This is a genomic window from Amycolatopsis australiensis (genome assembly GCF_900119165.1).
Taxonomy (GTDB): Bacteria; Actinomycetota; Actinomycetes; order Mycobacteriales; family Pseudonocardiaceae; genus Amycolatopsis; species Amycolatopsis australiensis.
Map to the genome: position 1 here is coordinate 5631263 of NZ_FPJG01000006.1, position 115343 is coordinate 5746605.

Below are 115343 nucleotides of genomic sequence, written 5' to 3' on the forward strand. Positions count from 1 at the left end.
GGTCGTACACGGCCGTCACGGCGGTCGCCGTGACGTGGTCGGTCAGGTGGTAGGCCACCAGGTTCAGCCACGTGAGCAGCTGGGCCGGGCCCGCGCCGGTCGCCGCCAGCCCGCGCAGCGCGTTGCGCAGGCTCACCATGCCGGTCGCCGCGTCGATGCCGTGCCCGGCGACGTCGCCCACGCACAGCAGGACCTCGCCGGTCGGCAGCGCGACCGCGTCGTACCAGTCGCCGCCGACCAGGTGCTCCTTCTCGGCGGGCCGGTAGCGGACCGCGGCACGCAGGCCCGGCATGGCGATCGGGCCCTTCGCCGGCGGCATGATCGCGCGCTGCAGCTGCAGGGTGAGCCGGTTGCGCTCGATCGCCTCCTGCTCGGTCTCGGCCAGCCGGTCCCGCGTCGCGGCCAGCGCCACTTCCGTCCAGTGCTGCGCCGAGACGTCCTGGTAGGCCCCGCGGACCGCGACCAGCTCGCCGCGGCTGTCCGTGACCGGCTCGGCGACCACCCGGATGTACCGGGCGACGCCGTCGGAGCGCTGCAGCCGGAACGCCGTCGACGACGGGCGCTTGTGGTGCAGCACCGCGCGCAGGAACCGGCCGATCGCCGGCTCGTCGTCGGGGTGCGCGTGCGCGGCCAGCTCGTGCAGCGACAACGGGGTCGCGGTCGGCGGCAGGCCGTAGAGCGAGAACAGCTCGGTGTTCCAGGTGATCGCGCCGGTCACCACGTTCTCCTCGAAGCCGCCGATGCGGCCGAGCCGCTGGGCGTGCTGCAGGAGCACGGCGAGCTTCGCGGCTTCGTCCTGGATGCGCAGGATCAGCAGCACGTTGCCGGCGAAGCGGGTCACGCTGACGTCGGTCAGCACCGTCAGCGGCACCTTGTCCACCAGGGTCGTGACGGCCATGCTGTCGGCGCGGAACGGCTCACCGGTGGCGTAGACCCGCTGGATCATGTCCAGCAGGCCGCTCTCCTCGGCCGCGAGCGGGTAGGTCTCCAGCAGCCGCGTGCCGACGATCCGGCTGCGGGGCCTGCCGCCGGGGTCGGCGAACCGGACGTTGGCGTGGTGGATGCGGAAGTCGCTCAGCTGCCCGCCGTCCAGGCACGGCGAGAGCAGCACGGCCGGGTCGTGCAGGCCGTCGACGAAGTCCACCAGCTCCCCGAGGAAGTCGCCCGAGCCGTCGGCGGCCACCGGAGCGACCACGCCGTCCCACGTGTCGAGCGTGTGCGCGCACAGCTCGGCCAGCGCCTCCAGCTGGCGGCGCTGCCGCCCCGGCTCGGCCGGCAGCGGGTCGGGCCAGCACATCTCGACGACGCCGATGATCCGGCCGCCGGTGCCGGTGGGCACGGCCACGCGGCCGCCCCCGGCCAGCGTGTGCTGCCCGATCGACGGCAGCCCCGCACCGGTCAGGGTCGGGAACCACACGAGGTCGCGCTCGGTCAGCGCGCTGCGGGCGGGGGTCGCCACGCCGGGCGGGACGTACCGCCAGCGCGCGGCCTCCTCGGCCGAAAAACCCGCCGAGCCGGCCAGGGTCAGCGACCCGTCGGGCCCGGCGAGCCACACCGCGACCGCGGTCGCGCCGAGCGGACGCAGCGCGTGCTCCAAAATGGACTCCGCGACGCGCTGGGTGTCGCCCGCCGCCAGCACGCCGCTTTCGGCGGTGCGCAGCCGCACCGCGACGGACTCCTCGCCGTCGGCGCGGGCCAGGAACTCCTGCGTCACCTCGGTGATCTTGTCTTCGGCGGCTTCCCCGACGACGTCCGCGGCGAACTCCAGCGGCGTCATCCCCGCGCGTTCGGCGAGGGACTCCAGCTGCCGGGCGGCGTCGCCGGGCGTGCAGTGCAGGCGTTCCATCAGCACGCCCTTGGCCAGCTCGATCAGCGCGCGGCCGTCCGCGACGGCGTGCGCGTGGTCGACTTCGCCGCGCAGGCGGGCGACGGTGTCGGCGAGCCGGGCGAGGTTCGCGGACACCTCGGCGGGCGACGGCAGCACCGGCACGCCCTGCTCTTCGGCAGCCAACGCCTTGTCCCCGCTCACGCCGTCACGTGCCGCTTGATGCGGGCGATGAGGTCGTCCGCGTCGACCGGCTTGGTCACGTAGTCCGTGGCCCCCGACGCGAGGCTCTTCTCGCGGTCGCCGGGCATCGCCTTCGCCGTCACCGCGATGATCGGGATCGCGGCGTGCTCGGGCATCGCGCGGATCTTCGCGGTCGCGGTGTAGCCGTCCATCTCCGGCATCATCACGTCCATCAGGACCAGGTCGATGCCGGGGTGCGTGGCGACCGTCTCGACGCCCTTGCGGCCGTCCTCGGCGTGCAGGACCTGCATGCCGTGCAGTTCCAGGATCCCGGTCAGCGCGTAGACATTGCGCGGGTCGTCGTCGACGATCAGCACCGTGCGCCCGGCCAGTGTCGTGTCGACGTCGGCGGCGCGCACCGGCGCGGCCGGCTCGTCCGGGCGGACCAGCGGCAGCACCGCGCCGGGCTCCTCCGCCGACAGGTGCAGCGCGATCCGCTCGCGCAGCTCGTCCAGGCCCGACAGCACTTCCAGCGACGGCACGTCCGCGCGGGACCGCAGCAGCTGGTCCAGCTCGCCGTCGAGCCGGCGGCTGTTGTGCGCGAGCACCGGCACCAGCCGCAACGCGGCGTCGCCCTGCATCGCGTCGAGGAAGCCGAACGCCGACCGGTCCGGCAGGTCGAGGTCCAGCACGACGCAGTGGTAGGCGTCGGTGGCCAGCGCGGCCGCGGCCTCCTGCGTCCCGACCGCCGTGACGATCTCGACGTCGGCCGGTGAGAGGCCGATGTCGCGGCTGTCGGCGAGGTCGGCCGCGGCGCTTTCGGCGACCAGGGTCAGCAGGCCGTGCTGGCGTTCCTCCACGACCAGCAGCCGCCGGTGCGTCCGCGGCGCCGCGGACGACGTGCCGCCCGAAGCGGGCTCGCCCGCGACGAGCGCGGTGCCCGGGTGCTCGCCCGCCGGCGTACTGGCGAAATCCGGCCGGGCCACGGGCAGCGTGAAGGTGAAGGTGCTGCCTTCGCCGGGCGTGCTCTCCGCGGTGATGACGCCGCCGAGCAGCTGCGCGATCTCGCGGCTGATCGACAGGCCGAGCCCGGTGCCGCCGTACTTGCGGCTGGTCGTGCCATCGGCCTGCTGGAACGCGCCGAAGATCGACTCCAGCTGGTGCTCGGCGATGCCGATGCCGGTGTCGGTCACGCGGAACGCGACGGCCGGGCCGTGGGCGCGCATCGGCCGGGGCAGCGACTCGGGACCGACCGGCTCGATGTGCAGCTCGATCCCGCCGACCTCGGTGAACTTGACCGCGTTGGACAGCAGGTTGCGCAGCACCTGCCGCAGCCGCGAGTCGTCGGTGACCAGCTCGGTGGGCGAGCCGGGGGCGACGGTGATCCGGAAGTCGAGGTTGCGCTGCGAGGTCATCGGCCGGAACGTCGCCTCGACGTAGTCCAGCAGGCCGCGCAGCGGAACCTGCTCCGGGGTGACGTCCATCTTCCCGGCCTCGACCTTCGACAGGTCGAGGATGTCGTTGATCAGCTGCAGCAGGTCCGAGCCCGCCGAGTGGATGATGCCCGCGTACTCGACCTGCTTCGCGGTGAGGTTGCGGGTCGGGTTCTGGGCGAGCAGCTGGGCCAGGATCAGCAGGCTGTTGAGCGGGGTGCGCAGCTCGTGGCTCATGTTGGCCAGGAACTCCGACTTGTACTTCGACGCCAGCGTGAGCTGCTGGGCCCGCGCCTCCAGCTCCTGGCGGGCCTGCTCGATCTCCAGGTTCTTCGTCTCGATGTCGCGGTTCTGGGTGGCCAGCAGCGCGGCCTTCTCCTCCAGCTCGGCGTTGGACGACTGCAGCTCCTCCTGCCGCGCCTGGAGTTCTTCGGACCGGGCCTGCAGCTCGGCGGTCAGCCGCTGCGACTCGCCGAGCAGCTCGTCGGTGCGGGCGTTGGCGACGATGCTGTTGACGTTGACGCCGATCTGCTCCATCAGCAGCTCGAGGAACGCGCGGTGCACGTCGGTGAAGCCGTGCACCGACGCCAGCTCCAGCACGCCGAGCACCTGGTCCTCGACCACGATCGGCAGCACGATCAGGCTGGCCGGCGTGGTGGCGCCGAGGCCGGAGGAGATCGTCGCGTAGCCGGGCGGCACGTCGTCGACGACGATCGGGCGGCGGCTGCGCGCGGCCTGCCCGACCAGCGACTGGCCGACCCGGAACCGGACGGCCGGGCCGTCCCCGTCGTCCGGGTGGCCGTAGGCGCCGACCAGCCGCAGCTCCGGCACCTCGGTCGTGTCGTCGGCCAGGTAGAACGCGCCGTACTGGGCGTTGACCAGCGGGACGAGCTCGTCCATCACCGCGGCCGCGACGACGGCGAGGTCGCGGCGGCCCTGCATCAGCCCGGTGATCTTCGCCAGGTTCGACTTCAGCCAGTCCTGCTCCTGGTTCGCCCGCGTGGTCTCGCGCAGCGACTCCACCATCGAGTTGATGTTGTCCTTCAGCTCCGCGACCTCGCCGGAGGCGTCGACGGTGATCGAGCGGGTCAGGTCGCCCTCGGCGACCGCGCTGGTCACCTCGGCGATCGCGCGGACCTGGCGGGTGAGGTTCCCGGCCAGCTCGTTGACGTTCTCCGTCAGCCGCTTCCAGGTGCCGGACACGCCTTCCACCTCGGCCTGCCCGCCGAGGCGGCCTTCGCTGCCGACCTCGCGCGCCACGCGCGTGACCTCCGCGGCGAACGCCGAGAGCTGGTCGACCATCGTGTTGATCGTGGTCTTGAGCTCGAGGATCTCGCCGCGGGCGTCGACGTCGATCTTGCGGGTCAGGTCGCCCTGCGCGACGGCGGTGGTCACCTGGGCGATGTTGCGGACCTGCCCGGTGAGGTTGTTCGCCATCGAGTTGACGTTGTCGGTGAGGTCCTTCCACGTCCCGGCGACGTTCGGGACGCGCGCCTGGCCGCCGAGCATGCCCTCGGTGCCGACCTCGCGCGCCACGCGGGTGACCTCGTCGGCGAACGCGGAGAGCGTGTCGACCATCGTGTTGATGACGTCGGCCAGCGCCGCGACCTCGCCCTTGGCCTCGACGGTGATCTTGCGGGACAGGTCGCCGCGCGCGACCGCCGTCGCGACCTGGGCGATCGAGCGGACCTGGCCGGTGAGGTTGGACGCCATCACGTTGACGTTGTCCGTGAGGTTCTTCCAGGTCCCGGACACGCCGCGGACGGTCGCCTGGCCGCCGAGGTTGCCCTCGGTGCCGACCTCGCGCGCCACACGGGTGACTTCGTCCGCGAACGCGGACAGCTGATCCACCATCGTGTTGATGGTGTCCTTCAGCTCGAGGATCTCGCCGCGGGCGTCCACGCGGATCTTCTGGGACAGGTCGCCGCGGGCGACCGCGGTGGTGACCTGCGCGATCGACCGGACCTGCGCGGTCAGGTTGTCGGCCATGACGTTGACCGACTCGGTGAGGTCCTTCCAGGTGCCCGAGACGCCCTTGACGTCCGCCTGGCCGCCCAGCCGGCCCTCGGTGCCCACCTCCCGCGCCACCCGGGTGACCTCGTCCGCGAACGCGGACAGCTGATCCACCATCGTGTTCAGCGTGTCCTTCAGCTCGAGGACTTCGCCGCGGGCGGTGACGTTGATCTTCTGCGACAGGTCGCCCTTCGCCACCGCGGTGGCGACCTGGGCGATGTTGCGGACCTGGTCGGTCAGGTTGCCCGCCATGAAGTTCACCGAGTCGGTGAGGTCGCGCCAGGTGCCCGAGACGCCCTTGACGTCCGCCTGGCCGCCCAGCCGGCCCTCGGTGCCCACCTCCCGCGCGACGCGCGTGACTTCGTCGGCGAAGGACGACAGCTGGTCGACCATCGTGTTGATCGTGTTCTTGAGTTCCAGGATTTCGCCGCGGGCGTCGACGGTGATCTTCTGCGACAGGTCACCCTTCGCCACCGCCGTCGTGACCTGGGCGATGTTGCGGACCTGGTCGGTCAGGTTCCCGGCCATGAAGTTCACCGAATCGGTGAGGTCGCGCCACACCCCGCCGACGCCGGGCACCTGGGCCTGGCCGCCGAGGCGGCCTTCGCTGCCCACCTCGCGGGCCACGCGGGTGACCTCGTCGGCGAAGGACGACAGCTGGTCGACCATCGTGTTGACGGTGTCCTTCAGCTCCAGGATCTCACCGCGCGCGTCGACGTCGATCTTCTGCGACAGGTCGCCCTTCGCCACCGCGGTCGCCACCTGGGCGATGTCCCGGACCTGGGTGGTGAGGTTGCCCGCCATGGCGTTGACCGAGTCGGTGAGGTCCTTCCAGGTGCCGGACACGCCGGGGACCTTCGCCTGCCCGCCGAGCTGGCCCTCGCTGCCGACCTCCCGCGCGACGCGGGTGACCTCGGAGGTGAACAGCGACAGCTGGTCGGCCATGCCGTTGAAGACCGTGGCGATCTCGCCGAGCAGGCCGTCGGTGCCACCCGGCAGCCGGATGCCGAAGTCGCCGTCCCGCACCGCGGTGAGGCCGGCCAGCAACCGGCGCAGCTCCTGCTCCCCCGCCTCGCCCACGCCCGAGGCGTCCGCCCCCGCAGCCGGGCGCGTCCCCTCGACCATTGCCCCACCCATCCGCCACCCGTTTCTTCGCTTGTCGTCGCCGCGGCACCGTCCCGGTGTGCGCACCGGATGGTCCAGCATAGTGCAGCTGCACTATGCTGGACCGCAACGGTTGAGCAACCAGCCGGGCCCGTGTCCGTGCGCGTCCCCCAGGTGGTCCTCCCGAGTCTTTCCTTCCCTGCCAGGCCATCCGCCTGCGTTGACCCGTTCGGCTGAATGGCGGCACGGGTCGCGGTGACGTGCGCCCGACGCCGTCGCCCGATTCGGCGCGCCCGCGGTCGAGTCGTGAGTGGACAGTGCACTGTGGAGGGTCGGCGGTCAGAGCCAGTCCTTCTTCTTGAACAGGCCGTAGAGCCCGGCCGAAAGCACCAGCATTACGGCCGTGGAGGTCCAGAACCCGGCGGGCGTGCCGTTGCCGGGATAAGGGACGTTCTGGCCGTAGAACCCGGTCACCGCGGTGGGCACCGCGATCACCGCCGCCCAGCCGGTGACCTTCTTCATGATCAGGTTCAGCCGGTTGCCCTGCAGGTTCAGCTGCGTCTCGCGGATCGTGCCCACCAGCTCCCGCAGCGACTCGGTCTGCTCCGCGGCCTGGCGGGCGTGGTCGTGGACGTCCTCGAAGTAGGGCCGGGTCAGCTCGCCGGCCAGCTTCAGGTCCGGCCGCATCAGGGAGCTGATCACCTCGCGCATCGGCAGCACCACCTTGCGCAGCGCGGTCAGGCTCTTGCGCAGCCGGAACGAGCGCCGCTGCAGCTGCGACTGGTCCGGGCGGTCGTCGAAGACGAGGTCTTCCAGCGCCTCGACCTGCTCGTCGAGCGCCTGGACGGCCTCGTAGTGCCCGTCGACGACGAAGTCGAGCAGGCCGTGCACCAGGAACGGCACGCCGGCCTGGGTCAGCTCGGTGTTCTGGTCCCAGCGGCGCACGACCGCCTCGATGTCGAAGCCGTCGTCCTTGCGCACCGTCACCAGCGCGTTCCGGGTGATGAACGCCGCCAGCTCGGACGTCGCGAGGCTGCCGGTCTCCGCTGCGAACCGGACCGCGTAGGCGGTGAGGAAGGCGTGCCCGTCGTAGCGGTCGAGCTTGGGCCGCTGACGCTCGTGCACGGCGTCCTCGACGGCGAGCCGGTGCAGGCCCAGTTCGGCGGCGAGCTCGGCGAGGTCCGCTTCGGACGGCTCGCAGAGGTCCACCCACACGGCGGTGCCCGGATCGGCGAGGAAGTCGGAGACGTCGGCGACCGGGAAGTCCGCTTTCTGCAGGACGCCGTCGCGGTAGGCCCGGGTTCTGGTCACCCGGGGTGAGTGCCCGATCGGGGCGGTGTTCACACGCGGCGCCATTGTCGCCGAAGATCGTATCGCTTATCGTATACGACACTGCTCCCCTCTCGACGCTGCGAGGTGACCCGTGCCCGCCCCCACGACCCTGATCGCCCGCGACTTCACCGAGTTCCGCACCGCCGTCTCGCAGTCGTTCGTCCCGCTGCACGTGACGGCGGGCGGCGACGGCTTCCGCGGCCGCATCCGCTCGTCGGCCGCCGACGAGGTGCAGGTCTCCGAGGTCACCGCGGCACCGCACGTCGTCGAGCGCACGCCCGAGCTGATCGCGCGCGGCGAACGGCGCTACTACAAGCTGAGCCTGATCCTGGCCGGCACCGGGCTGCTGGTGCAGGACGACCGCCAGGCCGTGCTGCGGCCCGGCGACGTCGCCCTCTACGACACGCACCGGCCGTACTCGCTGGTGTTCGAAGAGGACTTCCGGACGCTGGTCGTGATGTTCCCGCAGCGGCTGATCGACCTGCCCGCGGAACTCGTCGGGCGGCTGACGGCCGTGCGCATGTCGGGCAAGGAGGGCGTCGGCAACGTCGTCGTGCCGTTCCTCGCGCAGCTCGGGACCAACCTCGAGCAGCTGGCCGGCCCGGCGGGCGCGCGGCTGGCGCACAGCGCGGTCGACCTGCTGTCGACGCTGGTGGCCACCGAGCTGGACCTCGCGGCCGCCAACGCCGACCCGCACCACGAGCTGATGCGCCGGATCCGCGCGCACATCGACGCGAACCTGCACTCCCCCGACCTGAGCCCGGCGCGGATCGCGGCCGAGCACTTCATCTCGACCCGGCACCTGCACGGGCTGTTCCAGGAGCAGGGCACCACGGTCGCCGGCTGGATCCGCACCCGGCGGCTGGAGCACTGCCGCCGCGACCTGCTCGACCCCGTGCACGCCGGCCGCCCGGTCGCCGCGATCGCCGCGCGCTGGGGATTCGTCGACGCCGCCCACTTCAGCCGGGTGTTCAAGAGCGCGTTCGGCCGGGCGCCCAGCGAGCTGCGCCGGGAGTTGACCGTCAGCGTCCGGTAGTTGCCCGGCAGCGCGTGACCGCTCGCCCGGACGGGTGGCCCAGCCGACGATGAGGCCATGCCCGAAGCCCCCACCGACGGCTGGCGCACCTACGACGAGTTCGCCGCCGGGATCGCCACCTACCGCCTGCCGAACGTCGACCTCGCCGGCCGGGCCGTCACGATCACCCTCGACGACGGCGAAGTCCTCGAGCTGAGCTTCTCCGACGCCGGCCGGGTCGTCCGCAACGGCGTCGAGGACCCGTACGACGCGGTCGCCGTGCGCGACGACGTCTTCTTCGTGAACCTGCCGTTCGAGAGCGTCGACGGCGAAGCGCTGACCGTCGTGTACTCGACGACGACCCACCGCGCGCTCGCCGTCCGCTCGGTGATCGGCGCCGAAGACATCGAGGGCGTTCCCCGCGTCTCCCAGCGGTTCTCCGCCGGCGTGACCGGCGGCGGAACGCCGTCCGGCGCCGCGCCCGGGCCGTCGCGCGACCTGATCGGCAAGCGGAACCTCTACCGCTACAGCCCCGACCACCTCTACGAGCACGTCTACGTCTCGTCGGAGCGCTACGCGTGGCAGTGCCTCGAAGGCGTGCAGCGCGGGCACGGCGACATGGACCTGTCCACGGTGTGGAAGTTCGCCGACGGGCTGTACCTGTTCTGCTTCCGCGAGTTCCGCATCGCCGTGGCGAGCGTGTGGCTGCACGACCTCGGCTACGCCCTGCGCACCACCGGCGTCTTCCTCGGCCTCACCGGCGACGGCCGGTCCGAGCACTCCCGCGCCGGCGGGCACATCTACCCGCTGGGCTCGGTGGCCTACCCCGACGCCCAGCCCGTCTGAAGGAGCCGTACTTGTCCACTGTGGACGTGATCCGCGCGCACTACGCCGCCAGCGACCGGGGCGACCTGACCGGCATGCTCGCCCCGGTCGGCCCGCAGACGACGTGGACCGAGGCCGCCGGCTTCCCCTACGCCGGCACCTACACCGGCCCCGAGCAGGTGCGCCGCCACGTTTTCGAGCCGATCGGCCGGGACTGGGCGCACTACCGCTTCACCCTCGCCGACCTCCTCGACGCCGGCGACACCGTGGTCGGCGTCGGCACCTACACCGGCACCCACCGCCGGACCGGCAAGTCGTTCACCGCCCGCGTCGCGCACCTGTGGCGGTTCGAGAACGGCGAAGTCACCTCGTTCGAGCAGATCGTCGACTCCGCGCCCGTCGTGGCCGCGGCCCGGGAGCAGTCATGAGAAAAATCCTTCCCGTCCTGGCGGCCGCCGCCCTCCTCGCCGCGGGCTGCGCCGGGTCCGAAGCCGGCGGCAGCGGGCCGATCGTCGTCGGCTCGGTCAACGCGCTCAGCGGCGCGGCCACCTTCCCGGAGGCTTCGCGGGCGGCGAAGGCAGTGTTCGACGCGGCCAACGCCGCCGGCGGGGTCAACGGCCGCACGATCGAGTACAAGGCGATCGACGACAAGGGCGATCCGGCGGCCGCCGCGGCCGCGGCCCGCGAGGTGGTCGGCGGCGACCACGCGGTCGCGCTCGTCGGGTCGTCCAGCCTGATCGAGTGCGAGATCAACGCCAAGTACTACGAGCAGCAGAAGATCCTGTCCGTGCCGGGCATCGGCGTCGACCCGGCGTGCTTCTCGAGCCCGAACATCGCGCCGGCGAACGTCGGGCCGTTCCACGACATGACGCTCACCCTGCTGTACGGGTCGGAGACGCTGAAGCTCGACAACATCTGCGCGCTGCTGGAGATCGCGGGCAACACGCTGCCCGCGTACCAGGCCGCGATCGACGAGTGGACGAAGGTCACCGGGAAGAAGCTGAAGTACGTCGACGCGACCGTGCCCTACGGCGGCTCCGACTACACGTCCTACATCGTCAAGGCGCGGGCCGCGGGGTGCCGGGCGATCACCGTGAACCCGGTCGAGCCCGACTCGATCGGCCAGCTCAAGGCCGCGCAGGCGCAGGGCTGGAACGACGTCACCTGGCTGCTGCTGACCAGTGTCTACAGCGAGAACTACGCGAAGGCGATCTCGAACGCCGGCGCCGGGGTGTACGTGCCGGCCGAGTTCTACCCGTTCACCGACGCCGGCGCCCCGGCGAACCGGCAGTGGCGGGAGCTGATGGTGAAAAACGGCATCCCGCTGACGTCGTTCAGCCAGGGCGGCTACCTGGCGGCGAAGTACTTCCTCGACGTCCTGCGCGGGATCAAGGGCGACATCACCCGCGAGTCCGTCACGAAGGCGCTGCGGGGGATGCAGCCGATCAGCGACCCGATGGTCGGCACGCCGTACGTGTTCGGCCCGGCGCAGGCGCACCACGACAACACCGCGGGCTGGCCGATCAAGCTGGCCACCGGCACGAACAAGTGGGAGCCGGCCGCGCAGGACTGGCTCCGCATCCCGAAGCAGTAGGAGGACGTTCATGCTGCAGGGCGCTCTGGCCGGTCTCGCCGCCGGCGGCCTTTACGCGGTGCTCGCGGTGTGCCTGACGCTGATGTCGCGCCTGGTGCGCGTGGTCAACTTCGCGCAGTCCGCGACCGGCATGTTCGGCTGTTACGTCGCGGTGTTCCTGGCTGTCCACCTCGGACTGCCGGAGTGGGCGGCGACGCTCGCCGGGATCGTGCTCGGCGGGGCGCTGAGCGCGGTGCTGGGCTGGATCGTCTCGACGTGGCTCGCCGAGGCGGACACCGGCACCCGCTCGGCGGTGACCGTCGCGGTGCTCCTGCTGCTGATCTCACTGGCGTTCATCCTGTTCGGGAACAAGCCGCAGCCGTTCCGCCCGCTGCTGGCCGGGCCGGCGTTCACCGCCGGCGGCGTGGTGGTCAGCCAGGTCACCGTCGTCACGGTCGCGCTGGCCGTGCTGGTGGCGCTCGGCTGCCGCACGGTGCTGGCCCGCACGGCCCTCGGCGTCCGGCTGCGGGCGCTGTCGGAGCGGCCGACCACGGCGGAGCTGCTGGGCATCCCGGCCCGGCCGCTGTCGGTCGGCGTCTGGACGGCGACCGGGGTGATCGCGACGCTCGCCGTCTCGATCGTCGCGCCTTCGCAGTCGAACGACCCGACGTCGCTGGCGATGCTCGTGGTGCCGGCCGCGGCCGCCGCCCTGCTCGGCGGGTTCAGGCGGCTGGACCTGGCCGTGGCCGGCGGCCTGGTGCTGGGCATGGCCCAGGGCGCGGTCGCCCAGTCCGACAAGCTGTCGGTGCTGCGCTACTTCCTCCCGTTCCTGGTCATCGTGGCGCTGCTGCTGTGGACGCAGCGCAAGGAGGTGTGGGATGCGGCTCGCTGAACGGTTCCTGCCGCTGCTGGTCGCGGCGGCCGCGATCGGGGTCGGCTACGCGCTGAGCGTGGGACTGGCCGGGTACTTCGTCTACCTCGGGGTGAGTGCCGTCGTCGCGGCGATCGCCCTGCTCGGGCTCGGCGTCGTGACCGGGACGGCCGGGATGATCTCGCTGTGCCAGCTGACTTTCGCCGCGGTCGGCGCGTTCGTGGTCTCGGCGTGCAACGTCGCCGGCGTGCCCGGCGGGTTCGTCGTGTGGCTGGTCCTCGGCGGCCTGGCGGCCGCCGTCGCGGGCGTGCTCGTCGGGCTGCCCGCGTTGCGGCTGCGGGGCATCACGCTGGCCGTGGTCACCCTCGGCCTGGCCGCGGCCGCCGACCTGACCCTGGTGCAGATCCAGTTCCCGGGCGCCACCCAAGGGCTCTCGGTCGAGCGGCCGGACGCGTTCTCCGACGACCGGGCGTACTTCTTCTTCGCCGTCCTCGTGCTGGCCGGCTGCGGGCTGGGCGTGCACTTCCTGCGCCGCGGCCGCTGGGGCAGCAGCTGGCACCTCGTCGCCTTCTCCGAGCGGGGCACGGCCGCGGTCGGCGCGGGCGTGCGGACGTCGAAGCTGACGGCGTTCGCGGTCAGCGCCGCCCTCGGCGGGATCAGCGGCGGCCTGCTCATCGGCCAGGTCGGCCTGGCCTTCCCGGCGAGCTTCACCGCGATCCAGTCGCTGGCGCTGTACGTGCTGGCGATCATGTCCGGCGCGCACCTGATCGACATGGCGGTGTTCGGCGCGCTGCTCTGGGTCGCGGTGCCGGAGCTGCTGAAGCGCTGGGGCGTCCCGCAGGACTGGGGGTTCGTGATCTTCGGCGTGCTCGGCGTCCAGGCGCTGGCGGGGCGCGGCAACCTCGGCACGGCGTGGCGGAACCTGTGGTACCGCCGCCGGTCACGGGCGACGGCCGGGGTCGGCCTCACCGGCGACGTCGCCGACGTGCCGCCGCTGCCGCCGGGCGGCCCGGTGCTGGAGGTCCGCGACCTCAGTGTCCGCTTCGGGCACGTCACCGCACTGTCCCATGTGGACATCTCGGTGCCGGAACACGGCGTGCTCGGCGTCATCGGCCCGAACGGCGCCGGGAAGTCGACCCTGGTCGACGTGATCAGCGGGTTCCTGCCGCGGGCGACCGGGACCGTGACGCTGGACGGCCGCCCGCTGACCGGCTCGCCCGCCCGCCGCGCCCGCGCCGGGCTGCGGCGCACGTTCCAGCAGGACCTCGTCCCGCCGGGCCTGACGGTCGGGGCGTACGTGCGGTTCGTCGCGCGGCGGCGGCTGTCCGGCGACGAGGTCGCCGAGACGCTGGAGTTCTTCGGCTGCCCGCCCGCGCGCACGCCGTTGTCGCGCGTGGACGCGGGCGCCCGACGGCTGGTCGAGGTCGCCGGCCACCTGCTGGCCCGGCCGCGGGTGCTGCTGCTCGACGAGCCGGCGGCCGGGCTGCCGCACGAGGAGCACGTGGCGTTCGGGCGGCGGCTGCGGCAGGTGCCGGCGCGGTTCGGCGTGTCCGTGCTGCTCATCGAGCACGACCTCGACCTCGTGCGGTCGGTGTGCGACCGGCTGACCGTGCTCGACTTCGGCGAGGTGCTGGCCAGCGGGCCGCAGGCGGACGTGCTGGCCGACCCGGCGGTCCTGAAGGCGTACATGGGCGAAACGGAGCTGCTGTGAAGGCGTTGCGAGTCGAGGGCTTGACGGTCAAGCGCGGCGCGGGCCCGGTGATCCGCGACGTCGGGTTCACCCTCGAGCCCGGCCGGATCACCGCGCTGGTCGGGCCGAACGGCGCCGGCAAGACGAGCCTGCTGGAAGCGGTGTCCGGGGTCGTGGCACCGTCGGCGGGCCGGGTGCGGGTCGGCGACGTGGACGTCACGCGGCACTCGCGCGTGGCGCGGGCGCGGCTCGGGCTGGCGCACATCGAGCAGGGCCGGGCGGTGTTCCCCGGGCTCACGGTGCTGGAGAACCTCCGCCTGACCGCCCGCACCCCCGCTCGCGTCGACGAGGTGCTCGAACTGTTCCCGGAGCTGGAAAAGCGGCGCGACTCGCCCGCGGCGCTGCTCTCCGGCGGCGAGCAGCAGATGGTCGTGCTGGCGCGGGCGTTCGCGGCGCGCCCGGCGTTCCTGCTCATCGACGAGATGTCGCTGGGGCTGGCGCCGGTGGTGTTCACCCGGCTGCTGCCGGTCGTGACGCGGTCCGCCGCTGCGGGGACGGCGATCCTGCTGGTGGAGCAGTTCACGCACCTGGCGCTGGGGGTGGCGCAGGAGGCCCTGGTCGTCTCGTCGGGCCGCGTCACCTACGCCGGCGACGCGCAGACCCTGCTGGACTCCCCCGCGACGCTGCACGCGGCCTACCTGGGGTCATGAGTGCGCAACAGTGGTGGAACACTGTTGCGCACTCACGACGTCTCACATGCCGGCGCGTTCGAAGGCCAGGGTCGGCAGGTCCACGGCGTGGGCGCCGCCGTCGGCGACCAGGACCGCGCCGGTGACGTACGACGACTCCGCCGAGCCCAGGAACCGGACGATCGCCGCGATCTCCTCCGGCTCGGCCGGGCGGCGCAGCGGGACCTCGGCCGTGACGCGGCGGTAGCCCTCGTCGTGGCCGCCGGTGAAGCCCGCCGCCGCCGCGAACTGGTCCATCTCCGCGTCCGCCATCGGCGTGCGGACCCAGCCGGGGCACACCGCGTTCGCCCGTACGCCCTTCGGCCCGAAGTCGCGGGCGATCGAGCGGGTCAGGCCGATCAGCGCGTGCTTGGCGACGGTGTAGCCGGCGACGTTCGGCCCGGCGAACAGCCCGGCCAGCGACGACACGACGACGACCTGCCCGCCGGTCTCGACCAGCGACGGCAGCGCGGCCCGGCAGAACACGAACGCGCTCGACAGGTTCGAGCGCAGCGCGAGTTCCCACTCCTCGTCCCCGGTGTCGACGACCGACGACAGGCCGTGGCCGCCGGCGTTGGCGACGACGACGTCGAGCCGCCCGTACCGGCCGACGATCTCGGCGATGGCGTGCTCGGCGTCGTCGCGGACGCTGGCGTCGCAGGCGATGACGTGCGCGCCCGTCTCGGCCGCGACCTTCTCGAGGGGCTCGCGCCGCCGGCCGAGCACGACCACGCGCGCGCCTTCGCTCGCGTAGCGCCGGGCGACCGCGGCGCCGATGCCGGTGCCGCCGCCGGTGATGGCGACAACGGTGTCTGACATGTCCACTGTGGATCCTTTCCTAGGCGGGGAACGCCGAGCGGGCCGACATCCCGAAGTCGGCCAGCAGGGCTTGGCCGTTGACCGGCCGGGAGGCGGGCGAGGCGAGGAAGAGCACCTGCCGCGCGACGTCGTGGGGTGCCTGCACGGGGAAGGCGGGATCGTCGAGAACGGCCCCGAGGTCGCCGCGCGCCATCGGCGTGTCGACCACCGACGGGCAGACACAGTTGAACCGGACGCCGGGGACCTCAACGGCCAGCGCCCGGGTCATCGCGACGACAGCGCCCTTCGAGGCGCAATAGGGCACCATGCCGGGCGCGGCGACGAAGGCGGAGTCGCTGCCGAGCAGGACCACCGAGCCACCGTCGCCGAGCCACGGCAGGGCGTGCTTGGCCAGCAGGAACTGCCCGGTGACGTTGACGGCGAGCACGGCGGACACGTCGGCGGCGGTGGTCCCGGCGAGCGGCGTGCCGACGGGCCCGGAGATCCCGGCGCACCCGACCACGACGTCGAGCCCACCGAGACGACGGGCGATGCCGTCGACCGCGGCGGCGAAGGCAAGCTCGTCGGTGACGTCCGCACGGACGATCGCCGCGTCCGTGCCGTCGCGGTCGATCACCCCGACCCGCGCGCCTTCGGCTTCGAACGCGCGCACGCACGCCCGGCCGATTCCCGACGCCCCGCCGGTCACCAGCACCGCCTTCCCGGCCAGTCCCGTCTCCATGCGCCCATCCTCACCGCGACCGCCGCCGCGGTGGTTGGCGCCGAGCGCACCCTTGTTGTCCGCCGCCGCACGGGCGGTTCCGCAGTGGCGCGATGCGCGCGAGACTGCCCCGGGTGAGCACGCCGCACCCCCTCGACCCGCTGACCGCCGCCGAGCTCTCCGCCGGGCGCGACCTCCTCGCCGACGCCGGGCTCGTCACCGGCACGATCCGGTTTCCGCAGGTCGTGCCGCTCGAACCGGCCAAGGCCGACGTCCGGGCCGGCACCGCGCACCGGCGGATCCGCTACACCCTGCTCGACACCGCCACCGGCGCGTCCGGCGAAGCCGTCGTCGACCTCACCAAGCAGGAGCTGATCACCTGGGACGGCTGGCGCACCGAAGCCGGCCAGCCGTCCTACCTGTTCGAGGAGTACGAACTCGCCGAACAGCTCACCAAGGCCGCCCCCGGCTGGCAGGCCGCCATGGCCCGGCGCGGCCTCGGCGACCGCGTCGGCCACGCCTTCTGCGCGCCGCTCGCGCCCGGGTACTTCGGCCGCGAGGACGAGACCGGCCGCGTGATGCGCTCCCTGACCTTCCTCCGCGAGGACGTCGGCGACAGCCCGTGGGCCCACCCGGTCGAGGGCCTGGTCGTGCACCTGGACCTGACCGGGCGGCGCGTCCTGCGCGTCGAGGACGAGGGCGACGTCCCGGTGCCGGAAGAGCACGGCCGCTACACCGGGATCGCGGCGCGGACCACGCAGCGGCCGATCGAGATCACCCAGCCGCACGGGCCGAGCTTCACCGTCGACGGCTCCGAGGTGACGTGGGAGGGCTGGCGCCTGCGCGTCGGCTTCAACTCCCGCGAAGGACTGACCCTGCACCAGGTGAGCTTCCAGGACCGGCCGGTCCTGTACCGGGCGGCCATCCCGGAGATGGTCGTCCCGTACGGCGACGTCGCGCCCGGCCGGTTCTGGATCAGCTACTTCGACGCCGGCGAGTACCAGTTCGGCAAGAACGGCAACGACCTGCGGCTCGGCTGCGACTGCGTCGGCGAGATCCGGTACTTCCCGGCGTGGGTCGCCGACGACCGCGGCGAGCCGGTCGAGATCCCGCGGGCGATCTGCCTGCACGAGGAGGACGACGGCATCCTCTGGAAGCACACCGACCTGGCCGGCGCGCCCGAGGTCCGCCGCTCGCGGCGGCTGGTCGTCTCCTCGATCTCCACCATCGGCAACTACGACTACGGCCACTACTGGTACTTCCACCTCGACGGCTCGATCGAGTTCGAGGCGAAGGCCACCGGCGTCGTCTTCTGCGGCGCCGGGACGCCGGGCCTGGACCAGCCGCACGCCACCGAGCTCGCGCCCGGCCTCTTCGCCCCGGTGCACCAGCACCTGTTCTGCGCGCGGCTCGACGTCGAGGTCGACGGCGAGCGCACCAGCCTGCACGAGGTCGACGTCGTGGGCGTGCCGACCGGGCCGGACAACCCCCACGGCAACGCGTTCACCTGGCGCAGCACCCCGCTGCGGACCGAACGCGAGGCGCAGCGGCTCGCCGACCCGGCCCGCGCCCGGGTGTGGGAAGTCCGCAGCGCCGAGCGCGTCAACCGGCTCGGCAAGCCGACCGCCTACCAGCTCGTCCCGCGCCCGTCGGCGACGCTGATGGCCCAGCCGGAGGCGTCCGTCCACGCGCGAGCCACCTTCGCGACGAAACACCTGTGGGCGACGCCGTACCACGAGGACGAGCGCTACCCGGCCGGCGAGCGCCCCAACGCCCACCCGGGCGGCGCGGGCCTGCCCGCCTGGACGGCCGCCGACCGCGACCTCGCCGGCACCGAGCTCGTGCTGTGGCACGTGTTCGGCCCCACCCACGTGCCCCGGCCTGAGGACTGGCCCGTGATGCCGGTCGACAAGTCCGGGTTCCTGTTCCGGCCGTACGGCTTCTGCGACCGCAACCCGGCGCTCGACGTGCCCGCCCGCGACCACTGCGACCACTGAGGAAACCGATGACGCTCTCCGACACTTCGACGTGGCTCCCGCTCGACGGGCTGGCCCCCGGCTTCGACGCGAACAAGGCTCCCGCGGTCGGCGACCTCCACGGCCGGTCCTTCGTCCTGCACGACGACGGCGCCGGTCCCGACCGGTCCACCGGCGCCGACATCGCGGCCGGCGAGACGTTCCGCGTCGACGACGACCTCTACTACGTCCAGGTGCCCCCACCGGCGGACTCGCGGGAGGCCGTGTCGCTGTTCCTGGACCTGCGCGACGGCCGGGCGCTGGTCGTCACCACCACGATCGGCGACCACGGGACACCGCGCGTCACCCAGCGGTTCCGGCCCGCGACGATCGGAGGTCTCGCGGTCCGCGGCGAGCCGATGGCGCCGAGCACCGCGCTGATCGGCCGCCGCGTGCTGTGGGTGTACAGCCCCGAGCACGCCTACGAGCACGTCTACCTCAGCCCGCACTGGTACACCTGGCAGTGCCTGGCCGGGCCCGAGCGCGGGCTCGCCGACACCGACGAGAACACCGTCTACCGGATCCGGCCCGGGATCCACGTCTTCGCCTGGCGGGAAAAGGTGATCCCGTGCGCGTCGGTGACGGTCGCCGACCACCGCGACGCCCGCAGCCTGCGGTCCCACGGTGTCCTCTTCGGACTCGACGCCACCGGCGAACGGACGGTGCACTTCACCTTCGGCGCGCACGGCAGGCTGCTCGGCACGACCGTCCACCCGGACGGCTTCGACCCGGCGGAGCACTGACGTGGCGGCCGACCTCGTCCTCACCAACGCGGTGGTGTACACAGTGGACTCCGCGCGGCCGTGGGCGTCCTCGCTCGCCGTCGCCGACGGCAAGATCGCCGCGCTCGAAGACGTCGAGCGCGGCCCCAAGACGGAGGTGCTCGACCTCGGCGGCGCGTTCGTGATGCCGGGGCTGGTCGACGTGCACAACCACCACGCCATGGCCGGCCGGGCCGAGCTGTTCGAGCTCACCTTCGGCGCGGACGCGGGCCTCGGCGACATCCTCGATCTGGTCCGGGCGCGGGCCGCGTCGCTGGGTCCGGACGAGTGGCTCACCGGCGGTGCCTGGGCGTCCACTTTGGTCTCGACGCTCTCGGAATCCGCCGCGCGGCGCGCGCTCGACGACGCCGCCGGCGGCCGCCCGGTTTCGCTGTCCGACGACAGCCGCCACAACCGCTGGGTGAGCAGCCGGGCCCTGGAGCTGGCCGGGATCACGGCGGCCACGCCGGACCCGCCGGGCGGGGTCATCGTCCGGGACGGCGCCGAGCCGAGCGGGCTGCTGCTGGAGGCCGCCGGGGTGGCGGTCGAGCGGGTGACCGGCACGCTGACCGCGGACCAGCACCGGCGCGCGTCGCAGCGGGCGATCGAGATCCTGCACGGCTTCGGCGTCACGGCGTTCCAGGACGCCGGGGTGTCGACCGACATCCTCGGCGCGCTGAAGTCGCTGGACGAGGCCGGCGAACTGGCCGCGTGGGTCGTGTCGTCGCTGCTGGTCAACGACCCGATCTTCGGGTTCGACCCGGTCGGGGCGCCGCTGCTGGCGGTCGCCCAGGACTACCGCACCGAGCACCACCGGCCGGACTTCGTGAAGATCTTCCTCGACGGCGTCCCGCCGACCCGCACAGCGGCGTTCCTCGAACCGTACCTGCCCGACGACGTCCACGGCGCCTGCTTCCACGGCTCGACGACGATGGCACCGGACGAGCTGACGGACTGGCTGCTCAGGGCGGCTTCGGCGGGGCTCTCGGCGAAGGTGCACTGCACCGGCGACGCTTCGGTCCGCCAGTTCCTCGACGCGGTGGCGAAGGTGCGGGCCGCGGGCTTCACGCAAGCCCGCTTCCAGGTGGCGCACGGGCAGTTCGTGCACCCGGACGACCTGCCGCGGTTCGCCGGGCTGGGGGTCGCCGCGGACATCTCGCCGTTCCTGTGGGTGCCGGGCGTCATCCCGTCGGCGATCGCGGAGGTGCTCCCGGCGTCGCGCGCTTCGCGGATGCAGCCGAACCGGACGTTGCTGGACACGGGGGCGCTGGTCGCGGGCGGGTCGGACTGGCCGGTCAGCGAGTCACCGAACGCGTGGGAGGGCATCGCGGGTCTGGTGACGCGCGAAGACCCGCACGGCCGCCGCCCGGGAGCGCTGTGGCCGGAGCAGGCGATCACCCTCGCGGAGGCGATCGAGGTGTTCACCCTGGGCGGGGCGCGCGCATGCGGGCTCGACGACGTGACGGGGGCGTTGACGCCCGGCCGGTCGGCCGACTTCGTGGTGCTGGACCGCGACCCCTTCCGGACGCAGGACGTGGCGGGCACGCGGGTCGTGGAGACGTGGTTCGCGGGACGCCGAGTTTTCCAGCGCTGACCCGGCGCGGGCCCGGCCGAGGCGCAGGCTCGCATGCCCCACGCCGGCCCAGCGGGCGCGGGGCATGCCGCCGGAACACTGGCCGAGCCCCGGCCCTGGCCCGCGTGGGCCAGCGCCGCCCCAGCGAGCACGCGGGGTCGCACCGCAACGCCCGCCGAACCCCCGCCTCCCCCGGCCCGCGTCGGCCAGCGCCGCCCCAGCGCGGTCCGCACGCGCACTTTCTCCTACACTGGTAGAGAAACCAGTGCGGGAGGTGCCGGGTGCCCAAGATCATCGACCACGACCAGCGGCGCAGGGACATCGTCGACGTCACCTGGGACCTCATCGTGCGGGGCGGGATCGAGGCCGCCACCATGCGGGAGATCGCCGCCGCCGCCGGGTTCGCCAACGGTGCCCTCAAGCTGTACTTCCCCAGCAAGGAAGACATCATCGCGGCCACCTACGAGCGGGCTCTCGACATGATGCGCCAGTACGTCGACCTCGACGGCCTGCGCGGGCTCGCCGCCCTGCGGGAGATCTGCGTGTCGTCCATGCCGATCGACGAAGAGCGCATCGTCGCCGGGCGGGTGCTGCTCATCTTCTGGCAGATGTCGCTGGCCAACCGGCGCATGCACGACAAGTACCTCGAGCACGTCCGCGAATGGCGCGGCCTGCTGCACCGCTTCCTCGCCGAGGGCCGCGAGGACGGCGACATCGTCACCGCGACGCCGGACGAGCAGATCGTCGACGAAATCGTCCTGCTCAACGCCGGCGCCAACGTCATGAGCCTGGTGGCGGGTGAGTTCTCCACGGTCGAGCTCCAGCACCGGCACCTGGAGTCCCTCCTGGACCGGCTCACCCGCCCCTGACCTCAGGCGAAGATCCCCCGCAGGTACGCCGCCACCTCGGCGTGCGACCGGGCGGACGCGGGCAGGTCCGTGTACAGGCCGTAGAACCCGTGGATCTGGCCCGCGTACCGGTGCAGGTCCACCGCCACGCCGGCGTCGGACAGCTGCCGGGCGAAGGCCTCGCCTTCGTCACGCAGGACGTCGTACTCCGCCGTCAGCACCAACGCCGGCGGCAAGCCCGCGAGGTCGCTGGCCCGTGACGGCAGCACGTACGGTTCGGCCAGCAGCGCGGGATCCGGGACGTACTGGGCGAAGAAGAACCGCATCGCGTCGGCCGTCATCCCGTAGCCGGTCGCGAAGTCCGCATAGGACGCGTGACCGTCGTCGGGATGGCCGAACACCGGGCAGATCAGCACTTGCGCCGCGATCGGCGGCCCGCCGCGGTCGCGTGCCAGCAAAGAGACCACTGTGGACAGGTTGCCGCCCGCGCTCTCTCCGCCGACGGCGACCCGCGAAGGCATGACGGCCTGACCGGCGCCGCCACCGGCCAGCCATTCGAGCACCGCGTAACAGTCCGCGGGCGCGGCCGGGTAGGGGTGTTCGGGCGCGAGCCGGTACTCGACGGCCGCGACCGCCACCGACGCCGCCGCGCACACCGCGCGGGACGCGACCTCGTTCTCGTCGATCGAGCCGAGCGTCCAGCCGCCCCCGTGGATCCACAGGAACACCGGCACCGGGCCCGGCGCGTCGGGCAGGTACAGCCGGACGCGCAGGTCGCCGCCGGGGCCGGGAACGAGGTGGTCGGTCACCGAGGCGACCGGCGCCGCCGGGCCGGGCTCCGGGCGGGAAGCCGCGAAGGCCGCACGCAGCTCCACCGCCGTCGGCGGCCGGGCCGGCGCCGGGGCCGAAGCGGCCTGGTCGAGGAGGGCCCGCACCGCGGGGTCGAGACCCACGGTCACACCGCTTCCGCGACGAGGACGCGCGGCGAGCCCGGCAGCGTCAGCCGGTCCACCTGCCGCCAGCCGGCGCCGGACAGCCAGTCCCGCACCTCGGCCTCCGGGTACACCACCGTGCCGTCGATGACCAGGTACTCCCCCGCGTGCAGCGCGTCCAGCGCGCGCGGCGCGGCGTCTTCGTCCAGGAAGAAGTCGAGCAGCAGCAGCCGTGCCCCCGGCGCCGCCGCGGCCCGCGCGTGCCGCAGGATCGCCCGGTTCTCGCCGGCGGAGAACCGGTGCACCACGTGGTTCACCAGCACCAGGTCGAACCGGCCTTCGGGCTCCGCGTCCGGTGTCGGCGCCCCGACGACCGTGGTGCGGTTCGCGAACTCCGCGACCGCGGCGGTCACCGGTTCGACCGACCTCGGGTCGTAGACGAACGTCGCGTGCAGGCCTTCGTTGGCCCGCAGGGCCTGCAACGCGAATTCCGCGGACAGCCCGCCGAGGTCCAGGAGGTTTTCGTAGCCGCCGAAGTCGAAGACGCGGGCCAATTGCTCGGCGTGTAGGGCGTTATACACCATGACGCCGCCGAGGAACGTGGTCCAGCGGTCGCCGTCGAGGTCGAGTTCGCCGGGTTTGCCGGTGTCGGCGGTGCCGGCGAACTGGAGCCAGTGGGGGTAGCTGATGGTTTCGAGGAAGATCAGGAAAGGCTTGAGGTCCAGACCTTCTCCGCCGAGGTACGCGGCGGTGTCGGGGGTGAGCGCGTATCGACCGTCCACGCGGGACAGGAGGCCGAGCGCGGCGAGCGTGTCCCCGAGGATCCGGACGATGTTCCCGGGCTTGCCGAGACGCTCGGCCAGCTCGCCCGCGCCGAGCGGGCCGGCCGCCAGCGCGGGGAACAGGCCGATCCGGTTGGCGGCGAAGAGCTGCTGGGCGGCCATGTAGCCGACGGCGGTCTCCACGATCCGGGTGGGCGTGGCAGGGGTGGGCGTCACGTCGTCCTCCTTCTGTTCGACGCGGACACTCTACATGTGTAGATAAAAGAGTCCAGTGCCGATTTCCCACGCGCAGCAACGGAAAACCGTCGTGTTTCAACTTCCTACATTCGTAGAATAAAAGCATTGACACGCCTCCCGGCCAGTGTCAACATGCGTAGAACTACCCCTGCCGGTGCCCGGCAGTCCGGCCCGCCCGTCGCGGCGGGCGCGAGGAAGGGGAATCCATGACGCTGCTCGAAATCCGGGACCTGACCGTCGGCGTGGTCACTGACGACGCGGAGCGGGAACTCGTGCGGGAGCTGTCCCTCGATCTCGGGCAAGGCACGACGCTCTGCGTGGTCGGCGAGTCCGGCAGCGGCAAGACCGTCACCGCCCTGTCGATCATCCGCCTGCTCGAGTTCGTCGCCCCGGTCCGCACCCACGGCACGATCGCCGTCGACGGCGTGGACGTGACCCGGCTGCCCGCCGAAGCGATGCGCGCCTACCGCGGCACCCGGATCGGCATGATCTTCCAGGAGGCCCTCGACTCCCTGAACCCCGGCCGCCGGGTCGGCGGGCAGCTGGTCGAGGCCTACCGCGAAGCCGGATCCCTCCCCGGCCAGGCGGCCCGGCGCGGCAGCCCGCTGCGCCGGCGGGCCGAGGCCAAGGCGCGCCGGCTGCTGGCCGAGGTCGGGCTCACCGACACCGACCGCGTGCTGCGGCTGTACCCGCACCAGATGTCCGGTGGCATGCAGCAGCGGGTGATGATCGCGCTCGCCCTGATGGCCGACCCCGACCTGCTCATCGCCGACGAGCCGACGACCGCGCTCGACGTCACCACGCAGGCGGAGATCCTCACGCTCTTCGACCGCGTCCGCCGCGACCACGGCACGGCGTGCGTGTTCATCACCCACGACATGGGTGTCGCCGCGCAGGTCGCCGACCGGATCGCGGTGATGTACCGCGGCCGCCTGGTCGAGGCCGGCTCCCGCGACGAGGTCCTCACCCGCCCGAAGCACCCGTACACGCGGGCACTGCTCGGGTGCGTGCCGCAGCTCGGGGTCAGCCGCCGGGACGGCTTCCCGACCATCTCCCCCGCCCGGCTCGAAGCCGCGATGGCCGGCGAAGCCACCGAAGCCGTCGAAACCCGGACGCTGAAGCCGCGCCCGCGGACGAACGGCACGGGCGTCCCGGTCACCGTCACGTCGGTGTCCAAAGTGTACGGCCGAAAAGGACGGCGGGTGCAGGCGGTCCGCGACGTGTCCCTCGAGATCGCGCCGGGCGAGTTCTTCGGGCTGGTCGGCGAGTCCGGCTCGGGCAAGTCGACGCTCGGCAGGCTGGTGACCGCGCTCGAGCCGCCGACGTCCGGCACGGTCGTGTTCGGCCCGCACGGCATCACGCCCGCCGGGCTGACCGGCGGCGAACGCGCGTTCCGCCGGCGCGTCCAGCTGATCTTCCAGGACCCGCAGAGCTCACTGGACCCCCGCCACACCGCCGCCCGGATCATCGCCGAGCCGTTGAAGGAGCTGACCCCGCTGCGCGGCGCCGAGCTGGACCGGCGCGTGGCCGACCTGATCGACGAGGTGGGCCTGCCGGCCGGCACCGCGGGAAAACTGCCCTCGCAGCTTTCGGGCGGGCAACGCCAGCGCGTCTCCATCGCCCGGGCCATCGCCGCCGGGCCCGAGCTGATCGTCGCCGACGAGCCGACCTCCGCCCTGGACGTCTCGGTGCAGGGCCAGGTGATGAACCTCCTGCTCGACCTGCGCCGCACCCGCACGCTCAGCCTGCTGTTCATCACCCACAACCTCAGCCTCGTGCTGTCGGTCGCCGACCGCGTCGGCGTGATGTACCGCGGCGAGCTGATCGAGACCGGGACACCCGACGAAATCCGGCTCGCGCCGAAGCACGACTACACCCGGCGCCTGCTGGCCGCCAATCCCGACCTGCCCGCCCTCCCCCACACAGGATCGACGCGCCCATGACCAGAACTCCCCTGCTCGCCGCCCTCGCCGCCGCGGCCACGCTGCTCGCCGGCTGCATGGGCGGTGCCGCCCCCGGTGCCGGTGCCGCCGCCGGACCGCCGGTCCGCGGCGGCAACCTCACCGTCGCCGTCCCCACCGATCCGCAGTCGCTCGACATGGTCGCCAACCCCGGCCAGGTGACGGCCCAGATCGGCAACATGATGTACGAGAAGCTCTTCGAGGTCGACCAGCACTTCGTCGCCCGCCCGATGCTGGTCGACACCTACACGACCAGCCCCGACCGGCTCACCTACACCTTCAAGCTCCGCCAGGGCGTCACCTTCCAGGACGGCAACCCGCTGACGGCGAACGACGTCGTCGCGAGCCTGCAGCGCTGGCAGAAGAAGCACCGGACCGGGCAGCTCGTCACCCCGGACATCGACGCCATCACCGCGCCGGACCCGGCGACCGTCGGCATCAAGCTCAAGCGGCCGCGTTACCCGCTGATCGACGAGCTGGCCGGCGCGGGCACCGAGATCTACGAGGCGAAGAACCTCGTGGACCTGCCCGCGACCGGGTTCGGCCAGGACAAGGCGATCGGCACCGGGCCGTACAAGCTGAAGAGCTGGGACATCGGCCAGCAGCTGGTGCTGGAGCGCTACGACGGCTACAAGTCGCGGTCCGAAGAGGACTGGGGCGGTCAGGCCGGCGCCAAGCACGCCTACCTCGACACGGTCACCTACAAGATCGTCGGCGACCAGGACGCGCTCATCAACGGCCTGCAGACCGGCCAGTGGGACCACGCGATGCCGGCCAACGACCAGTACGAGACGCTCAAGGCCAACCCGAACCTCGTGGTGCACAACCTGCCCGGCGGCAACGAGAACGTCGTCATCCCCAACTTCAACCCCGGCTCGAAGTTCGCCGACCCGCGGGCCCGCCAGGCGCTGAACCTGCTGCTGGACAAGCCGGCCATCAACGCCGCGACCGGGGGCAGCAAGGACCTCACGATCGAGACCGGCGCGTTCGCCTCACCGGACAACAAGGCGTCCTACTCGACCGCCGGTGAGGACGTCTACCGGCAGCACGACCCGGCGCGCGCCCAGCAGCTGCTCGCCGAAGCGGGCATCACGGCCGGGTCGACGATCCACATCGTCACCACCAACTCCTACCCCGAGTTCGGCAAGTGGGCGGTGCTCATCCAGGACGAGCTGGGCAAGATCGGCCTGCGCGCCAAGATCGACACGTTCGACTTCGCCACCATGCTCGGCACGCTGACCAAGGACCCGGGGGGCTGGGACATCACGACGCTGTTCTTCGACTCGTCGCTGACCTCGCCCGCCCAGATGCCCGCGCTCACCCTCGGCACGCTCAACGGCTCCTCCTCGCCCGAGCTGGACGGGCTGATGGCCGAGTTCAACGCCTCGACCACGCCCGGGCAGGCCAAGGCCGTCATCGACAAGCTCCAGGCCTTCACGTGGAAGCAGCTGTCGGTGATCACGCTCAGCCAGTCCAAGCTCTACGCGGCCTACACCCCGCGGCTGAAGGGCTACGGCGACTTCTACCGCGTCTTCTGGAACTCCTGGCTGGCCGCATGACCGGGATGCTGCTGCGCCGGCTGCGCGACCTGGTCATCATCCTCGTCATCGTCGGCACCATGATGTTCTTCGTCATCCGGCTGATCCCCGGCGACCCGGCCCAGGCCCTGCTCGGCCCGACCGCGCGCCCGGCCGACGTCGCCGCGCTGCGCTCCAGCATGGGCCTCGACGGCTCGCTGTGGCAGCAGTACCTGACCTGGGCCGGGCACGTGCTGCGCGGCGACTTCGGGACGTCGATCACCTACCACCAGCCGGTGCTGAGCGTCGTCGCGAGCCACATCGTGCCGACGCTGACGCTGGCCGTGCTGTCCACCGTGATCAGCTTCTTCCTGTCGGTCGCGATCACGGCGTGGCAGGCGGTGTCGCCGCGCAACCCGGTGGCCAGGGCACTCGACCGGCTGTCCTCGCTGGGCATGGCGATGCCGGACTTCTGGATCTCGCTGGTGCTGGTCCTGGTCTTCTCGGTGACGCTGCGGTGGTTCCCCTCCAGCGGCTACCACGACCTGCTGACCGACCCGGTGGCCGCGGTGCCCGCCCTGGTGCTGCCGGTGACCGTGCTGGTCATCGGGCAGACCGCGCTGTTCGTGCTCACCCTCCGCGAGAGCGTGCTCGGCGAGCTGCCGCTGGCCTACCTGCGCACCGCGCGGGTCAAGGGCCTGCCCGAACGGCGGGTGATGCTCAAGCACGTCCTGCCGAACGCGCTGATGCCGCTCGTGACGCAGCTCGGCAGCAACTTCGCCATGCTGGTCGGCGGGATCGTGATCATCGAGTCGATCTTCGTGGTGCCGGGGCTGGGCCACCTGCTCATGGGCGCGGTGTCGACCCGTGACTTCCCGCTGATCCAGGGCGTGACGTTGTTCGTCGCGGTGCTGTTCGTCGTGGTCAACCTGCTGGTCGACCTGTCGTACGCGCTGCTGGACCCGAAGGTGCGTGTCGCATGAGCCTCGCCGTCGCCGATTCGCCCGCGGTCACCGCCGCGCCCCCGCCGCGGCGGGCGGCCCGGCTGTTCCGCCGCAACCGGACCCTGGTGATCGCCTCGGTGCTGCTGGGGCTGATCGTGCTCGCCGTGGTCGTGCTGCCGTTCTTCCTGCCGAGCGTCAGCGCGACCGACCCGGTGCACCGGCTGCTCCCGCCGTCGGCCGCGCACCCGCTCGGCACGGACTCGTTCGGCCGCGACGTGCTCGCCCGGCTGGTGTCCGGCGGCCGGGCGTCGCTTGGCCTCTCGGCGCTGATCACGGTCTGCGCGGCGTTCTCCGGCATGGTGATCGGCCTGGTCAGCGGCTTCTACCGGGCCGCCGACGCGGTGCTGATGCGCCTGATGGACGCGTGGATGTCGTTCCCGGCGATCATCCTCGCGATGGCGCTGGCCATCTCCCTCGGCGCCAGCATCTGGACCGAGCTGATCGCGCTGACCGTGCTCTTCACGCCGTTCACCGCGCGGGTCATCCGCAGCCGGGTGCTCGGCGTCGCCGGACGGCAGTACATCGGCGCGGCGCGCGTGTCCGGGATGAGCCGCGGGAAGATCCTGGTGGTGCACGTGTTCCCGAACGTGCTGCCGCTGGCGCTGGTGCAGGTCGTCATCCTGGCCGCGGCCGCGATGCTCGTCGACGGCGCGCTGAGCTTCCTCGGCCTCGGCATCGCCCCGCCCACCCCGACCTGGGGCAACATGATCGCCGAGGGCCGCTCGTACCTCGTCGTCGCGCCGTGGCTGGTGGTCGTGCCGGGCGTGACGATCATGCTCTGCGTGTTCCTGCTCAACCTCGTCGGCTCCGCGCTGCGGATCGCCGTCGACGCCCGCGCCCGCACGCTCGGCGAGCTGCAGCGCCTGCGCCGTTCCTCCTGAGAAAGGACCTCCTTGACGCTCCCGGCCTCCCTCGCCGTCCGCCGGTTCGCACCCTCCGGCCCGCCCGCCGGGCCGCCGGTGCTGCTGCTGCACGGCTTCGCCTCCGACGGGCACACCGACTGGGTCAGCACCGGCTGGCCGGGGGCGCTCACCGCCGCCGGCCGCCCGGTGCTGGTGCCCGATCTGCCCGGGCACGGCTCCAGCCCGGTGCTCGCCGGCACCACGCCGAAAGCCGTCACCGGCGAGCTGGCCCTCGCGGTCGGCGAGGTGTCCGAAGTGGACGTCGTCGGCTACTCGCTGGGCGCCCGGCTGGCGTGGGAGCTGCCCGCGCTGCTGCCGGTCCGGCGGCTGGTGCTGGGCGGGCTCAGCCCGCACGAGCCGTTCGGCGCGGTGGACGTCGAGGCCGCGCTGGCCTTCGCGGGCGGCGGCAAGCTCCCGGCCGACCCGCTGACGGCGGCGATCGCCCGGATGATCACCGCGCCCGGCCGCGATCCGGCCGCCCTCGCCCAGTGCATCGAGGGCCTGCGGCGGGAACCGTTCGTCCCGCGCGCGGGCACGGTCGCCGTGTCGACGCGGTTCGTGGCGGGCCGGGACGACCCGGTGAGCGCCGGGATCGAGACCCTGGTGCCGCTGGTCCCGGGCAGCGACCTCGTCCTGGTCCCCGGCGACCACGGCGGCGCACTGCGCGGCGCCTCCTTCCGCACCGCCGCCCTGGCTTTCCTCGGCGCGGGTCGTGAGTGAGAAACAGGGTCAAAACCCTGTTTCTCACTCACGACGGGGTCACCAGGAGCCGTCGGGGTCGACGTCGCGGTCCAGCCAGAGGTGGTCGAGCGCGGCGCGGATCTCGGGGCCGTGGTGCCGGGCCAGCTCCAGTGCGCCGAGGTTGTCGGCCAGCTGCGCGGGGCGGCTCACGCCGAACAGGACGTTCACCACCGGCTCGTACGCCAGGCAGAACGCCAGGGCCAGCTGGGCCGGCGTGGCCCCGAAGCCGGCCGCGACGCGGGCGACCTCCGCGGCAGCGTCCACTATGGACGAGCGGATGCCGCCGACGTCCGCGCCGATCTTGCGGGCCGGGGCCGGGTTGCCCAGCAGGACGCCGCCTTCGAAGACGTCGGAGGCCTGCAAGGCCAGCCGTCCGCTCGCGAAGTGTGTCCCGTAGGGTGCGCCTTCGGCCATCGAACGGCGGGCGATCGAGTACTTCAGCTGCGCGAACTCCGGGCCCGGCAGGTCCTCCCGGTCGGCGAATTCCAGCGCGAGGCCGAGGTCGGCGGCGAGCCAGTTGTTCACGCCCCAGCCGCCGATCCGCCCGGCGTCGATCTGCGCGGCGACATCGGTGACGACCTGCCGGACGTCCGGGCGCTGCCGGTAGTCGCCCACGACGACGAGGTCCGCGTGGCCGGTGCCGATCCGGCCCAGCGACGTCTCGAGCTGCTCGGCGAACCCGCGGCGCGGGTAGTCCCAGAGCCAGAGTTTCCCGCAGAGCACGTAGTCCTCGCGCGCGATCCCGGCCGCCCGCACCGCTTCCCCGAAGATGACGTCGGTGCGCGAGTTCTCCGCGTGCGGGCCGAAGTCGTAGTGGGCGACGTCGAACAGCGTGACCCCGGCGCCGACCGCCGTCTTCAGCAGCCGGACGGCGTCGTCGAAGGCCATCCGGTCCCAGGTGTTCCACGAGCCGAGGCCGAAGGCCGATTTTCCGAGCACGGGTTTTCCTTTCGCCGCAGCATATCTTTCATCTACGATTGTAGAATGAAAACACGGATCGTGGTGGTGACCGGCGGGGCGAGCGGAATCGGCCGGGGCGTCGCCGAGGCATTGGTCGCGGCGGGCGACCGGGTGGTCGTGGCCGACGTGGACGCGCGGGCCGCGCACGACGCCGGCCGCGAACTCGGGGCCGCGCACGTCGAAGCCGACATCGCGGACCCGGCTTCGGTCGACGCCGCGCTCGAACTCGTCACGAGCCGGTTCGGGCCGGTCGACGTGCTGGTCAACAACGCCGGGCTCGCCGGGGGCGGCGGCCCGCTGACCGAACTCGGCCTCGACGTGTTCGACCGCTGCGTGCGGGTCAACCTCCGGGGGACGTTCCTGATGACCCGGGCCGTGGGCGCGCACATGGCCGCGGCGGGCACGCGAGGCGCCATCGTCAACGTGTCGTCGATCGGCGCCCGGCAGCCGACGCCCGGGCTCGGGCACTACGAAGCGACGAAGGCGGCGGTCGACGCGCTGACCCGCTCGGCCGCCATAGAGCTGGCACCGCACGGGATCCGGGTCAACGCCGTCGCGCCCGGACCGGTGCTCACCCCGATGACCGCGGGCTTCGCGGCCGACCCGGCGGCCCGGGCGGCGTGGGAGGCCAGGATCCCGCTGGGCCGGATCGCCACCGTCGGCGACGTCGTGCCGGCGGTGGTCTTCCTGGCCTCGCCGGCCGCCGGGCACATCACCGGCGTGAGCCTGGCGGTGGACGGCGGCCAGCTGCTCACCTGACTATCCCTTGTGGACGATCCGGCCGCCGGTCACGGTCAGCTCGACCGCGACCGACGGCAGGTCGGCGAGGGCGACGCCGAGCGGATCGTCCGCCAGGACGCAGAAGTCGGCGGCCATGCCCGGCGCCAAGGAACCCTTCCAGGTCGCGGAGCCGTCCTGCGCGGCGGCTTCGGTCGTGTAGCAGCGAAGCAGCCGCGCGGTCAGCTCGGGCGTGACACCGCGGGCGCCGAGCAGCTCCCCGGCGGCGGCGAGGTGGATCCGCCAGTCGGGCGTGACGACCGGCGCGTCGCTGCTCAACGTCAGCCGCACGCCGGCGTCGAGGATCTGCCGCAGCGGCCACGCTTTCGCGGCGACTTCGTCACCGAGCGCCGTGGCGACCATCGGCCGCATCGCCGTCGCGATCGCGGGCTGGGTGGTGAGGCCGACCCCGCGGCCGGCCATCCGCCGCAGCTGCGCCGGCGTGACGAGGTCGCCGTGCACGAGGTGGTCGCCTTCCCGCAGGTGGCCGAGCGCGGCTTCGATGCTGCGCTCGCCCGTGGCGTGCACGCCGACCACCAGGCCGGCTTCGTGGGCCAGCGTGATCATCGCCGCCAGGTTGACCGCGCGGGTGTCGTCGTCGGGGCCGTCGACGAGCAGGGCGCCGTGGCTGCCGTCGGCGTAGCAGTGGTGCGTCCAGGCCGTGCGCATCGGCGGGATCCCGTCGGCGAAGATCTTGACGCCCGTGACCGCCAGCCACTCCGGATCGGCCGCCGGCACGGGTGTCGCGAGGCCGCTCGCGAAGTCCGGCAGCGCGCTGGGGCCGTCGAGGAGGCCGAACAGCCGCAGGACCGTCACCCGAGCGCGCAGCAGGCCTTCCCGGTGGAGAGCCGCGTACTCGTCGACGACTTCCGCGGCGAAGCAACCGGTTTCGCCGGGGCCGAGCCCGGGCTCGGTGTAGCTGGTGATACCGAGCGACGCGCAGACGTCCCCGGCGCGCAGGATCGCCGACCGGCGGTCGCCGGCCGTCACCACCGGGGTTTCTTCGTGCGGTGCGCCGAGCAGCGGGTGCGGCCAGCGCGCGCCGAGCCAGGTCGCGTGCAGGTGCGCGTCGTTGATGCCGGGCAGCACCGTGCGCCCGGCCAGGTCGAGCACCTCGGTGTCCGGTCCGATGTGGCCGGCGACCGCGCCCGCCGCGACGACGCGGCCGTCCCGCACGGCGAGCCCGTCGGCGACCGTGTCCTCGGCGTCGAAGGTGCGGACCGTGCCGCCGTGGACCACCAGGTCCGCCGGGCGGATCCGTTGTGCCGTCATGGTTTCCTCCCGGCCCTGGACTTTTTCTTCCACGACTGTAGACTAAAAAGATGGCTCTGCCCACCCACACGGAGGCCGCCGTCCTCACCGGCCACCACGCTCCCCTCGAACTGCGCGAGCTCCCGCTCCCGGCCGAGCTGGAACCCGGCGCCGCCCTCGTCCGGCTCACGTGCACCACGTTGTGCGGCACCGACGTCCACCTCTGGTCCGGCGAGATGAGCCTGCCGGGCATGCTGCCGATGGTGCTGGGCCACGAAATGGTCGGCGAGGTGCTGGCCACCGGGTCCGGCACCACTGACACGCTCGGCCGCGAAATCCGGCCCGGCGACCGCATCGGCTGGTCGGAGTCCACGTGCGGCCGGTGCTTCGGCTGCACGGTCCTCCGGGAGCCGGTGGCCTGCGAGCACCGCGGCTACGGGTTCCGGCAGCGCGCCGACCGGTTCCCCTACGCCACCGGCGGGCTCGCCCGGCACTGCTACGTCACGCCGGGCGCGGCCAAGCTCCTGCTGCCCGGCGACGTCGAGGACACCTGGGCGTCGATGTCCGGCTGCGCGGGCAAGACCGTGCTGCGGGCGGTGGCGCGCTGCGGCGGCATCCGTCCGAACGCGACAGTCGTCGTCCAGGGCGCGGGCGCGCTCGGCGTGTTCGCCACGGCCGTCGCCCGGCTCTGCGGCGCCGGCGTGGTGATCACCGTCGGCGGTCCCGAGAGCCGGTTGCGGGTGGCCGAACGGTTCGGGGCGACGGCGACCGTCTCCGTCGAGTCCACTCCGGACGAACGAGTGGCGCGCGTGCAAGAACTGACCGGCGGCCGCGGCGCCGACCACGTCTTCGACTTCGCGGGCGGCCCGACCGTAGGCGCGGAGGCCGTCGCCTTCGCCGCCCAGTGCGGGACGGTCGCGATCGTCGGCTCGACCGGGCCTGCCCCCTCGCCCGTGCCGCTGGGCACGGTGATGGGCAAGGAACTGACCATCACCGGCTCGCTCAACGGCGACATCGCCGACTACCACCGCTCGGTGGAGTTCTTCCGCGCCTTCGCCGGCCGGATGCCCTGGGCGGAGCTGTTCAGCCCGCCGGTCGGGCTGGCCGGCGCGTCCGCCGCCGTCGAGTCGATGTCCCGGCTCGGCGAGCTCAAAGCCGTCATCGACCCCCGACTGCCCCTGGAGCTCCCGTGACGATCCCCCAGCGCCGCATCGGCCGCGACGGTCCCCGCACCGGGGTCCTGTCCCTCGGCTCGTGGCACACCTACGACCGGATGGACTTCCGCGAGGCGGTGCGGCTGCTGCGCACCGCCGTGGACGCCGGCATCACGCTGTTCGACGTCGGCGTGTACGGCTTCCCCGGCAGCCCGCCGGTGTTCACCGACGTGCTGTTCTCGGCCATGGTCCGCGCGGCGGGCCTCGCGCGCGAGGACTACCTGCTGTCGGCGAAACTGTGGCTGGAGGGCTACCCGGACCAGAGCCTGCGCGCGCAGCTGGAAAACGCGCTGTTCCGCGCCGGCGTCGCGCACGCCGACCTGGTGATCCTCGGCGACCTCCGCCGCGACGACACCGACCTCCACGCCCTGGTCACCGACCTGGCCGCGCTGCGGGAAGCCGGCCTGATCCGGCAGTGGGGCGTCAACAACTGGTCCGCTTCGGCGATCCGCGCGGTCCACGGCTTCGCGGCCGCGGACGGCGTGCCCGGCCCGGCGATCGCGCAGCTGAAGTACAGCGTGGCGCGGCGGTCCATTCCGGACGGCCCGCCGTTCGCCGCGGTGTTCGGCGAGCTGGGCGTGTCGCTGCAGTCGTCGGACGTGTTCGAAGGCGGTGTGCTGCTCGGCAAGGGCGGCCGCCAGGTCGGCCGCGACCCGGGCGGCGTCCGGCAGCGGATCGCGGACTCGGCCGCGGACCTCGCGAAGGCGGCCGAGCGCATCGGGGCGACGCCCGCGCAGCTGTGCCTGGCGTTCACGCTGACCCACCCGGCGAACACGACGACGTTGTTCGGCGCGACGAGTACCGGCCAGCTCGAGGAGAACCTGGCGGCCGTCGCGGTGGTGGAGCGGGTGGGCGCGGCCGAACTGAGGGCTTTGGCGGAGCCGTTCTGGGCCGACCGCGACGCCGTCGATCCGGAGGGCCCGTGACCTCCCCCGAGCTGTCCGCCGAGACGCTGCCCGCGATCCGCGCCGCGGTTCGCGCGGGGAACCTCACGCCCGCCGAGGCGATCGGTGACCGCGACATCGCCTGGTCCGATCACCGGCTCGGCGACGGCGTGGTCGTCACGGTCCTCCGGCCGCGGCAGCCGCGGCCCGGCGCGCCCGGGCTCTACAGCATCCACGGCGGCGGGATGGTCATGGACGACCGCTTCGCCGACCTGCCGCGGCTCGTCGCCTTGATCGAGGAGTTCGGGTTCGTCGCCGCGACCGTCGAGTACCGGCTCGCCCCCGAGCACCCGCACCCGGCGCCGCTGGAGGACTGCTACGCCGGTCTGCGCTGGTTCGCGGAGACGTTCCGGTTCGACCGGCTGGTCGTCGGCGGCGGCAGCGCGGGCGGCGGGCTCGCCGCCGGCGTGGCCCTGCTCGCCCGCGACCGGGGCGGCCCCGCGCTCGCCGGGCAGCTGCTGCTGTGCCCGATGCTGGACGACCGGACCGCGCACGAGGTCCCGGACGCGGTGTGGACGCGCGCGGCCAACGACTTCGGCTGGCGGAGCCTGCTGGCCGGACAGACCTCGCCGTACGCCGCCCCCGCGCGGATGGCCGACCTCACCCGGCTGCCGCCGGCCTTCGTCGAGGTCGGCGGCGCGGAGCTGTTCCGCGACGAGGACGTCGCATACGCGCAGCGGCTGGCGCGGGCGGGCGTCCCCACCGAGCTGCACGTCTGGGCGGACGCGCACCACGGCTTCGACCGGTTCGCCCCGGACACCGAGGTGACGCGCGCGGCACTGGCGGCTCGCTCGTCCTGGCTGCGCCGGCTGCTCAGCGGCCGAGGATGAACTTCGCCGCCTGCTCCCCCACCAGCACCGCGGGCGCGTTGGTGTTGCCGGTCGTCACCCGCGGCAGCACCGACGCGTCCGCGACCACGAGCCCGTCGAGCCCGTGCACCGCCAGCGCCGGGTCCACGACCGCGGCGGCGTCGGTGCCCATGCGGCACGTGCCGACCTGGTGGTGGTAGGTGATGGCCGTCCGGCGCACGTACTCGCGGAGGTCGTCGCCCGGCCCCGGGTACCGCGGGCGCGCGCCCCACTCCGCGGCCAGGGCCGGCGCCCGGCCGACCTGGAGGCACTGCTCCACCGACGCCAGCAGGCTCGCGAAGTCCGGCGGCGCCGACAACGCGCCGAGATCGATCAGCGGCGGGTCGTCCGGCGCGGGCCCGGACAGCCGGAGGCTGCCGCGGCTCTCGGGCGTCACCATCCCGGCCATCAGCGAGAACCCGGCCGCCGGCCCGGACATCCACGGCTCGTACATCGGGACGCTGAAGCAGATCGGCTGCGTGTCCGGCACCGCGAGATCCGGGCGGCTGCGCCAGAACCAGTGGACCTGCGTGACCGACCGCCCCGCCGACGGCGGCTCGACCGGGTGGTCCGTCGTGAAGATCACCGGGGAGAGCAGGTGATCGTGCAGGTTGCGGCCCACCCCGGGCAGGTCCGCCACGACGTCGACGCCGAGCGCCCGCAGCTCGCCCGCCGGGCCGACGCCGCTGCGCAACAGGATCGCGGGCGAGGCCAGCGCGCCCGCCGCGAGCACGACGAGGTCCGCCGCCAGCTCCCGGACTTCGCCGCCGATCTCCGCGACGACCCCGGTCGCCCGGGTGCCGGAGAACCGCAGCCGGTGCACGAACGCTCCCGTGTGGACGGTCATCCGCGTGGCGACCGGAAGCCCGTAGGCGTGCCAGGTGTTCAACCGCCGGTTGCCGCGCAGGGTGATCCGCTGGACGGACACCCCGTCCAGGACACCCGCGTTGTAATCCGGGTTGACCGCCAGGCCGGTCTCCACGCAGGCGTCCACAACGGACTGCTGGACCGGGTGCAGCGGCTCGTTCGGGACGATGTCGAGGAGATCCTTCTCGATCCGCTCGAACACCGGCACGACGTCGGCCCACCTCCAGCCGGGCAGGCCCCAGCCGTCGTAGTCCGCGGGCGCGCCGCGGACCCAGATCATCGCGTTCAGCGCGTGCGACCCGCCGAGGACCTTGCCGCGCGGCAGGTGCAGCCGCCGGTTCGCCGCGTGCGGCTGCGGAACCGTGTACAGGTCCCAGTCCTCCGGGCCGTGCCACAGCTCTCCCGCCCGCGCGGGGTCGTGGATGGCCGGGTTCCCGTCGGGACCGCCCGCTTCCAGGAGTGTCACCGCCGCGCCCGCGTCCACCAGCCGCCGGGCCACCACCGAGCCGGCCGAGCCGGCACCCACCACGATCACGTCCATGCGTCCCAGCGTGGAGCGTGGCCCGCCGGACGCGGTGCATCCCTTCGCCGTCGGTCAACGGGCATGCGGGAGCGGACAAGACCCGCGGCCGCCCGGCCGCCGATACTCGGCGCACCGAACGCCGAGGAGGAACCCGGGATGGCGACACGCCTGTGCATCGACGGACAGTGGACCGAGGCCGGTGGCGGGACGATCCCGACGCGCGACCCGGCCACCGGCCGCGTGCTCGAAGAAGTCGGCACGGCGTCGCGGGCCGACGTCGACGCCGCCGTCGCGGCCGCCCGGCGCGCGCTGACGGCGCCCGAGTGGGCCGGGCTGCTCCCGGTCCGGCGGGCCGCGCTGCTGTTCCGCCTCGCCGCCCTGGTCGACGAGCACCACGAAGAGCTGGCCCGGCTGGAAACGCTCGACCAGGGTCAGCCGATCGGCGTGTCCCGCCAGGTGAGCGTGACCGGCGCGGCCGAGCACTTCCGGTACTTCGCGGGCTGGGTGACCAAGCTGCAGGGCACCACGAACCCGGTGTCCTTCCCGGACACGCTGCACTACACCCGCCGCGAGCCGGTCGGGGTGAACGCGCTGATCACGCCGTGGAACTTCCCGCTGATGATCCTGGCGTGGAAGCTCGCCCCGGCGCTGGCCACCGGCAACACCGTGGTGATCAAGCCCAGCGAGGTCACGCCGCTGACGAGCATCCGGCTGGTCGAGCTGGCCCACGAAGCCGGGATCCCGGCGGGCGTGGTCAACCTCGTCACCGGGGACGGCGCGGTCGGGGCGATGCTCAGCGCGCACCCGGACGTCGACCACCTGTCCTACACCGGGTCCACGGCGGTCGGGAAGCTGATCACCGCGGCGAGCGCGGGCTCCAACCTCAAGCGGCTCACCCTGGAGCTGGGCGGCAAGGCCCCGAGCATCATCGCGGCCGACGCCGACATCGACGCCGCCGTCGCGGGCAACCTCGCCGGGGCGACGCTCAACACCGGCCAGGTCTGCGCCGCCTACACGCGCTTCTACGTCGACCGCCAGCGCGAGCAGGAGTTCGTCGACAAGCTGGCCCGCGGGCTCGACGGGCTGCGGCTCGGCCCGGGCGTCGACGAGACCACCCAGCTCGGGCCGCTCGTGTCGGAAAAGCACCGCGAGCACGTGGACTTCCTCGTGAGCACCGGCCGCGACCAGGGCGCCGACCTGGTCACCGGCGGCCGCCCGGTCGACGGCGACGGCTACTTCTACACCCCGACGCTGTTCGCCGGCGTCCGCGACGACATGGCCATCATGCGCGAGGAGATCTTCGGGCCGGTCCTGGCGGTGACCGCCTACGACGACGGCGACGAGCTGCTCGGCCGCGCCAACGACACCGAATACGGCCTGGCCGCGACGATCTGGACCCGCGACATCCGCACCGCGCAGCGCTACGCCGACGGCATCCGGGCCGGCGCGGTGTTCGTCAACATGCCGCCGATCCCCGACATGGCCGCGCCGTGGGGCGGGTACAAGGCGTCGGGCTGGGGCCGCGAGATGGGCCCGTGGGCGCTCGACGCCTACACCGAGACCAAGTCCGTGTGGCTGCACTACGGCTACTGAACGGGGGTATCCCCGCACCACAGATCGTATATCATTTGAGATATGTTCCCGAGCAGGCAGGAACCACGGATGACCCCCCTTCCGCAGCGGCCCGGCAAGATCATCGCGCTGCACGTCGGCTACCGGTCCCGCGCCGCCCAGCGCGGCCGGGTCCCGGAGCAGCCGTCGTACTTCCTCAAGCCGCCGACGTCCGTCGCGGCGAGCGGCACCGCGCTCGAGCGCCCGGCGGGCACCGAGCTGCTGGGCTTCGAGGGCGAGATCGCGCTGGTCATCGGCCGCACCGCCCGCCGCGTGCCGCCCGAGGACGGCTGGTCGTACGTCTCGGGCGTCACCGCCGCGAACGACTTCGGCGTCTACGACCTGCGGTACGCCGACAAGGGCAGCAACCTGCGTTCGAAGGGCGGCGACGGCTTCACCCCGCTCGGCCCGGCCGTGCTGCCGGCGGCGGAGGTCGACCCGGGCGCGCTGCGGCTGCGGACCTGGCTCAACGGCGAGCTGGTGCAGCAGGACACGACCGCCGGCCTGCTGTTCGGCTTCGGCAGGCTCGTCGCCGACCTCTCCCAGCTGATCACCCTCGAACCCGGCGACGTCGTCCTGACCGGCACGCCCGCGGGCGCGTCGGTCGCCGTCCCCGGCGACGTCGTCGAGGTCGAAGTGGACACCGCCGGGCACAGCACCGGACGGCTGGTCACGCCGATCACGGAAGGCAAAATCCCGTTCGGGCCGTACGGCGCGCTCCCCCGCGTGGACGACAAGCAGCGGGCGGACGCGTACGGGACATCGGCCGCGGAGTTCGAGCTGACGCCCCGGCTGCACGAGAAGATCGAGTCGGTCGGCACCGCGACGCTGTCGGCCCAGCTGCGCAAGCGCGGCTACAACGCCGTGTCGATCGACGGGCTGACGTCGACCCGGCCGGGCACGCGGCTCACCGGCCGGGCCCGGACGCTGCGGTACCTGCCCTACCGCGAGGACCTGTTCGAGCGGCACGGCGGCGGCCACAACGCCCAGAAGCGCGCGATCGACACGCTCGGCCCGGGTGACGTCCTGGTGATGGAGGCCCGCGGCGAACGCGGCACCGGCACGATCGGCGACATCCTGGCGCTGCGGGCGCAGGTCCGCGGCGCGGCCGGGATCGTCACCGACGGCGGCGTCCGCGACCTGGCGGCGGTGTCCGCTTTGGACATCCCGACCTACCACGCGGGCCCGCACCCCGCCGTGCTGGGCCGCCGGCACGTGCCGTGGGACGTCGACGTCGCGATCGCCTGCGGCGGCGCGGCCGTCTGCCCCGGCGACGTGATCGTCGGCGACGGCGACGGCGTCCTGGTGATCCCGCCCGGCCTCGTCGAAGAGGTCGTCGACGCGGCCGTCGAGCAGGAGCGGCAGGAGACGTTCATCGCCGAGCAGGTCGCCGCGGGCGAGCGCGTCGAAGGGCTCTACCCGATGGACGAGTACTGGCGCGGGAGGTACGCCGCATGGCGCGCGAAACGGTGAACGGCACCGCGATGAGCAAGTCGCGGATCGCCTACGAGTGGATCAAGGCCCGGATCGCCGACGGCACCTTCTCCCCCGGCTACCGGCTCGTCCTCGGCCAGCTGGCCCACGAGCTGGGGGTGAGCGTCGTCCCGATCCGCGAAGCGATCCGGCTGCTGGAGGCCGAAGGGCTGGTCACGTTCGAACGCCACGTCGGCGCGCAGGTCGCGATGGCCGACGAGAGCGAGTACCAGCACACGATGCAGACCCTCGCGCTGGTCGAGGGCTACGCCGCCGCGCTGGCCGCGCCGCTGCTGCCGCCCGGCACCCTGGAGAAGGCCCGCGCGCTCAACGCCGACCTGGCCGGCTGCCTCGGCCACTTCGAGCCGGCCCGGTTCACCGCGCTCAACCGGGACTTCCACGCCGTGCTGTTCGACGCCTGCCCCAACCCGCAGGTCCTCGACCTAGTCCGGCGCGGCTGGGACCGGCTGAGCGGGCTGCGCACCTCGACGTTCAGCTTCGTGCCGGGCCGCGCCCGCGAATCCGTGGCCGAGCACGAAACCATCCTCGGCCTCATCGGCGGCGGCGCGCCCGCCGCCGAGGTCGAACAGGCCGTCCGCGCCCACCGGCTGGCCACCCTGGACGCCTACCTCGCCTACCGCCACCCCTGACCTCCCGACGCAGGAAGGAAATCCATGCGATTCCGCTCCGACCCCCAGGCCGTCCGCGGGTCGATCGCGCCGCTGATGACGCCGTTCACCGCCGGCGGCGCCGTCGACCACGACGGCCTGCGCAACCTCGTCCGCTGGCAGCTCGCCTCGGGCTCGCACGGCATCTCGATCGGCGGCTCCACCGGCGAACCGGGCTCGCAGACGGTCGCCGAGCGCGCCGCGGCGATCCGCACGGTGGCCGCGGAGGTCGGCGACCGCGTCCCCTTCGTCCCGGGCACAGGCTCGGCGAAGCTCGACGAGACGCTGGAGCTGACGGCGCTCGCCCGGGACGAAGGAATCGACGCCGCGCTGGTCATCACGCCCTACTACGCGCGGCCGACGCAGGACGCGTTGTTCGTCTGGTACCGCACGATTTGCCGCGAGTTCCCGGACCTGCCGATCGTCGCCTACAACGTGCCGAGCCGGACCGCAGTCGACCTCGCGCCGGAGACGGTCGCCCGGCTGTACCGCTCGTGCGAGAACTTCGTCGGGATCAAGGAGACGACGAAGGACTTCGAGCACTTTTCCCGCGTGCTGCACCTGTGCGGCCGGGACCTGCTGGTGTGGTCCGGGATCGAGCTGCTCTGCCTGCCGCTGCTGGCCCTCGGCGGCGCCGGGTTCGTCAGCGCGACGGCCAACATCGCCCCGGCCGCGTGCGCCGAGATGTACACCGCGTGGCAGGCGGGCGACCACGAGCGGGCGCGGGAGCTGCACTACGGCCTGCACCCGCTGGTCGACCTGCTGTTCGTGGAAACCAATCCGGCGCCGGGCAAGTGGGTGCTCGAACACCGCGGGCTGATCGCGTCCGGGCACGTCCGGCCGCCGCTGATCCCGCCCACCGAATCCGGCCTGGCCCGGATCAAGGACCTCATGGCCGAAGGCGCGAAGTACCTCTCGCCGGTCGAAGGCTTCACCGTGGAAGGAAAGCGATGACCCACTACGTCCCGGAAGGACTGCCGGGCGAGCTCAAGCACTACATCGGCGGCGAACTCGTCGGCAGCATGTCGGGCAAGACGTTCGACGTGCTGGACCCGGTGTCGAACACGCCGTACGCGACGGCGGCCGCCGGCCGGGCCGAGGACGTCGACCGGGCGGTCGCGGCGGCCCGGAAGGCGTTCACCGGAGGGCCGTGGCCCCGGATGCTGCCCCGGGCACGGGCCCGGATCCTCAACAAGATCGCCGACGCCGTCGAAGCCCAGGACCGACGCCTGGCCGAGCTGGAGACGTTCGACACCGGCCTGCCCATCACCCAGGCGCTGGGCCAGGCGCAGCGCGCGGCCGAGAACTTCCGGTTCTTCGCCGACCTCGTCGTCGCGCAGGCCGACGACACCTACCAGGTGCCCGGGCGGCAGATCAACTACGTGCACCGCAAGCCGGTCGGCGTCGCCGGGCTGATCACGCCGTGGAACACGCCGTTCATGCTGGAGAGCTGGAAGCTCGCGCCGGCGCTGGCGTCGGGCTGCACGGTGGTGCTCAAGCCAGCCGAGTTCACGCCGCTGTCGGCGAGCCTGTGGGCCGGGATCTTCGCCGACGCCGGGCTGCCCGAAGGCGTGTTCAACCTCGTCAACGGCTTCGGCGAAGAGGCGGGCGACGCGCTGGTCAAGCACCCCGACGTCCCCCTGATCTCCTTCACCGGCGAGACCACGACCGGGCAGACGATCTACCGCAACTGCGCCGCGCACCTCAAAGGCATGTCGATGGAGCTGGGCGGCAAGTCCCCGGCGATCGTGTTCGCCGACGCCGACCTCGACGCCGCCCTCGACTCGACGCTGTTCGGCGTGTTCTCCCTCAACGGCGAGCGCTGCACCGCGGGCAGCCGGATCCTGGTCGAGCGCTCGATCTACGACGAGTTCTGCGTGCGGTACGCCGAGCGGGCGGCGAACATCGTCGTCGGCGACCCGCACGACCCGGCCACCGAGGTCGGCGCCCTGGTCCACCCCGAGCACTACGACAAGGTCATGCGGTACGTCGAGCTGGGCAAGGCCGAGGGCCGGCTGCTCGCCGGCGGCGGGCGTCCGTCCGGTTTGGACACCGGGAACTACGTGGCCCCGACGGTGTTCGCGGACGTTCCGTCGTCCGCCCGGATCTTCCAGGAGGAGATCTTCGGGCCGGTCGTCGCGCTGACGCCGTTCGACACCGAAGCCGAAGCGCTGGCGCTGGCCAACGACGTCAAGTACGGGCTGGCCGCCTACCTGTGGACGTCGAACCTCGAGCGGGCGCACACCTTCGCGCAGTCGGTCGAGGCCGGGATGGTCTGGCTGAACTCCCACAACGTCCGCGACCTGCGCACCCCGTTCGGCGGGGTCAAGGCGTCCGGCCTCGGCCACGAAGGCGGCTACCGCTCGCTCGACTTCTACACCCACCAGCAGGCGATCCACGTTTCGCTCGGGCCGGTGCACACCGCCCGCTTCGGCAGCGGCCGGAAGGGACAGTCATGACCGCCACCCCGCCGGACGTCATCCGCTGCGCCTACGCCGAGCTGGTCGTCACCGACCTGGCCGCGTCCCGCGCCTTCTACGTCGACGTGCTCGGTCTCGTCGTCACGCACGAGGACGCGGAAGCCTTGTACCTGCGCGCGTTCGAGGAGTACCTGCACCACTCGCTGGTGCTGCGGAAAGGAGCCACGCCCGCGCTGGCGGTGCTGGCCTACCGCGTCCGCACACCCGCCGACCTCGACCTCGCCGAGGCGTATTACCGGGCGCTCGGGGTGCCGGTGCAGCGCCGCCCGGCGGGCGCCACACGCGGCATCGGCGAGGCGGTCCGGGTGCTCGACCCGCTCGGATTCCCCGTGGAGTTCTTCCACGACGCCGAGCACGTCGAGCGGTTCACGCAGCGCTACGACGTCCACGGCGCCGGAGCGTTGTCGCGGCTGGACCACTTCAACCTGGACACCCCGGACGTCCCGGCGGCCCGGAAGTACTACGAGGGCCTGGGTTTCCGCGTGTCGGAGGACATCCAGGACGACGAGGGCACGGTGTACGCGGCGTGGATGTTCCGCAAGCCGACGGTCCACGACGTGGCGCTGACCGGCGGTGACGGCCCGCGGCTGCACCACATCGCGTTCGCGTCGCACGAACGGCACCAGATCCTGCACATCTGCGACCACCTGGGTGCGCTGCGCAAGCCCGGCATGATCGAGCGCGGCCCGGGCCGGCACGGCGTGTCGAACGCCTTCTACCTCTACGTCCGCGATCCCGACGGGCACCGCGTCGAGATCTACACGCACGACTACTACACCGGCGACCCCGACAACCCGGTGATCACCTGGGACGTCCACGACAACCAGCGCCGCGACTGGTGGGGCAACCCGGTGGTGCCGAGCTGGTACACCGACGCGTCGGTGGTGCTGGACCTCGCCGGAGGCGTCCAGCCGGTGATCGCGCGGTCGGAGCCGCGGGAAGCGGACGTGACGATCGGCGCGGACGGGTTCTCGTTCAGCGCCGGTTCGGAGTTCAAGCTAGGCGAGCAGGTGTGAGAACCAGGCGCGGGTGCGGCGCAGGACGTCGAGCTGGTGGCCGCGTTCGCGGATCGAGTGGTTCTCCCGCGGGTAGACGACGTATTCGTGGTGCTTGCCGCCGAGCGCGCGGTGCAGGAGTTCGGCCTGGGAGAGCGGGACGTTCGTGTCGTCTTCGCCGTGCAGGATGAGCACGGGCGTCCGGATCCGGTGGGCGTGGGTGACGGGACTGTTTTCCCGCCCGCCGAGCGCGGCCTCGAAGCGGGAATGCTCACCGGTGGCGGCGAGCAGCGGCCAGTCGGTGACGCCGGCACCGACAACGGCCGCGGCGAAGCGGTCGGTCTGCGTGACGGCCCAGGCGGCGAAGAACCCGCCGTGGCTCCAGCCGCCGATGCCGAGCCGGGTTCCGTCGGCGACGCCGCCGGCGACGAGGAGGTCGATCCCGGTCAGGACGTCGGTGAACTCCGCGCCGCCGACGTCCCCGGCGACCTTCGCGGCGAAGTCGTGCCCGTGGCCGAGGCCGCCGCGGGCGTTCGGGAGGAAGACCGCGAAGCCGGCGGCCGCCAGCCACTGGCCGGACGGGTACCAGCCGAGGTGGAAGCGGTCGGCGTAGCGGTCGTGCGGTCCGCCGTGGACGAGCGTGACCAGCGGGAACGGCCCGTCTCGCCGGCTCTTGCCCGGCGGGAGGATCAGGAGGCCGTCGAGGTCGAGGCCGTCCGGCGCCCGGTAGCGGAGGCGTTCCCGGGCACCCCAGCGGATACCTTCGGGGCCGGTCGCGCTCAGCTTGGTGAGCGCGTCCGGCGGTCCGGCGTGGACTTCGTCGGGCTCGGTGGGGCCGCTGCCCACGACCGCGATCCGGTGGCCGTCGCGGCTGGCGGACAACGCGGCGCCCGGGACGTCGGCGATCTTGGTGAAGGTGCGGGTGGCGGGATCGAGCCGCCGGACGGTGGTGTCGAGCCCTTCGGCGAACACCGCGAGCGGCGGCCCGTCGTCGACCTGCACGAGTTCGGTCGGGCAGACGGTCAGGCCGGCGGTGAGGTTCCGGCGGCCTTCGAAGACGGCGGTGCCGCCGACGAGGCCGGGCGGGGTGAGGCCGAGGTAGGCGAGGTGCCAGCCGTCGTGGTCGTGCCACCAGGCCGGGTCGGACGCTTCGAGAGCCGGGGTGGCCTGGTCGCGGGTCTCGCCGGTGGCGGCATCGACGAGGTGCAGGCCGGGCGCGAAGACTCCGGGCGCCCGGTCGGCGACCGACCAGGTGAAGACGGCGAGGGTGGTCCCGTCGGGCCGCACGGCGACTTCCCGGACGTGCCGGCGGCCCAGGTCCCCGAGCGGGCGGGTGGTGGTGGTCCGGAGGTCGAGGAGCCAGAGCCGGTCCGGGCGGGTCTGGGTGTCCCAGGTGTGGCCGTCCCGTGGAGTGCCGTCCGGCGGTGCCCCGTGCCCGCCTCGGCTCTCCCCCGGCACGACCCGGACTCGCGGGTCCGCCACCGGCTCGTCGTCCGGTGCGATCAGCACCACCGATTCGCCGTCCGGCAGCGGCGCATGGCCGCTGATTCCCGCCGGCCGGTCGGTCAGCCGCTCGGCTTCTCTCCCGGCCACGCCGACCCGGTACAGCTGCGCGGTCCCCCGCCCGGCCGCGTCCGAAAGGAAGAACACCGAGCCGGAATCCGGAGCCCAGCGCGGTTCCCGGTGCCCGGCCACCCCGCCGGCAAGCTCGCTCGGCGGTTCGCCGCCCTCGGCGGGTGCCAGCCACAGCGTGCTCACCGGGTGCTTCCCGGCCCGGCCGACCGGGGCCGTCACGAACACCACCCAGCGGCCGTCCGGGGAGACGCGTGGCTTGCTCGGCACGATCCGGTCGACCACGGCTTCGGCCGTCAGCACTGCCATACCGGTCAGAGTGGCCTACACCGGCGCCGGAGCCAACACCGTCAGCAGTTCTTCGTGGTCACCCGGCGCGCGCAGCACCGGTGCTTCGAGCGACCCGGCGTCCGGGTCGTCCGCGCGGACCGCCGCCAGGAACCGGACCACCGCGCGGGGTTCGGGCAGGACCTCGCCGCCCAGATACGCCAGTGCCGTCGCGCCCGCGGTGTCCTCGATCGCCGCCGCCCAGCCGTGCACCTCGTCCCACACCAGTGCCAGGTCGTGGCCGGGGAAGCGGGTCAGGCGCCAGTCGAGCGCGATGTACGCCGCCGCGGGCGTACCCGCGTCCAGCGTGCAGGACTCCAGTCCGACCCCCACGGCGCGGGCCACCGCGGCGACGTACCCGCGCAATCCCCGCTCGAACGAGAACTCCGTGTCGCGCCCGAAATCGATCAGAATGCTCAACGCCGCCTCGCTTTCCCCGTCTCGCCGCGGGATCCTCCGCGGTCCCTGAAGCGGATACCCCGGCCTCACGCCGATCAATCGCGAAGATCCGATGCCGGATGTCGTCCATCCGGCGACATCGCGCTTGTCATCGTTTCGATGACGTGTTAAGACGGTGGTACCAGTCCGTGACCGAGAAAGGTTCCGCACCCCCGTGACCGCATCGATCGAACTGCCGACCGGTTACCAGCACCCCGCCGTCCCCGCGCTCCTCGAGTACCTCCGCGACGTCACCGCCGAGCTCGGGATCGGCCTCGAGTCCTGCACGCTCGACCACGACACGCCGATGTCGGCCTACGTCGCCCTCGACACCCGCCTGCCGCACTACCCGGACCGCGACGTCGCCCTGCTCTGGGACGAGGAACGCGGCTGGTCGGCGGCGATCGAGACGCACTCCGGCGAAGACCTGATCGTCCTGCGGTACCTCGGCGGGCCGACGGTGGCGCCGTCGCCGCACCGGGTCGCGCGGTTCGTCAGGGCGCTGCACGAAGACGACCACACCATCGGCCGCCCCGATCCGGCGCGCCTCCGCACCGCCGGGGACGCCGACGAGCTCGCCGCGCTCCTGCGCCGGCCCGCCGCGGTCCGATGACGGCGCCGCTGCCCCTGCCGGAGAGCTTCGCCCTGACGTTCCGCGGCTACGACCGCGAGCAGGTCGACGAGCGGCTGGACGAGCTGCTCGCCGAGATCCGCCTGCTGACGGCCGACCGCGACGCGGCCGTGGCGGAGGCGGAGAACCTCACGCGGCGCCTGGAGGAGGCCCGCGCGGAGAACGCGGAGCTGCGCGCCCGCACCGACCGGCTGTGCCGCACCCCGGCCGACCCGGCCGCGGTCGGCGACCGGGTGCGCCACCTGCTGGACCTGGCCCACGCGGAAGCGGCGGCAATCGTGGCAACGGCCCGCGACCGCGCGGCGGCGATAGTGCGCGAAGCGGAGGAAGCGGCGGAGCAACGCGCGGCGGACGCGCGCGCGAGGGCGTACCGGATGGTCGACGACGCCCGCCGCAGAGCCGACCGCCTGGCGGCGATCGAGCGCCGCACCGCGGACCGCCTCCGCCAGATGGACGCGTTCCTGGCCGACGCGGAGACGCTGCTGGAGGAGTCGGCGCCGTTGCGCGCGGTGGCCTGACCGGCCGGGAGGAGGAACACCCGGCCGATCGCCCCGGCGGCCGGCCCGCCGCGCACCCGCCGGGCGCACCGGCGTGCCTCCGGCGACCGCGGAGCCCGGCCCACCCGCCGCCGTCCCGATGACCGGCCGCCGCGGCTCCCACTCCTCGGGACGGGCCGCGAAACCCCGCCCTTTCGGCGCGATGCGGCCGCCCTCGTGGTGAGGCAGGATCGTGCTGTGACCATCGAACAGGCCGCGGCACGGCCGGGCCCCGCCTTTCCCGGGCACGAGGCCCGCGTCGACGCCCTGCGGCGGCAGCTCACCTCCCTCAGCGGGGAAACCACCGTCCGGCTCGCGAAACGGACGTCCAACCTCTTCCGCTCCCGGGCCGCCACCAAACACCCCGGACTGGACGTTTCCGGCTTCACCCACGTCCTGCGCGTCGACCCCGGCAGCCGTACCGCCGACGTCGAAGGCATGGTCACCTACGAGCAGCTCGTCGACGCCACGCTGCCGCACGGCCTGATGCCGCTCGTCGTCCCGCAGCTGAAGACCATCACCCTCGGCGGCGCGGTCACCGGCCTCGGCATCGAGTCCTCCTCCTTCCGCAACGGCATGCCCCACGAATCGGTGCTCGAACTGGAAATCCTCACCGGGGACGGCCGGATCGTGCTCGCGCGGCCGGACAACGAGCACCGGGCCCTCTTCCACGGCTTCCCGAACTCCTACGGCACCCTCGGCTACGCCCTGCGCCTGAAGATCCTCCTCGAACCGGTCAAGCCGTTCGTCAAGCTGCGGCACGTCCGCCACCACGACCGCGCCGGCTACTTCCAGGCCCTCGAAGACGTCTGCGCGCAACGCGAACACGAGGGCGAGCAGGTCGACTTCGTCGACGGGACGATCTTCGGCCCCGACGAGCTCTACCTGACCCTCGCCACGTTCACCGACTCCGCGCCCGCCACCAGCGACTACACCTGGCTGGACATCTACTACCGCTCCATCCCGCGGCGCCGGACCGATCACCTCACCGTCCGGGACTACCTCTGGCGGTGGGACACCGACTGGTTCTGGTGCTCGCGCGCGTTCGGCGTCCAGCACCGGCTGCCGCGGCTGCTGCTCGGGCGCCGGCTGCTGCGGTCTTCGGTGTACTGGAAGGCCGTCGCGCTCGACCGGCGGTTCAAGATCGCCGAGCGGCTGCTCAAGCTGCGCCGGCTGCCGCCGGAGGAGACGATCGTGCAGGACATCGAGGTGCCCGTCGGCCGCGCCGCCGAGTTCCTCGAGTTCTTCGAACGGGAAATCCCGATCAGTCCCGTGTGGATCTGCCCGCTGAAGCAACGGCCCGGTGGCGTCCGCTGGCCCCTGTACGAGCTCGATCCCGACCGGCTGTACGTCAACTTCGGGTTCTGGTCGGCCGTGCCGCTCGACCCGGGTGAGCGCGACGGCGTGCACAACCGGATGATCGAAGCCGAGGTCACCCGGCTGGGCGGGCACAAGTCGCTCTATTCGGACAGCTTCTACACCGAAGACGAGTTCTGGCGGCTCTACAACGGCCCGGCCTACCGCGAGCTGAAACAGAACTACGACCCGGCCGGGCGGCTGCTCGGCCTCTACGAGAAATGTGTCCGCCGCCGGTGAAAGGAACGAACGTGACCCAGGTCGGCGCCGTCTTCGAACGGCTACTCGGCCCCCGCGCCGCCGTGTCGATCACCGCCTACGACGGCAGCCGCAGCGGCCCCGCCGACGCCCCGGTCGCCATCCGGGTGCGCTCCCCGCTGGCCCTGGACTACCTCATGTCCTCCCCCGGCGACCTCGGCCTCGCCCGCGCGTACGTCGCCGGGGCGCTGGACGTCGAAGGCGACCTCTACACGGCCCTGCGCGCGCTGTCGACGCAGGTCGACCAGCTCTCCCCGGCCGACCGGCTGTGGCTGCTGCGCAAGCTCGGCCCGCGCCACCTGCGGGTCGTCCGGCCGCCGGCCGAGGAGCACCCGAGCCGGTTCCGGCGCGGGCTGACCGCGCTGCGGCACTCCAAGAGCCGCGACAGCGAAGCCATCGCCAGCCACTACGACGTGTCCAACCGGTTCTACGAGCTGGTCCTCGGCCCGTCGATGGCCTACACGTGCGCGGTGTTCCCCCGCGAAGGGGCGTCGCTCGAAGAGGCGCAGGAGCACAAGTTCGACCTGGTCTGCCGCAAGCTCGGCCTGCGGCCCGGGATGCGGCTGCTCGACGTCGGCTGCGGCTGGGGCGGCATGGTCGCGCACGCCGTGCGCCACTACGGCGTCACGGCGCTCGGCGTCACGCTCTCCCGCGAGCAGGCCCAGTGGGCGCAGAAGCACATTGTCGCGCTCGGCCTGGCCGACCGCGCCGAGATCCGCCACCTCGACTACCGGGACGTCACCGAAACCGGGTTCGACGCGATCTCCTCGATCGGCCTGACCGAGCACATCGGCGCCCGCAACGTGCCGGGGTACTTCCGGTTCCTCGCCGGCAAGCTCAAGGCGCACGGGCGGCTGCTCAACCACTGCATCACCAACCCGGACACCAGCGTCGCGCACCGCTCACGCGGGTTCATCGACCGCTACGTCTTCCCGGACGGCGAGCTCGAAGCGCCCGGTGAGCTCGTCACGGCCATGCACGACGCCGGGCTGGAGGTGCGGCACGAGGAGAACCTCCGCGAGCACTACGCGCTGACCCTGGCCGGGTGGTGCGCGAACCTCGACGAGCACTGGGACGAGGCGGTCCGCGAGGCCGGCGCCGGCCGCAGCCGCGTCTGGGCGCTGTACCTGGCGGCCTGCCGGCTGGCCTTCGAACGGCGCGAGATCGAGCTGCACCAGATCCTCGGCGTGCGCACCGACAGCGAGGGCGGGATGGGCATGCCGCTGCGCCCCGATTGGGGAGTTTGACACCGGGCGCGCCCCGCGCGGGCGCGGATGCGAGGATAGTGGGGAGACCAGGGTGTCCGAACGGGACGTCCAGGCTCACTACAAAGAGTAGGTATTGGTATGGCTCAGGGCAGTGTCAAGTGGTTCAACGGTGAAAAGGGCTTCGGCTTCATCGCCCAGGACGGCGGGGGTCCGGACGTGTTCGTCCACTACTCCGAGATCCAGGGCAACGGCTTCAAGTCCCTCGACGAGGGCCAGCGCGTGGAGTTCGAGATCGGCCAGGGCCAGAAGGGCCCGCAGGCCCAGCGCGTCAGCGTCATCTGAGCCACGAGACACCCGAAGGCCCTCGCCCCGCACCCGGGGCGGGGGCCTTTCTCGTCCGGTCTTCCCCTCGCCCACACTGCGCGTTCACAACGATCCGGTAACCTGGGAGAGGTCGAGAGCACCTCAGTACGCCGGCGGCCGGCCGGCCCCACTCCCGACCCGTGGCCGTCCGGGGCCGATCGTCGACAGGAGCGGCGACCTCCCCGGCCACCCGCAGACCTGCTGACCGCCGGGTGTCCCGCTCCCCGGCCCCGCGCGAGGCCCCGTCCCGCGCACCGAGAACTTCGAAACGAGTACCGCATGACAGCCTCCGTGAAGGCTTCCCGACCTGCCCCCAAACCCGTGCTGGAGGGCAGGCAGACCCTCCCCGAGCTCATCACCATCCGCACGTTCCTGCTGGTCCCGTTCCTCGCGCTGGCCGCGGCCGTCCCGTTCTTCTGGGGCTGGGGCGTCAGCTGGCTCGACCTCACCATCGGCGGCGCGTTCTTCGTCCTGTCGACCTTGGGCATCACCGTCGGCTACCACCGCTACTTCACGCACGGCGCCTTCCGCGCGAAGCGGGCGCTGCGGATCGCGCTCGCCATCGCGGGCGGTCTCGCGGCGCAGGGCCCGGTGATCGGCTGGGTCGCCGACCACCGCCGCCACCACGCCTTCTCCGACCGCGAGGGCGATCCGCACTCGCCGTGGCTGTTCGGCACGTCCGCGGTCGCGCTGGCCCGCGGCTTCTGGCACGCCCACATGGGCTGGCTGTTCGGCCGCGACAAGACCAACGTCGACCGGTTCGCCCCCGACCTGGCCGCCGACCGCGACATGCGGGTCGTCGACCGGCTCTTCCCGCTGTGGGTCGCGGTGAGCCTGCTGCTCCCGCCGCTGCTCGGCGGCCTGATCACGCTGTCGTGGTGGGGCGCGCTGACCGCGTTCCTCTGGGCCGGCCTGGCGCGGATCTCCTTCCAGCACCACGTCACGTGGTCGGTGAACTCGATCTGCCACATGATCGGCGAACGGCCGTTCGCCAGCCGTGACCGCTCGGCCAACTTCTGGCCGCTGGCGCTGCTGTCGATGGGCGAGTCCTGGCACAACACCCACCACGCGGACCCGACGTCGGCCCGCCACGGCGTGCTGCGCGGCCAGATCGACGTCTCCGCCCGGGTGATCTGGGCGTTCGAGAAGCTCGGCTGGGCGTGGAACGTCCGGTGGCCGACCGCCAAGCGGCTGGCCACGCTCGCCCGGTGACCCGGTGGACACCGTCGCGCTGACCTTCGACGACGGCCCGTACCCCGGGACGACGTCCGCGCTGCTCGCCGCCCTCGGCGAGGCGAAGGCGACGTTCTTCCTCTGGGGCGAGCACGCCGAAGCGCACCCATCGCTGGTCCGCGGCATCGCCGCGGCCGGGCACGTGATCGGCAACCACAGCTGGACGCACCCCCGGCTCACCGCGCTCGACGCCGACGCCCGCGACCAGGAGGTCCGGCGTACGCAGGACCTCCTGGCGCGGCTGACCGGCACGCGCCCGGCGCTGTTCCGGCCGCCCTACGGCGACACGGACGCGGCGGTCGCGGACACGCTGACCGGACACGGCCTCACCGAGGTGCTGTGGACCGTCGACACCCGCGACTGGGACGGCGCGACCGCGGACGAGATCGTCACCGCGGCCTCCGCGGTGTCGCCGGGCGGCGTCGTGCTGATGCACGAGGGCCGCCCGGCGACGGTCGAAGCAGTCCCGCGCATCCTCGCCGGGCTCGCCGCCCGCGGGTTGCGTCCCGGGCCGGTCAGGGGTTGATGCGGAAGTACGCCGGCTTCGGGTGCAGGTTCTCGTCGAACAAGCACGCCGCGCCCTCGCCCGGGAACACGCCCGGGACCCACGAGTGCCGGTCGGTGAAGCCCCACGTCGTGAACTCGACGCACCGCCGGAACGCCATGCAGCCGTCCCACAACCGGCCGAAGTAGCTCGCCTGCGTGTCCAGCTTGGCCGCGTCGGGCGGGGTCGGGATGCGGACGTCCGCCTCGGTGATCGCGACGTCCACCCCGAGCTTCGTCAGCCGGGCCAGGTTTTCGCGGTACTCCGCGGGGAAGCCGTACTGGATCGACAGGTGCGCCTGGATGCCGACGCCGCCGATCGGGACGCCCTCCCGCCGCAGCGTCTTCACCAGGTCGTACACCGCGTCGCTCTTCGGGTTGATCCCTTCGATGTTGTAGTCGTTGATGTAGAGCGTCGCCGCCGGGTCGGCCGCGTGCGCCCAGCGGAAGACGTCGGCGACGAAGCCGTCGCCGAGCTTCTGCCGGAAGACCGTGTCACGCCGCGTGCCGTCCTCGTTGAAGATCTCGTTGACGACGTCCCAGGCGCGGACCTTTCCCTTGTAGCGCTTGACCTCCGTCATGACGTGGTCGCGCAGCACCCGCCGCAGCTCGCCGGCCGGCAGCGCGGCCACCCAGTCCGGCAGCTGTGAGTGCCAGACCAGCGTGTGGCCGCGGACGGTCTTGTGGTGTTCCTGGGCGTAGCGCACGATCGCGTCGGCGCCCGACCAGTCGAACTGCCCGCGCACCGGCTCGACCGTGCCCCATTTCATCTCGTTCTCGGGCGTCACGTTGTCGAATTCCCGCGTCAGCACGGCCCGGTAATCGGGTTCGTTCGCCAGGTATGACGCCGCCACCGCGCTGCCGACGTAACGGTCGGTGATGTCTTTCAGCGGAACCGATGCCGACGCGGCAGGCGCCTGCCAAACCGTCACGCCCGCGAGGGCCGTCATCGCCACGAGGACGCGTTTCACCGCAATTGCTCGCACTGTCTCTTCCCTTCGTTTTCCGAAAGTTTCGAAGCGTGTCAAACCGGGTTTCGATGACTTAGAATCTCCTCCATGACAACGAAGTCCGAGGATCTCGAGCCTGCCGCGTCCCGGGTCACCATCGCCCGGATCGCCGCCGAGACCGGAGTTTCCGTGCCGACCGTTTCGAAAGTGCTGAACGGCCGTCCCGACGTCGCCGAAAGCACCCGTGCCCGCGTGGAAGCGGTCATCGGGAAATACGGCTACCGCCGCCGTGCCGATGAACGTTCCCGCCGTTCCCGGCTGCTGGAGCTGATGTTCCACGAACTGGAAAGCACGTGGGCCCTCGAAATCATCAGGGGCGTCGAGTACGTCGCCCGCGAAAACGGAATGGCGGTCGTGCTCGCGGAATCGTCGGGCCGCCACACGCCGGGGCAGAGCTGGCTGGAAAGCGTGCTCGCCCGGCGGCCGGTCGGGATCGTCTCGGTGTGCTCCGACTTCACCGGCGGTCAGCTGGCGAAGCTGCGGGCCCGCGACATCCCGCTCGTGGTCGTCGACCCGGCCGGGCAGCCGGGACCGGAGACGCCCTCGATCGGGGCCACGAACTGGCAGGGCGGGCTGACCGCGACCCGGCACCTGATCGAGCTGGGGCACCGGCGGATCGCGATGATCGGCGGGCCGGAGGGGGTGCTGTGCAGCCGCGCCCGCATCGACGGCTACCGCACGGCGCTGGAGACGGCGGGCCTGGCGTTCGACCCGGCCCTGGTGCGCCGCGGCGACTTCCACGTCCGGTCCGGCTACCGCGAGCTGGCTTCATTGCTGACCCTCCCCGACCGCCCGACAGCGGTGTTCGCCGGCAGCGACCTGCAGGCCTTGGGCGTGTACGAGGCCGCGCGCGACGCGGGTCTGCGCATCCCGGACGACCTTTCGGTGGTGGGTTTCGACGACCTGCCGGTGGCCCGCTGGCTGACCCCGGAGCTGACGACGATCCGCCAGCCGCTGCAGGAAATGGCGGCGGCGGGAGCGAGGCTGGCGATCTCGCTGGCGCGGGGAACGCACCCGGAGAGCCATCGGCTGGAGCTGGCGACCAGCCTGGTGGTCCGCCACAGCACGGCGGCCCCGGCGCACCGCGGCCACGTGGCGCTGGCGAGGTAGCTCACCGCCGACCGCCCCGGCGGGCGATCGCGGACTTCCGGGCGCCGAAACTGTCGGTGCCCACCGGTAGAGTGGAAAACGGGGGGCGCCCCCGGCGGGCGGGTGCTCGGCCGGGCTTTCCGGCCCTCGCGACCTCAGGCCGCGTGCCGCTGCCCCGCGAACCCCACCGGACCGGGCCGACCCCCGCCGGCCGGTCGCGCCCGGCCCCTCCGGGCTCATCCCGGCCACCGCAGGCTCTCCGGCGGCCCGAAGTAGCTCGGCCGCAGGCCGCCGGTGTCCACCACCAGCTTCTGCACCACCACCGCCGGGTCCACCATCCAGACCTTCAGCACGTGCCCGCCCGGCGTGGCGATCTCGTGCCTCGTCGCCGTCAGGTTCACGTTGTCCGATGTCGTGCGCTCCCACTGGCGGTTCATCGTCGTGTCATCCGCGCCCGTGGCCTTGTTGATGTTCACCACCTGCGGTGGCGCGTCGTCGAACGCCACCGCGTACCGCAGGCCGTCGCCCTGCAGCACGTTGTTGCGCGGGGACGAATACGCCCACACCGTCACCGGTCCCGTCGTGAACAACGTCAGCCGGTACTCCAGGCGGGGTCCCGTGCCCGGTGCCCGGCTCGCCGCCGTCACCGGGAACGGCGTCATGCCCGCTCCCGTCCGGCCCAGGTCCGGGATGCGCCGCCACGAAACCGGGCCCGCGCCGAAGTTCGCGCTGCAGTGCTCGGCCTCCATCGACACGTACCCGCCCGCCTCGACGAACCCGCCGGCCGGCAGTCCCGGGTTGCGCACCACCGCGTCCACCACCACCGACTCCCCCGCGCCCGACACCGTGATCGGGACGGTCGTTGTCCCGCGGGGCGCCCTGGCCCAGTCGATCCGCACGGTCATCCGCAGCTCCTCCTCCACCCGGCCGCCGCGCGGCTCGACCAGCACCCACGGCGCACCGGCGGAAACGGTGCAGCGGAACGGCGCCCGGCCGCGGTTGAACACGTCGACGTACTGCGGCGGCGCGCTCTGGTACGGGCTGAACTCCGGCAGCACCGGGCGTCCCGGCGCACCGGGCCACGCCTCCGGCGACCCGTCCACGGCCACGCCCAGCGCCGCTGCCGGAGGCAGGTCGATCCGCCGCACCGCCGGGAAGATGACGTCCGGCAGCGCGACGTTGTCCTTCTCCGGCTGCTGCCACGGCGCGTTCGGGCCGTAGCGGGCGACGTCGCCGTAGTCGATGTGCGGCTGGGTCTGGAACCCGTTCCACTTGCCGCCCGCGATGCCGGTGTTGTACTTCTCCGCCAGCGCGAGGTCGTCGGCGAACCGCGCCTCGGTGACGGCCGCGAGCGCGTTCGCCGACGCGCGCCCCTGCGCCGCGTAGAGCAGGTTCGTGAACTCGGCCCGCCGCAACGCGTACAGGTTCGCCGACGCCTGCACCTCGTACCGCACCAGCTCGTAGAACGCGTCTCGCCACGCCGCGGGCAGCCGGGCCGAGATCTTCGACGCCCGCGCCGCGAGGTCCTGCCACTCGTCGGTGACCCGGTCCAGCTCGCGGTAGTTGACGAGGCTGAACGGCGTCATCTGGTCGTCGTAGACGATGGTGCCGTCCGGCTGCAGGGTGATCCGCCGGTTCAGCAGCTCCGGCTTCCGGCGCGACTGCAGCCGCCCGTAGTCGTGCAGCACCCCGGCGACGTCCGACGCCAGTGCCGGGCCGAAGTTTTCCCCGGCGAACTGACGCTCCCACGTGGACAGCCGCTCGGCCGGCCACGCCGCCGGGTCCCAGGCGTAGTCGAGGAAGAACTGCAGCGGGAGCTCGTTGCCTTTCATGTCGCCGACGTTCGCCACCCACAGCCGGTCGTTGCCGTACGCGATCGCCTGGTGCAGCTGCTCCCACGTGTTCGCGATCAGCGCCGTGTCGACCCACTTGTAGTTGCGGCCGCCGCCGACGTAGTCGAAGTGGTAGTACAGCCCGTACCCGCCGGGCCGCGGCGGCAGGGACAGGTCCGGGTGCTTGCGGATGTTGCCCCAGTTGTCGTCGGTGAACACGACGATGACGTCGTCCGGCGGGCGCAGGCCCTGGGCCCAGTAGCGCTGGACCTCCTTGTACAGCGTCCACACCTGCGGGACGCCGGTGCTCAGTTCGCGGCCCAGGATGTCCCGTTCGGTCGCCAGGATCTCGCGCATCAGCTCGATGCCGTCACCGTCGGGGAGGCTGACGTCGCCGTTGCCGCGCATGCCCAGCGTGACGACGCCTTCGAAGCCCTCCCGGGCCATCCGGCGGATCCCGTCGGTCCAGTAGGCCTTGATCGCCTCGCCGTTGCGGCGGAAGCTCCACTCCCCCGTGCCGCCGTACGGGTCGTGGCCCGGCGTCGTGATGGTGCCCGAGGCGTCGCGGACCGCGGGCACGGCGTGCCGGTTCCACTCCTCGATGCCGCGCATCATCGGCGCCTCGTGCGAGGTGCCCATGACGATCCCGTACTCCTTCGCCGTGGCGTGGTTGAGCGGGTCGTCCTCGGCGAAGGCGCGGCCCCAGACCGCCGGCCACAGGTAGTTGGCGCGCAGCCGCAGCATGGTCTCGAAGACCTTGGCGTAGAAGAGGTGGTTGAAGCCGTTCGGGTAGCCGGGTGCCTGGCCCGGCCCGAAGTACGCGGGCGCCCACGTGCCGAGCGCCGGGTTCTCGTCGTTGACGAAGAAGCCGCGGTACTTCACGTGCGGAGTGCCGAGGCTGAACCGCTCGCCCGGCAGGTGCAGCTCGGCCTGCCGCCGCGGCGGGACGTCGGCCCACCAGTACCACGGCGAGACGCCGATGCGCCGCGAAACCTCGTAGACGCCGTAGATCACGCCGCGCTGGTCGCTGCCGGTGAGCACCAGCCGGCCGTCGACGACCTGGCTCAGCGACGTCTCCCACTGCCCCGCGATCCCCCGCACGTCGAGCCGCCCGGCCGCGACCAGGTCGTCGACCAGCGGGCTGTGGCCGAGGGTGCCGATCAGCACCACCGGTCCGCGCGGCGGGACGACGTCCGTGACCGCCGGGCGGATCCCGGTGACGCGTTCGACGTCGGCGGCCAGGTCGCCGGCGACCCGGCGCACCCCCGGCAGGTCGTCCGGGCTCACGACGAGCGTGGCGGCCGCTCCCCCGGCCACCAGCGGGAACCCGGTCCCGGCCGCGGCGAGGCCCGCCCCGGCGACGGACCCGGCGCCGGCCAGGGCGAGCAGCTGGAGGAAGGCACGACGGTGTACCTCGGATGGCACGGCAGACCTCCTGAGTCAGCCCTTCACGGATCCGGTCAGCCCGCCGACGATGCGCCGTTCGGCCAGCACGAAGAAGCCGAGCGCCGGGATCATCGACAACGCGGTGAACGCGAGCACGCGGGCGGTGTCCTGCGAGAACTGGGACTGGAACATCGCGACGCCGAGCGGGAGCGTGAAGTGCGCGGAGTCGTTGAACACCAGCAGCGGCAGCAGGTAGGCGTTCCAGCTGGTGACGAAGGCGAGCACGGCGACCGTGGTCAGCGCGGGCGCCGACAGCGGCAGCAGGATCCGCCAGAAGAACCCGAGCCTGCCGGCGCCATCGAGCACGGCGGCGTCTTCGATCTCGCCCGGGATGGCGTGCATGAACGGGCGGAGGATGACGATGGTCACCGGCAGCGAGAACGCCGCCTCCGGGATCGCCACGCCCCAGAAGCTCTCCAGCATGCCCAGCTGGCGCAGCCACAGGTACAGCGGCAGCGTCGCCACGGTGAGCGGGAACAGCAGGCCGAGCGTGAACAGGGTGTACAAGCCTTCGCGGCCCTTGAACTGGTAGCGGGACAGCGCGTACCCGGCCATCGAGCCCAGGCCGACGGCGACCGCGGTCGCGATCACGGCGATCAGCGCGCTGTTGCCGAGGAACGTCCAGAACGCGCTCGAGCCCAGCACCGAGGCGTAGTTGTCGGTCACCCACGGCCCCGGCAGGCCGGCCGGGTCGGAGTTGATCTGCGCGTTGGTGCGGAAACCACCGAGGACGACGAACAGCAGCGGCACGACGGTCACGCCGAGCACGACGATCGCCGCCAGGTACCCCACCGACAGGCCGAACCTGCGCGGACGCATCAGCCCACCATCCTCGTCAGGGCGCCCTGGGTGTCCCGGCGCAGCGCGAACCGCTGGTACAGCAGGGCGAACAGGAAGCAGATGACGAACAGGATCACCGCGACCGCGGAGCCGAACCCGAACTCGTAGCGCTTGAAGCCGTGGTCGACCAGGTAGGTCGCCATCGTCGTCGACGCGTTCGCCGGCCCGCCGAGGGTCATGATCCACACGACGTCGAACAGCTGCAGCGACCCGATCACCGACAGGAAGATCCAGATCCGGATGGTCGGCCCGAGCAGCGGCAGCACGACGTGCCGGGTGGTCTGCCAGGCCGAGGCGCCGTCGAGCGCCGCGGCTTCGCGCAGCTCGGCGGGCACGCCTTGCAGGCCGGCGAGCAGCAGGATGATGCCGAAGCCGATGTACTTCCAGGTGACCACCGCGAACAGCGTGTAGAGCACGATGCCGGGGTCGGCCAGCCACTGGTGGACCAGGCCGCCGAGCCCGGCGCCCTTGAGCACCCGGTCGGCGAACCCGTTGGGCTGCAGCATGAGCACCCAGATCACCGCGGTGATCGCCTCGGAGAGCACGTACGGCGCGAACACCAGCGCACGCAGCACCGCGCGGCCCCGCAGCTTCCGGTTGAGCAGCATCGCCAGCCCGATCGACAACGGCAGCTGCACCACGATCGACAGCCCCGCGATGATCAGGTTGTGCACGATGGCGCCCTGGAACACCGAGCCGGAGAAGGCGTCGGCGTAGTTGTCGAAGCCGACGAAGTCGTCGAGCGGGCCGAAGCCGTTCCACTTGAACATGCTGTAGAACGCGGCGATCCCGATCGGCACCAGGACGAACCCGGCGAACAGCAGCAGGGCCGGCCCGAGCAGCAGGGCCAGTTCGAGCCGCTTGCCGAGGCCGGAGCGCTTCGCCCGGGGTCCCGCCGCCGGTGCGGACGGCCGCGCCGCCGTCCGCACCGGCGTCGTCGCCGTGGTCACTTGTTGCCCGCCGCGGCCTGGTTGACGGCGTTCACGATGCCTTCGGGGGTGCCCTGGCCGGCGAACATGTTGGCCACCGCGTCGTTCAGCGCGGCGCCGACCGCGGTCGGGAACGCCCGGTCGAAGTACATCTGCAGGTAGGGCGCCTTCGTGCCGTAGTCGTAGACCTCGCGGAGCGTGTCGGTCTTCAGCGACTTCGCGGCGACCGTGTTGACGGGCAGGCCCGCCCCCTGCGCGGCGAGCTGCGTCTGCACCGGCTCGCTGCCGAGGTACTGCAGGAAGTCCGCGCACGCCTTCGACGCGCGGGTGGTGCAGGCGAAGCCGTCGCCGCCGCCGAGCACCGCGTTCGGGTCACCCTGACCGCCCGCGACCGACGGGAACGGGAACCAGCCGACCTTCGAGTCCAGGTCCTTGTCCTCGGTCAGCGACGACATCGTGCCGGGCTCCCAGTCGCCCTGCAGTTCCATCGCCGCCCTGCCGTTGGCGACCAGGCCGGCCGAGCTGCCCGCGCCCTGCTGGGCGGGCGTGCCGGCGAACCCGGTCTGGAACGGCTGCGTGGCGAGGAAGTTCTTGAGGTCTTGCCCGGCCTTCGTCCAGCACGGGTCTTCGAGCTTGACCGCCTTCACCGACTGCTTGAGCACGTCGGCGGAGCACTCGCGGACGGCGAAGTAGTTGAAGTAGAAGGCATCCGGCCAGCGGTCCTTGCCGCCGACGGAGATCGGCGCGATGCCGGCCGCCTTGAGCTTGGTGACCGCGGCGTTGAGGTCGTCGAGCGTCTTCGGCGGCGCGGTGATCCCCGCCTGCTGGAACAGGTCCTTGCGGTACCAGAAGCCGACGAAGTGCTGCTCGAACGGCACGCCGTACTGCTTGCCGTCGACCTGCCAGTTCTGGGCGAACTTGCCGGCCGAGGAGATCCACGGCTTCGTCGCGTCGGTGATGTCGGCGACCTTGCCGGAGGTGATCTGCGAAGCGAGGTCGCCCGCACCCCAGGACTGGTAGATGTCCGGGGGCTCGGCCGACTGCAGGGCGAGCGGGACCTTCGTGTTGAAGTCCTCGTTCTGCAGCGGCTGCGCCTTGATCGTGACGTCGGGGTGCGCCTGGTGGTAGTCGGCGACGACCTTCTCCCAGATCGACTTGATCGGGTCGGTGGTGCCGTTGTGCCACCAGGTGAGGGTGACCGGCCCGCTGGGCTGCGCGGGCGTGTCGCTTCCCCCGCCGCACGCCGAGAGGGCGAGCGGGACGACGGCCGCGAGTGCGGCGAGAACGGGGATCCGGCGGTTGACAGACATCGTGGGTCCACTCCTGACGACTTCGGCCGAGTTGGACGGGGCGCGACTGCGCCCGGGTTGGCGAAGAGTCTGCTCCCGGGCAAAACCGATGTCAATCGTTGTCGATAACGTTTTACATGGCTAGTCTGAGCCGATGCAGCCCAGTTCCAGGGTGACCATCCGTGACGTCGCGGCCCGTGCCGGCGTCTCGGTGGCCACGGTGTCCAAAGTGATCAACGAGCGCTACGGCGTCTCCGCCGCGACGCTCGCGAAGGTCCGTGCGGTGATCGAAGAACTCGGGTACGAGGCGAGCCTCGTCGCGCAGAGCCTGAGAAACCACCGGACCAACGTGATCGGGATCCTGGTCGCCGACCTCGAACCGTTCTCCACCGAGCTGCTCAAGGGCGCCGCCGACGCCATCCGCGGCAGCGGGTTCGAGCTCGTCGTCTACTCGGCGGGCGGGCGGACCGGGGACCCGCAGGGCTGGGAGAAACGCTACCTGTCGCGGCTGTCCGGGACCCTGGTCGACGGCGCCGTGCTCGTCACGCCCGCCGTTTCGCTGGAAGCCGTGCCGGGCACGCCGGTCGTCGCGGTCGACCCGCACACCGGGCCGTCGCACCTGCCCACCATCGACTCGGACAACCTGCGCGGCGCACAGCTGGCCACCGAGCACCTGCTGGAGCTGGGGCACCGGCGGATCGCGTTCCTGGCCGGCCGTCCCGATCTGGAATCGGCGTCCCTGCGCAAAGCCGGCTACCTGCGGGCCCTCGAGGCCGCCGGCGTGCCTGCCGACGAGAGCCTGATCCGGATCGGCGCCTACGACCCGGAAATCTCGGCGGCCTCGGCGCACGCGCTGCTGACCGGGCCGGACCGGCCGACCGCGGTGTTCGCCGCGAACGACATCTCGGCCATCGCGACCGTCGGCGCGGCGCGCGAGCTCGGCCTTTCGGTGCCCGGCGACCTTTCCGTGGTGGGCTTCGACAACGTCCCCGAGTCCGCGCTCTGCAGCCCGCCACTGACCACAGTGGACCAGCCGATCCGCGAGATGGGCCACCGGGCGATCAGCATGCTCATCGCGCTGATCAACGGCGACGAGGTCGAGCGCACCCACGTCACCCTCGACACCGGCCTGGTGGTGCGGCACTCGACCCGCGCCCTCTCCTGATCCCCCCTGACATCCGGACCCCCGGAAAGACTTCCGACGAAAGGGCGGAAAGCCTTGACCACGCAGCCTTCCACCTCACCCGAACCGTGGCGCGACCCCACCGCCGACGCGGGCGAGCGCGTGCGCGCCCTGATGGCGCGGATGACCCTGCGCGAGAAGCTCGCGCAGCTCTACGGCATCTGGGTGGGCATCGACTCCGCCGGCGAGGTCGCCCCGCACCAGCACGACTTCGACGACCCGGCGGTCGACTTCGACGACCTGGTCCGCCACGGCATCGGCCAGCTGACCCGCGTCTTCGGCACCCGGCCGGTCGACCCGCTGATCGGCGCGCACAGCCTCGCGCGCACGCAGCGGCAGATCGTCTCCAGCGGCCGGTTCGGGATTCCGGCCGTCGTGCACGAAGAATGCCTCACCGGCCTGGCCGCCTGGCAGGCGACCATCTACCCGGCGCCGCTGTCCTGGGGCGCGACGTTCGACCCGGACCTGGTGCGCCGGATGGCCGAGCGGATCGGCCGGACGATGCGCGGGCTGGGCGTGCACCAGGGCCTGGCGCCGGTCCTCGACGTCGCCCGCGACCTGCGCTGGGGCCGTGTCGAGGAGACCATCGGCGAGGACCCGTACCTGGTCGGCACGATCGGCAGCGCCTACGTCGCCGGCCTGGAGTCGGCCGGCATCGTCGCCACGCTCAAGCACTTCGTCGGCTACTCGGCCTCGCGCGCCGGCCGCAACCTGGCGCCGGTTTCGGCCGGGCCGCGGGAGGTCGCGGACGTCCTGCTCCCGCCGTTCGAGCTGGCGCTGCGGGCAGGCGCCCGGTCGGTGATGAGCGCCTACAACGACACCGACGGCGTCCCGGCGGCCGCCGACGCGGCACTGCTGACGGACCTGCTGCGCGACACCTACGGCTTCACCGGCACGGTCGTCGCCGACTACTTCGGCGTGGCGTTCCTGCACCGCCTGCACCACGTCGCGGCCGACCGCGGCGACGCGGCCGGGCAGGCGCTGACCGCGGGCGTCGACGTCGAGCTGCCCACCATGGACTGCTACGGCGAGCCCCTGCTCGCCGCGGTGGAAGGGGGCGCGGTCGACGCCGCCGCCGTCGACCGCGCCCTCGAACGGGTGCTGCGGCAGAAGTGCGAGCTGGGCCTGCTCGACGCGGACTGGGCGCCGGAGGTGCCCGAAGAGATCGACCTGGACGACGCCGATTCGCGCGCACTGGCCCGGGAAGTGGCCGAAGAGTCCATCGTGCTGCTGCACAACGACGGCACGCTGCCGCTGTCGCCCGGGGCGAAGATCGCCGTGGTCGGGCCACGCGCGGACACGCCCGGCGCCATGCTCGGCTGCTACTCGTTCCCGCTGCACGTCGGCGTCCACCACCCGGACGTCCCGTTCGGCGTCGAGGTGCCGACGGTGGTCGAGGCGCTGCGGTCGTCCTTCGACGTCACGTACGCGCTGGGCTGCCCGGTCACCGGCGGTGACGACGACGGGATCGCCGAAGCCGTGGCGGCGTGCGCGGACGCGTCGGTGTGCGTGGCCGTGCTGGGCGACCGGGCCGGGCTGTTCGGCGGCGGGACGTCCGGCGAAGGCTGCGACGCGCCGGACCTGCGGCTGCCCGGGCGCCAGGAGGAGCTGCTCGAAGCGCTGCTGGCCACCGGCAAGCCGGTCGTCGTGGTCCTGCTTTCGGGACGGCCGTACGAGCTGTCGCGGCAGATCGACCGGCTGGCCGCGGTGGTGTGCGGGTTCTACCCGGGCGAGGAGGGCGCCCCGGCGCTGGCGGGTGTCCTCAGTGGACGGATCAACCCGTCCGGACGGCTGCCGGTGAGCTTCCCGGGGACCGGGGCGAGCCAGCCGTCGACGTACCTCGCGGCGCCGCTGGGCCGCCGCAGCGAGGTGAGCACGGTCGACCCCACGGCGCTGTTCCCCTTCGGGCACGGGCTGTCGTACGCGCCGGCGACCTGGGTCGACGTCAGCGCGACCGGCTCGCTGTGGCCGACCGACGGCGTGTGCCGGGTGCGGGTGACGCTGCGCAACGACCATGCCGTGGCGACCACCGAAGTGGTCCAGGTGTACCTGCACGACCCGGTGGCGGAGGTCGCGCGGCCCGAGCGCCAGCTGATCGCCGCCCGCCGGGTGCCGCTGGATCCCGGGGCGACCGTCGTGGTGGAGATCGGGTTGCACGCGGACCTGACGTCCTACACCGGCCGGGCGGGGCAGCGCGTGGTCGACCCCGGCGACGTCGAACTGCGGGTCGGGACGTCGAGCGAGCGGTTCGAGGCGACCCTGCACTGCACGCTGACCGGGCGGCGGCGGCACGTCGGCTTCGACCGGGTCCTCACCCCGGAGTTCGGGTCGTGAAACGCCCGTTCGCGGTCTTCTGCCTGGCCGTGCTGACCGCGCTGTTCGTCGGCGCGTCGGCACGGCCGCCCGCGGCGCACTGGGTGGCGACCTGGACGTCGATGCCGCAGCTGACCGAGCCGTCGAACATGCCGCCGGCGCCGTTCACCGGTACCGACCGAGTGCTGGACAACGCTTCGCTGCGCCAGACGGCGCACGTGACGGTGGGCGGGCCGCGGATCCGGCTGCGCTTCTCGAACGCCTTCGGCGGCGCGCCGCTGCCGCTCACCGCGGTCTCGGTGGCCCGCCCGGCCGGCGGCGCCGCCGGGGTCTCCGCGGTGGTCCCGGGCAGCGTCGTGCCGGTGACCTTCCACGGCAAGCCGTCGACGACGGTCCCGGCGGGCGCGCAGGTCGTGTCGGATCCGCTGCCGTTCGGAGTCCGGAAAGGCGAGAACATCACGGTGACGGCGTACCTGGCGCACGGCCAGGGTTCGCTCTCGATCACCTCGCACCCGGGCTCGCGCACGACGTCGTACCTGATCACGGGCAACCAGGTCGCCGCCCCGGACCTGCCCGGCGCGACCCCGGTCGACCACTGGTACTTCCTGAGTGGCATCGAGGTGCTGTCCCCGGCCTCGGCGGTCGTGGTGATCGGCGACTCCCTGTCGGACGGGCGGGGTTCGACGACGAACGGCAACGACCGCTGGCCGGACGTGCTCGCCGCGCGGCTGTCCTCGGCGGTGGTGAACGAGGCCGCGGGCGGCAACCGGGTGTTGCAGGATGGGCTCGGCCCGAACGTGCTGGCCCGCCTGGACCGCGACCTGCTGGCCACCAGCGGCGTCTCGTGGGCGATCGTGTTCGAGGGCGTCAACGACATCGGCACGGCGGCCCCGGCCGCGGCGGCGTCGACGGCGGCGGACCTGATCGACGGCTACGACCAGATCCTGACCCGCGCCCACGCGGCCGGGATCCAGGTCTACGGCGCGACGTTGACGCCGTTCGGCGGCAACACCGGCTACGACTCACCGGAGCGCGAAGCGGCCCGGGACGCGGTCAACGCCTGGATCCGCGGCGGCCACTTCGACGCGGTCCTGGACTTCGACCGCGTGGTCCGCGACCCCGCCGACCCGGCGCGCCTGCTCCCCGCCTACGACGTCGGCGATCACCTGCACCTCGATCCCGCCGGCTACCGGGCGCTGGGGCAGAGCATTCCGGCAAGCCTTTTCCGCGGCGAGTAGAAAAATGGCCACGAGCCGGAAAGTGGTCAACTCCTGGACATATTCCGAATAGCCGTCGCGAACCGCCGAACACGGCCGGGCCGTACCCCTATCATGTCGCCGTCTGCTTGTCCCCATCCGCAGTCGACGCTCCCGAAAAGGGGAACTGATGTCCGACGTCATGAACAGCATCTTCGGCCGCACCGAGAACGAAACGCCCAGTCCGGCGTACGCCGGAACCGGAACCGTCGAGGAGCCGGTGGCTTCGGAAGAAGCCGCCACTTCGGCGGAAGCCGAGGCCGAAGCCGAAGCGGCCCGCCCGGCGGCGGGCTCGCGCGGCAGCACGACGGTGGCCGACGGCGTGGTGTCCAAGATCGTCACCCGCGTGACCCGCCAAGCGGAAGGCGTGCACGAGCTCGACGAAGCGGGCACGTCGGTCGAGGTGGAAGGCGAGGTCGCGACGATCGCCGTCACGCTGGTGGTCGAGTTCGGCCGCGCGGTGAAAACGCTCGCCGAGCAGCTGCGCACGAACGTGATCGAGGCGGTCGAGGAACACCTGGGCCTGGAAGTGGCCACGGTGGACATCCACGTGGCGGACATCCACTTCCCGGACGCGGACTGACCACAGTGGACACGCGGCCCGGCCGGCCGCGTGTCCTCACCGGCACACGGCGTAGCGCAGGTGCAGCACGTCCCGGCCGGCCAGCCACCGGACGAGATCCAGCTCGACCGGTCCCCCGCCGCCGAACAACCGGCGGCCGGCACCGAGCAGCACCGGGACGACGTGAAGTTCCAGCTCGTCGAGCAAACCGGCCGTCAGCAACGACTGCGCGGCGCTCGCCCCGTGCACCATGACAGCGCGGCTTCCCGCGGCCGCACGGGCTTGTTCCACGCAGGCGACCACGTCGGTGAAGTACCGGACGCTCCCGGGCGGCGTGTCGTCGGGGTGGCGGGTGAGGACGTGGATCGGGACGCCGTCGTGGTGGTCGCCACCCCAGCGGCCGGCCAGCTCATAGGTCCGCCTGCCGGCGATCACGGCCCCGGTCGCCGACGCTTCGGCGTACACCTGCCCGCTGGGACCGTCGCCGAAGCGGTCGTCCAGCCAGGTGAAGAGCCGGCCACCTCCGCGGCCCAGTTCCTGGCCGCGCCGATCATCCGGCCCGGCCACGAAACCGTCGAGCGACATCGTCATGTAAAGCCTGATCGGTCCGGTCACGGCGCCTCCTCGGTAGTCGTCACCAGGACGTCGAACGGCACCCCGCCAGATCGACCTCCCGCAGCGCCGCACCGACGCCGGCCAGCGCCGCCGCGTTCATCGACAGCGACGTCACGCCCAAGCCCGCCAACTTCGGCGCCAACGACGGGTCCGCCGCTGCCTCGCCGCACACGCCGGCCGGCTTTCCCGCCTCCGCCGCCGCTGAGGCCACCATTCCCACCAGACGCAGCAACCCGGGCCGACGCGGGTCGTTCAACGACGCCACCGCGCCGAGCTGGCGGTCCGCCGCGTACACGTACTGCGCCAAGTCGTTCGTGCCCAGCGACACGAAGTCGACCTCCGCCAGGATCTCCGCCGCGCACAACGCCGCCGCCGGGATCTCGATCATCACGCCCGCCCGCTCGATTCCCGCCGCGCGGGCGCGCTTCGCGAACCAGGCCGCCTCCTCCGGCGTTGCCACCATGGGGGCCATCACCGACAGCTCGACGCCCGTGTCGGCCGCCGCCGCGGTGATCGCTGCCAGCTGGCGGTCCAGCAGCTCCGGCCGGTCGAAGGCGACGCGCAGGCCGCGGACGCCCAGTGCCGGGTTGGGCTCGGCACCCATCGGCAGGAACGCCAACGGCTTGTCCGACCCCGCGTCCAGCGTCCGGACCACCACCGGCTTTCCGGCGAACGGCTCCAGCACCGCCGCGTACGCCGCGCGCTGCTCGGCCTCCGTCGGCTCCGAAGCGGCTGACAGGTAGCAGAACTCCGTCCGGAACAGGCCGATCCCTTCCGCTCCTGCCGCGGCGGCCGCCCGTGCGTCCGCCGCAGATCCGACGTTGGCGAGCAGCTTCACGCGATGCCCGTCCGCGAGCCGCCCGACGCCGTCCCACGTCGGACGGGACGTGCGCGCCGGCGCTCGCACCGTGCCATCCGAAGGCGACACCGTTCCCGCGGAACCGTCGACCGCCAGCCCGGGACTGTCCAGGCCGAGAACGCCGGCGCACGCGACGACCGCCGGGATGCCCAGCGCCCTGGCCAGGATCGCGGTGTGGCTCGTCGGGCCGCCCTCCGCCGTCACCAGCGCCAGCACGAGGTCCGGATCGAGCCCCGCGGTGTCGGCCGGCGCGAGGTCGCGGGCCACCAGCACGCTCGGCGACGTCAGCTGCGGAACACCGGGCGGCGCCAGCCCGAGCAACGACGCCACGATCCGGTCGCGGACGTCCGCGACGTCGGCCGCGCGTTCCGCCAGGTAGCCGCCCGCGGCCCGCAACGCGGTCATGAACTCCCCCGCCGCCTCCCACACCGCGCGCGGCGCGGGCAGCGAGCGGTCCAGCACGAGCCGTTCCGCCGCCGCGACGAGCGCCGGGTCCGCCGCCATCGCCGCGGTCGTCTCGAGCAGCGACCGGGCATCACCGGACACGGAACGGGCACGATCGGACAACGCGGCCGCCACCGAGGCCGCCGCGGGCCCGATCCTGCCCGCTTCGGCCCGGACGTCGTCCGGCGCGGGCGAAGACACGGGTTCCGGCAGGTCAGCGGCCACGACCACGCGGGGACCGGCGACCCGGCCGGGGCTGACTCCGACTCCGGACAACGACATGGCGGGACCTCCGGGGGCAAAGGATCTCGTAACTGGGGATTGACAGTACGGTAACAACGGGCACAATCAAACAGCAACGGGCAAACATCGGAGAGGAACGGGCATGTACGCCGCCGAACGGCATCAGCTCCTGGCGCAACGCGCACGTCGCGACGGCCGCGTCGACGTCAACGACGTCGCGACCGAACTCGGTGTCGCCCCCGAGACCATCCGCCGCGACCTCGGCGTCCTCGAACGCCAGGGCGTGGTCCGCCGTGTCTACGGCGGCGCGGTCGCCGTCGACCGGCTCGACTTCGAGCCGGAGGTCGCCCAGCGGGACCGGACGAACGCCGCGGAGAAGGACGCGATCGCCCGCGCCGCGCTGGACCTGGTGCCCGACCGCGGCTCGATCCTGCTCGACGCGGGCACCACGACCAGCAGGCTCGCGACGCTCCTGCCGGCCGACCGCGAGCTGACGGTGATCACCAACTCGATCCCCGTCGCGTCCATCCTGGCCACCCGCCCGGGCCTCACGCTGCACATCCTCGGCGGCCGCGTCCGCGGGACGACGCTCGCGGCCGTCGAAGCCTGGACGCTGCACGCACTCGACGGGCTGCTGGTGGACGTCGCTTTCCTCGGCGCGAACGGCTTTTCCGCCGAGCACGGCTGCACGACACCGGACATGGCCGAGTCGGCGGTGAAGGCCGCGGTCGTGGCGGCGGCGCGCAAGCGGGTGCTGCTGGCCGACCACAGCAAGTACGGCACCGACCAGCTCAGCCGTTTCGCCCGCCTGTCGGAGATCGACGTGCTGGTCACCGACAGCGGCATCGACGCCGGCGCCGTGGCCGAGCTGGAGGAAGCCGGCCCCGAGGTGGTGCTCGCATGATCCTCACCGTCACCCCCAACCCCAGCCTCGACCGCACCGCCCGCCTGGCCGAGCTGCGCCGCGGCGAAGTGAACCGGGCCGAGGCCGTGCGGCTCGATCCCGGCGGCAAGGGTGTCAACGTCGCCCGCGCGCTGGCCGCCGCCGGCACCCCGACCGTCGCCCTGCTGCCCGCCGGCGGGGTGGTCGGCGAACGGCTCGCCGACCTGCTCGCGCCCGAAGGCGTGCCGGTCGTCGCCGTGCCGATCGGCGGGACCACGCGCAGCAACATCACGCTCGTCGAAGCCGACGGGACCACGACGAAGATCAACGAGCCCGGGCCGGAGATCTCCCCCGCCGAGCTGGCCGCGCTCGAACGCCGTGCCGTCGAACTCGCCGGGCGCGCCGACTGGCTCGTGTGCTGCGGCAGCCTGCCCGCCGGCGTGCCTGACGACTTCTACGCGCGGCTCACCGGGCTGGCTCGCGAGGCCGGCGCGAAGGTCGCCGTCGACTCCTCCGGTGCGCCGCTTGCCGCCGCGTGCGCGAGCGGGCCGGACCTGCTCAAGCCGAACCTCGACGAGCTGACCGAGCTCGCCGGACGGCCGCTGCCGCTGCTCGGCGACGTCGTCGCGTTCTGCCGCGAGCTGATCTCCGGTGGCGTCGGGCGCGTGCTCGTCAGCCTCGGCGCGCGCGGCGCGGTGCTCGTCGAGGACACCGCCACGCACCACGCGCTCGGCCCGCTGGTGGCCGTGCGCAGCACCGTCGGCGCCGGAGACGCCGCACTCGCCGGATTCCTCCACGCGGGAGGAACCGGCCCCCGAGCCCTGCGCACCGCGGTCGCCTACGGCACCGCCGCGGTGACGCAGGAGGGCAGCCGCATGCCCGCCCCCGAAGACGTGCACCCCGACCAGGTGCGCGTCCTCGACGCCGACCCCACCTTCACCCTCAGCGGAGCCGCCGCATGACCACCCTGGACCTGATCACCGCCGACCTGGTCGACCTCGGCCTCGACGCCGCCGACAAGCACGCGGCCACCCGCGCGCTCGCGCAGCGGCTCGTCCACGCCGGGCGGGTGACCGACCTCGACTTGTTCCTCAAGGACGTCGCCGCGCGCGAGGAGCAGATGGCCACCGGGCTCGAGGGCGGCATCGGCATCCCGCACTGCCGCTCGGCCGCGGTCACCGCGCCGACGCTGGCGTTCGGCCGCAGCACCGGCGGCGTCGACTTCGGCGCTCCGGACGGCCCCGCCAGGCTCATCTTCCTCATCGCCGCGCCGGAAGGCGGCGGCGGCGACCACCTCAAGGTCCTGGCCGCCCTCGCCCGCCGGCTCGTCCGGGCGGAGTTCAAGCAGACCCTGCTCGAGGCCACCGACGCCGCGGCCGTCGCCGAGTACATCCGCCAGGAGGTGTCCTGATCATGAAGTTCGTCGCCATCACCGCCTGCCCCACCGGAATCGCGCACACCTACATGGCCGCCGAGTCGCTGGAGCAGGCCGCCAAGGCCAACGGCGACACGATCGTCGTCGAGACGCAGGGCTCCGCCGGGTCCGAACCGCTGTCCGAAGCCGACATCGCGAGCGCCGACGCCGTCATCTTCGCCGCCGACCTCGCCGTGCGGGGACGCGAACGGTTCGCCGGGAAGCCGATCGTCGAAGCGCCGGTCAAGGCCGCGATCAACGACGCCGCCGGATTGTTCGAACGCGCGAAGGCCGCGGCCCGCGAGCCCGTGCCCGCCCCGGCCGCCGAGCCGGAGCTGACGTCCAAGGCCGGCGTCAACGACAAGGCGGGCACCCGGTTCCGCCAGTGGCTGATGACCGGCGTCAGCTACCTCATCCCGTTCGTCGCCGCGGGCGGGCTGCTGATCGCGCTCGGGTTCGCGCTCGGCGGCTACCGGATCTCGGACGCGCCCGCGGTCACCGAGCACTTCGACGCCGGTTCGGTGGCGGGGTGGGCCGCGCTGATGTTCCAGATCGGCAGCGCCGCGTTCAAGTTCCTGGTGCCGGTGCTGGCCGGGTTCATCGCCTTCGCGATGGCCGACCGCCCGGCCATCGCGCCCGGCTTCGTGGGCGGCGCGATCGCCGTCACCGTCGGAGCCGGCTTCCTCGGCGGCCTCGTCGCCGGCCTGCTGGCCGGTGGTGTCGTGCTGGCGCTGAAGAAGATCCAGGTGCCGAAGGCGATGCGCGGCATCATGCCGGTGGTCGTCTACCCGCTGCTCGGGTCCATCGTGGTCGGTGTGCTGATGTACGTCGTGGTCGGCAAGCCGATCGCGGCGGCGACCACGGGGCTGACCCACTGGCTCAACAGCCTCAGCGGCGTCAGCGCGCTGCTGCTGGGTGCGCTGCTGGGCCTGATGATGGCGTTCGACATGGGCGGGCCGGTCAACAAGGCCGCCTACGCGTTCGCCGTCGGCGGCCTGACCACCGGTGCCACGGCGTCGCTGCAGATCATGGCCGCGGTGATGGCGGCAGGCATGGTGCCGCCGCTGGCGCTGGCGCTGGCCTCGACCGCGCGGAAGAAGCTGTTCACCGAAGCCGAACGCGAGAACGGCCGGGCGGCCTGGCTGCTCGGCGCGTCGTTCATCACCGAGGGCGCGATCCCGTTCGCCGCGGCGGACCCGTTCCGGGTGATCCCGTCGGTCATGCTGGGTTCGGCCGTCACCGGCGCGCTGTCGATGGCGTTCGGCGCGACCCTGCGTGCCCCGCACGGCGGGATCTTCGTGCTCCCGCTGATCGGCAATCCGCTGCTGTTCCTCGTCGCCCTGGTCGCGGGTACGGCCGTCGCGGCCGGCTCGGTGATCGTCCTCAAGCAGGTGCGGTTCCGGGCGGGCGAACGCTCCGCCGCCGTCACCGCCCACACCGTCAACGCGTGAAGGAGTCCACTGTGTACCGACGTCGCACGCTCGTCGCCAGCGCGGTCGGGCTGCACGCCCGCCCGGCGGGCCTGGTCGCGAAGACGGCCGCCGGTCAGCGGGCGAAGGTGAAGATCGCCAAGGTCACCGGCGGCGTCCCGGGCGACCCGGTCGACGCGGCCAGCGTCCTGGGCCTGATGACCCTGGGCGCCGGGCACGGCGACGAGGTGGAGCTGACCGCCGAGGGCGACGCGGCCCGGGAGTCGGTCGACGCACTGGCCGAGCTGATCGCCCAGGACCTGGACGCATAGGCCCAAGCGGTCAGGCCGGGCCGAGCAACGCGATCGAGGCGCGCACCGCGACTTCGGTGACGTCGCCGGCCCGGCCGCCGTCCTCCACCGTCGTCGCGATCAGTTCCCGCAGTCCGCCCAGGAGCATGATCGCCAGCTGGCGGGACGGCGGGCTGATCCCCGCGGCGCGCAGGGCCGGGGTGTCCGTCAGCTGCTGGGTCATCGCGATGAACCCCTCCATCGCGTCGCGCTGCAGGTCGCGGGCCGCGGCGCCGAGGGCCGGGACGTCGCGGATCCAGCTCAGCGTGATCGCCGGCTCGGACTCCGCGCACGCGATCCACGCTTCGATCGCCTGGCGGACCTGGGCATGCCACGGCGCGCGCGGGTCGACCGCCTCGGAGATCCGCTGGATCATCGAGCGGTTCGCGTCGGCCAGCAGGGCGATCAGGCACTCTTCCCGGCCGGCGAAGTGCTCGTAGAACGTCCGGCGGGACGTGCGGGCGCGCCGGACGATGTCCGCGACGGTCGTGTCGCGGAAGCCGGTCTCGGTGATGGACGCGGCGAGCCCGTCGAGCAGCCGCTGCCGGTGCCGGCGGGTGTCGACGTCCACGGAAGTCACGGTATACCCCTCGCTGCGGCCCGCTCTTGAACCTGGATGGTACACCGGCGTACCGTACCGACGGTACGCTCGCGTACCACCTTCCGGGAGGGTCGATGCCGACCATGACCAGCGCCGTGACGCTGCCGCCGGGGCCGACGGCACCGCGCGCCGTCCAAGGCGCCTACGCACTGACGCAGCCCCTGCGCGGCCTGCGCCGCCTGCGCGACCGCTACGGGGACGCCTTCACGGTGAACGTGCCGATCTTCGGCAACGCCGTCGTGATCAGCGATCCCGCCGAGATCAAGCAGCTGTTCACGTCCGGGCCCGAGCTGGTCGACAACCTGGAGGTCAACCTCGGCCGGGTGCTCGGGCCGCGGTCGCTGTTCGCCTTGTCCGGCGAGGAGCACAAGCGGCAGCGCAAGCTCCTGGTCCCGCCGTTCCACGGCCGCCGGCTGGCCGCCTACGAGAAGATCGTGGAAGCGGAGGCCGTGCGCGAGTTCGCGAGCTGGCCGGAAGAGCGCCCGTTCGCGACGCTGCCGTCGATGATGCGGATCACGCTCAACGCCATCCTCCGCGCGGTGTTCGGCGCCGAAGGGGCCGAGTTCGCCGAGCTGCGCGAGCTCCTGCCGCCGTTCGTCACCCTCGGGTCCCGCCTCGCCGTGCTGCCGATCCCGAAGAAGGGCCGCTTCAACCCGTGGCGCCGCTTCGAAGCAATGCGCCGCGAGTACGACGCGATCGTCGGCCGGCTGATCGCGAAAGCCCGTCCGGACGGCGACGACGTCCTGTCGATGATGCTGCAGACCCGCTACGACGACGGATCGCGGCTGACCCGCGAGGAGATCTCCGACCAGCTCCTCACCCTGCTCACCGCCGGTCACGAAACCACCGCGACGACGCTGGCCTGGGCCGTCGAACGCCTGCGCCGCCACCCCGCGCTGCTGGCTGAACTGCAAGGCGACGACGGCACGCTCCTCGACGCCACGATCCTCGAGGTCCAGCGCACCCGCCCGGTCATCGACCTCACCGCCCGCCAGGTCAGGCAGGACGGCTTCCGGCTGGGTCGCTGGACGCTGCCGAAGGGGTACGCGGTACTCGTCAGCATCGCGCTGATCCACGACGACGACGCCGTCTTCCCGCACGCGGCCACCTTCGACCCGCACCGCTTCGCCGGCGCGCGCCCGGACCTCTACCAGTGGATCCCGTTCGGCGGCGGCACCCGCCGCTGCCTCGGCGCCGCCTTCGCGACCATGGAGATGACGGTCGTGCTGCGGACGCTCCTGCGGGAGTTCACCCTCGTCCCGGCCGCCGAGCCGGGCGAACGCTGGCATTCGCGGGGCGTGGCCTACGCCCCGGCCAAGGGCGGCCGCGCTGTCGTGCGCCGCCGGACCACCGGAGGAGCGCAGTGACCGAAGAGATCGCCGACGTCGGCCGCGGAATTTCCCTGGCGTACGAACGGATCGGGGACCGCGGCGCCGAGCCGCTGGTCCTCGTCGCCGGACTGGGCCAGCAGCTGCACAGCTGGCCGGACGCCTTCTGCGCGCAGCTGGCCGAGCGCGGCTTCGAGGTCATCCGGTTCGACAACCGCGACGCCGGGCGCTCGACACACCCGCGCTTCCGGCCGCCGAGCCTCTTCGGCATGCTCGCCGGCCGGTTCCCGCCGCAGCAGTACGACCTGAAGGACATGGCCGCCGACACCGCGGGCCTGCTCGACGCCCTGGCGCTGGAACGCGTCCACATCGCGGGCGTGTCGATGGGCGGGATGATCTCCCAGACCGTCGCGGCGCTGTACCCGGACCGGGTCCGGACCCTGACGTCGATCATGTCGACGACCGGGTCGCGGCTGATCGGCCGTCCCGCGCTCTCGACGTGGCGGCTGATGGGCGCGAAACCGCCGAGCACGCGCGAAGAGGCGGTCGCAAGCGCGGTCCGGATGTTCCGGCACATCGGCTCGCACGGCTACCCGTTCGACGAGGCCTGGGTGCGCGAGACGGCCGGCAAGGGCTGGGACCGCGACCCGACGGCCGGCGGCGTGGGCCGCCAGCTCGCCGCGATCCTCAAGTCCGGCAACCGGACCGCCCTGCTGCGGCGGATCACCGCGCCGACGCTGGTGATCCACGGCGACCGCGACCGGATGGTCCACCCGACCGGCGGCGCCGCCACCGCCCGCGCCATCCCCGGCGCCCGGCTCGAAACCGTCCGCGGCATGGGCCACGACCTGCCCGAAGGAGCCTGGCCCACGATCCTCGGCCTCATCGGCGAACACGCGAGGAGCAGCGATGTCACGGCCCCGTAGTGCCGATCCGGCCGGAAGCGGGCGGAAACGGTCCGCAGCCGATCGGCTCGGGGCGGCGGTTTCCGCCGTGACCGCCGCCGGACCGGCGCCCAGGCGGCACAGCATCACCGGCCGCCCGGTGGTGATCACCGGCGCGGCGTCCGGCATCGGCCGGGCACTGGCCACCCGGCTGTCCCGGCTCGGCTCCCCGGTCGCGCTCGCCGACGTCGACGAAGACGGGCTGAAGGCCACGGCGGCCGCGCTGCCCGGCCGCGTGCTGACGCGGGTGCTCGACGTCCGCGACGCGCGGGACCAGCGCCGGTTCGCCGGCGAGGTCCGCGAATGGCTCCCGGCTCCGCTGGCCGCGGTGTTCAACAACGCCGGTGTCGCGCTCACCTCCACCGTCCTCGACGCGGTACCCGAGGACGACGACTGGCTGCACGACATCGACTTCCGCGGCGTCGTGCACGGGACGCGCGCGTTCCTGCCGATCCTCGTCGAGCAGGGCGAAGGCGCGATCGTGAACACCTCCAGCGTGTTCGGCCTGCTCGGCATGCCGTACCAGAGCGCGTACTGCGCGGCGAAGTTCGCCGTCCGCGGGTTCACCGAGTCCCTGCGCCAGGAGCTGCGCGGGACGGCGGTCCGCGCGGTCACCGTGCACCCGGGCGGCGTCACGACGAACATCGCGCGCAACGCCCGGATGCGCCGGGACCCCGAAGGGCTGGGCCGCACGCGCGAAGAGATGGCGGCGCGGTTCGAGGCCATGACCATGACCTCGCCGGAGAAGGCGGCGGCGATCATCCACGCCGGCGTCGACCGCGGCAAGGCCCGCATCCTCGTCGGTCCCGACGCCTACCTGTTCGACGCGCTCGCCCGCATCACCCCCACCCATTACCACGCCGTGCTTTCGCGCGTCATGAAACGCCCGCGGCGAACGGAGGCTGCCCTGCCATGACCGAGCACGTCGACGTGCTGATCGTCGGCGCCGGGTTGTCCGGCGTCGGCGCGGCGCACCACCTGCGGACCGCCTTCCCGCGCAAGACGTACACGATCCTCGAGGCCCGGGACGCGATCGGCGGCACCTGGGACCTCTTCCGCTACCCGGGCGTCCGGTCCGACTCGGACATGCAGACCCTCGGCTACCGGTTCCGGCCGTGGACCGACGCGAAGGCCATCGCGGACGGACCGTCGATCCTGCGGTACGTCCGCGACACCGCCGCCGAGGCGGGGATCGACCGGCACATCCGCTTCGGGCACAAGGTCGTCCGCGCGTCCTGGTCCACAGTGGACGCATTGTGGACGGTCGAGGCCGTGCACGACGGCGAGCCCGTGCGGCTCACGGCGAAGTTCCTCTACCTCTGCAGCGGCTACTACGACTACGAATCCGGCCACACGCCGGAGTTCCCGGGCATCGGGAACTTCCGCGGGACCGTCGTGCACCCGCAGCACTGGCCCGAAGACCTCGACTACACCGGCAAGAAGGTCGTCGTGATCGGCAGCGGGGCGACGGCGGTGACGCTCGTGCCGGCGATGACCGACCGCGCCGAGCACGTCACGATGCTGCAGCGCTCCCCCACGTACATCCTTTCGCTGCCTTCGGAAGACGCGCTGGCCAACCGGCTGCGCGGCCTGCTCGGCCCGCGGCTGGCGTACCCGCTCGCGCGCTGGAAGAACGTCGCGGTCAGCACGCTGATCTACCAGCTGAGCCGTCGGCGGCCGGGAGTGGTGAAGGCGCTGATCCGCAAGGCCGCGCTGAAGCAGCTGCCGCCCGGGTACGCCGTGGACACCCACTTCAAGCCGCGGTACCAGCCGTGGGACCAGCGGCTGTGCCTGGTGCCGGACGGCGACCTGTTCCGCGCGATCCGCCGCGGCCACGCCTCGGTCGTCACCGACCGGATCGCCACCTTCACCGAGACCGGGATCCGGCTGGCATCGGGGGAAGAGCTGGCGGCCGACGTCGTCGTCACCGCCACCGGGCTGCGCCTGCTGGCCTTCGGCGGCATCGGCCTGGCCGTCGACGGCGAGCCGGTCAAGCTGCCGGAAACCATGGCGTACAAGGGGATGATGCTCAGCGGCGTGCCGAACTTCGCGTTCACCATCGGGTACACGAACGCGTCGTGGACGCTCAAGGCCGACCTCGTCGCCGAGTACGTCGTCCGGCTGCTGCGCCACCTCGACCGGCACGGCTACGACCAGTGCGTGCCGGTCAACGACGACCCGGCGGTCACCGAGCGGCCGCTGCTGGACTTCGACGCCGGGTACGTGCGGCGGTCGATCGACGAGTTCCCCAAGGCCGGTTCGCGGGCGCCGTGGCAGCTGGGCATGAGCTACGCGCACGACCTGGTCAAGCTCCGGCACGGCCGGATCGACGACGGCGCGCTGCGCTTCTCGCGGCGGACGGCGGCAGCGGGCAGACTGAGCGCATGACCCTCGCCACCGCGCCCGCCCGGAGCCGCTGACATGCACTCCGCGGGACTCGTGCTGCACCCCCGCCGCGACTCCGCGGCCGCCGTCGAAGCCGTGCTCGGCTGGGCGGGCCACCGGAACATCGAGATCCTCGGCATCGCCGACGAGATCGTGCGGCTGAACTGCGCCGCGGTGGCGGTGACGCCCGAGGAGCTGGGCCGCCGGTCCGACCTGGTGGTCAGCCTCGGCGGCGACGGCACGATGCTGCGGGCCATGCGGCTGGCCGACGGGCAGCGCGCGCCGGTGCTCGGGGTGAACCTCGGCAAGCTCGGCTTCCTGGCCGAGGTCGACGTCCCGGACCTGCCCGGCGCGCTCTCGGCCATCGACGACCACCAGTTCACCGTCGAGCCGCGGCTGGCCGTCGACGCCGTGCTCGCGGGACGGCGGATCACCGCGTTCAACGACATCGCGGTGGTGCGCGTCCCGGGCGAGGGCAGCGCGGTCGTCGCGGTCCGCGTCGGCGGCCAGCCGTTCGTGAGCTACTCGGCGGACGCGGTGGTCGTGGCCACGCCGACCGGCTCGACGGCGTACAGCTTCTCGGCGGGCGGCCCGATCACCAGCCCGTCGGTGGAGGCGCTGCTGGTCACGCCCGCGGCCCCGCACTCGGCGTACAGCCGGGGCGTGGTGCTCTCGGTGCACGACGAGGTGACGCTCGAGCTGCTGCCGGCCAGCGGCAGGCTCGCGGTCGAGGTCGACGGGCAGGTGGCGGGGTACGTCGTCGCCGGCGACCGGCTCGACCTGCGCGCCCGGCCCAGCGCCGCGCGCGTCGTGCGCCTCGGGCGGACCACGTTCTTCCAGCGGGCGCGGCGCAAGCTGCGGCTGACCGACTCGGCGGAGATCCCGCAGGACGGCGACCACTAGTGGTCCAGGTCACATCTCGGGCGTGTCGCGCACTGGTCACGGAAAGGTCACGGGTAGCGTCCGCGGCTGCGCCTGAACCAGCCGAGCCGTCCGGGAGTGTCCCTCTTCATGCTGCTGCCCGCCCCTGCCCGTCCCCACCTGTGCGCCCGCCTGCTCGTGCCCGGCGCGCTGACCGCGCTGGCCGGCGCCGTCGTGCTGCTGGCCGTGCTGCACCTCGACCGGCGGCTGGCCCCGCTCGACCCGGTGAGCACGATGCTCAGCGACTACGCGCTCAGCCCGGGCCGGTGGCTGTGGGCCGGGGCGCTGATCCTGACCAGCACGGGCTCGGCGCTGCTGCTGGTCGCGCTGCGGCGCCGCGGGCTGCTGGCCAACCCGGCACTGGTCGCGGGGAAGGCGTTGTGGTGCGTGAGCCTCGTGGCGGTCGCGATCTTCGCGAAAGACCCGCAGGGCGGGGCGATCACCGCGACGGGCAAGATCCACCTCTACGCGTCGGCGGTCACGTGCCTGAGCCTGCCGGTGGTCGGCTGGGCGCTGGGCCGGCGCCACCGCGACGACCCGCGCTGGCGCCGGTCGGCCACCTGGTCCCGGCGGCTGGCGCTGGCGGCGATCCCGTTCTACCTGCCGTTCATCGTCCCGTTCGCGGCGAACGTCGTGTTCGGCGACCATCTCCCGACGGTCGCGACCGGCCTGGTCGAGCGGCTGATGATGGTGCTGGAGATCGCGCTGCTGGCCGTGCTCGGCCACTGGGCCCACCGCGCGACCCGCACCGGCGCCGCGCTGCGAACCTGACCGGACCGCCCCGCCCGGGTCACGGCTGGTCGCGGGTGCGGTGCAGGAGCCAGTCGCGGGTGGTGCGGATCAGCGCGTAGCGCACCGGCTCGGCGCGGCCGTGCAGGGTGAACAGGATCCGCTTGGCCGTCCGGTCGTGCTCTTCCCACCAGCCCGTGTCCGCGATCTTCTTCGACTCGTCCTCGTAGGCGAGGTGCTCGAGCGCGTGGTCCGGGACGGCGACCGCGAGCCGGTCGGCTCCCGGGTCCGGCGGGAGGCCGCGCGGCACCGCCCACGACCGCAGCACGCCGTCCTCCTCCAGGCGGAGGTCGAAGTGGTGCCGCGGGCGCCAGTGCTCGTGCAGCACGAACGCCGGTCGATCGCTCACGCCACCACGATGCCAGATCCGCCCCCCGGGTACCTTGGGCGTGCGCACGGGCGCCGAACGAGGGAGGCCGGGTGAGCGTGCTGCCGGTCGCGGCCGCGGTGGCCCTCGTCGTGTTCGCCGTGCGGCTGGCCCGCGAGCCGCGGCGGCTCGGCAACGCCGTCTGGCTCGGCGTGGCGCTCCTGCTGAGCGCGTTGTGGCTGCTGCGCGCGGCGCTGCACCTGGATTGGCTGACACCGGTGCTGCCGGTGCTGCTCGGGACCGCCGCGGTGCTGGTCACGCTGGTGCTGCCGGCCGCGTTGCTGGTCAACGGCGTCCTGATGTGGCGGCGGGAAGGCCGCAGCCCCGGCAACCTGCTGTCCCTCGGCCTCGGCGCCGCCTTGATCGCCCTGGAGGTCCTGTTCTTCGTGCCGCTGGGCCGGTGGGGCTCGGCGCTGGTGGCCGCGGCGGCGGCGCTCGCCTGCTGCTTCGGGTTCGTGTTCCTGTCACTGCTGGTCTATTCCGTGGTGTACAGCCGGATCGGCCGCCGCGGCGGGTTCGACGCGATCATCGTGCTCGGCTGCGGCCTCGACGGCGACCGCGTGCCGCCGCTGCTCGCCGCGCGTCTCGAGCGCGCGATCCGGCTCTCCGAACGGGAACCCGAGCCGCCGGTGCTGGTCGTCTCCGGCGGCCGGGGTGCCGGCGAAACGGTCAGCGAGGCCGACGCGATGCACGCCTACCTGCGGGAACGCGGAATCCCGGCCCACCGGATCCGGCGCGAGGACCGGGCCACGACGACCGAGGAGAACCTGCGCTTCTCGGCCGCGCTCCTGCCCGGCGACGCCCGCCGGGTGGTGGCGGTGACCAGCAATTACCACGTGTTCCGGGCGGCGGTCGAATGCCGGCGGCTGCACCTGCCGTTCCACGCCACCGGCTCGCCGACCGCGCGGTACTTCCTGCCCAGCGCCCTGCTGCGCGAGTTCGCCGCGCTGCTCCTGCACTACCGCCGCACGACGATCGCGGCCGGCGTGCTCGTCGCGGGCACGGTGCTGCTCCTGACGCTGCTCTCCTGAGCGGACCGCTCGACCGCCGAGAGCAGGGCCCGCAACGCGGCCATCTCGGCGGCCAGCGCCCGCCGGCCCGCCGCGCTGATGGTGATCCACGTCCGGGGACGCTTGCCCTCGTAGCCCTTCTCGACGTCGATCAGCCCGGCCTCCTGCAGGATCGTGACGTGCCGGGACAGGTTCCCGGCCGTCATGTCCAGCGTGCGGCGCAGGTACCCGAAGTCCACCTTCCCGGCTTCGGCGGCGATGGTGAGGATGCCGAGCCGGTGCCGCTGGTGCACCGTTTCGTCCAGGGCCGCCGCGGGATGCTCGCTCACGCGCGGGCCCGCCACTCGTGCCACGCCGCGAAGCCGCCGCCCGCGAGCAGGATCAGCCCTGGCAGCAATGTGTTCTCCAACGCCGTTGCCGCTTCGCCTTCGAAGCGCGTGAAGACGCCGAGGTGGAAGAACAGGCCGCCCATCAGCTTCAGGTTGGCGACCAGCGCGGCCGCCGCGAACAGTCCGCTGACCACGCCGAGCACGCGGCTGCGTTCCAGCCAGGCGAGCCCGATCAGGCCGAGCGCGACCGTCACGAGCGGCGCGTACGGCGCCGGGGCGAACCGCAGGTCGAGCATGGCCAGCCCGACGAACCCCGACACCGTCGCCCCGGCCGTGGCGGCGCGGCCGAGTTTCGCCCGCAGCGCCAGGAACGAGCCGAGCGCGAAGACCGCCCCGGCCAGTACCGGGATCGTGAAGGACGCCTGGGTGTACGGCGACCGCGCCGACCGGTAGGCGAACGACTCGACGACCGGCACCCCGAACGAGATCGCGAGCACGCCCAGCACGCCGACGGCGAGGTAGCCGCGGATCGGCGTCCGCACGCCACGGCGACGCCCGCGGTGCACGTACCAGGCCGCCGTCGCCAGGAACCCGCCGACGACCGCGACCAGCCAGTAGAGCTGCAGCGGTGTGCCGAACCACACGCCCGCGACGCCGAACCGCGGCGGCGCGCCACCGGCCCACAGTGGCGCGAGCAGCACCAGCACGCCGAACAGGAACAGCGGCGGGACGTAGGCGTGCCGGTCCGCCCGGGTGCGCGCCCGCAGCCGCGTCATCTCGTCGAGCAGGTCGGCCGCCGGGATGTCGCTCATCGAACCCCCAGATCCGAAACTGGTTTATTTGGCAAACAAGATCTGGAAGTGAACCTATCGTACGGCCGGGCCGGCGCGGAAGCGGGTCTGCGATCATGGCGCCGTGAAGCCACGCCGCTGGAACCCGGACGCCGTCGCACCTCCTCTCGGGCGCTACAGCCACGTCGCCGAAGTGCCGGCCGGGCACCGGCTCGTCTTCCTCGCCGGCCAGCTCGGCGTGCGGCCGGACGGCAGCCTCGCCGGGCCGGACGCCGAGGCTCAGGCGCGGCAGATCTTCGCCAACGTCGAGGCGCTCCTCGCCGCGCAGGGCGCCGGCCCCGCCAACCTCGTCAAGCTGCTGGCGCTGGTCGCGAGCCCGGACGAGCTCGCCGGGTACCGCACCGCGCTCACCGATGTCTTCGCGAAGTGGTTCCCCGACGGCGACTTCCCGGCGCAGACGCTCGCCGTCGTGGCGGGCTTGGCGGCCCCGGAGTACGTCGTCGAGGTCGAAGCGATCGCCGCCGTATAGGCCGTTATACAGCCTTAGTCGTTCTTGTCGTCGTAGGAGGTCCAGCCGCCGTGGCCTTCGGCGGCGGCCACGTCGGCGTCGGCGGTCGCGGCGTGGGTCATGGCCGCGACCGTGCGCTCCAGGCCCTGCTGCACCTCGTCGCCGCCGGCCTCGCGGACGCTGTGCAGGGTCACGGTGATCTCCGAGGACGCCGGGCCGTTCTCGGCGATCCGCAGCTCGCCGTGGTAGTCGTCGGGGCCTTCGGCGCCCCACGACAGCGAGCGGTTCGCCGGGTCGGTGTGCAGCCACGCCTCCCCCGCGACGCGCTGACCGTGGACCTCCGCTTCGACGTGCACGCTGTCGCCGCCTTTCGGCTCGGCGACCTTCATCTCCGGGAAGTACCGCGGCAGGTTCTCCGGGTGGCTCAGGAACGCGAACAGCTCGTCGGCGGGGACGTCGGCGGTCGCGGTGTGCCGGTACTCGGTCATGGTCGGCTCCTCGTCAGCGTGATTCGGGCGCGGTTACCCCGCGGCCGGTGCATTAAAAGAGCGGGCGCGGGGAATCCGGGAAGCATGACGACCACCGAACCCGGGACCCGGGTGCCGAGGCGGGGCCCCGCCCCCGTCCAGGGCATGGGCATGCTCATCGGCCTGCTGTTCCTCGTGCTCGCCGCGCTGGAGCTGATGTCGGGGGTCACCACCGGCGGCGGTCCGCGCGAGCTGTTCGGCGTGGTCGCCGTCTCCGGGGTGTGGGCGCTGGTGCACCTGCTGACCGGGGCGTTGGCGGTGTTCTGCACCCGGTCGTCGCGCTGGGCCGCCTGGTTCCTGGTCGTCGCCGGCGCCGGCTACGCGCTGATCGGCCTCGCGGGACTGCTGCCGCTGCCCCGGCCGGTCACCGACGTGCTGCCGATGAACACCGCGGGTGTGTGCCTCGCGCTGGCCTTCGGCACGGCGATGCTCATCCTGGGAGCGGGCTGGCTCCGGCGCGGGCCGGCCCGGCGCCGCTGAGGGACGTCGCCGGTGCGCGGGAAGCGCACCCGCACCTCCGTGACCAGCAGAACAACCCCGGCCGTGATTAGCAAACAGCAAGACCACGGCGCCAGTCGCAGGCCCACCGGCTTCCTTCCGCGCCCCGCCGGCTTCCTGGCACGCTGACGCCATGAGCTACGACGTGCAGACGATCCGCAAGCACTTCCCCGCCCTCGCCGCCGGAGCCGCCCACTTCGACGGGCCCGGCGGCTCGCAGGTTCCCGACGTGGTCGGCGAGGCGGTGGCCGGGACGCTGTGCGCCGCGATCGCCAACCGCGGGGTCGTGACCGCCGCCGAGCGGCGGGCGGGCACGGTGGTCGCCGAGGCCCGGCAGGCCGTCGCCGACCTGCTGGCCGCCGATGCGGACGGCGTCGTCTTCGGGCGGAGCATGACGCAGCTGACGTACGACTTCTCGCGCACGCTCGCCAAGACCTGGGGCGCGGGCGACGAGGTCGTCGTCACCCGGCTCGACCACGACGCGAACATCCGGCCGTGGGTGCAGGCCGCCGCGGCCGCCGGTGCGACCGTGCGCTGGGCTTCGTTCGACCCGGCCACCGGGGTGCTGACGCCGTCCGACGTCACCGGGCTGCTGTCGCCGCGGACCCGGCTGGTCGCGGTCACGGCGGCGTCGAACCTGCTGGGAACCCGGCCGGACGTCCCGGCGATCGCGGCCGCGGTGCACGACGCCGGCGCGCTGCTGTACGTCGACGGTGTGCACCTCACCCCGCACGCCGCGGTCGACGTCACGGCGCTGGGAGCCGACTTCTACGCGTGCTCGCCGTACAAGTTCCTGGGACCGCACCTCGGGCTGGTCGCCGCCGCGCCCGCGCTGCTGGAGACGCTGCGCCCGGACAAGCTGCTGCCCTCGACCGACGCGGTCCCGGAACGCTTCGAGCTGGGCACGCTCCCGTACGAGCTGCTGGCCGGGACGACCGCGGCGATCGACTTCCTCGCCGGTCTCGTGCCCGGCTCGGGTTCGCGCCGCTCGCGTCTGCGGGGTTCGCTGACGGCGCTGGCCGAGCACGAAGACGCGCTGCTGGCCCGGCTCGACGCGGGCTTGGCGGCGCTGCCCGGCGTGACCCGGTACGGCGCGCCCGACCGGCACCGGACCCCGACGGTACTGTTCTCCGTCGACGGCGTCGCGTCGCAGGCGGTGTACGAGCACCTCGGGACGCTGGGGGTGAACGCGCCGGCGGGCAGCTTCTACGCGATCGAGTGCTCGCGGCACCTGGGCCTCGGCGACACGGGCGCGGTGCGGGCGGGCATCGCGCCCTACACGACGGAAGCCGACGTGGACCGGCTGCTCGCGGGCGTCGCGTCGGTCGTGAGCGGGAAACAGGGTTAGCACCCCTGCTTCCCGCTCACGACGGTTACGGCACCGGCGCGTAGCCCGACGGCCGGGCGGTGAACGTGCCGCAGCCCCGGGTCCGGCTCCGCAACCGGGTGGCGTAGCCGAACAGCTCCGCCACCGGCACCGTCGCCGTCACCACCGCGGTGCCCGCCCGGACCGCCGAACCCGTCACCCGGCCGCGCCGGGCGGCCAGGTCACCGAGCACGCCGCCGACCACGTCGCCGGGTACCGTCACGGCCACCTCGGCCACCGGTTCGAGCAGCCGCAGCTCGCACGCGCGCAGTGCCTCGCGCAGGCCGAGCCGTCCCGCCGTCCGGAACGCCAGATCCGACGAGTCCTTCGGGTGCGTGGCGCCGTCGGTGAGCACCACCCGCAGGCCCGTCACCGGGTACCCGCCGAGCGGTCCTTCGGCCAGGGCGTCCCGGCAGCCGGCTTCGACCGCGCGGACGTACTCGCGCGGCACCCGGCCGCCGGCGATCGCCGAGGCGAACTCGAAACCCTCCGCGGACGGCGAGACGTCGAGGACCACGTGCGCGAACTGGCCCGCGCCGCCGTCCTGCTTGACGTGCCGGTAGACCAGCCCGGACACGCCGCGCACGACGGTCTCGCGGTGGGCGACCGACGGACGGCCGGCGGCGACGTCGAGGCCACGCTCGCGCAGCTTCTCCACCGCCACCTCCAGGTGCAGCTCGCCGAGACCGGACAGCACCGTCTGCCCGGTCTCCGGGTCGGTGCGCACGACCAGCGAGGGGTCTTCCTCGGTCAGCCGCGCCAGCGCCGGCGTCAGCCGGTCGCCGTCGCCCGCCCGGCGCGCCTCGACGGCCACCGAGACCACCGGGTCGGCCGTCACCGGCGGCTCCAGCAGCACCTCCGCGCCGGGGGCGCAGAGCGTCGCGCCGACCCGCGCCGCCTTCGGCCCGGCCACCGCGACGATGTCGCCGGCCACCGCACTGTCCACTTCGGAGTACCGGTCGGCCTGCACGCGCAGGACGCGCGCGATGCGCTCGGTGCGGCCCGCGTCCGACACCTGGTCCCCCTTCCGCAGCGTTCCCGAGTACACGCGCAGGTACGTCAGCCGTCCCGTGGCCGTCGCGACGACCTTGAACACCAGCGCGGCCACCGGCGCCGCCGGGTCGGCGGGCCGGTCGGGGCGCACCGGCGGCACGTCCGCCGGCGACGGCAGGTAGGCCACGACGGCGTCGAGCAGCTCCGTGATCCCGCGGTCGCGGTAGGCCGCGCCGCACAGCACGACGAGCCCGTCGCCGCTGAGCGTCAGCTCCCGCAACGCCTTCTCCAGCGTCTCCGCCGAGACGGTCCCGGTGGCGCAGAACTCCTCCAGCGCGAGCGGATGCAGCTCGGCGACGGCCTCTTCGAGCACGCGACGCCGTCGCCGCGCCTCGGCCAGGACGTCGTCCGGCACCTGGTCCAGGCGGAGCAGGTCGACGACACCGGTGAAGGCGCTTTCCCGCCCGATCGGCAGCTGCACCACCAGCGGTGCCGGGTGCAGCCGCGCGCGGATCGACGCGACGGCCGCGTCCAGGTCGGCACCCGCGCGGTCGAGCTTGTTGACGAAGGCGATGCGCGGGACGCCGTGCCGGTCGGCCTGGCGCCAGACGGTCTCGCTCTGCGGTTCGACGCCCGCGACGGCGTCGAACACGGCGATCGCGCCGTCGAGGACCCGCAGCGACCGCTCGACCTCGGCGGTGAAGTCGACGTGGCCGGGCGTGTCGATGAGGGTGAGCCGGTGGCCGGCCCACGTGCAGCCGACGGCCGCGGCGAAGATGGTGATGCCGCGGTCGCGTTCCTGCGGGTCGAAGTCGGTGACGGTGGTGCCGTCGTGGACCTCGCCCTGTTTGTGGGTCACTCCGGCGAGGTGGAGGACCCGTTCGGTGACGGTGGTCTTGCCCGCGTCGACGTGGGCGAGGATGCCGAGGTTGCGGACGGTGGTCAGGTCGTGGGTACGCACGGTGCGGTCCTTGGAGGAAGATCCGGGCAGGACAGCGCGATTCGCCGTGCCGGTCACTCCACAGTGGAGCGCGTCACGGCGTCCGGTGCGAGCCGCGCGGCAGGCACCGGGAAGGCGGAGACACGAGGATCACCTCGGACCGCGGCCGGGAAGCGGCAGGGACGTGGTGACGCACGGCCGGCTCCCCTCGTTCGACGCGGCGGTGTGGGTTCCGGCGCAGCGTAGCGGCGCCCGCGCCGGCGGCCAACCGCTTTTCCCGGGGACGCCGGCCTGTCACGCGGGCGGCGCGACCACCCGGAGCTGGAGCATCGCCGCGAAGCGGGCTTCCGGGTCGGTCATGTCGAAGCCGCCGACCTCCGCGAGCCGGCGCAGGCGGTACCGGAACGTGTTGGGGTGCACGTGGACCGCGGCCGAGGCGGCGATGACGTCGCCGAAGGCGTCGAGCCACGCCCGGAGCGTCTCGACGAGGTGCGCGTGGTGCTGTTCGTCGTACTCGAGCAGCCGCGCGACCGGCCCGGTCGGGCGGTCGCCGCGCGCGGCGACCAGGTCCTGCAGTTCCAGCAGCAGCGCCTCGACGTGCACGTCGGCCAGCAGCGCGACCCGGCGGCCCGCGCCGCTGCCCGAGCGCAGCACCCGCAGCGCGCGGTCCGCGCTCGCCCGCGCCTCCGGCAGCTCGGCCGCGCTGCGCGCCACCGGCCCGATGCCGACGACCGCCCGCACGCGGTCGCCCACCCGGTCCAGGAAGTCCTTCGCGATCCGCAGTGCCCGCCGTTCGCCGTCGGCGTCGCGGGTCACCGGGACCAGCCCGTACGCCGTGTCGCCGACCAGCGCCGCGGCGCACCGCGGGTGCACCGCGCTCAGGTGCATGGCCAGGCCGTCGGCCAGCCGCTGCCGCTCGGTGGCCAGCTCGGCGTCGGCGGCGCCGTTCTCCAGCACCGCCAGCGCCAGCACGACGACCGGCTGGTCGGCCAGGCCCAGCCTGCTCAGCGCCTCCCGCGCCGCGGCTCCGCCTTCCAGCGCCGTGCTCAGCAGGTCCGCGCGCAGCCGGCGTTCGACGTCGGCTCCGGCCCGGACGCGCAGCAGGTGCAGCGCGACCAGGCGCGCCGCGTCGCGCAGCGCCTGCGTCCGGTCCGGCGTCAGCGGTTCGCGCACCGCCGCCCAGATCGAGCCGAGGATCTCGTCGCCCGCGCGGACCGCGACGGCGACCCGCGGGATCATGAACCCGTCGGGGCTCTCCGGCGGCCGGTCGACGTACACCGGCCGGTCGGTGCGGTACAGCTCGCGGAACACCCCGCGGTCGGCCAGCATCCGGGCGAACCGCTCGGGCACCTGCCGCCCGAGGATGGTCTCCACGCGCGACGGGTCGGCTTCGTCCTGCCGTCCCGAGAACGCCAGCACCCGCGACCGGCGGTCCTCGATCGTCACCGGCGCGTCGATCAGCGCCCCGATCGCGTTGGCCACGGCGAACAGGTCACCCGACGGCAGCCCGGCGAGGGTCTCGGGGCCGGCGTCGCCGACGTCGCCTTCGGCGAGCAGTGACCGCAGCATCGCCGCGAGCTGTGCCCACGACGCGCCGCGGGCCAGGCTCAGCAGCGCGACGCCGGTCTCCTCGACGGCGGCGGAGATCGCCTCGGTCACCGTGACCGGCGCGCGCAGCACGAGCCCGGCCGCGTCGTGCCGGGCCAGCGTCCGCAGCTGCCGGACCACCTCGTCCGGTTCCGCGAGGCCGACGCCGAGCACCAGGGCGTGCTGGGGCAGCGCGGGCTCGTCGAGCGGGTCGTGGATGGCGACGCCGCCGATGCCGCCGGGCCGGTCGCCGTCCCCGAGCACGAGGTCCAGGAGGGTGCCGCCCAGGTCGTCGAGGACGCGGCCGAGGCTGGCGTGCGGGCGCAGGTTCACCGAAACGAGCACCTCCCGAAGCTAGGCGCGACACCGTCAGCCTAGTTCGTCGGAGGGCACGAAATCAGCCTCCGTTTTCGTCCACCCGGACCAAGGGGCTACGTCGTCAGCTTCGCCGCCACGTTGTAGGCCTCGACCAGCAGCCGGGCGCCCGGCACGCGCCGCCGTGGCTCGACGCGGACCGTGCGGCTCTCCCCCGGCAGCAGCCAGAAGTAGTTGTCGCCGTAGCGGGTGGGCAGCACGCGGTCGGCACCGTTGCGTTCCCGCAGCGACAGCCGGATCATCGCGGCGACCGTCGAGCCCTCGTTGCGGACGGTCGCGGTGTAGGCGTCGCCGTCGGGCCGCAGCGTCGTGGCCAGGCGGGCGCCCGGGAGCTGGTTGAGCGCGCGCATGGCGGTGTCGGTGCGGTAACGCCAGTACGTGTTCTCCGACAGCACCGCGCCGCTCGCGTCGGTCAGGGTGAGCCGCAGCAGGTGCAGGTCCGGCTGGCCGGCTTCGAACGGCACCGGGAAGGCGTCCGCGGCCACGTTCGCGGCGACGTCCACCTGCTGCCGGCGCGGCTGCCCGAGACTCGCGCCGTCGAGGCCGTGGAGCCGCGCCGTCACGGTCGCCCCGGTCAGCGCGTCCGGCGTGTGGTTCACGACGCGGACCTGCCAGGTGGTCAGGTCGGCCTGGACGTGCCGGGCCTCGCAGCCCTTGCGCGCGCCGTAGTAGCTGCCGTTGACGTCGAGGTCGTAGTCGTAGGTCTGCCAGACCGTGCTGTGCCACGCCGGGTGCGACATCCACAGCAGCACGCCCGTGGCGTCGTTCCACAGCTTCGCGTTCCACGCCTCGAAGATCGCGCGCATGCTCTCGTAGTTGACGAACTGCGCCTTGCGGCAGAACTCCGCGAGGCTCGTCGAGGGCGCCAGCCGCGCGTCGATCGCCGCGAGGTAGCTCTGCGGTGACTGGTTGCCGGCGGTGGACCAGTCGTGCAGGAACCACGGCGCGCCGATCGGCCAGCCCGGGTCGCCGGAGCCGACCAGGTTGCGCATGCTCTCGACGACCGACACCGTCGGGAGCCCGATTTCGCTCCAGAACCCGTACTTCCCGCCGGTCGCCTCGCCGGTGAAGTACCGCTTCGGGTCCTGCCAGAAGTAGGGTCCGTCGCCGGTGATCACGCCGCCGGCGGAGTTGCCCTGGTAGAGCAGGTCGGTGTTGGCCGTGACGATCTCGCGCAGCGCGTTGTCGATCACCGACGGCGGGGTGCCTTCGTTGCAGCCGAACCAGACCGTCGCGCACGCGTGGTGCCGGTAGCGCAGCACGGTGTCCTTCGCCTGCGCCAGGAAGATGTCGTGGTTGGCCGGGTCGGTCGACCAGCCGTCCCAGAACTCGTTCCACAGCAGGATGCCGTACTTGTCGCAGGCGTCGAACAGCTCCTGCCGGTACGACGAGCCGACCCAGTTGCGGATCAGGGTGAAGTTCATGTCGCGGTGCATGGCGACGACGGCGTCGGCCCGCTCGGCCGGCATCCGGCGCAGCAGCTCGTCCCAGCCCCAGCTGCCGCCGCGGGCGAAGACCTTGACGCCGTTGACCAGCAGCGTCAGCGGCTTGGCGTTGTTGTCGACGGACGCGGCGCCGGTCCAGGTGTCACCGTCCTGCGACACCTGGATCTCGAACGTCGCCGCGTAGGCGGTCTCCCAGGTCAGCACGACGCGGTCGAACGCGGTCGCGGTGCCGAGGTCGACCTGCAGCCACTGGTTGTCGTCGTAGCTCGACGTCCAGCGTGTGTTCGGATCGCCGTCGAAGGCGCGTTCGGGCGGGTCGCCGTCGGCGACCGAGGACGACGTGGCCGGCTTGCCCTGCGCGAGGTCCGTGCCCGGGTTCGCGCTGTCGACGACCGCCATCGTCCAGAGCGAGAAGCCCCAGCCGGTGGCGCGCTTGCGGCCCTGCATGCGGACGAACCGGGCGTGCTGCGGGCCGAGGTCGACGGTCTGGGTGGCGCGGCCGTCGCTGATCACGATCGGCAGGTCGTACCGGTAGCCCAGCTCGCGCAGGCCGATCTTGACCGTCCGGCGGTCGCTGACCGACGCCCCGATCGCCGCGGTGAGCGTCAGGTCGTAGAGGTCCGGGTCGCCATAGCCGTTGGGCCACCACAGCTTCGGGTCGCGCACCACCTGCTTCGGGAACGCGACGTCGGCGGTCTGGCCGGCCGGGACGGTGACCGTGCTCGACACACTGACCGGGCCGAAGGCGGCGGTGACCTTGACGCGCTGGGCGGTCGCGGCGGCGTTGCGCACCGGCACGGTCAGGGTCACCTCGGCGGTGCCCGGATCCGGCACCTTGGTGTCGACGCGGACGTCGCCGAGCACGGCGGCGCCGGTGGAACGCAGGCGCACGTGGTCCCAGATGCCCGAGGCGCGGTCGCGGACCGCGGGCATCCAATCCCAGCCCGAGACCGCGAGGTAGGTCGGCGAGTTCTCGAACATCGTGCCGCCCGCGTCCACCCAGGAGCTGCCGTCGGACCCCTTGTCGCCGGGGCTGCCGGGCTTCGGCATCGGCGCGATCCGCACGGCCAGTACCTGCTCGCCGGTGCGGCGCAGGGCAGCGGTGACGTCGAAGACGCCGCGGCCGAACGGGTGGCTCTGCGCGCCGATTCCGGCGCCGTTGAGCCAGATGCGGGCTTCGTGGTTGACGCCGTCGAACTCGAGCCAGACGTGCCGGCCGGGCGAGGTGTCGAGGCCACGCGGGAGCGAGAACCGGCGGCGGTACCACCACGCGTGGCGGGAAAGCGCTTCCGGGACGTGCAGGTTGTTCATCCCGGCCACCGGATCGGGCAGCTGCCCCTGCTCGACGAGCGAGGCGAGGACCGTGCCGGGAACGGTCGCGGGCAGCCATCCCCGGGTGTCCACAGTAGATCCGGAAAGGACGGTGCCGTCCCCGGTGGGCGCCCAGTCGTCCATGGTGAGGACCCAGCCGGACTCGAGCGGCACGGTGCCGTCGGCGGCGACGGCCAGAGCCGGCGGGTTGTCGTCCGGGCGGACCGGGAAGCTGGTCCAGCCGCGGACGGCGGGCCGGTGGCCGGTGCTGGTGCCGAAGACCTGGAAGCCGTTGAGGCCCAAGGGATTGCCCGTCGAGCGGCGAGCCGCGGTGAAGCGAACCCAGCGGGCGGTGACGGCCGGCAGCGGGATCGTCACGACGCCGCCGGTGCCGGAATCGGTGTGGTGGACGGTGCGCCAGGCCTTGCCGTCGCCGGAGACGTCGAGGTCGAAGGCCGTCGCGTAGCTCGACTGGATCTCGAAGCCGCTGGTGTGGCTGCGGGAGGCGCCGGCGTCGAAGGCGGGATCTCCGGGCTGGCCTTCGAAGGTGAGCACGACGGAGTCGATCCGGCACGGCCCCTGCAGGTCGACGACGATCCACTGCCCGTCGCCCTGGGCGGCACGCCAGCCGGAGCCCTTGACGCCGACCTGGGCGAGCCCGTCGACGGCGAACTCGGCCGGGGTGGCGGCGTAGTCGGTGGAGGAAACCCGCACCGGACGGAACAGGGCCAGATCGGTCTTCGCCGCCGGTGCGGCGGTGCCGGCTTCGGTTTCCGCGGAGGCCACGCCGGGCAGCACGGCGCCGATCCCGAATCCGGCGAGCAACCCACCCCCGGCGGCGAGCACCCGCCGCCGCGACAGGGCGGCGACGTCGGCGGACGGGGAACCGATGCGGTGCTGGTCGGCCATCCGAACTCCGTTCTCCACCGGCGGCCGATGGGCGCCGGGTGCGGGGTGACAACGTTGCCAGGAAGCTTCCGCCGCCGCTGTCGGGAGCGTCAAGAAGACAAGGAAGACAAGAATTCCGAGACCTGACATCGATGTCTGGCAGCCGGCCGGCCTACGCCTCCGCGTGCGCGACCGCCAGCTCCACCGCCGACGCGAGGTCGTTCACCCGGGCGAAGCCGCGGTCGCCCAGGTGGTCCCAGCCCGGGCCCGCCGTGCCGACCGCCCGGCCCAGGTCTCTGACTCGCGCCGCCAGGAGGTCGTCCGCCGTCGGGGGCGCCAGCGACCACAGCAGCACCAGCACCGGGTCCAACCGGGCCGCCAGGTCCGCCAAGGTCTCCGCCGGGACCAGCTGGCCCGCGTACGCCACCGGCACGCCCGCCTCGGCCAGCGTCGCGCGCAACGCTTCCATCGGCAGCGAATGCCGCTCCGCCGGGCAGCACGCCAGCAGCACCGGTCGGCCCGGCACCGCAGCCGGGAAACGGCGGCTGTAGCGCTCCAGCGCCAGGGAAATCTCGCTCGTCAGCACCCATTCCGTCGCGAAGCAGACGTCGCCGCGCTGCCAGCGGCCGCCCAGCCCGCGCAGGACCGGGGCCAGCACGTCGGTCCAGGCCGCCGCCGGGCCCAGCGTTCCCACCGTCTCGTCGAGCAACCCGGCGACCGACGCCGGCCGCAGGTCCGCGGCCGCGTCCTCCAGCTCGCGCACCCGGTGGGCGGCCGGCACCACGGGGCCGCCGGCGGTGCCGCCGAACGCCACGGCGGCCGCCTCCCGCACGGGCATCCCCCGCCCCACGAGCCGCTGCATGTGCTGCAGGCGCCGGACGTCCGCGTCGGAGTAACGGCGGTGCCGTCCCGCGCCGCCCGCCGACGGGCCGATCCCGTACCGCGCGCTCCAGCTGCGCAGGGTCACCGGCGAAACGCCGAGCAGCTCGGCGACCTTGCCCGGCGCCCAGGCACCCGCGCCGGGCGGCTCGTCGACGTTGTTCGGTTCCACCGTTCCCCTTCGCCTCGCTGGCCCGCAGCTTAGCGACGCGCGGCCCGGGCCAGGCGCGTCGGCTCGCGCCGCCGTGGGTACCCCTTTCGCCGGGAGGACGATCAGGAGGGACTCACGCATGACCGAGGAGCACTGCACGACGACGACCGACGCCGGAGTGGTGACCGTCCGCTGCGCCGGCGACCTCGACCAGGACATGGCCCCGCAGCTGCGGGACGCGCTGCTGGCGCCCGTCCGCCGAGGCGCCCGCGGGGTCGTGGCGGACCTGACGGCCGCGACGTTCTGCGACTCGACGGTCTTCAGCATCCTCGTCGAGGCGGACCGGGAAGCCCGAGCGCACGACGTCCCGTACGCCATCGCCGCGGCCCAGGCCGCGGTCACCCGGCCGCTCGAGATCCTCGGCCTCGACCACCTGCTGCCGCTGCACGGCGACGTCGCGGCCGCCCGGGCGGCGGTCACCGAGACGCCGGACGCGCCCCGCCGCGTCTCCTGACCCGCTAGCCGGGGAAGTCGGGGTGCAGCACCTCGTCCACCACCGCGCGGTGCGTGCGCCGCAGCTCTTCGCCCGGCTCCACGCCCAGGTCCGCCGCCAGCCGGTCGCGGGTGCGGCCGTACACCGCGATCGCCTCCGCACGGCGGCCGGTCGCCTGCAGGGCACGCATCAGCAGCGCCGCCAACGGCTCGCGCAGCGGCTCCAGCGCCAGCACCGCCGACAGCTCGTCCGCCACTGCGGCGTACCGGCCCAGCCGCAGCTGCAGCCGGGCCTTGCGGGTCCACAGCGCGCACCGCCGCTCGGACAGCCGCAGCCGCTGGCCCTCCGCGAACGGGCCCGGCAGCCCCGCGAGCGGCTCGCCGTGGAACAACGCGAGCGCCGCGGAACACGACGACACCGCGGCGGCCAGGTCACCCGCCTCCTCGGCCGCGCCGGCATCGGCGTCCAGCTGCGCCAGGCGGGCCGTGTCGATCCGGACGCCGGCCCCGTCGAACCGGTAGCCGCCGCGCGTGCGGCCGATGACCGAGTCCGGGGTCCGCTCGCCCGGCGCGCGCAGGCACTTGCGCAGCCGGTGCACGTACACCGGCAGGACGCGCCCGCCCGTTCCCGGTGGCTCCATCCCCCAGACGCCGTCCAGCAGCTCCCCCGGGCCGACCGTGACTCCGGGGCGGAGCACCAGCGCCGCCAGCAGCGCCTGCTGGCGCACCGGGCCCAGGTCCAGCGGGGTGCCGCCGCGCCACGCGCGCATCGGGCCCAGCACCGAAAACCGCAGGCCCGGCACCGGTGCCGGCTCGGCGACCGACGGTGGCACCGGGGCATCGTCCACGACCGCCCCGGCGCGCGGGCTGACGATGCCGTGGTCGAACGCGTAGACGACGGCCGCGGCCCGGTCGCGCAGCCCGAGCTTGGCGAAGATCCGGCTCAGGTGGCTCTTCACCGTCAGCTCCGAAACCACCAGCGCGGCGGCGATCTCGGCGTTGGTGAGCCCGCGCCCGGCCGCCCGCAGCACATCCAGCTCACGCGGCGTGAGCAGGCCCGGCGGCGGCCCCGCGGGTCCTTCGGCGGACGCGCGCCGGTAGGTGGTGAGGACGCGCGCGGTGACGGCGGCGTCGAGCCACGCGTCGCCCGCGGCGACCGCCCGGACGGCCCGGATCAGGTCCTCGGCCGGCGAGTCCTTGAGGATGTAGCCGACCGCGCCCGCGCGCAGCACGCCGGCCAGCAGCTCGTCGTCGTCGAAGGTGGTGAGCGCCAGCACGGGCGTCCGGCCGCCGATCCGCCGGGTCGCCTCGATCCCGTCGACGTGCTTCATCCGCAGGTCCATCACGACGACGTCGACGCCGGTCGCGGCCAGCGCGGCGGGCACCTCGGCGCCGTCGGCGCACTCGCCCGCGATGACGAACCCGTCGCGACGGCGCAGGATCCGCCGCAGCCCCGACCGCACGAGCTCCTGGTCGTCGACGAGCAGGACCCGGATCTCGCCCGCGGTCACGGCGTCCCACCCGCGGGCACGCTGACCGCCACCACCCAGTCCGTCCCCTCCGGTCCCGCGGTGAGCTCGGCGCCCAGCTGGCCGGCCCGCGCGAACATGCCCTTCAGTCCCGATCCGCCCGCACCCGGCGCGGCCGGCGCGCGAAGCCGGTTGCGGACGACCAGCCGTGCCTCCGCCGGGCCGACGTCGAGCCGCATCCGGGCGGGCGCGCCGCCGCCGTGCTTGGCGATGTTGGCCAGCGACTCCTGCGCGATCCGGTAGAGGCCGAGCCCGGCCAGGTCCGGCACCGCGGCCAGGTCGCCCTCCTGCTCGTAGCGGACCTCGAGCCCGGCCGCGCGGGTCCGCTCGACCAGCGCGGCGATGTCGCGGACGTCGGGCAGCGGGTGGGTCCCGGCCGGCGCCTCGGCGAGCAGCCCGACGGTCCGGCGGATGTCGGCCATCGCCGTCCGCCCGACGCGTTCGGCCTCCGCGAGCCCTTCGAGGGCCTCTTCGACGTCGCGGTCCTGCCGCAGGGCGTGCCGGGTACCGGTCAGGTGCAGCAGCGTGATGCTCAGCGAGTGCGCGACGACGTCGTGCACCTCGCGGGCGATCCGCTGGCGTTCGGCGAGGACCGCCTGGTCGCGGACGGCGTCGCGGGCCGCGCGCTCGGCGTCCAGCGCGCGGACGTACCAGCGCATCATCCAGCCGCCGGCCGCGCCCAGCAGCACCGCGGCGACGTAGACGGGGAAGCCGACCAGGCCCGCCAGGGCCGCGGCCACGCTCAGCGTGGCGACGCTCGCGGCGACGACGGCGAACGCCAACGCGGGCCGGGTGATCGACGCCGCCTCGGCGGCCAGCACCACCAGCACGACGGGCGCGAAGTCCGGCACGGCCGGGTGGGCCAGCAGGATCGCGACGGCGGCGAGGACGGTGGCCGCCTTCACCCACGGCGGCACGAGCACGCCGGTGCCGGCCCAGACGAGCGGGGTGACGACGGCGAGCAGCCCGGCGAGCGCGATCGGCGCGGGCGGGACCAGCGCTCCCCGCTGCGCCACCGCGGCGACCGCGAGCAGCGCGCCGAAGGTGGTCGAGCCCACCGGCACCCACCACGGGAGCGCGATCCCGGCCCGGCTGAGGCTCGTCTCCAGCCGGGCCCGGATCCCCCTCACCGCCCTCCCCCGCACGCCGACCAGCCTAGGAAGCGGGCCGCGCGGGCGCATCCCGCCCCGGGTGGAAGCTGCGGTTCATCCGGATTTCATCGGCCCTGGTCCGTCCACTGTGGCCACCCGCAACGCCGTGAAGGCCACCTCGCGGAATCGAGGTGGCCTTCACGAGGGGCGGGCGCGGGTCAGGCGGTGAGCTGCGCCTTGGCGTCGCCGGAGCCGACGGTGATCCGGCGGGCCTTGGCCCGCTCGGCGACCGGGATCCGCACGGTCAGCACGCCGGCGTCGTAACCGGCCTCGATGCGGTCGGTGTCCAGCGCGTCACCGAGGAAAAGCCGGCGGCTGAACACGCCGCGCGGCCGTTCGCCGACCAGGTACTCGGCGCCGTCCGGCGCGGTCGCGGCCCGCTCGGCCCGCACGGTCAGGACGTTGCGCTCGACGTCGAGGGTGATCGAGTCGGCGGTGACGCCGGGCAGGTCGAACCGGACGACGAACTCGCTCCCGTCGCGGTAGGCGTCCATCGGGACGGCGGCCGGGCGGCTCGCGGTGCCGGGGGCCCCGAAGAACTGCTGGGTCAGCCGGTCCAGCTCACGGAACGGGTCGGTGCGCATCAGCATGTCTGTCTCCTTCCCACCAGGTGGTTCGTGGCCGGGGCGGTGGTGGTCACGCCCTCGCAGAGTTGACAACGACAGACTCAATTTACTTGTTCCCGCACTGCTCAACATGCCACCGCGGCCAGGGCGATCACCCCCTCGGCCCTGCCCGGCCGGCCCCGCGGAGCGCTAGCTTGACGGGGATCGCAGTCTTCTGCGCCATCGCCGGGCGGCGCCGCGGGGAGCCGCCGGCCCGGCCACTTCCAGGGGGATACACCGTGTCCAGAACACCCCTGCGCGGGGTGAGACGGCTCTTCGCCGTGCTCGCCGCCGCGCTGACCGCCGGCGCGCTCACCGTGCCCGCCGCCCACGCCGACGGGCCGCAGCTGGTCATCACCGCGGCGGTCGATCCCGGGCCGCAGCTGGTCGGCAGGCCGTTCCCGATCACGCTGACGCTGACCAACACGACCGACCGGCCGCTGACCAAGGTCACGCTCTGGGACGAGCACGTCTCCGGCTCGTACCTGTCGATCCAGGACTGGGCCGGCCTCGGCGGCAGCCCGCAGGCGGGCGTCGACCTCGACGCCGGGGCCACCCGGTCGTTCACCGTCACCGCCGTCGTCTGGAGCTGGCGCCAGGACGTGCCGCACGAGCGGTTCCGCGGTTCGTGGGACCAGCCCGGCGACCTCGTCGTCCCGCTGACGGACCCGACGACGACCCGCGGGTCCGCCTCGGGCGTCGTCTACGGCGACCGGAACGAGAACGGCGCCTTCGACGCGGGCGAGGGCCTCGCCGGCGCCGTCGCCTACCTCACCGGGAGCGGCTCGGGCAGCCCCATCGAGGTGACCACCGGCGCCGACGGGCAGTTCACCTTCACGGACCTGCCGGCCCAGCGCTACGGGATCTCGAGCTACCGCCTGCCGGACGGCTGGGTGTCCGATGCCGGCGGCCCGCAGTACGTGGACGTCGACGGCAGCGTCCCGGGACCGCAGCGGAACCTGCGCGCGCTGCGGCCCCTGTCGGAGAAGCTGCACGCCACCGGCGCGTTCGACCGCGCCACCTACCAGGTCGGCGACCCCGTCCAGGTCACGTTCACGCTAACCAACGTCAGCGGCGCCCCGCTGCACGGCGTCGCGGTGGGCTGCGACCGGTTCGGCTCGGACGACCACCTGCTCGGCTGGGGCTCCTGGACCGACCTGTCCCCCGCGGCCGCCGTCGACCTCGCCCCGGGCGAGTCGCGGACGTTCACCGAGTCCGGCACCGTCCCGTCCGCCGCGACCCAGTACGGCGGCTTCTACGCCGCCTGCGACTTCGGGAGCGACCCCGGCCCGATCGAAGGCCGGCCGCGGGTGAACCTCGACGCCCACGTCGCGGCGCCGCCCGGCACCACCGGCGGCGTGGTCTACCACGACGACAACGGCAACTACACGGCCGACCCGGGCGAGGCGATCACCGGCACCGCGGTCGACCTGGTCGACCGCGTCGACGGGACGGTCGCCGCGAGCGCCGTGTCCGACGCGCAGGGGCACGTGGCGTTCGGCACGGTCCCGGCGGGCCGGTACACCGTCCGGGTCGCCGGCGGCTGGCGTCCGGCCGACGGCGACGACGGCGCCGTCGCGGTCGGGACCTGCTGGTCCTGCGGCGAGGAGTGGGCTCTGCGCTACCAGCGCTGAGCACGCCTGTGGCCCGGCCGCCCGCCGGGCCACGGGCTTCACCGTCCACAGTGGAGCGTGCCACGCTGCGAGGTCCCGCCCGCCATGCCACGATCGGGTGAAGCCCCGGGGGACGGTGGCGATTACCGCGGTGTAGCACCGCCGTAACGAGCCGCCACTACGGTCCCCGGGGCATGGTGACCGAGGAGCGGACGAGGGGTCCGCGGGGTGGACAGGTGCTGACGGAAACACGAGCGGAACGGGCGATGCCGGACCCGGCGAACGCGCGCGGCCGCAGCTGGTGGCTGCCGGCGTTCGGGGCGGTGCTCGGCGCGGCGGTCTTCCTCCTGGTGCGCGACAGCCTCACCGACGACGGCTACATCAGCCTCGCCTACGCGAAGAACCTCGCCGTGCACGGCGAATGGGGGCTGGTCCCGGGCTCGCCCGCGAACTCCGCGACGTCCCCGCTGAACGTCCTGCTGCTCGGCGCGCTGACGTTCGTGACGCGCGTCGCGGGCGGCCCGCACCCGGTGGTCGCGCTCGGCGTCCTCACGGTGTTCTGCGGCGGCGTGCTCGGCTGGGCGTGGCAGCGTTTCGGCCGCGTGCTGACGCTGCCGCCGGCGGCGGGCGTGCTCGGCGTCGCGCTGGTGCTGCTCAATCCGTTCGTGCTGTCCGCGGTCGGGCTCGAGGTGCTGCTGATCCCCGCCGTGCTGCTGGTGCTCACGGTGTTCGCGCTCGAAGGCCGTCCGCGGCTGTTCGGCGTGGCCGCCGGCCTCGCCGTCCTCACCCGGCTCGACCTCGTGGTGTTCGTCGTGGTGATCGCGCTGAGCACGCCCGCGATCCGGCGGCGTCCGTGGCCGGCCGCCGGCTGGGCGGTGCTGACGACGGCGCCGTGGTTCGCGGTCAGCTGGGTCGCCTTCGGCTCGTTCGTGCCGGACACGCTGGTCATCAAGCAGCTGCAGGCGGGCGTGTTCGCGCCGTGGAGCTTCAGCACCGGGCCGCTGATGTACTACCTCGGCTGGCCGGTGACGGTGCTCGTGTCGTTCCTCCCGGCGCTGCTGGGCGTGATCGCGCTGGCCGGCTGGGCCGCGGCCCGGTTCGGCGCCCGGTGGCCGGATTTCCCGGCGCTCGGCCCGCCGGCCGCGCTCGGCGCCGGCGGCATCCTGCACTACCTGGCGTATTCGTTCCTCGGGGTCGGCCCGTTCCACTGGTACTACGTCGCCCCGGTGACGGCGGCGGGCACGTTCGGCGTCGCGGCCTTCGGCGTCTGGTACGCCCAGGCACGGCAGCGGCGGGCGCTGCGGCCGGGGCCGCCGGTGCTGGCGCTGGGGCTGACGGGCGCGGTGCTGCTGTCGGGGGCGGCGGTCGACGTGGCGCAGGGCGTGCCGTGGCCGTCGCCGGTGGTGTTCGGCAACTGGGCGAGCGCCCGCGACTACGCGAGCGTCGGAACGCAGCTGGGCGCCCGCCTGGGCGGGGCGAGCGTCGCCGGCCCCGGCGAGATCGGCACCCTGGCGTACTTCTGCGACTGCGTGATCCTCGACGAGTTCTCCGACCGCGGCCAGGCGGTGGGCCTGGTCGAGAAGCGCATCGCGACGGCGGGCCCGCTGATGCGTCTCGCGCTGCGCATCAACTACCACTGGCTGGACCGCTCGATCCCGCCCCGCCGGGCGGACTACCGGCTGGTCTACGGCACCGGCCCGGCGACCGGACCGGACAGCTGGCAGGTCCAGTCCGCCGCCAAGGGCGTCGGCCACTTCACGCTCAGCCGCGTGCCGTGATCTCCGCGCTCGACGGCGGGCCCCGGCCCGGCCCCGGCGGGCCACTTCACCTCACCCGCGTGCCCTGATCTCCGCGCTCGCCGAAAGCGCGTCGCCGGCGGCGGCCCCCGGCCCGGCACCTCCCCGCTTGCGGCACCCGCCCCGGCGGGCCACCCCGGCCGGGTGCCGTGATCCGCACGCTCGCCGAAAGCACGTCGCCGGCGGCGGCCCCCGGCCCGGCACCTCCCCGCTTGCGGCACCCGCCCCGGCGGGCCACCCCGGCCGGGTGCCGTGATCCGCACGCTCATCTGAGCGGTACGGAAACTTCGTGAGATTTCCCCTGGGTGCCAGACTGCGCGCCATGCCCTTCAGGCCATAGGGTTTCGGTCATGAAGGTCGGCCTGCTCACCCGGGAATACCCGCCGGAGGTCTACGGCGGCGCCGGTGTCCATGTGGAGTTCCTCGCCCGGGAGTTGCGGCCGCTGGTCGACCTCGACGTGCACTGCTGGGGCGCGGACCGTCCCGGCGCCACCGGGCACACCGATCCGCACGGCTACCGCCAGCCCGCGTTCACGACCATGGACATCGCCGTCTCGATGGCGAACGCCCTCGAAGGCCACGATCTGGCGCACAGCCACACCTGGTACGCGAACCTGGCCGGGCACCTGGCGAAGCTGACGCACGGCATCCCGCACGTCGTCACCGCGCACTCGCTGGAACCGCTGCGGCCGTGGAAGGCCGAACAGCTCGGTGGTGGCTACCGCGTGTCGTCGTGGATCGAGCGCGAGGCCTACGAAGCGGCCGACGCCATCGTCGCGGTCAGCGGCGGCATGCGCCGGGACGTGCTCGCCGCGTACCCGTCCGTCCCGCCCGAGCGGGTGCACGTGATCCACAACGGCATCGACACCACCCTCTACCGGCCCGCCCCGGGCACCGAAGCGCTGGCGAAGCACGGCATCGACCCGGGCCGGCCGTACGTGCTGTTCGTCGGCCGGATCACGCGGCAGAAGGGTGTCCCGCACCTGGTCCGCGCGGGCGCGAAGCTCGATCCGGGCACCCAGCTGGTGCTGTGCGCGGGCGGCGCGGACACCCCCGAGCTGGACGCGGAGTTCCGCGGCCTGGTCGCCGAGCTGGAGAAGACGCGCACCGGCGTCCGCTGGATCCCGGAGATGCTGCCGCGCGAGGAGGTCGTGCAGCTGCTCACGCACGCCGCGGTGTTCGCCTGCCCGTCGGTCTACGAGCCGCTCGGCATCGTGAACCTGGAGGCGATGGCGTGCGGCACGCCGGTGGTGGCCAGCGACGTCGGCGGCATCCCGGAGGTCGTCGACGACGGCCGGACCGGCTTGCTCGTCCACTACGACGAGCGGGACGCCGAAGGGTTCGAGGCGGGCCTGGCCGCCGCGCTGAACGAGGTGGTCGGCTCCCCGGACCGGGCCGCCGCGATGGGTACCGCCGGCCGCGAGCGCGCGGTCGGCGAGTTCGGCTGGAAGGCGATCGCCGAGCGGACGGTCGCCCTCTACGAGGCGTGCGGGAGGTCGGCGTGAACGGCGAATGCCATGTCCTGGGCATCGTGCTCGCGGGCGGGGAGGGCAAGCGGCTGATGCCGCTGACCGCCGACCGCGCGAAACCGGCGGTGCCCTTCGGCGGCACGCACCGGCTGATCGACTTCGTGCTGTCGAACCTCGTGCACGGCGGCATCCGGCGGCTGTGCGTGCTGACGCAGTACAAGTCGCACTCCCTCGACCGGCACATCTCGACGACGTGGCGGCTGTCGTCGCTGACCGGCGAGTACGTCACGCCGGTGCCGGCCCAGCAGCGGCTCGGGCCGCGCTGGTACCAGGGCAGCGCCGACGCGATCCACCAGAGCCTCAACCTCGTCCACGACGAAAACCCCGAGTACATCGCGGTGTTCGGCGCGGACAACATCTACCGGATGGACCCGCGGCAGATGCTGGAGGCGCACATCTCCTCCGGCGCGGGCGTCACGGTGGCGGGGATCCGCGTGCCGCGGGCGGAGGCCGGCTCGTTCGGCGTCATCCGGACCACCGACGGGCTGATGATCGACGCGTTCATGGAGAAGCCGGAGGATCCGCCGGGCCTGCCGGACTCCCCCGACGAGTCGTACGTGTCGATGGGCAACTACATGTTCACGACGAAGGTGATGCTGGAAGCGTTGTACGCCGACGCGGAGAACGCGGCCTCGCACCACGACATGGGCCGCGACATCATCCCGGCGCTGGTCAAGTCGGGCGAGGCAGCGGTCTACGACTTCAACACGAACGTGGTGCCGGGCGAGACCGAGCGCGACCACGGCTACTGGCGCGACGTCGGCACGATCGACAGTTATTACGAGGCCCACACGGACCTGATCTCGACGCACCCGATCTTCAACCTCTACAACCGCAAGTGGCCGATCCTGGCCCACCCGGGCCAGCGCGCGGCGGCGAAGTTCGTGGAGGGCGGCTCGGCGAACCAGTCGATCGTCAGCAACGGCTGCATCATTTCGGGCGCCCAGGTGGTGGACTCGGTGCTGTCCCCGGACGTGCTCGTGGAGCAGGGCGCGGTGGTCCAGGGATCGGTGCTGCTGGACGGCGCGAGAGTGGGCCGCGGAGCGGTGGTGCGGCGGGCCATCCTCGACAAGAACGTCGTCGTGCCGCCGGGGGCGCACATCGGGGTGGACCTCGCTCGCGACCGGGGGCACTACCACGTGAGCGAAGGCGGGATCGTGGTGCTCGGCAAGGGAGAACGCGCGATCTGAGGTCAGCCGCGCGGTGGCGGGCGGTGCCTTTTACGCGGGCACCGCCCGTTCATCCTCGTGGCGCGGGAGCGGGGTCGGCGGCAGCGTGGTGAGGCCGGGCGCTCCGATTCCGCTGCGCGGTGGCAGCCGAGCCTGGCGGTGACGCCTGGCGCCCGCGCGGGCAAAGCGGGCGCCGCCGGTCATCCTCGCGATGCGGCGGAGGGCCGGGCGGCAGCGTGGTGAGGCCCCGGACGCCCCGATTGCCACCGAGCCTGGCGGCGGCCGCCCCGGGCGCCCGCGCGGGCAAAGCAGGCAACTCCGGTCTTTACCCGTGGCGCCGCCGCGGAGCGGAACCGGCAGGTGCGTCAGGAGCGGACAGCGGCCGAGATGCGTTCGACCACCTGGCGGGGGTCGATGCCCCAGCGCTCGGCCAGCTCCGAGATCGTGGCGCCCGCCGCGTACTCGGCGGCGATCATGCTGTTCACCACGCCTGCCAACTTCCACTCCTCACCCGCGGATGCACGTGCACCGGAGATGCTACATCTTCGCCGCGTACGTCGAACTCTGTGCCACACGTCAACGGTGGAAGGCCGCGAAGCCGCACGCGATCGCCGCCGCCAGGAACACTGCCGCCAGCGCTGCCGCCCAGGCCACACCCGTCGTCGCCGCCAGATACGCCTGGGCCGCGGAGACCGCCGCGTACACCGCTGCCAGCCCGCGCCAAGCCCGGCCCTCGCCACGCCGAAAGCGATTCACCGCCCCGATTCGCCCGGCTCCTTCGGTGGATTCTGCGTATTCGACCGCGCGCGCGTGGCGCTGAACACCGCGTCGAAGATCGGCGTCGGTTCGCCGTCGTCGCGCTTCGGCCGCTCGTCCCCCAGGCTGCGCTTTTCCTCTCCCACGCGCCCAGTTTCTGCGACCCTCACCGGTTTCGCTCGGGCAGCTCCGAAAATCGCCCGCGCGGGGGATCACCCGCGTGGCACGCGTTTTCCGCACCTTTCCCGACACGCGTAAAAACGGATGGCGCACGCTGCGGATTTACCGTCAGCTCATTTCGGCCACCGCCGGGAATAACCCCCGCCGCCGCCGGATTGCATCCGGCATGAAAGCAGTCGTCTACCGCCGCCACGGCGGACCCGAAGTGCTGGCACTGGCCGACCGGGACGTCCCCGATCCCGGCCCCGGCGAGGTCCGCGTGCGGGTCGTCGTGTCCGCCGTCAACCCCACCGACTGGAAGCAGCGCGCCGGCCGCGGCGCCGCGGCCGGCACCGAGGTTCCCGAATCCGTGCCCAACCAGGACGGCGCCGGCGTCGTCGACGCGGTCGGCCCCGGCGTCACCGGCTTCGCCCCCGGCGACCGCGTGTGGCTGGTCCTCGCGGCCACCCACGGGCCGGCCACCGGCACCGCGCAGGAGTACACCGTGCTCCCGGCGGCGCAGCTGGTGCACCTGCCCGGCACGGCCGGGTTCGACGAAGGCGCCGGGTTCGGCGTGCCCGGGCTGACCGCGCACCGGGCGCTCACCGTCGCCGAAGACGGGCCCGCCCGCCTCTCCCCCGGCGCGCTCGACGGCCGGACGGTCCTGGTCAGCGGCGGCGCCGGCGCGGTCGGCAACGCCACCATCCAGCTCGCCCGCTGGGCCGGCGCGACGGTGATCGCGACGGTCAGCAGCGACGAGAAGGCCACCCTCGCCCGCGCGGCCGGCGCCCAGCACGTCCTGCGCTACCCCGATCCGGAGCTGGCCGCCCGCGTCCGCGACGTCGCCCCGGACGGCGTCGACCTGGTCGCCGAGGTGGCCGCCGGGGTCAACGCCGGGCTGCACACGCAGGTCCTGCGCCCGCGCGGCACGGTCGCCGCCTACGGCGACGACCGCGGCACCGGGACCGTCAGCCTCGACTTCCGGGCGAATGTGTGGCTCAACGCGCGCTACCAGTTCCTGGTGCTCTACACCGTGGGCGCCGGCAAGCTCCGCGCCGGCGCCGAGGACATCACCGCGGCCATGGCCGACGGCGCGCTGCGCCTGGGCGAGGACCGCGGCGTCCCGGTCCACCGGTTCCCGCTGGCGGAGACCGCAGCCGCCCACACCGCTTCGGAGAAAGGCGCCACCGGGAAGGTGCTGATCGACGTCACTGCGGCGGAGTAGCCCGCGGAGGAGCCGGGGAAGGCGCTGGTGAGCCGCCTTCCCCGGCCGTGGCTCAGACGCGCAGCCCGCGGCGCAGGGCGTCGATCTCGTCGGCGAGCATCCGCCGGGAGATCTCCGCCGTCTCCACCATGGCCGAGCCGTGGAACGTGCCCGGGTAGTGACGCAGCTCGGTCGCCACGCCCGCGTGCGCGAGCCGCTGCGCGTACCGGATTCCCTCGTCGCGCAACGGGTCGAACTGGCACGTCGTCACGAACGCGGGCGGCAGCCCGGCCAGGTCGGTCGCCCGCGCCGGGGCGGCGTACGGCGAGACGTCGTCGCCGCCGGGTTCCGTGCCGAGGTAGCTGGTCCAGCTGAACACCGCGTTCGGCTGGTTCCACAGCGGCGTGTCGGTGTACGCGCGCATCGACGGGGTGTCCAGGCGGTCGTCCAGCTCCGGGATGCCGAGGTACTGGAAGCACAGCGCCGGGCCGCCGCGGTCACGGGCCAGCAGCGCGACCGCCGCCGAGAGGCCACCGCCGGCGCTTTCGCCCGCGACGCCGAGCCGGGCCGGGTCGATGCCGAGTTCGGCCGCCTTGGCCTCGATCCACTGCAGCGCCGCGTAGCAGTCCTCGACCGGCGCCGGGAACGGGTGCTCGGGCGCCAGCCGGTAGTCGACCGACACGATCACGATCCCGAGCTCGTCGACCAGCCGCACCAGCTGCGCGTGGAACATGTCCAGGTCGCCGAGGACGAATCCGCCGCCGTGGATGTAGAGCAGCCCGGGCACCGCGCCGGTCCGGCCGGCCGGCGCGTAGACGCGCACCGGCACCTCCGGGGCATCGGACGGGCCGGGCACGGTCGTGTCGCGGACGTCGACGGGATGCACCGGCTCGTAGGCGGGCAGCACGTCGCGCAGCTCGCCCATCGACGAGCGCGCGGCGACCAGGGCTTCGTAGTCGGTCAAGGTCACGGACGGCAGCATGTCCAGCCAGGGCAGCAGCTCGGGGTCGATCGCGTAGGTCATGCCCCGATCTTGGGCCGCGGGACGCGGCCGGAGCCACCGCCACGCGGCGGGCGTTGCGCCGGGCGGACCTCGCCATCCGGCGGCGCGCGCGCCTATCGTGACGGCATGAAGGGGCTGCTGCTGCGGCTGTCCGGGCTCGACGCCGACGCCGAGAACGCCGTGCGGGTGATCGGGTTCTTCGACCGCCTGATCACCGGTCACGCGGGCCCGGACGGGCTGGTCCGCAGCACGGCGGAGCTGGCGGGCTGCCCGGTGGGCGTGCACGCGCCGGGCCAGGGGCTGTCGCTGCGCGCGGAGCCGGGCGAGGACGTCACGACCCCGGGAGCACCGCCCCCGGGAGCGGCCACGCGCACGCTCGAGGGCGGCATCCAGGTGTGGGTGGCCAGGGCCGGGGCCCCGATCCCCCTCGACGACATGCTGCTGGAGAGGTTCGCGATAGCGACGGCGATCCTCCTGGGCCAGGGCGGCGTGCCGCGTCCCGAGCTGGGCGACCCGGCGCTGGTGGAGCTGGTGCTGTCGGCGGACGCGGGCACCGCGGAGCGGTCGCGGGCGCTGCACCTGCTGGGCATCCCGCCGACGAGCCGCCTGCGCGTGCTGGCGGGGATCGGGCTCGAGGGAGCCGCCGGGCGGTCGGCCGAACTGGGCGGGGTGCGGGCGGTTCTGGCGGACGGGACGTCGGCGCGCGGCTGGATGCGCGACGGGGGCTCAGTGCAGCCCGGTGACGCGGTGGCCGGCGCGCTCGCCGACGGCCGCCCGGCGGGCCGCTCCGCGCAGCCCGGTGGCGCGGTGGCCCACCCGCTCACCAACGGCCGCTCGCCGCAACCGGACCGCGCGATGCCCACCCAACTCGCCAACGGGCCCGCAGTCCGCTCCCCGCTACCGGGCAGCGCCGTCTTCGGTGCGCTGCCCGAGGGCGCCCGCGTGGGCGTCGGGCCGGAGGTCGCGGCCATCGATGCCGCGCGCTCGTGGGCCGGGGCACGGACCGCCTTGCGGTTCACCTCCGCCGCCGAGCCCGTCGTCTTCTCCGACCGGCTCGGCAGTCTCGCCGCCCTCGCCGGGAAGCTCACCACGGCCGACTTCGCCGAGCTGGCCGACGTCCACGCGCTCGACCGGCTCGCCGCCGAACCCCACGGCGCCGACACCCTCGCCGCCCTCGATGCCTTGTGTGCCACCGGTTCCGCGCGCAAGGCCGCCGCCGTCCTGCACCGGCACCACAGCACCATGCCCGCCCGGCTCGCCCGTGCCGAAGCCGTTCTCGGGTTCGAGGTCGACTCGCCCGGCGGGCGGTTCCGGCTGCACCTCGCGCTCATGCTGCGCCGGCTGCGGGACAACACCGTCCTCAATGGACACGAGTCTCGATGAGGTCGAGCAGCGTCCGCAGGGCACGGCTCGGTTCCTTCGACCCCGACGTGACGACGTTGAGCGGCCAGTCCAGTCCCGCGCCCGCCAGGGGCCGCACCACGACGTCCGGCTCGTCCGGCGCCGTCGTCTCCGGGACGACCGCGATGCCGAGCCCCGCCCGGACGTAACCGGGCACCGTGCGCAGGTCGGCCACCTCTACCGTGACCCGCCGCGGTGAGCCGAGCGCGTCGAACGCGCGGTCCATCGCCACCCGGTTGCCGAACCCTCGCGGCGTGTCGATGAACGACTCGCCGGCCAGGTCCGCCAGCCGCACCGCCCGCCGCGGCGCCAGCCGGTGGGTGGCCGGGAGCAGCGCGACGAACGGCCGCGTCTCCACCCGCAGCACCTCCAGGCCGGCCAGATCCGCCTCGGGCAGGCCCACCACCGCCAGGTCGAGCCGCCCCTGCCGCACCTCCTCGGCGAGCCCGGTCGACCCGGTGATCGACACCGTCACGTGGATGTCGACACGCGGGTGACGCCGGTGGAACGCGCCCAGCAGCGCGGGCAGGTCCACCCCGCCGATCGACGTCAGCGTGCCGATCCGCAGGCTGCCGCGCAGCCCTTGGGACGCCTCCTGGACGGTCGCGCGGGCACGTTCGAGAGCCTCGATCGCGCTCTTCGCTTCCGGCAGGAACGCCGCGCCGGCCGCCGACAGGGCGACCCGGCGGGTCGAGCGGTCGAACAGCCGGGTGCCGAGCTCCGTCTCCAGGGCGCGGACGGCGGCCGACACCGTGGACTGGACGGCGAACATCCGCTGCGCGGCCCGGGTGAAGCTGAGCTCCTCGGCCACGGCGACGAAGTACTCGAGCTGACGGGTCTCCATATCCATCGATCCTAGCGATAACTCCGACCACGACTTTTCGTTGGACGTGGTGAGTCGGCGGGGACATCGTGGTGGGCGGAAGATCCCTGCGGTCCCGGAAGGTCCCGATGTCCCTCACCCTGTCCCCGGCGCGGTTCCGCGTGAGCCACGGCCTGGGTTTCCGCGTCGTCGCGGTCGCGTTCGCGACGGCGCTCGCGTTCTCCACCGTCCCGACGCCGCTCTACACGCTCTACCAGCAGCGCGACGGCTTCCCGGCCTTCCTCGTCACGGTGGTCTTCGCCGCGTACGCGGTCGGCGTGATGCTGAGCCTGTACCTGGCCGGGCACGTCAGCGACTGGCTGGGCCGCCGCCGCGTGCTCGTCGCCGGGCTGCTGGCCGAGGCGCTCTCGGCGGCGATGTTCCTGCTCTGGCCGGAGGTGCCGGGCCTGATCGTCGCGCGGCTGGTGAGCGGCGCCGGGATCGGCGCGATCACGGCCACCGCGACCGCGCACCTGTCCGAGCTGCGGCCGCAGGGCCGGCCCGGCCTCGTCGCGACCGTGGTGAACGCCGGCGGCCTGGCACTCGGCCCGCTGGTGGGCGGGCTGTTCGCGCAGTACGCGGGCCTGCCGCTGCGAACACCGTTCGCCGTGTTCCTGGTGGTGCTGCTCGGCGAGGCGATCGTGGTGAGCCTGGTGCCGGAGACGGTCGAGCGGCGGGAGGAGCGTCCGGCGTACCGGCCGCAGCGGCTTTCCCTGCCGTCGGCCGCACGGGCGGAGTTCACCGGTGCCGCGACCGGCGCGTTCGCCGCGTTCGCCCTCAGCGGCCTGTTCATGGCGCTCTCCCCCGCCTTGCTGGCGCACGAACTGCACCAGCCGTCGCGGCTGCTCGCCGGGCTGGCGCCGTTCACCATGCTCGGCAGTGCCGCACTCGCCCAGCTCGGGTTCGCCCGGCTGGCGACGCGTCCGCAGCTGCGCTCCGGCTACGCGCTGATGGGCGCCGGCCTGGTGCTGCTGCCGGTGTCGGCGTTCGCCGGTTCGCTTCCGCTGTTCTTCGGCGCGAGCGTGCTCGCCGGCGCCGGGTTCGGGCTGGGTTTCCGGGCCGCGGTCGCCGCGGTGGCCGCGCTCGCGGACGAGGGCACCCGCGGGGAGGTGCTCGCCGCGCTGTTCCTGGCCGCGTACGCGGGTCTGGTGCTGCCGGTGCTGCTCATCGGCCTGGCCATGCTGGCCGCGTCCGGGCCGGTGGTGCTGGCCGGGTTCGCGGTCCTGGAACTGGCGCTGCTCGGCTGGTCGGCCCGCCGGACCCTCGGGCGGGCATAGAGTCGGCCGATGACCGCTGCAGCCGCGCCGATCGTCACCGGGGTGGACGGGTCGGCCGAGTCGCTCGACGCCGTCCGCTGGGCCGCCCGGACCGCCTGCCTGCGGGACGCGCCGCTCGAGATCGTGCACGCCCTCGACGTCCCGGCGCTCCTCGCGGGCGGCGTGGTTCCGCCGCCGGAGGAAATGGTCGACGCGCTGCGCGCCCGCGGGCGGCGGGCGTTGCGGACCGCGCGGGAACTGGCTGCCGCCCAAGGCGTTCCCGGCGCGGCGACCCGGCTCGACCCCGACCGCGCCGCCCAGGCGCTGATCGAAGCGTCCCGCACGGCGGCGCTGCTCGTCGTCGGCGCGGCCGGGCACGGCAGGCTCACCGGCCTGCTCGCCGGGTCGGTCGCCGCCGCCGTCGGAACGCACGCGCGGTGCGACACGGTGGTGGTCCGCGGCGACAGCTGGGACGAGCCCGGCGCCGTCGAGCGGCCGATCGTCACCGGCGTCGACGGCAGCGAAGCCGGCCGCCGGGTCCTCGCGGCCGCGCTCGCCGAAGCGCGATGGCGGCGGGCTCCCCTGGTCGTGCTGCACGCTTGGGCGGACACGCCGCCCCCGCACGCGGACCCGCGGTATGTCACCGAGGCGGGACACCGGCTGCTCGGCGAGTGGCTGCCGGACACCGGCGACGTGGACGTCGAGCAGGTCGTCGTCCACGCGCACCCGCGGCGGGAGCTGATCGAGCGCAGCGGCGCGGCACAGCTGGTGGTGCTGGGCGACCGCGGCCGCGGCGGCTTTCCCGGGCTGCTGCTCGGCTCGACCGGCCAGGCCCTGCTGCACCACGCGGCGTGCCCGGTCCTGCTGGTCCGCACGAGGTGAGGGAAGCGGGACGGAAGCGGCACCGGGCAAGATGGCCCGGACCGACCGGGAGGAACCCATGAAGACTGCGCTGCGGGCCGGGCTCGTCGCAATCCTGGCCACGGCCCTGGCGGCCCCGGCCGGGGCGGCGACCGTCAAGCAGGTGACGAACACCTGCCACGCCGGCGCCTTCACCGGCGAGCTGACCCTGCGGTACGAAACAACGGCCGGCTACCACCACCCGCTGGGCGCGAGCACGGTGTCGGGCCCGTACATCGGCGGCTCGGGCACGCAGCTGCTGCGGATTTCGTACAGCGACGGCGGGCCGACGCACATGGTGTATTCGCGGACGAGCCCGGTGACGGACGGGGAGCACCAGGAGACGCTGCCTGCCGGGCCGGCGATCCCCGTGACCGCCCGTGGGACGGCATCGGCGAAGTTCGACAGCGGCACGGCTTCCTGCACGGCGGCGGTGCCGATCAGCTAGCCGCAGTCGCCGGACGGGATCGCCGGGAGATCGGGTGGCGCCGGGTCGGCGGAACGGACGTCGAGCCAACCGGCGTTCACCGCGCCGCGAGCTCCGGCTCGTCGTTCACCACCTGGAACAGCGGGCCCACCGCCGCCAGGTCCAGCGCGCGCCGCACGATGCGGGACGGCTTCAGGACCAGGTCGATTCCCGCGTCCGCGCACTTCGCCCGCAGCCGGCCCAGCGCCGCCACCCCCGTGACGCCGCAGAAGCCCACTCCCAGCAGGTCCAGCTCCAGCCGTTCCGGTAGTTCCGCCACGATTTCGTCGAGCTTCGCGTCCAGGCGGGGCCGGGTGGTCATGTCGAGGTCGCCCGTCACGGTGACCCGCGCCGTGCCCCGCCGGGGGTGGGCGGTCGTCACGGTCAGCAGGAGGGCGGACAGGTCGGTCATCGACGTTCTCCTTCCACGCGGGGTCACCGGCTGGTGATCGACTTCTACCCGATCGGCGCCGTCACCAAACCTGGCGGAAATCCCCGTTTCCGGGGTTAACGCCCCGGCGGCCGGGAATGCGCTGGCTTCCGGCCATCGGTTCCGCCCCGGGAACCACCGGCGCCGACGAAAGGGACCACCGCGTGTTCCGACACACCAAGCTCCTGCAGTTCGAAGCCAAGCCAGAGAAGCCGGACCCCGTCTACGCGCACAAGCTCCAGGAACTCATCGGGGGCGCCTTCGGCGAGATGACGGTGACGATGCAGTACCTGTTCCAGGGCTGGAACTGCCGCATCGAAGGCAAGTACAAGGACCTCATCATGGACACCGCGACCGAGGAGATCGGGCACGTCGAAATGCTCGCCACCATGGTCGCCCGCCTCCTCGAAGGCGCACCGGCCACGGCCACGGCGGAAGCGGTGAAGGACCCGGTGATGGCGGCGGTGCTCGGCGGGATGGACCCGCAGCAGGCGATCGTCGCCGGCGGCGGGGCCCTGCCCGCCGACAGCAACGGCTATCCCTGGAACGGCAAGTACATCGTCGCCTCCGGCAACCTCCTCGCCGACTTCCGCGCCAACGCCGCCGCCGAGGCGCAAGGCCGCCTGCAGACCGCCCGGCTGTACAACATGACCGACGACCCGGGTGTCAAAGCGATGCTGAAGTTCAACCTCGCCCGCGACACCGTGCACCAGCGGCAGTGGCTGGCCGCGATCGAAGAACTGAAGGCCGACGGCCTCGAGGACGACGTCGCACCCAACGCCCTCCTCGACGAAGAAGACCAGACGCACAACCACACGATCTGGCACCTCTCCGACGGTCCCGACGGCGCCAAGGGCACCAGCTGGACCACCGGCGCGGGCATCGAGTACCTCATGGACCCCCAGCCCCTCGGCGGCCCGGGCACCGCGCCGAAGCCCGACCCGGCGCTCTACGGCACCTACGCGCCGCTGCAGGACGCCAAGGGCACCGCGAAAGGCAAGGCCAAGGAAGTCAAGAACAAGCTGACCTGACCCGCCGGAAATCCGTGAACGCCGCCTTCAGGGACACCAGGTCCCTGAAGGCGGCATTCACGGATTCCGGAGCACCCGGACCGGCACGCCGCCGCGCGCGGAGCCCAGGTCGGTGAGCGTCACCTGCTCCAGGCCGTTGCCCGGGCCGCCGTCGCTGGTGACCGCGAGCGCGAGGGTGTTGCGGCCGCGCGGGTCGAGGATCCCGTCCGGCAGCGCGAACGTGTGCTGCGGCCCCACGTCGGCGACGTACTGGCCGGCATTCCAGCCGTTGACGAAGATCAGCACCCGGTACCGCCCGCCCGAGCGGGGCCGGGACGGGTCGCCGATCGTCAGGCCCACCGAGGTGTCCTGCCCGGCCGGGATCCCGGGCGTGAACGTCGTGCGGTACCACGTCGTGCCGGGTGCCGCCGACGGCGCGGGCAGCGTGGCCGGGGCCCAGCTCCGGTCGGGAAAGCCCGGCAGGTGCCAGCCCGCGCGCTCCCCCGCGAGACCGCCGTTGTTCAGCGGGCCGCGCACCGGGTCCGGCGCCCCGCCCTGGATCTTCCACGCCACCCCGGTCAGGGACGCCGAGATCAGCCCGCGGCCCTCCTTGTGCGCGTCGTTGACGCCGCCGTCCTCGTTGTGGCCGTTGTCGCGCACCATCACCGACAGCACGTGCGGTCCCTCCCCGCGCAGTGCCGCGGGCACCGTGAACGTCGCCGTGCCCGTCGTCGGCGGGGACGCCAGCGCCGACGGCAGGACGTGGGAACCGAGGTACTGCCCGTCCAGCCACGCCTGCAGCATCCCGGCGCCACCGCCGCCGTAGCGCAGGCTGACCTGCTCCCCCGGCGAGCCCGCGAACCGCCCGCGATACCAGACGTCGCCGACGCCGAAGCCGTAGTCGTCCGCGGTCAGCACCGGCTGCCCGGCCGGCGGCGGGGTCGTGCTGTTCGTCGACGTCTTGTCCGCGGCCGCCCACGCCGAGTCGTCGTAGCCGGCATCGGTCTCCGGCGAGCCGGGTGCGGACCGCCAGCCGGTGAGCGACGGCAGCCGCGGGTCGGCCGGGCCCGGCAGCGGCCGGAGCGCGAGCAGGCTGCCCGACGCGGTCGGCCGGGCCGGCACCACGTCGCCGTTCCACCGCACCACCGGGCCGCGGGCGCCCCACACCTCGAGGTCCCGGCTCCCCTTGGTGTCCCCGGTCAGCGATACCCCGGACGGCGGAACGCCGGCCCGCGCGGTCCGCACCAGGTCCGGCCCGCGGACGAGCAGGCCCGAGGCCAGCCAGAACGTGTCGGCCGTGGCGTCGTCGGCGAGCAGCAGCGTGACCGGCGGACGGCCGCCGCCGCTGATCCGGACGCGCGCGAGCCCGTCGTGCCGGTAGTCCAGGCGCAGGTCGTGTCCGGTCCAGGTGGCCCGGACGGCGCCGGCGAGCACGTCCACGCGCGGCCGGGACGCGAACCGCAGCACCGTCTCGCCGTCTTCGCCCGGCCTGCCGTGCAGCAGCACCGTCCCGGCGGCCTGGGCCATCAGCTCCGACGTCGAGTACACCAGGTGCTGACCGGCGACGTCGAAGTTCGCCACCAGCTGCTTGGCGTCCTGGCCGTTCAGCCGCACCGGGACGGTGTAGGTACCGTCCGGTGTGGACAGCGGGAAGGTGAAGCTGTCGTCGGTGGTCGCACTCGACGGTGCGTGCATCGGCACGTACAGCTCGACGCCGGTGTCGGGGTTGACGTTGTGGTACACCTTCACCGCCGCCGAGGACGGCACGACCGGCGTGCCCCGGTCCATTTCGGACACGTCCGGCACGGTGGCGAGGAAGTAGCCGAGCTCTTTCATCGTGAGCGCCTTCGGCCGCAGCTGGCGTCCTTCGTCGATCGCCGCGCCGTAGTCGTACGACGAATAGACCACCGGCGCCGGCAGCCAGCCCCACGACGTGCCGCCGAAGGTCATGTAGAAGTTCTGGATGGTCAGCCCGTTCGCCAGGTTGGTCCCGTAGAACACGCGCTCGTACCCCGGGCCCTGCCGGACCGCGGTGCACGGGTAGGTGCCGTTGCTGCCCCAGTAGTCGAACCAGCCGCCGCCGAATTCGGCGGCGAAGCCCGGCGTGTCCGGGGACGCGCTCGCGCCGCCCTTCGCCCCGCCCGGCCCGTAGGTCCCCCAGTCCGGCGCCACGCTCGGGCTGCCCGGTGTCGCGTCGGCCCGGCAGGTGCCGCCCGGGTAGCCGTCGAAGGCGTACAGGTCCACCTTGCCCGGCACGGTACCGGGCACGCCCGGGTCCGCCGGCACCCAGATCCCGTTGCGGCCCTTGTCGTTGTGGAACACCGGGACCGTGATGCCGTCGGCGCGGACCTTGTCGTGGAGGTGGGCGAGGTAGTCGCGCTGCGCGGTCCCGGTGGCGGCGAGCTCGTTCTCGATCTGGTAGAGGATCACCGGGCCGCGGCCGTCGGTGTACTGGTGCCGGGCGATGATCCGGTCGATCCGCGACAGCCACTCGTCGGCCGCGGCCAGGTAGTCCGGGGCGTCGCTGCGGGCCTTGCCCGCCTGGGTGCTCAGCCACGCGGGGAAGCCGCCGCCGGTGACCTCGGCGTTGATGTACGGCCCGGGCCGGGCGATCACGTACAGTCCGGCCTCGGCGGCGAGGTCGAGCAGGCGG

At 73.2% G+C, this 115343-nt stretch carries 102 protein-coding genes and 1 pseudogene (2 of these 103 running past the window's edge); 64 read left to right on the plus strand and 39 right to left on the minus strand.

Going from position 1 to position 115343, the window contains the following annotated elements:
• The 3 genes from BT341_RS27645 to BT341_RS27655 all read right to left on the minus strand — a co-directional run.
• Positions 1 to 2029: the 5' portion of a SpoIIE family protein phosphatase gene (locus BT341_RS27645; RefSeq protein ID WP_072479056.1), read on the minus strand. Its footprint begins 386 nt before the window's first position; 2029 of the gene's 2415 nt are visible here — the first part of the coding sequence; the start codon lies at positions 2027 to 2029; its stop codon lies beyond the left edge, outside the window.
• Entirely contained in the window at positions 2026 to 6579 is a 4554-nt protein-coding gene (locus BT341_RS27650) for a HAMP domain-containing protein (protein WP_072479057.1), read from the minus strand. Before BT341_RS27650 ends, BT341_RS27645 begins: the two co-directional genes overlap by 4 nt.
• 318 nt (positions 6580 to 6897) lie before the next feature.
• Positions 6898 to 7869, minus strand: a complete 972-nt coding sequence (locus BT341_RS27655; RefSeq protein WP_072482211.1) for a magnesium transporter CorA family protein — start codon at positions 7867 to 7869, stop codon at positions 6898 to 6900.
• 112 nt (positions 7870 to 7981) lie between these two features.
• On the opposite strand from BT341_RS27655, the gene BT341_RS27660 reads away from it, so the two are divergent.
• The 7 genes from BT341_RS27660 to BT341_RS27690 are packed head-to-tail and all read left to right on the plus strand — an operon-like array spanning position 7982 to position 14574.
• A complete protein-coding gene (locus BT341_RS27660; RefSeq protein ID WP_072479058.1) occupies positions 7982 to 8926 on the plus strand; it encodes an AraC-like ligand-binding domain-containing protein in 945 nt (314 codons plus the stop codon).
• Positions 8927 to 8983: 57 nt separating this feature from the next.
• Positions 8984 to 9751, plus strand: a complete 768-nt coding sequence (locus BT341_RS27665) for a MoaF C-terminal domain-containing protein (RefSeq protein WP_072479059.1) — start codon at positions 8984 to 8986, stop codon at positions 9749 to 9751.
• 11 nt (positions 9752 to 9762) lie between these two features.
• Positions 9763 to 10158, plus strand: a complete 396-nt coding sequence (locus tag BT341_RS27670) for a nuclear transport factor 2 family protein (RefSeq protein ID WP_072479060.1) — start codon at positions 9763 to 9765, stop codon at positions 10156 to 10158.
• Entirely contained in the window at positions 10155 to 11324 is a 1170-nt protein-coding gene (locus tag BT341_RS27675; RefSeq protein WP_072479061.1) for an ABC transporter substrate-binding protein, read from the plus strand. Before BT341_RS27670 ends, BT341_RS27675 begins: the two co-directional genes overlap by 4 nt.
• A gap of 10 nt (positions 11325 to 11334) precedes the next feature.
• Positions 11335 to 12195, plus strand: coding sequence for a branched-chain amino acid ABC transporter permease (locus BT341_RS27680; protein WP_072479062.1), 861 nt, complete (start codon positions 11335 to 11337; stop codon positions 12193 to 12195).
• Entirely contained in the window at positions 12182 to 13885 is a 1704-nt protein-coding gene (locus BT341_RS27685; protein WP_072479063.1) for a branched-chain amino acid ABC transporter ATP-binding protein/permease, read from the plus strand. The genes BT341_RS27680 and BT341_RS27685 overlap by 14 nt, the downstream gene beginning before the upstream one ends.
• A complete protein-coding gene (locus BT341_RS27690; RefSeq protein ID WP_072479064.1) occupies positions 13882 to 14574 on the plus strand; it encodes an ABC transporter ATP-binding protein in 693 nt (230 codons plus the stop codon). Before BT341_RS27685 ends, BT341_RS27690 begins: the two co-directional genes overlap by 4 nt.
• 42 nt (positions 14575 to 14616) lie before the next feature.
• Here BT341_RS27690 and BT341_RS27695 read toward each other — a convergent pair whose 3' ends face one another.
• Both BT341_RS27695 and BT341_RS27700 read right to left on the minus strand, forming a co-directional pair.
• The gene (locus tag BT341_RS27695) at positions 14617 to 15411 is read right to left on the minus strand and encodes an SDR family NAD(P)-dependent oxidoreductase (RefSeq protein ID WP_072482212.1); all 795 of its coding nucleotides are present in this window, start codon (positions 15409 to 15411) and stop codon (positions 14617 to 14619) included.
• Positions 15412 to 15430: 19 nt separating this feature from the next.
• Positions 15431 to 16132: an SDR family NAD(P)-dependent oxidoreductase gene (locus tag BT341_RS27700; RefSeq protein WP_072479065.1), complete on the minus strand. Its 702-nt coding sequence runs from the start codon at positions 16130 to 16132 to the stop codon at positions 15431 to 15433.
• Between the two features lie 113 nt (positions 16133 to 16245).
• Between BT341_RS27700 and BT341_RS27705 the strand changes: the two genes are divergently transcribed.
• The 4 genes from BT341_RS27705 (at position 16246) to BT341_RS27720 (ending at position 21329) form a co-directional block, all read left to right on the plus strand.
• The gene (locus BT341_RS27705) at positions 16246 to 18108 is read left to right on the plus strand and encodes a primary-amine oxidase (RefSeq protein ID WP_072479066.1); all 1863 of its coding nucleotides are present in this window, start codon (positions 16246 to 16248) and stop codon (positions 18106 to 18108) included.
• Positions 18109 to 18116: 8 nt separating this feature from the next.
• Entirely contained in the window at positions 18117 to 18869 is a 753-nt protein-coding gene (locus tag BT341_RS27710; RefSeq protein ID WP_072479067.1) for a MoaF C-terminal domain-containing protein, read from the plus strand.
• 1 nt (position 18870) lies between these two features.
• On the plus strand, positions 18871 to 20481 hold the full coding sequence (locus tag BT341_RS27715; protein ID WP_072479068.1) for an amidohydrolase: 1611 nt from the start codon (positions 18871 to 18873) through the stop codon (positions 20479 to 20481).
• Between the two features lie 260 nt (positions 20482 to 20741).
• Positions 20742 to 21329, plus strand: coding sequence for a TetR/AcrR family transcriptional regulator (locus BT341_RS27720; RefSeq protein ID WP_072479069.1), 588 nt, complete (start codon positions 20742 to 20744; stop codon positions 21327 to 21329).
• A gap of 2 nt (positions 21330 to 21331) precedes the next feature.
• Here BT341_RS27720 and BT341_RS27725 read toward each other — a convergent pair whose 3' ends face one another.
• Both BT341_RS27725 and BT341_RS27730 read right to left on the minus strand, forming a co-directional pair.
• Positions 21332 to 22267, minus strand: a complete 936-nt coding sequence (locus BT341_RS27725) for an alpha/beta hydrolase (RefSeq protein WP_084743010.1) — start codon at positions 22265 to 22267, stop codon at positions 21332 to 21334.
• On the minus strand, positions 22264 to 23238 hold the full coding sequence (locus BT341_RS27730; protein WP_072479070.1) for a methyltransferase domain-containing protein: 975 nt from the start codon (positions 23236 to 23238) through the stop codon (positions 22264 to 22266). The genes BT341_RS27725 and BT341_RS27730 overlap by 4 nt, the downstream gene beginning before the upstream one ends.
• Positions 23239 to 23465: 227 nt before the next feature.
• On the opposite strand from BT341_RS27730, the gene BT341_RS27735 reads away from it, so the two are divergent.
• The 5 genes from BT341_RS27735 to BT341_RS27755 are packed head-to-tail and all read left to right on the plus strand — an operon-like array spanning position 23466 to position 29363.
• The gene (locus BT341_RS27735) at positions 23466 to 25202 is read left to right on the plus strand and encodes a dipeptide ABC transporter ATP-binding protein (RefSeq protein ID WP_072479071.1); all 1737 of its coding nucleotides are present in this window, start codon (positions 23466 to 23468) and stop codon (positions 25200 to 25202) included.
• Entirely contained in the window at positions 25199 to 26779 is a 1581-nt protein-coding gene (locus BT341_RS27740) for an ABC transporter substrate-binding protein (RefSeq protein ID WP_072479072.1), read from the plus strand. The genes BT341_RS27735 and BT341_RS27740 overlap by 4 nt, the downstream gene beginning before the upstream one ends.
• The gene (locus tag BT341_RS27745; protein WP_072479073.1) at positions 26776 to 27720 is read left to right on the plus strand and encodes an ABC transporter permease; all 945 of its coding nucleotides are present in this window, start codon (positions 26776 to 26778) and stop codon (positions 27718 to 27720) included. The genes BT341_RS27740 and BT341_RS27745 overlap by 4 nt, the downstream gene beginning before the upstream one ends.
• Positions 27717 to 28622 (plus strand): ABC transporter permease, encoded by a 906-nt coding sequence (locus BT341_RS27750; RefSeq protein WP_072479074.1) that lies wholly within the window; start codon positions 27717 to 27719, stop codon positions 28620 to 28622. The genes BT341_RS27745 and BT341_RS27750 overlap by 4 nt, the downstream gene beginning before the upstream one ends.
• Before the next feature lie 12 nt (positions 28623 to 28634).
• The gene (locus tag BT341_RS27755; protein WP_425426401.1) at positions 28635 to 29363 is read left to right on the plus strand and encodes an alpha/beta fold hydrolase; all 729 of its coding nucleotides are present in this window, start codon (positions 28635 to 28637) and stop codon (positions 29361 to 29363) included.
• Positions 29364 to 29402: 39 nt separating this feature from the next.
• On the opposite strand, the gene BT341_RS27760 is transcribed toward BT341_RS27755, so the two are convergent.
• A complete protein-coding gene (locus BT341_RS27760; RefSeq protein ID WP_281256009.1) occupies positions 29403 to 30323 on the minus strand; it encodes an aldo/keto reductase in 921 nt (306 codons plus the stop codon).
• A 45-nt stretch (positions 30324 to 30368) separates the two neighbouring features.
• Between BT341_RS27760 and BT341_RS27765 the strand changes: the two genes are divergently transcribed.
• On the plus strand, positions 30369 to 31103 hold the full coding sequence (locus BT341_RS27765; protein WP_072482216.1) for an SDR family NAD(P)-dependent oxidoreductase: 735 nt from the start codon (positions 30369 to 30371) through the stop codon (positions 31101 to 31103).
• Here the strand turns inward: BT341_RS27765 and BT341_RS27770 are convergent, their stop codons facing one another.
• A complete protein-coding gene (locus BT341_RS27770; RefSeq protein ID WP_245805121.1) occupies positions 31104 to 32426 on the minus strand; it encodes an amidohydrolase in 1323 nt (440 codons plus the stop codon).
• 23 nt (positions 32427 to 32449) lie between these two features.
• Between BT341_RS27770 and BT341_RS27775 the strand changes: the two genes are divergently transcribed.
• From BT341_RS27775 to BT341_RS27785, 3 genes are read left to right on the plus strand one after another with little or no spacing between them, the layout of a single operon-like run.
• Positions 32450 to 33565: a zinc-binding dehydrogenase gene (locus BT341_RS27775; protein WP_143168943.1), complete on the plus strand. Its 1116-nt coding sequence runs from the start codon at positions 32450 to 32452 to the stop codon at positions 33563 to 33565.
• Entirely contained in the window at positions 33562 to 34512 is a 951-nt protein-coding gene (locus tag BT341_RS27780; RefSeq protein ID WP_072479077.1) for an aldo/keto reductase, read from the plus strand. Before BT341_RS27775 ends, BT341_RS27780 begins: the two co-directional genes overlap by 4 nt.
• Complete coding sequence (locus BT341_RS27785) at positions 34509 to 35360, plus strand: alpha/beta hydrolase (RefSeq protein ID WP_245805122.1); 852 nt, start codon at positions 34509 to 34511, stop codon at positions 35358 to 35360. The genes BT341_RS27780 and BT341_RS27785 overlap by 4 nt, the downstream gene beginning before the upstream one ends.
• Here BT341_RS27785 and BT341_RS27790 read toward each other — a convergent pair.
• Positions 35344 to 36786, minus strand: a complete 1443-nt coding sequence (locus tag BT341_RS27790; RefSeq protein WP_072479078.1) for a GMC family oxidoreductase — start codon at positions 36784 to 36786, stop codon at positions 35344 to 35346. The two genes, BT341_RS27785 and BT341_RS27790, sit on opposite strands and share 17 nt — an antisense overlap.
• Before the next feature lie 138 nt (positions 36787 to 36924).
• Here BT341_RS27790 and BT341_RS27795 point away from each other — a divergent pair, with 138 nt between their 5' ends.
• The 6 genes from BT341_RS27795 to hpaD all read left to right on the plus strand — a co-directional run bounded on the left by BT341_RS27795 (position 36925) and on the right by hpaD (position 44016).
• Positions 36925 to 38361 (plus strand): aldehyde dehydrogenase family protein, encoded by a 1437-nt coding sequence (locus BT341_RS27795; RefSeq protein WP_072479079.1) that lies wholly within the window; start codon positions 36925 to 36927, stop codon positions 38359 to 38361.
• 69 nt (positions 38362 to 38430) lie between these two features.
• Positions 38431 to 39852: a fumarylacetoacetate hydrolase family protein gene (locus BT341_RS27800; protein ID WP_072479080.1), complete on the plus strand. Its 1422-nt coding sequence runs from the start codon at positions 38431 to 38433 to the stop codon at positions 39850 to 39852.
• Positions 39834 to 40502 carry a GntR family transcriptional regulator gene (locus BT341_RS27805; RefSeq protein ID WP_072479081.1) on the plus strand — a complete coding sequence of 223 codons (669 nt, stop codon included), beginning with the start codon at positions 39834 to 39836 and terminating at the stop codon, positions 40500 to 40502. Before BT341_RS27800 ends, BT341_RS27805 begins: the two co-directional genes overlap by 19 nt.
• A 24-nt stretch (positions 40503 to 40526) precedes the next feature.
• Positions 40527 to 41474, plus strand: coding sequence for a 4-hydroxy-tetrahydrodipicolinate synthase (dapA, locus tag BT341_RS27810; RefSeq protein WP_072479082.1), 948 nt, complete (start codon positions 40527 to 40529; stop codon positions 41472 to 41474).
• Positions 41471 to 42979: a 5-carboxymethyl-2-hydroxymuconate semialdehyde dehydrogenase gene (gene hpaE / locus BT341_RS27815; protein WP_072479083.1), complete on the plus strand. Its 1509-nt coding sequence runs from the start codon at positions 41471 to 41473 to the stop codon at positions 42977 to 42979. The genes dapA and hpaE overlap by 4 nt, the downstream gene beginning before the upstream one ends.
• Complete coding sequence (hpaD, locus tag BT341_RS27820; RefSeq protein ID WP_072479084.1) at positions 42976 to 44016, plus strand: 3,4-dihydroxyphenylacetate 2,3-dioxygenase; 1041 nt, start codon at positions 42976 to 42978, stop codon at positions 44014 to 44016. The genes hpaE and hpaD overlap by 4 nt, the downstream gene beginning before the upstream one ends.
• Here hpaD and BT341_RS27825 read toward each other — a convergent pair.
• Both BT341_RS27825 and BT341_RS27830 read right to left on the minus strand, forming a co-directional pair.
• Positions 43999 to 45876 (minus strand): S9 family peptidase, encoded by a 1878-nt coding sequence (locus BT341_RS27825; protein ID WP_072479085.1) that lies wholly within the window; start codon positions 45874 to 45876, stop codon positions 43999 to 44001. The genes hpaD and BT341_RS27825 overlap by 18 nt on opposite strands.
• A 15-nt stretch (positions 45877 to 45891) precedes the next feature.
• Complete coding sequence (locus BT341_RS27830) at positions 45892 to 46314, minus strand: DUF6292 family protein (protein WP_072479086.1); 423 nt, start codon at positions 46312 to 46314, stop codon at positions 45892 to 45894.
• A gap of 193 nt (positions 46315 to 46507) precedes the next feature.
• Here BT341_RS27830 and BT341_RS27835 point away from each other — a divergent pair, with 193 nt between their 5' ends.
• The 7 genes from BT341_RS27835 to BT341_RS27865 all read left to right on the plus strand — a co-directional run bounded on the left by BT341_RS27835 (position 46508) and on the right by BT341_RS27865 (position 52443).
• Complete coding sequence (locus tag BT341_RS27835; RefSeq protein WP_072479087.1) at positions 46508 to 46945, plus strand: DUF6292 family protein; 438 nt, start codon at positions 46508 to 46510, stop codon at positions 46943 to 46945.
• Positions 46942 to 47481 carry a hypothetical protein gene (locus BT341_RS27840; RefSeq protein WP_072479088.1) on the plus strand — a complete coding sequence of 180 codons (540 nt, stop codon included), beginning with the start codon at positions 46942 to 46944 and terminating at the stop codon, positions 47479 to 47481. Before BT341_RS27835 ends, BT341_RS27840 begins: the two co-directional genes overlap by 4 nt.
• A gap of 216 nt (positions 47482 to 47697) precedes the next feature.
• Positions 47698 to 49095, plus strand: coding sequence for an FAD-binding oxidoreductase (locus BT341_RS27845; RefSeq protein WP_072479089.1), 1398 nt, complete (start codon positions 47698 to 47700; stop codon positions 49093 to 49095).
• Entirely contained in the window at positions 49077 to 50360 is a 1284-nt protein-coding gene (locus tag BT341_RS27850; RefSeq protein ID WP_177328906.1) for an SAM-dependent methyltransferase, read from the plus strand. Before BT341_RS27845 ends, BT341_RS27850 begins: the two co-directional genes overlap by 19 nt.
• A 99-nt stretch (positions 50361 to 50459) precedes the next feature.
• Positions 50460 to 50663, plus strand: coding sequence for a cold-shock protein (locus BT341_RS27855; protein WP_072479091.1), 204 nt, complete (start codon positions 50460 to 50462; stop codon positions 50661 to 50663).
• A gap of 300 nt (positions 50664 to 50963) precedes the next feature.
• The gene (locus BT341_RS27860) at positions 50964 to 51896 is read left to right on the plus strand and encodes an acyl-CoA desaturase (protein WP_072479092.1); all 933 of its coding nucleotides are present in this window, start codon (positions 50964 to 50966) and stop codon (positions 51894 to 51896) included.
• A gap of 4 nt (positions 51897 to 51900) precedes the next feature.
• A complete protein-coding gene (locus BT341_RS27865; protein WP_072479093.1) occupies positions 51901 to 52443 on the plus strand; it encodes a polysaccharide deacetylase family protein in 543 nt (180 codons plus the stop codon).
• On the opposite strand, the gene BT341_RS27870 is transcribed toward BT341_RS27865, so the two are convergent.
• Positions 52433 to 53431 carry an endo-1,4-beta-xylanase gene (locus tag BT341_RS27870; protein WP_245805123.1) on the minus strand — a complete coding sequence of 333 codons (999 nt, stop codon included), beginning with the start codon at positions 53429 to 53431 and terminating at the stop codon, positions 52433 to 52435. The two genes, BT341_RS27865 and BT341_RS27870, sit on opposite strands and share 11 nt — an antisense overlap.
• Positions 53432 to 53518: 87 nt before the next feature.
• On the opposite strand from BT341_RS27870, the gene BT341_RS27875 reads away from it, so the two are divergent.
• Positions 53519 to 54580 carry a LacI family DNA-binding transcriptional regulator gene (locus tag BT341_RS27875; RefSeq protein ID WP_072479094.1) on the plus strand — a complete coding sequence of 354 codons (1062 nt, stop codon included), beginning with the start codon at positions 53519 to 53521 and terminating at the stop codon, positions 54578 to 54580.
• Between the two features lie 215 nt (positions 54581 to 54795).
• On the opposite strand, the gene BT341_RS27880 is transcribed toward BT341_RS27875, so the two are convergent.
• The 4 genes from BT341_RS27880 to BT341_RS27895 are packed head-to-tail and all read right to left on the minus strand — an operon-like array spanning position 54796 to position 60916.
• Complete coding sequence (locus BT341_RS27880; RefSeq protein ID WP_072479095.1) at positions 54796 to 57816, minus strand: glycosyl hydrolase 115 family protein; 3021 nt, start codon at positions 57814 to 57816, stop codon at positions 54796 to 54798.
• Positions 57817 to 57831: 15 nt separating this feature from the next.
• Positions 57832 to 58656, minus strand: coding sequence for a carbohydrate ABC transporter permease (locus BT341_RS27885; RefSeq protein WP_072479096.1), 825 nt, complete (start codon positions 58654 to 58656; stop codon positions 57832 to 57834).
• On the minus strand, positions 58656 to 59627 hold the full coding sequence (locus tag BT341_RS27890; protein WP_072479097.1) for a carbohydrate ABC transporter permease: 972 nt from the start codon (positions 59625 to 59627) through the stop codon (positions 58656 to 58658). The genes BT341_RS27885 and BT341_RS27890 overlap by 1 nt, the downstream gene beginning before the upstream one ends.
• The gene (locus BT341_RS27895) at positions 59624 to 60916 is read right to left on the minus strand and encodes an ABC transporter substrate-binding protein (RefSeq protein ID WP_072479098.1); all 1293 of its coding nucleotides are present in this window, start codon (positions 60914 to 60916) and stop codon (positions 59624 to 59626) included. Before BT341_RS27895 ends, BT341_RS27890 begins: the two co-directional genes overlap by 4 nt.
• Positions 60917 to 61049: 133 nt before the next feature.
• On the opposite strand from BT341_RS27895, the gene BT341_RS27900 reads away from it, so the two are divergent.
• The 4 genes from BT341_RS27900 (at position 61050) to BT341_RS43680 (ending at position 66230) form a co-directional block, all read left to right on the plus strand.
• Complete coding sequence (locus BT341_RS27900; RefSeq protein ID WP_245805124.1) at positions 61050 to 62060, plus strand: LacI family DNA-binding transcriptional regulator; 1011 nt, start codon at positions 61050 to 61052, stop codon at positions 62058 to 62060.
• A 54-nt stretch (positions 62061 to 62114) separates the two neighbouring features.
• Positions 62115 to 64412 (plus strand): beta-xylosidase/alpha-l-arabinosidase, encoded by a 2298-nt coding sequence (locus BT341_RS27905; protein ID WP_072479100.1) that lies wholly within the window; start codon positions 62115 to 62117, stop codon positions 64410 to 64412.
• Complete coding sequence (locus BT341_RS27910) at positions 64409 to 65629, plus strand: SGNH/GDSL hydrolase family protein (protein WP_072479101.1); 1221 nt, start codon at positions 64409 to 64411, stop codon at positions 65627 to 65629. Before BT341_RS27905 ends, BT341_RS27910 begins: the two co-directional genes overlap by 4 nt.
• Before the next feature lie 148 nt (positions 65630 to 65777).
• Positions 65778 to 66230, plus strand: a complete 453-nt coding sequence (locus BT341_RS43680) for an Asp23/Gls24 family envelope stress response protein (RefSeq protein WP_084743011.1) — start codon at positions 65778 to 65780, stop codon at positions 66228 to 66230.
• A gap of 36 nt (positions 66231 to 66266) precedes the next feature.
• On the opposite strand, the gene BT341_RS27920 is transcribed toward BT341_RS43680, so the two are convergent.
• Together BT341_RS27920 and BT341_RS27925 are read right to left on the minus strand one after the other, a co-directional pair.
• Positions 66267 to 66824, minus strand: coding sequence for a dihydrofolate reductase family protein (locus BT341_RS27920; protein ID WP_143168658.1), 558 nt, complete (start codon positions 66822 to 66824; stop codon positions 66267 to 66269).
• 19 nt (positions 66825 to 66843) lie between these two features.
• A complete protein-coding gene (locus tag BT341_RS27925) occupies positions 66844 to 68409 on the minus strand; it encodes a putative PEP-binding protein (RefSeq protein WP_072479103.1) in 1566 nt (521 codons plus the stop codon).
• 103 nt (positions 68410 to 68512) lie between these two features.
• On the opposite strand from BT341_RS27925, the gene BT341_RS27930 reads away from it, so the two are divergent.
• Genes BT341_RS27930 through BT341_RS27950 form a run of 5 tightly spaced genes read left to right on the plus strand, consistent with a single transcriptional unit; the run spans position 68513 to position 72408 of the window.
• Positions 68513 to 69274 carry a DeoR/GlpR family DNA-binding transcription regulator gene (locus BT341_RS27930; protein WP_072479104.1) on the plus strand — a complete coding sequence of 254 codons (762 nt, stop codon included), beginning with the start codon at positions 68513 to 68515 and terminating at the stop codon, positions 69272 to 69274.
• Positions 69271 to 70215: a 1-phosphofructokinase gene (pfkB, locus tag BT341_RS27935; RefSeq protein ID WP_072479105.1), complete on the plus strand. Its 945-nt coding sequence runs from the start codon at positions 69271 to 69273 to the stop codon at positions 70213 to 70215. Before BT341_RS27930 ends, pfkB begins: the two co-directional genes overlap by 4 nt.
• Positions 70212 to 70664 carry a PTS sugar transporter subunit IIA gene (locus BT341_RS27940; RefSeq protein WP_072479106.1) on the plus strand — a complete coding sequence of 151 codons (453 nt, stop codon included), beginning with the start codon at positions 70212 to 70214 and terminating at the stop codon, positions 70662 to 70664. The genes pfkB and BT341_RS27940 overlap by 4 nt, the downstream gene beginning before the upstream one ends.
• A 2-nt stretch (positions 70665 to 70666) precedes the next feature.
• Positions 70667 to 72118, plus strand: coding sequence for a PTS fructose transporter subunit IIC (locus BT341_RS27945; RefSeq protein WP_072479107.1), 1452 nt, complete (start codon positions 70667 to 70669; stop codon positions 72116 to 72118).
• Positions 72119 to 72129: 11 nt separating this feature from the next.
• The gene (locus BT341_RS27950) at positions 72130 to 72408 is read left to right on the plus strand and encodes an HPr family phosphocarrier protein (protein ID WP_072479108.1); all 279 of its coding nucleotides are present in this window, start codon (positions 72130 to 72132) and stop codon (positions 72406 to 72408) included.
• A gap of 10 nt (positions 72409 to 72418) precedes the next feature.
• Here BT341_RS27950 and BT341_RS27955 read toward each other — a convergent pair whose 3' ends face one another.
• A complete protein-coding gene (locus BT341_RS27955; protein ID WP_072479109.1) occupies positions 72419 to 73006 on the minus strand; it encodes a TetR/AcrR family transcriptional regulator in 588 nt (195 codons plus the stop codon).
• 95 nt (positions 73007 to 73101) lie between these two features.
• Between BT341_RS27955 and BT341_RS27960 the strand changes: the two genes are divergently transcribed.
• The 6 genes from BT341_RS27960 to BT341_RS27985 all read left to right on the plus strand — a co-directional run bounded on the left by BT341_RS27960 (position 73102) and on the right by BT341_RS27985 (position 79376).
• Positions 73102 to 74394 (plus strand): cytochrome P450, encoded by a 1293-nt coding sequence (locus BT341_RS27960; protein WP_072479110.1) that lies wholly within the window; start codon positions 73102 to 73104, stop codon positions 74392 to 74394.
• Entirely contained in the window at positions 74391 to 75281 is an 891-nt protein-coding gene (locus BT341_RS27965; RefSeq protein ID WP_072479111.1) for an alpha/beta fold hydrolase, read from the plus strand. The genes BT341_RS27960 and BT341_RS27965 overlap by 4 nt, the downstream gene beginning before the upstream one ends.
• Positions 75282 to 75348: 67 nt before the next feature.
• Positions 75349 to 76215 carry an SDR family NAD(P)-dependent oxidoreductase gene (locus BT341_RS27970; protein WP_072479112.1) on the plus strand — a complete coding sequence of 289 codons (867 nt, stop codon included), beginning with the start codon at positions 75349 to 75351 and terminating at the stop codon, positions 76213 to 76215.
• Positions 76212 to 77687, plus strand: a complete 1476-nt coding sequence (locus BT341_RS27975; RefSeq protein WP_072479113.1) for a flavin-containing monooxygenase — start codon at positions 76212 to 76214, stop codon at positions 77685 to 77687. Before BT341_RS27970 ends, BT341_RS27975 begins: the two co-directional genes overlap by 4 nt.
• A gap of 33 nt (positions 77688 to 77720) precedes the next feature.
• A complete protein-coding gene (locus BT341_RS27980) occupies positions 77721 to 78587 on the plus strand; it encodes an NAD(+)/NADH kinase (protein ID WP_072479114.1) in 867 nt (288 codons plus the stop codon).
• 108 nt (positions 78588 to 78695) lie between these two features.
• Positions 78696 to 79376, plus strand: a complete 681-nt coding sequence (locus tag BT341_RS27985) for a DUF998 domain-containing protein (RefSeq protein WP_072482219.1) — start codon at positions 78696 to 78698, stop codon at positions 79374 to 79376.
• Positions 79377 to 79395: 19 nt separating this feature from the next.
• Here BT341_RS27985 and BT341_RS27990 read toward each other — a convergent pair whose 3' ends face one another.
• Positions 79396 to 79743, minus strand: coding sequence for a DNA polymerase ligase N-terminal domain-containing protein (locus BT341_RS27990; protein ID WP_072479115.1), 348 nt, complete (start codon positions 79741 to 79743; stop codon positions 79396 to 79398).
• 71 nt (positions 79744 to 79814) lie between these two features.
• On the opposite strand from BT341_RS27990, the gene BT341_RS27995 reads away from it, so the two are divergent.
• Positions 79815 to 80792: a YdcF family protein gene (locus tag BT341_RS27995; protein WP_072479116.1), complete on the plus strand. Its 978-nt coding sequence runs from the start codon at positions 79815 to 79817 to the stop codon at positions 80790 to 80792.
• Here the strand turns inward: BT341_RS27995 and BT341_RS46740 are convergent.
• Both BT341_RS46740 and BT341_RS46745 read right to left on the minus strand, forming a co-directional pair.
• Positions 80720 to 81100, minus strand: a complete 381-nt coding sequence (locus tag BT341_RS46740; RefSeq protein ID WP_245805125.1) for a transcriptional regulator — start codon at positions 81098 to 81100, stop codon at positions 80720 to 80722. The genes BT341_RS27995 and BT341_RS46740 overlap by 73 nt on opposite strands.
• Positions 81097 to 81912, minus strand: a complete 816-nt coding sequence (locus tag BT341_RS46745; protein WP_072479118.1) for a hypothetical protein — start codon at positions 81910 to 81912, stop codon at positions 81097 to 81099. Before BT341_RS46745 ends, BT341_RS46740 begins: the two co-directional genes overlap by 4 nt.
• Before the next feature lie 103 nt (positions 81913 to 82015).
• Between BT341_RS46745 and BT341_RS28010 the strand changes: the two genes are divergently transcribed.
• A complete protein-coding gene (locus tag BT341_RS28010; protein ID WP_072479119.1) occupies positions 82016 to 82420 on the plus strand; it encodes a RidA family protein in 405 nt (134 codons plus the stop codon).
• Positions 82421 to 82434: 14 nt separating this feature from the next.
• Here the strand turns inward: BT341_RS28010 and BT341_RS28015 are convergent, their stop codons facing one another.
• Positions 82435 to 82887 (minus strand): SRPBCC family protein, encoded by a 453-nt coding sequence (locus BT341_RS28015; protein WP_072479120.1) that lies wholly within the window; start codon positions 82885 to 82887, stop codon positions 82435 to 82437.
• A gap of 84 nt (positions 82888 to 82971) precedes the next feature.
• On the opposite strand from BT341_RS28015, the gene BT341_RS28020 reads away from it, so the two are divergent.
• Entirely contained in the window at positions 82972 to 83406 is a 435-nt protein-coding gene (locus BT341_RS28020; protein WP_143168659.1) for a DUF4383 domain-containing protein, read from the plus strand.
• A gap of 151 nt (positions 83407 to 83557) precedes the next feature.
• A complete protein-coding gene (locus BT341_RS28025; RefSeq protein WP_072479122.1) occupies positions 83558 to 84772 on the plus strand; it encodes a cysteine desulfurase-like protein in 1215 nt (404 codons plus the stop codon).
• 25 nt (positions 84773 to 84797) lie between these two features.
• Here the strand turns inward: BT341_RS28025 and fusA are convergent, their stop codons facing one another.
• The 4 genes from fusA to BT341_RS28045 all read right to left on the minus strand — a co-directional run bounded on the left by fusA (position 84798) and on the right by BT341_RS28045 (position 93380).
• Positions 84798 to 86744 (minus strand): elongation factor G, encoded by a 1947-nt coding sequence (fusA, locus tag BT341_RS28030; protein WP_072479123.1) that lies wholly within the window; start codon positions 86742 to 86744, stop codon positions 84798 to 84800.
• 273 nt (positions 86745 to 87017) lie between these two features.
• Positions 87018 to 88655: a PucR family transcriptional regulator gene (locus BT341_RS28035; RefSeq protein WP_072479124.1), complete on the minus strand. Its 1638-nt coding sequence runs from the start codon at positions 88653 to 88655 to the stop codon at positions 87018 to 87020.
• Between the two features lie 86 nt (positions 88656 to 88741).
• Positions 88742 to 92350 carry a discoidin domain-containing protein gene (locus BT341_RS28040; protein ID WP_072479125.1) on the minus strand — a complete coding sequence of 1203 codons (3609 nt, stop codon included), beginning with the start codon at positions 92348 to 92350 and terminating at the stop codon, positions 88742 to 88744.
• Between the two features lie 151 nt (positions 92351 to 92501).
• Complete coding sequence (locus BT341_RS28045; RefSeq protein WP_072479126.1) at positions 92502 to 93380, minus strand: MerR family transcriptional regulator; 879 nt, start codon at positions 93378 to 93380, stop codon at positions 92502 to 92504.
• Positions 93381 to 93498: 118 nt separating this feature from the next.
• Here BT341_RS28045 and BT341_RS28050 point away from each other — a divergent pair, with 118 nt between their 5' ends.
• Positions 93499 to 93873: an STAS domain-containing protein gene (locus BT341_RS28050; protein WP_072479127.1), complete on the plus strand. Its 375-nt coding sequence runs from the start codon at positions 93499 to 93501 to the stop codon at positions 93871 to 93873.
• A 4-nt stretch (positions 93874 to 93877) separates the two neighbouring features.
• Here the strand turns inward: BT341_RS28050 and BT341_RS47685 are convergent, their stop codons facing one another.
• From BT341_RS47685 to BT341_RS28065, 4 genes and pseudogenes are all read right to left on the minus strand, one after another.
• Positions 93878 to 94621, minus strand: coding sequence for an AfsR/SARP family transcriptional regulator (locus BT341_RS47685; protein ID WP_342750268.1), 744 nt, complete (start codon positions 94619 to 94621; stop codon positions 93878 to 93880).
• Between the two features lie 93 nt (positions 94622 to 94714).
• A pseudogene (locus tag BT341_RS47690) lies at positions 94715 to 95362 on the minus strand (response regulator transcription factor); the annotation flags it as partial.
• On the minus strand, positions 95359 to 96510 hold the full coding sequence (locus tag BT341_RS28060; protein ID WP_245805126.1) for a sensor histidine kinase: 1152 nt from the start codon (positions 96508 to 96510) through the stop codon (positions 95359 to 95361). The gene BT341_RS28060 and the pseudogene BT341_RS47690, both read right to left, overlap by 4 nt.
• A gap of 179 nt (positions 96511 to 96689) precedes the next feature.
• Complete coding sequence (locus BT341_RS28065; RefSeq protein ID WP_072479129.1) at positions 96690 to 97121, minus strand: Hsp20/alpha crystallin family protein; 432 nt, start codon at positions 97119 to 97121, stop codon at positions 96690 to 96692.
• A 254-nt stretch (positions 97122 to 97375) separates the two neighbouring features.
• Here BT341_RS28065 and BT341_RS28070 point away from each other — a divergent pair, with 254 nt between their 5' ends.
• From BT341_RS28070 to glgC, 4 genes are all read left to right on the plus strand, one after another.
• Positions 97376 to 98770, plus strand: coding sequence for an MSCRAMM family protein (locus BT341_RS28070; RefSeq protein ID WP_245805127.1), 1395 nt, complete (start codon positions 97376 to 97378; stop codon positions 98768 to 98770).
• Positions 98771 to 98985: 215 nt separating this feature from the next.
• Positions 98986 to 100527 carry a hypothetical protein gene (locus BT341_RS28075; protein WP_342750229.1) on the plus strand — a complete coding sequence of 514 codons (1542 nt, stop codon included), beginning with the start codon at positions 98986 to 98988 and terminating at the stop codon, positions 100525 to 100527.
• Positions 100528 to 100895: 368 nt separating this feature from the next.
• The gene (glgA, locus tag BT341_RS28080; protein ID WP_072479132.1) at positions 100896 to 102050 is read left to right on the plus strand and encodes a glycogen synthase; all 1155 of its coding nucleotides are present in this window, start codon (positions 100896 to 100898) and stop codon (positions 102048 to 102050) included.
• Entirely contained in the window at positions 102047 to 103264 is a 1218-nt protein-coding gene (glgC, locus tag BT341_RS28085) for a glucose-1-phosphate adenylyltransferase (protein WP_143168660.1), read from the plus strand. Before glgA ends, glgC begins: the two co-directional genes overlap by 4 nt.
• Before the next feature lie 344 nt (positions 103265 to 103608).
• Here the strand turns inward: glgC and BT341_RS47395 are convergent, their stop codons facing one another.
• The 3 genes from BT341_RS47395 to BT341_RS45520 all read right to left on the minus strand — a co-directional run bounded on the left by BT341_RS47395 (position 103609) and on the right by BT341_RS45520 (position 104145).
• Positions 103609 to 103740: a hypothetical protein gene (locus BT341_RS47395; RefSeq protein WP_281256010.1), complete on the minus strand. Its 132-nt coding sequence runs from the start codon at positions 103738 to 103740 to the stop codon at positions 103609 to 103611.
• Between the two features lie 79 nt (positions 103741 to 103819).
• Entirely contained in the window at positions 103820 to 103948 is a 129-nt protein-coding gene (locus tag BT341_RS47400) for a hypothetical protein (RefSeq protein WP_281256011.1), read from the minus strand.
• A 47-nt stretch (positions 103949 to 103995) separates the two neighbouring features.
• Positions 103996 to 104145 (minus strand): hypothetical protein, encoded by a 150-nt coding sequence (locus BT341_RS45520; RefSeq protein WP_177328907.1) that lies wholly within the window; start codon positions 104143 to 104145, stop codon positions 103996 to 103998.
• 200 nt (positions 104146 to 104345) lie between these two features.
• Between BT341_RS45520 and BT341_RS28095 the strand changes: the two genes are divergently transcribed.
• Complete coding sequence (locus BT341_RS28095; RefSeq protein ID WP_072479135.1) at positions 104346 to 105383, plus strand: NADPH:quinone reductase; 1038 nt, start codon at positions 104346 to 104348, stop codon at positions 105381 to 105383.
• 52 nt (positions 105384 to 105435) lie between these two features.
• Here BT341_RS28095 and BT341_RS28100 read toward each other — a convergent pair whose 3' ends face one another.
• Positions 105436 to 106386 carry an alpha/beta hydrolase gene (locus BT341_RS28100; RefSeq protein WP_072479136.1) on the minus strand — a complete coding sequence of 317 codons (951 nt, stop codon included), beginning with the start codon at positions 106384 to 106386 and terminating at the stop codon, positions 105436 to 105438.
• A 105-nt stretch (positions 106387 to 106491) separates the two neighbouring features.
• Between BT341_RS28100 and BT341_RS46750 the strand changes: the two genes are divergently transcribed.
• The gene (locus BT341_RS46750; RefSeq protein ID WP_072479137.1) at positions 106492 to 107748 is read left to right on the plus strand and encodes a helix-turn-helix domain-containing protein; all 1257 of its coding nucleotides are present in this window, start codon (positions 106492 to 106494) and stop codon (positions 107746 to 107748) included.
• On the opposite strand, the gene BT341_RS28110 is transcribed toward BT341_RS46750, so the two are convergent.
• Positions 107726 to 108610, minus strand: a complete 885-nt coding sequence (locus BT341_RS28110; protein WP_072479138.1) for a LysR family transcriptional regulator — start codon at positions 108608 to 108610, stop codon at positions 107726 to 107728. The two genes, BT341_RS46750 and BT341_RS28110, sit on opposite strands and share 23 nt — an antisense overlap.
• Positions 108611 to 108717: 107 nt before the next feature.
• Between BT341_RS28110 and BT341_RS28115 the strand changes: the two genes are divergently transcribed.
• From BT341_RS28115 to BT341_RS28125, 3 genes are read left to right on the plus strand one after another with little or no spacing between them, the layout of a single operon-like run.
• A complete protein-coding gene (locus BT341_RS28115) occupies positions 108718 to 109905 on the plus strand; it encodes an MFS transporter (RefSeq protein ID WP_084743013.1) in 1188 nt (395 codons plus the stop codon).
• A 9-nt stretch (positions 109906 to 109914) separates the two neighbouring features.
• Positions 109915 to 110766: a universal stress protein gene (locus BT341_RS28120; protein WP_072479139.1), complete on the plus strand. Its 852-nt coding sequence runs from the start codon at positions 109915 to 109917 to the stop codon at positions 110764 to 110766.
• 58 nt (positions 110767 to 110824) lie between these two features.
• On the plus strand, positions 110825 to 111232 hold the full coding sequence (locus BT341_RS28125; RefSeq protein ID WP_072482222.1) for a hypothetical protein: 408 nt from the start codon (positions 110825 to 110827) through the stop codon (positions 111230 to 111232).
• 76 nt (positions 111233 to 111308) lie between these two features.
• Here BT341_RS28125 and BT341_RS28130 read toward each other — a convergent pair whose 3' ends face one another.
• Complete coding sequence (locus tag BT341_RS28130) at positions 111309 to 111662, minus strand: STAS domain-containing protein (protein ID WP_072479140.1); 354 nt, start codon at positions 111660 to 111662, stop codon at positions 111309 to 111311.
• Positions 111663 to 111844: 182 nt separating this feature from the next.
• On the opposite strand from BT341_RS28130, the gene BT341_RS28135 reads away from it, so the two are divergent.
• Positions 111845 to 112711 carry a manganese catalase gene (locus tag BT341_RS28135; protein ID WP_072482223.1) on the plus strand — a complete coding sequence of 289 codons (867 nt, stop codon included), beginning with the start codon at positions 111845 to 111847 and terminating at the stop codon, positions 112709 to 112711.
• Between the two features lie 57 nt (positions 112712 to 112768).
• Here the strand turns inward: BT341_RS28135 and BT341_RS28140 are convergent, their stop codons facing one another.
• A protein-coding gene (locus tag BT341_RS28140) for a beta-galactosidase (RefSeq protein ID WP_072479141.1) crosses the window boundary here: on the minus strand, positions 112769 to 115343 show its 3' portion. Its footprint extends 317 nt past the window's final position; only the last 2575 of its 2892 coding nucleotides appear in the window; its start codon lies beyond the right edge, outside the window; it ends in the stop codon at positions 112769 to 112771.

Coding starts and splice junctions, on each gene's coding strand:
- BT341_RS27650 (WP_072479057.1), bottom strand. CDS start 6,579: ATGGTCGAGGGGACGCGCCCGGCTGCGGGGGCGGACGCCTCGGGCGTG.
- BT341_RS27665 (WP_072479059.1), top strand. CDS start 8,984: ATGCCCGAAGCCCCCACCGACGGCTGGCGCACCTACGACGAGTTCGCC.
- BT341_RS27675 (WP_072479061.1), top strand. CDS start 10,155: ATGAGAAAAATCCTTCCCGTCCTGGCGGCCGCCGCCCTCCTCGCCGCG.
- BT341_RS27680 (WP_072479062.1), top strand. CDS start 11,335: ATGCTGCAGGGCGCTCTGGCCGGTCTCGCCGCCGGCGGCCTTTACGCG.
- BT341_RS27685 (WP_072479063.1), top strand. CDS start 12,182: ATGCGGCTCGCTGAACGGTTCCTGCCGCTGCTGGTCGCGGCGGCCGCG.
- BT341_RS27695 (WP_072482212.1), bottom strand. CDS start 15,411: ATGTCAGACACCGTTGTCGCCATCACCGGCGGCGGCACCGGCATCGGC.
- BT341_RS27700 (WP_072479065.1), bottom strand. CDS start 16,132: ATGGAGACGGGACTGGCCGGGAAGGCGGTGCTGGTGACCGGCGGGGCG.
- BT341_RS27710 (WP_072479067.1), top strand. CDS start 18,117: ATGACGCTCTCCGACACTTCGACGTGGCTCCCGCTCGACGGGCTGGCC.
- BT341_RS27735 (WP_072479071.1), top strand. CDS start 23,466: ATGACGCTGCTCGAAATCCGGGACCTGACCGTCGGCGTGGTCACTGAC.
- BT341_RS27740 (WP_072479072.1), top strand. CDS start 25,199: ATGACCAGAACTCCCCTGCTCGCCGCCCTCGCCGCCGCGGCCACGCTG.
- BT341_RS27745 (WP_072479073.1), top strand. CDS start 26,776: ATGACCGGGATGCTGCTGCGCCGGCTGCGCGACCTGGTCATCATCCTC.
- BT341_RS27750 (WP_072479074.1), top strand. CDS start 27,717: ATGAGCCTCGCCGTCGCCGATTCGCCCGCGGTCACCGCCGCGCCCCCG.
- BT341_RS27765 (WP_072482216.1), top strand. CDS start 30,369: ATGAAAACACGGATCGTGGTGGTGACCGGCGGGGCGAGCGGAATCGGC.
- BT341_RS27790 (WP_072479078.1), bottom strand. CDS start 36,786: ATGGACGTGATCGTGGTGGGTGCCGGCTCGGCCGGCTCGGTGGTGGCC.
- BT341_RS27795 (WP_072479079.1), top strand. CDS start 36,925: ATGGCGACACGCCTGTGCATCGACGGACAGTGGACCGAGGCCGGTGGC.
- BT341_RS27800 (WP_072479080.1), top strand. CDS start 38,431: ATGACCCCCCTTCCGCAGCGGCCCGGCAAGATCATCGCGCTGCACGTC.
- BT341_RS27805 (WP_072479081.1), top strand. CDS start 39,834: ATGGCGCGCGAAACGGTGAACGGCACCGCGATGAGCAAGTCGCGGATC.
- dapA (WP_072479082.1), top strand. CDS start 40,527: ATGCGATTCCGCTCCGACCCCCAGGCCGTCCGCGGGTCGATCGCGCCG.
- hpaE (WP_072479083.1), top strand. CDS start 41,471: ATGACCCACTACGTCCCGGAAGGACTGCCGGGCGAGCTCAAGCACTAC.
- hpaD (WP_072479084.1), top strand. CDS start 42,976: ATGACCGCCACCCCGCCGGACGTCATCCGCTGCGCCTACGCCGAGCTG.
- BT341_RS27825 (WP_072479085.1), bottom strand. CDS start 45,876: ATGGCAGTGCTGACGGCCGAAGCCGTGGTCGACCGGATCGTGCCGAGC.
- BT341_RS27840 (WP_072479088.1), top strand. CDS start 46,942: ATGACGGCGCCGCTGCCCCTGCCGGAGAGCTTCGCCCTGACGTTCCGC.
- BT341_RS27850 (WP_177328906.1), top strand. CDS start 49,077: ATGTGTCCGCCGCCGGTGAAAGGAACGAACGTGACCCAGGTCGGCGCC.
- BT341_RS27855 (WP_072479091.1), top strand. CDS start 50,460: ATGGCTCAGGGCAGTGTCAAGTGGTTCAACGGTGAAAAGGGCTTCGGC.
- BT341_RS27860 (WP_072479092.1), top strand. CDS start 50,964: ATGACAGCCTCCGTGAAGGCTTCCCGACCTGCCCCCAAACCCGTGCTG.
- BT341_RS27875 (WP_072479094.1), top strand. CDS start 53,519: ATGACAACGAAGTCCGAGGATCTCGAGCCTGCCGCGTCCCGGGTCACC.
- BT341_RS27885 (WP_072479096.1), bottom strand. CDS start 58,656: ATGCGTCCGCGCAGGTTCGGCCTGTCGGTGGGGTACCTGGCGGCGATC.
- BT341_RS27895 (WP_072479098.1), bottom strand. CDS start 60,916: ATGTCTGTCAACCGCCGGATCCCCGTTCTCGCCGCACTCGCGGCCGTC.
- BT341_RS27900 (WP_245805124.1), top strand. CDS start 61,050: ATGCAGCCCAGTTCCAGGGTGACCATCCGTGACGTCGCGGCCCGTGCC.
- BT341_RS43680 (WP_084743011.1), top strand. CDS start 65,778: ATGTCCGACGTCATGAACAGCATCTTCGGCCGCACCGAGAACGAAACG.
- BT341_RS27925 (WP_072479103.1), bottom strand. CDS start 68,409: ATGTCGTTGTCCGGAGTCGGAGTCAGCCCCGGCCGGGTCGCCGGTCCC.
- BT341_RS27930 (WP_072479104.1), top strand. CDS start 68,513: ATGTACGCCGCCGAACGGCATCAGCTCCTGGCGCAACGCGCACGTCGC.
- pfkB (WP_072479105.1), top strand. CDS start 69,271: ATGATCCTCACCGTCACCCCCAACCCCAGCCTCGACCGCACCGCCCGC.
- BT341_RS27940 (WP_072479106.1), top strand. CDS start 70,212: ATGACCACCCTGGACCTGATCACCGCCGACCTGGTCGACCTCGGCCTC.
- BT341_RS27945 (WP_072479107.1), top strand. CDS start 70,667: ATGAAGTTCGTCGCCATCACCGCCTGCCCCACCGGAATCGCGCACACC.
- BT341_RS27960 (WP_072479110.1), top strand. CDS start 73,102: ATGCCGACCATGACCAGCGCCGTGACGCTGCCGCCGGGGCCGACGGCA.
- BT341_RS27975 (WP_072479113.1), top strand. CDS start 76,212: ATGACCGAGCACGTCGACGTGCTGATCGTCGGCGCCGGGTTGTCCGGC.
- BT341_RS27980 (WP_072479114.1), top strand. CDS start 77,721: ATGCACTCCGCGGGACTCGTGCTGCACCCCCGCCGCGACTCCGCGGCC.
- BT341_RS27985 (WP_072482219.1), top strand. CDS start 78,696: ATGCTGCTGCCCGCCCCTGCCCGTCCCCACCTGTGCGCCCGCCTGCTC.
- BT341_RS46745 (WP_072479118.1), bottom strand. CDS start 81,912: ATGAGCGACATCCCGGCGGCCGACCTGCTCGACGAGATGACGCGGCTG.
- BT341_RS28015 (WP_072479120.1), bottom strand. CDS start 82,887: ATGACCGAGTACCGGCACACCGCGACCGCCGACGTCCCCGCCGACGAG.
- BT341_RS28020 (WP_143168659.1), top strand. CDS start 82,972: ATGACGACCACCGAACCCGGGACCCGGGTGCCGAGGCGGGGCCCCGCC.
- BT341_RS28025 (WP_072479122.1), top strand. CDS start 83,558: ATGAGCTACGACGTGCAGACGATCCGCAAGCACTTCCCCGCCCTCGCC.
- BT341_RS28040 (WP_072479125.1), bottom strand. CDS start 92,350: ATGGCCGACCAGCACCGCATCGGTTCCCCGTCCGCCGACGTCGCCGCC.
- BT341_RS28050 (WP_072479127.1), top strand. CDS start 93,499: ATGACCGAGGAGCACTGCACGACGACGACCGACGCCGGAGTGGTGACC.
- BT341_RS47685 (WP_342750268.1), bottom strand. CDS start 94,621: ATGCGCGCGTGGCGCGGCGGCACCCCGCTGGACCTGGGCCCGGTGCGC.
- BT341_RS28065 (WP_072479129.1), bottom strand. CDS start 97,121: ATGCTGATGCGCACCGACCCGTTCCGTGAGCTGGACCGGCTGACCCAG.
- glgA (WP_072479132.1), top strand. CDS start 100,896: ATGAAGGTCGGCCTGCTCACCCGGGAATACCCGCCGGAGGTCTACGGC.
- BT341_RS28095 (WP_072479135.1), top strand. CDS start 104,346: ATGAAAGCAGTCGTCTACCGCCGCCACGGCGGACCCGAAGTGCTGGCA.
- BT341_RS28100 (WP_072479136.1), bottom strand. CDS start 106,386: ATGACCTACGCGATCGACCCCGAGCTGCTGCCCTGGCTGGACATGCTG.
- BT341_RS46750 (WP_072479137.1), top strand. CDS start 106,492: ATGAAGGGGCTGCTGCTGCGGCTGTCCGGGCTCGACGCCGACGCCGAG.
- BT341_RS28110 (WP_072479138.1), bottom strand. CDS start 108,610: ATGGAGACCCGTCAGCTCGAGTACTTCGTCGCCGTGGCCGAGGAGCTC.
- BT341_RS28115 (WP_084743013.1), top strand. CDS start 108,718: ATGTCCCTCACCCTGTCCCCGGCGCGGTTCCGCGTGAGCCACGGCCTG.
- BT341_RS28120 (WP_072479139.1), top strand. CDS start 109,915: ATGACCGCTGCAGCCGCGCCGATCGTCACCGGGGTGGACGGGTCGGCC.
- BT341_RS28125 (WP_072482222.1), top strand. CDS start 110,825: ATGAAGACTGCGCTGCGGGCCGGGCTCGTCGCAATCCTGGCCACGGCC.
- BT341_RS28130 (WP_072479140.1), bottom strand. CDS start 111,662: ATGACCGACCTGTCCGCCCTCCTGCTGACCGTGACGACCGCCCACCCC.